Consider the following 111629-nt stretch of genomic DNA (forward strand, 5'->3'; position numbering starts at 1 on the left):
ACGTGTAGTCGCGCTGGCTGCGCCTTTTGCCCGTATCCATTGAATCCTCCTGAAGATAGGTCAGAAGGCGTAAACCTTATTCAGGACGGGACACCTTGTGAAAAAAAGCCCGTTTCTCACGATTCGGGCTTTTTTTTGCGCAGGATTTGCTGATCAGGCCTTCTGTTCGAACACCACATAGATCTTGCGGCAGGGCTCGAGCACTTCCCAGGTGCCGCTGAAGCCGGCCGGGATCACGAAGCGGTCGCCGGCGCGCAAGGTCTTGGCGTTGCCCTCGGCATCGCGCAGTACGGAAACCCCCTGCACAATCTCGCAGTACTCATGTTCGGTGTAGTTGACCTTCCACTGCCCGACGTCGCCTTCCCAGACGCCGGCGCTCATCTGGCCGCACGGGCTGTTGTAGTGGTTGTAGATCGTTTGCTCGGGATTGCCCTTGAGGATTTTTTCCGGGGCAGGGAGGTAGCGATCGGGGGCGGTGTTGGCTTGGCTGAAGTCGACGATGTCCTGGATGCTCATGTGCGTGTCCCGTCTGGCCTGCGGTTGGAGAGCCCAAAGTCTATGTTTATTAAAATGAACATCGCAAGGGCGTTTACCGGCGTTATGTCAAATATATTGATACATCCCCAGCCGCTGGTTTAGGGTGGCAGTTGCCTTGAGCCGAACAACTGGCTGGCGGGGCAAGCATTCTTTGAGGCTGCCGGGGCACATCGCCTGGCCCTTGTATTCAATAAGAGGAGGACACTCGCATGACCACCCTGACCCGTGCCGACTGGGAGCAACGCGCCAAGGATCTGAAGATCGAAGGCCGCGCCTATATCAATGGCGAGTACACCGCCGCCGTTTCCGGCGACACGTTCGAATGCATCAGCCCCGTCGATGGCCGCCTGCTGACCAGCGTTGCCAGCTGTGACGTCGCCGACGCCCAGCGCGCCGTGGAAAATGCCCGCGCCACGTTCAATTCCGGTGTCTGGTCGCGCCTGGCGCCGGCCAAGCGCAAGGCCACCATGATCCGTTTCGCCGCGTTGCTCAAGGCCAATGCCGAAGAGCTGGCGCTGCTGGAAACCCTGGACATGGGCAAGCCGATCAGCGACGCCCTGAATATCGACGTACCCGGCGCGGCGAATGCCCTGAGCTGGAGCGGCGAGGCCATCGACAAGATTTACGATGAAGTCGCTTCCACCCCTCACGATCAGCTGGGTCTGGTGACCCGTGAGCCGGTCGGTGTGGTTGCCGCCATCGTGCCGTGGAATTTCCCGCTGATGATGGCTTGCTGGAAACTCGGGCCGGCGCTGTCGACCGGTAACTCCGTGATCCTCAAACCGTCCGAAAAATCCCCGCTGACCGCCATCCGCATCGCGGCCCTGGCCGTTGAGGCCGGTATTCCAAAAGGCGTGTTCAACGTGCTGCCGGGCTACGGCCACACCGTGGGTAACGCGCTCGCGCTGCACATGGATGTCGACACCCTGGTGTTCACTGGCTCCACCAAAATCGCCAAACAGCTGTTGATCCGCTCCGGCGAATCGAACATGAAACGTGTATGGCTGGAAGCGGGCGGCAAGAGCCCGAACATCGTGTTCGCCGATGCTCCGGATCTGCAAGCCGCCGCCGAATCCGCCGCCGGCGCGATTGCCTTCAACCAGGGCGAGGTCTGCACCGCCGGTTCGCGCCTGCTGGTGGAGCGTTCCATCAAGGATAAATTCCTACCGCTGGTGATCGCCGCGCTGAAGGGCTGGAAGCCAGGCAACCCGCTGGACCCGGCCACGAACGTCGGCGCGCTGGTAGACACTCAACAGATGAACACCGTGCTGTCCTACATCGAAGCCGGTCATGCCGACGGTGCCAAGCTGGTGGCGGGCGGCAAGCGCACGCTGGAAGAGACCGGTGGCACTTACGTCGAGCCGACGATTTTCGACGGAGTGACCAACGCCATGAAGATCGCCCGCGAAGAAATCTTCGGCCCGGTCCTCTCGGTGCTCACTTTTGACAGCGCCGAAGAAGCCGTCGCCATCGCCAACGACACCCAATACGGCCTGGCCGCGGCGGTGTGGACGGCGGATATCTCCAAGGCGCACCTCACCGCCAAGGCACTGCGCGCCGGTAGCGTGTGGGTCAACCAGTACGACGGCGGTGACATGACCGCGCCGTTTGGTGGCTTCAAGCAGTCGGGCAACGGTCGCGACAAGTCGCTGCATGCGTTCGACAAGTACACCGAGCTGAAGGCGACCTGGATCAAGCTCTAAGCAACACCGCAGGTCCCCTGTAGGAGCGAGCTTGCTCGCGAAGAACTCAAAGACGCCGCGTTCAACCAGACAGCACGCGTTATCGTTGGCGTTCTTCGCGAGCAAGCGCGCTCCTACTGTTCGTTTACAGCCCTGAAAAAACTATCCACAGGAGCGTGGAAATGCGTTGGGCGACTTATTTCGCCGTGCTGGCCTCGGTGCTCAGCGTTGGTCTGGCGTTGGGCGTCAGCATGCCGCTGGTGTCCCTGCGTCTGGAAGGCTGGGGCTACGGCAGCTTCGCCATTGGAGTGATGGCTGCGATGCCGGCCTTCGGCGTGCTGTTGGGGGCGAAGGTTTCCAGTCGGCTGGCGTCCTGGCTGGGCACTGCGCATCTGATGCGCCTGTGCCTGTGGGCGGGGGCGGTGTCCATCGGTCTGTTGGCGATCCTGCCGAGCTACCCGGTGTGGCTGGTGCTGCGGCTGATGATCGGGGTGATCCTGACCATCGTGTTCATTCTTGGCGAAAGCTGGATCAACCAGTTGGTGGTGGAGCAATGGCGCGGCCGGCTGGTGGCGCTGTATGGCTGCACCTATGCGCTGAGCCAGCTGTCGGGGCCGCTGCTGTTGGGCGTGCTGGGCACCGATCATGACTATGGGTTCTGGGTGGGCGTGGGCCTGTTGACGCTGGCGCCGTTGCTGTTGCTGGGGCGTTCCGGGGCGCCGACCGCCGAGTCCTTCAGCGTGACGTTTGCCGAGCTGTGGCGCTTCTGTCGGAGCCTGCCGGCGATTGCCTGGGCGGTGGCGTTATTCGCGGCGTTCGAGGCGATGATCCTGACGCTGCTGCCGGTGTATTGCCTGCAGCAAGGCTTCACGGCCGAGATCGCCCTGGCGATGGTCAGCACGGTGGTGGTGGGCGATGCGTTGCTGCAGCTGCCCATCGGTGCGCTGGCCGACTACCTGCCGCGGCGCACGCTGTTCTTGAGCTGCGCGCTGCTGTTGCTGGGGGCGAGCCTGGCGGTCCCGTTGTTGATGCACACGCTGCTGATCTGGCCGGTGTGGGTGCTGTTCGGCGCGAGTGCGGGCGGTTTGTTCACCTTGTCGTTGATCCTGATCGGCGAGCGTTACCGCGACGATGCGCTGGTGCGCGCCAATGCCCACGTGGCGCAGCTCTGGGGCATCGGTTGCCTGATCGGGCCGCTGGTGGCCGGTGCGGGCAGCCAGTGGATCAGCGGGCATGCATTGCCGTGGCTGATGGCGGCCGGGGCGCTGGGGTTGGTGGTGCTGTTGTTGCGCCAGGGGGCGTTTGGCGCCGCGCAGCCCGCTTAGGCGCGAGGGGATGAAGGCGTTAGCGATGACGGGTACGGTCTGGTTAAGTGTGGTGTTCTTGCGTTCTTCGCGAGCAAGCTCGCTCCTACAGCATGCGTTCCAGGCCGACGGAGGTGGCGAACCAGGCATTGAAGTGGCGCCACCAGCTGCCCGGCTCGCGGGTCAGGGTGTGCGGTTGCCCGTTATCCTCGGTGGTCCACACCACCTGGCCATCCTGTAATTTCGCCTCGTAGCTCAATGCTGGCGCCATGCCTTGCAGCGCCAGATTGCGCAGGTGTTCGGCCAGCTCAGGGCTGTCCACCAGCACGCCGACTTCGGTATTCCACAGCACCGAACGCGGGTCGAAGTTGAACGAGCCGATAAACGATTTCTGCCGATCAAAAATCATCGCCTTGCTGTGCAGGCTGGAATCCGAGCCGAGGAACAGGCCGCGACGAAACAGGTGGGGGCCGCTGCCTGTGCGGGGTACGCCGGGTTGGCGGCGCAACTCATAGAGTTTCACGCCGTGCTCCAGCAGCGCCTTGCGATAGGGCGCGTAGCCGCCGTGTACGGCCGGCACGTCGGTGGCTTCGAGGGAGTTGGTCAGCAGGCTCACCGAGACGCCCGCGTCCGCGCGACCGGTCAGGTACACCAGGCCTGGCTGCCCCGGCACGAAATACGCCGAAATCATCATCAACTCATGGTTGACGCCTTCGAGTTCCGGTTCCAGTTGGGTGGTCAGCAGCAGGCGCGGGTCCGGATCATTCTTGGCGAGTACCTTGCTCGGGGCGTCCCACAACGCCTGGTTCCAGGCCCAGATCAGCTCGCGCCGCCAGATGTCCAGGCGCGGTTCGGTCTTGTAGGTGCGCAGGCGGTTGTACAAGGCGTGGTTCTGTTGGCGCGACTGGGCCAGGGATTCTTCCAGGCGCAGGCGTGCGCTGGCCAGGTCGCCTTTGGACGGCAGGTTGGAGATGAATTCATTGATGGGCTTGCTCAGGGCGCTGTTCCAATACTGGTCGAAACTGTGGCCGAGTTGCTCGGCCACCGGGCCCACGCTGAGCATGTCGATGTCGGTGAAATTAAGGTTGGGTTCGGCGTCGAAATACTCGTCGCCCAGGTTGCGCCCGCCGACGATGGCCGCGCTGTTGTCCGCCAGCCACAGTTTGTTGTGCATGCGTCGATGTTGCAGCGACAGGTTGAGCAGGCGCCCCATGGCGCGCGTCACGCCGGTGCTGCGCCCCAGGTGCAGCGGGTTGAACAGGCGAATCTGGATGTTGGGGTGGGCGGCGAGGGTGGCGATGACCTGATCGAGGCCGTCGCTGGTGGTGTCGTCCAGCAGGATACGCACACGCACGCCACGGTCGGCGGCCTTGAGCAGTTCATCCACGAGCAGGCGGGTGCTGATGCCGTCGTGGACGATGTAGTACTGCAGGTCGAGGCTGGTCTGGGCGTTGCGGATCAGTTCGGCGCGGGCCATGAACGCCTCGCTGCTGTTGGGCAGCAGGCGAAAGCCGGAGCGGCCCTGATGCGGCGCGGCCTGGGCCTGGATCGAACGGCCGAACGACGACTGCGTCGCCGGCAGGGCATCGCTGGGGATGCGCGGCACATTCACCGTGGCGCAGCCGCCCAGGGCCAGGGCGCCCAACAGGAAAAACGCTAAAAGCCGTCGAGTCATCAAGGGCACCGTTTCCAGATCAGGGCGGTTGTCGACATAGGACGGCTATTTTCCCGGAAAGGTCAGTCGACGGCCTCGGCCAGCATCTTGCTCGCGACGGCGCCGACTTTGCGCACCGCCTCTTCAATCTGCGGCGTAGGTTTGGCAGCGTAGTTCATGCGCAGGCAATTCCTGTACTTGCCGGACGCGGAAAAGATACTGCCCACGGCGATTTGTACGCCTTGTTCCACCAACACCCGGTTGAGCTTGAGGGTGTCGAAACCTTCCGGCAGCTCGATCCACAGCATGAAGCTGCCTTGAGGTCGGCTGGCGCGGGTGCCGGCGGGGAAATAACGGCTGACCCAGTCGAGCATCATGTCGCGATTACGTTGGTATTGAGTACGCATCCGCCGCAAATGCGGTTCGAAATGGCCGCCCTTGAGAAATTCGGCGATGGCGATCTGCGGCTGGGTCGCGGTGGAGCCGGTGCTGATGTATTTCATGTGCAACACCCGCTCCAGGTAGCGGCCCGGCGCGACCCAGCCAATCCGCAGGCCTGGCGCCAGGGTTTTCGAGAACGAGCTGCAGAGCAATACGCGGCCATCTTCGTCGAAGGATTTGATGGTGCGCGGGCGCGGGTAGCTGTAGGCCAGTTCGCCATACACATCGTCTTCGATGATTGCCACATCAAAGCGCTGGGCCAGGGTCAACAGCGCCCGCTTGCGTGCCTCCGGCATGATGTAGCCCAAAGGGTTGTTGCAGTTTGGGGTCAGTTGAATGACTTTGATCGGCCACTGTTCCAGCGCCAGTTCCAGGGCTTCGAGGCTGATGCCGGTGAGCGGGTCCGTGGGGATTTCCAGGGCTTTCATGCCCAGGCCCTTGAGGGTCTGCATGGCGCCGTGGAAGCTCGGCGAGTCCACCGCAACGATATCCCCCGGCTCGCAGATGGAGCGGATGCTGGCAGACAGCGCCTCATGGCAGCCGGTGGTGATCACGATGTCTTCGGCGGTCAACTGGCAGCCGGAATCCAATGACAGTCGGGCGATTTGTTCGCGCAACTCCATACAGCCGAGGATATTGTCGTAATACAGCCCCGGCAGGTCCTGGCGCCGGCTGACGCGGGCCAGGCTGCGCAGCAGCGGCTTGAGGGTGGGCGACAACACATCCGGCATGCCGCGGCCCAGCTGTACGACATCTTTACGCGGTACCGCGCGGATCAACTCGAGCACTTGGTCCCACTGGGAAATTTCCACCGGGCGCTGGGCCGGGCGGCCGACTTCGGGCAAGGCCGGCAGCTCACGGCCGACGGGCACGAAGTAACCGGACTTGGGCTTCGGCATCGCCAGGCCGTTGTCTTCCAGCATGCGATACGCTTGCTGCACGGTGCTCAAACTGACCCCGTGCTCGACACTCAAGGCCCTTACGGAAGGCAGCCGGTCACCGGGGCGGTAGAAGCCCTGTTCGATGCGGGTGCCCAACAATTCGGCGAGGTTGACGTAAAGGGTCACGGTGATCACTCCCAGGGGACCAGTACAGATTCTGGGAAAATACAGGATTCAGCCACTCGTGGGCAGTATCTGTATGGATTTAATAAAAATTGGTTGAATCTGTAATGGTTTTGTCCACTCGCTCATTCTAGTCACTCATGGCAACCAGCAAATGAGGACGACAAAATGAACGGCATGAGCGATGTGCGGCTGACGTTACACGGCCAGGAACTCGAAGCGGGGCAGGCGCGGGCGATGTCGGCCCCGACCCGCAACCGCTGGAGCCTGTTCTGGCACCGTCGCCACACGCGCAAGGTGCTGCTGGAGCTGACTGCCGAGCAACTGCGGGATATCGGGTTGACCGCCGAGCAGGCGCGCCAGGAAGGCTTGAAGCCGTTCTGGCGCAGTTGAGTCACACCAGTTCTTTCAACCGGTGCCAGAGCATCCCCAGCGCCAACAGCGGCGAGCGCAAGTGCTTGCCGCCGGGGAAGGTGATGTGCGGCACCTGGGCGAACAGATCGAAACGTCCCTGCTGCTGGCCGCTGATGGCTTCGCCCAGCAGCTTGCCCGCCAGGTGTGTCGCGTTGAGGCCATGACCGGCGTAGGCCTGGGCGTAATACACGTTGGGTTGATCTGCCAATCGGCCGATCTGCGGCAAGCGGTTGGCACCGATGCCGATCATGCCGCCCCATTGATAGTCGATCTTCACGTCGGCCAGTTGGGGGAACACCTGCACCATCTTCGGCCGCATGTAGGCGCCGATGTCCTTGGGGTCGCGCCCGGAATAGTGGCAGGCGCCGCCGAACAGCAGACGACGGTCGGCAGACAGTCGGAAGTAGTCCACCGTCACCCGCTGATCACACACCGCCATGTTTTGCGGCAGCAATTGGGCCGCCTGGGCGGCGCTTAACGGCTCGGTGGCGATGATATAGCTGCCGGCCGGCAGCACTTTGCCGCTCAGCAGTGGGTTGAGCCCCTTCAGATAGGCGTTGCAGGCCAGTACCAGGGTCTTGGCGCGCACATTGCCGCGGGCGGTGTGTACGTTGACCTCGGGGCCGTAGTCGATGCGCGTCACTTCGGAGTGTTCGAACAGTTGCACGCCGAGTTTTTGGGCGGCAGCTGCCTCGCCGAGGGCCAGGTTCAGCGGGTGCAGATGGCCCGAGCCCATGTCGATCATGCCGCCCACGTAGCGCTCGGAACCGATCACACTGCCCATTTCGCTGGCTTGCAGCAGGCGTACTTCGTGGCGATAGCCCAGGCTGCGCAATTCTTCGGCGTCTTCGGCGAGGCCGAGCAGGTCGCGGGGTTTGTTGGCCAGGTCGCAGTAGCCCCAGGTCAGGTCGCAGGCGATCTGGAAACGCTCGACGCGTTCGCGCACGATTTCTACCGCCTCCAGGCCCATCAGTTTCATCTGGCGCACGCCGTCGGAGCCGATCACGTTGGTGAATTGCTCCAGGCCATGGCCGACGCCGCGGATCAGCTGGCCGCCATTGCGCCCGCTGGCGCCCCAGGCGATCTTGCGCGCTTCCAGCAGCACCACGCTGAACCCGCGTTCGGCCAGTTCCAGCGCGGTGTTGAGCCCGGAAAAACCGCCGCCGATCACGCACACGTCGGCCACCGTTTCGCCGGCCAACGCCGGATAGTCGGGTTGCGGCAGGCTGCTGGCGGCGTAGTAGGAAGCGGTGTGCCGGGCGCTGGCAGTCATGGGAACATCCCCGTTTGGAAAATTTGACGCAGGATACAGCGGTCGGACGAAGCTGTCTCACCGCGAGGTTTTGCGGCAGAATCCACGCCTATTCGCCGTTCGGTACGTGTTTCGATGAGTTGCAACAGTCAGAAAATCAGCGCATTGCGCCGACAGATTCCCTCGTTCGAGTGCGTCCCCGGTTGCCACGATTGCTGTGGGCCGGTGACGACTTCCCCCGAGGAAATGTCGCGCCTGCCGCGTAAGACCGCTGCCGAACAGGAAGCTGCCATGGACGAGTTGAACTGCGTACACCTGGGGCCCAATGGCTGCACGGTGTATGACGAGCGCCCGCTGATCTGTAGGCTTTTCGGCACCACAAAGACCTTGCCGTGCCCCAATGGACGGCGGCCGGTGGAGCTGATTCACCCGCGGGTGGAGAAGCAGATCCACGAATACATGGCGAGTACCCGGCAGGTGCTGGTCTAAATGTGGGAGTAAGCAAGCCCCCTCCCACATTGACCCGGTTGTGTCAGTCAGTCGGGGATGGGCAGATTGAGGCTCTCTTTCACCTCTTCCATCACGATATAGCTCTTGGACTCCCGCACATGGGGCAGTTTGAGCAGGATGTCGCCGAGCAGTTTGCGGTACGAGGCCATCTCGGAAATCCGCGCTTTCACCAGGTAGTCGAAGTCCCCCGAGACCAAGTGGCACTCCAGCACATGGGGCAATTTCAGCACGGCGCGGCGGAATTCTTCGAAGGTGTCGCCGGATTTGTAGTCGAGGCTGATCTCGACAAATACCAGCAAACTCGCCTTCAAATGCTGGGGGTTGAGGCGTGCGTTGTAGCCCATGATGATCCCTTCACGCTCAAGGCGGCGCACGCGCTCGGTGCAGGGGGTGGTCGACAGTCCGACCTTTTCCCCCAGCTCCGTGAACGAAATGCGCCCGTCGGCTTGTAGGATGCGCAAGATGTTCCGGTCGATCTTGTCCAGCTCCCGTTTGGTCTGGGTGTTGGTACGCATAGGGGATACGCCTCTGTGAAAAGGGTTGTTGCCAAGAATTGTCGCCAAATATAGGCATTTATATAGTGAAATGCACTGGTGATTGCTTTTTATACTGCTCACATCATTGCTCGAACAACACACGTCGGCGGTCAAGCCGCGATGAGGATATAAAAATGCGCGTTCTGGTCTTGGGTAGCGGCGTCATTGGTGTGACCAGTGCCTACTATTTGGCGCGAGCCGGTTTTGAGGTGGTCGTGGTCGACCGCCAGCCAGCCGCGGCCATGGAAACCAGTTTCGCCAACGCCGGCCAGGTCTCTCCAGGCTACGCCTCGCCATGGGCCGCGCCGGGTGTGCCGCTCAAGGCCATCAAGTGGCTGCTGCAACGCCACGCGCCGCTGGCGATCAAGGCCACTGCCGATATCAACCAATACCTGTGGATGGCGCAGATGCTGCGCAACTGCACCGCCAGCCGGTATGCGGTGAACAAGGAGCGCATGGTCCGCCTGTCCGAGTACAGCCGCGATTGCCTCGACGAACTGCGCGCTGAAACCGGCATTGCCTACGAAGGCCGCAGCCTCGGTACGACCCAACTGTTCCGCACCCAGGCGCAGCTCGATGGCGCTGCCAAAGATATCGCCGTGTTGAAAGAGTCCGGCGTGCCGTTCGAATTGCTTGACCGTGCCGGCATCGCCCGCGTCGAACCGGCCCTGGCCAGTGTCACCGACATCCTCGCCGGTGCCCTGCGCCTGCCGAACGACCAGACCGGCGACTGCCAGATGTTCACCACGCGCCTGGCAGACATGTGCAAGCAGTTGGGCGTGGAGTTCCGTTTCGAACAGGACATCCAGCGCCTCGACCACGCCGGTGATCGCATCAACGGTGTGTGGATCGACGGCAAGCTGGAAACCGCCGACCGCTACGTCCTGGCCCTCGGCAGTTATTCGCCGCAGTTGCTCAAGCCGCTGGGGATCAAGGCGCCGGTGTACCCGCTCAAGGGCTACTCGCTGACCGTGCCGATCACCAACCCGGCGATGGCGCCGACGTCGACCATTCTCGACGAGACCTACAAGGTCGCGATCACCCGTTTCGACAACCGCATCCGTGTCGGCGGCATGGCTGAAATCGCCGGTTTTGACCTGTCGCTGAACCCTCGTCGGCGTGAAACCCTGGAGATGATCGTCAACGACCTTTATCCTCAGGGCGGCAATCTGACCGAAGCAATCTTTTGGACCGGCCTGCGTCCGACCACACCGGACGGTACGCCGATTGTCGGTGCCACCCCGTTCAAGAATCTGTTCCTGAACACCGGCCACGGCACCCTCGGTTGGACCATGGCGTGCGGCTCCGGTCGTTTGCTGGCTGACCTGATGGCCAAGAAAACGCCGCAGATCAGTGCCGAAGGCCTCGATATTTCCCGTTATGGCAACCACCAGGAGTCTGCAAAACATGTCAATCCAGCGCCAGCTCACCAATGAGCGCATGAGCCAGATCGTTGCCCACGGCGGCACCGTGTACCTGGCAGGGCAAGTCGGCGACGACCTGAGTGCCGGGATTGAACAACAGACCCGTGAAACCCTGGCCAATATCGAGCGCTTGCTGGACTTGGCCGGCACCGACAAAAGCAAGCTGCTGTCGGTGACGATCTACCTCAAAGACATCGACGCCGACTTCGCCGGCATGAACGCGGTGTGGGACGCATGGCTGCCCAAAGGCGTCGCCCCGGCCCGCGCCACGGTTGAAGCGAAACTGTGCGAGCCGCAAATCCTGGTGGAGCTGTCCGTCGTGGCCGCCCTGCCTTAAGCAACGATCCCTCTCCCGGTACCGATGCGGTTGGTCGGTGCCGGTTTTTTTTCACTCTGCCGCCTAGAAGCCTGCCGCCATGCGTCCTGCCCGTGCCCTGATCGACCTCCAAGCCCTGCGCCACAATTACCAATTGGCCCGTGAAGTCACGGGGGCCAAGGCCCTCGCTGTGATCAAGGCCGATGCCTACGGCCATGGCGCGGTGCGCGTGGCCCAGGCGCTGGAAGCCGAGGCCGATGGTTTTGCCGTGGCCTGTATCGAGGAAGCACTGGAGCTGCGGGCTGCCGGTATCCGCGCGCCGGTATTGCTGCTGGAAGGGTTTTTCGAAGCCGACGAGCTGCCGCTGATCGTCGAGCATGATTTCTGGTGCGTGGTGCATTCGCTGTGGCAACTGGAGGCCATCGAGCAGGCGGCCTTGCGCAAGCCCCTCACCGTGTGGCTCAAACTGGACTCGGGCATGCACCGCGTCGGCCTGCATCCCAAGGACTACCACGAGGCGTACCAGCGCCTGCTCGCCAGCGGTAAGGTGGCGAAGATCGTATTGATGAGCCACTTCGCTCGCGCCGATGAGCTCGATTGCGTGCGCAGCAATGAACAAGTGGCGGTGTTCGAAGCGGCGCGCCAGGGGCTGTCAGCCGAGGTCAGCCTGCGCAATTCGCCGGCGGTGATGGGCTGGCCGAAGGTGCCCAGCGACTGGGTACGCCCCGGCATCATGTTGTACGGCACGACGCCGTTTGGTGAAGACCAGGCCACCGCCGCGCGCTTGCAGCCGGTAATGACCCTGGAATCGAAAGTCATCTGCGTGCGCGAACTGCCGGCCGGCGAGCCGGTGGGCTACGGTGCCAAATTCATCACGCCGAAACCGATGCGGGTCGGCGTGGTTGCCATGGGCTATGCCGACGGTTATCCACGTCACGCCCCCACCGGCACGCCGGTGCTGGTGGCGGGGCAGCGCAGCCAATTGCTCGGCCGCGTGTCCATGGACATGCTGTGCGTCGACCTCACCGACGTGCCCCAGGCCGGCCTCGGTTCCACCGTGGAGCTGTGGGGCAAGAACATCCTCGCCAGTGACGTCGCGGCCGCCGCCGAGACCATCCCCTACCAGATCTTCTGCAACCTGCGCCGCGTGCCAAGGCTCTATTCCGGGGCTTGATCGGCCTCTACGAACGGTGCGGGGGAGGATTTAGGCCCAAGTGTTGTAAATACTGAACGCTGTCGCCATGATAACGCTCAATTACAACAAAGCCTGAATCCTAGGAGGCTCCCGCATTGGACGTCGGCGAACGACTGCAATCCATCCGTAAACTGAAGGGTCTTTCCCAGCGCGAGCTCGCCAAGCGTGCGGGTGTCACCAACAGCACCATTTCGATGATCGAAAAAAACAGTGTCAGCCCTTCCATCAGTTCCTTGCGCAAGGTGCTGGGCGGCATTCCCATGTCGATGGTCGAGTTCTTTTCCGAGGAAATCCTCCAGGAAATACCGACCCAGGTCGTCTATAAAGCCAACGAGCTGATTGATATCTCCGACGGCGCCGTCACCATGAAACTGGTGGGTCGCGCACATCCGAGCCGGGCGATCACGTTTCTCAACGAAATTTACCCGCCTGGCGCCGATACTGGCGAAGAAATGCTCACCCACGAAGGCGAAGAAACCGGGATTCTGGTGGAAGGTCGCCTGGAATTGGTCGTCGGTCTTGAAACTTTTGTGCTCGAAGCTGGCGATAGCTACTACTTTGAAAGCACCAAGCCCCATCGTTTTCGTAATCCGTTCGATGTGCCGGCGCGACTAATCAGCGCAGCCACGCCCGCGAACTTTTGACAGAAGAGGCGTCCAGCCAGCATTGCAGAGACTCCCGCAGCGTATTCCGTGAGACTGAATCTCCCTTTGCTTAATAGGGTTGTTTCAGCCAGACGGGCTAACCGTTATACTTTCGCCGCCTGCGAAACCGTGGCCGCAGGCGTGAATAGCCACCATTGAGGGTGAACGCGTGAACCTAATTATGAAAATGCTGGCTGCACCAGCAACCGTACTGGCCCTATGGGCTGTCAGCGCTCAAGCTGCGACCAATGATGACATTGCCAAGCGCTTGGAGCCTGTTGGCCAAGTGTGTGTGCAGGGGCAGGAGTGCAAGGGGATGGAAGTCGCCGCAACAGCGGGCGGCGGCGGCGGTGCGAAAACACCGGATGAGATCATTGCCAAGCACTGCAATGCATGCCACGGAACCGGCCTGTTGGGTGCTCCGAAAATCGGCGACACCGCCGCCTGGAAAGACCGCGCCGACCACCAGGGCGGCCTCGACGGCATCCTGGCCAAGGCGATCACGGGTATCAATGCCATGCCGCCAAAAGGCACCTGTGCTGATTGCACGGATGCTGATCTGAAAGGCGCGATCAAGAAGATGTCCGGGTTGTAATCCAGCGATCTTCGTCAAAAATGCCGCTTACGAGCGGCTTTTTTGTGCCTGCGATCGGGGGTTGAGGCTGTTCTTTGCAACCAAGACGGGCCACTCTCTATCCAACCCCTAATCATCAAATGTTCAGGAGGGTCGGATGGTGCAGTTATGTTCAATCGAGCAAGCCGTTGACGACGTACTCGCGCGCTTGCCAGCGCATATCCACATGGGCCTGCCCCTGGGCCTGGGCAAGCCCAATCTGTTCGTCAACGCGCTGTACCGACGTATCGCCAAGCTGCCGGAGCGGGCGCTGACGATTTACACCGCCTTGAGCCTGGGTCGCCCGGCGTTGGGCGATGGCTTGCAGAAGCGCTTCCTGGAACCGTTTACCGAGCGGGTGTTTGGCGATTATCCCGAGCTGGATTATCTCGCCGATCTGCACAAGGACAGCCTGCCGGCGAATATCCACGTCCAGCAATTTTTCATGCAGCCCGGCAGCCTGCTTCATAGCCAATCCGCGCAACAGGACTACGTCAGCAGCAACTACAGCCATGCCGCGCGCGATATCTACGCCGCCGGCCTGAACCTGGTGGCGCAGTTGGTGGCCAGCAGCGCCGAGCACCCCGACCGGCTGAGCCTGAGCTGCAACCCCGATGTCACCCTCGACCTGCTGCCGATGATCGCCAAGCGTCGCGCCGCTGGGGAAACCGTGCTGATGGTCGGCCAGGTCCACACCGATTTGCCCTACATGCCCGGGGATTCGGAGTTGGGCATGGATGCGTTCGACTACCTGCTCGATGAAAAGGACAGCAGCACGCTGTTCTCCACACCGAATATGCCGGTGGGTTTCCAGGACCATTTTATCGGCCTGCATGCCAGCACCCTGGTGCGCGATGGCGGCACCTTGCAGATCGGTATCGGTTCGATGGGCGATGCGCTGACCGCCGCCTTGCTTGCGCGCCAGGCCGATAACGAAGCCTATCGGCTGCTGCTGACCGACCTCGATGTGTACCGCTGGGCGGCGCTGATCAGCCGTGAAGGGGGCGTCGAGCCGTTTGCCAAAGGCCTTTATGGTTGCAGCGAAATGTTCGTCAACGGCCTGCTGGTGCTGGCGGATGCGGGGATTGTGCGGCGCAAGGTCTACCCGGATGTGGCGACGCAGGAACAGGCAAATGCCGGCCTGCTCGATGATGCGGCCCAGCCCGACGGCATTTCGATCCATGGCGGTTTTTTCGTTGGCCCGCGTAGTTTTTACCAACGCTTGCAGGACATGACCCTCGCCAAGCGTCAGGCGTTCAACATGACGCGCATCAGCTACATCAACGAGCTGTACGGGCAGGAAGAACTCAAGCGTTTGCAGCGTCTGGATGCGCGGTTCATCAACAGCGCGATCGTGGTGACCTTGCTCGGCGCCGGGGTTGCCGACCAACTGGAAGGTGGCCACGTGCTCAGTGGCGTGGGCGGGCAGTACAATTTTGTTGCCCAGGCCCACGCGCTGGAAGGCGCGCGCGCGATCCTGATGTTGCGCAGCTGGCGCGAGGCGGCGGGGGAGGTCAGTTCCAATATCGTGTGGGAGTACGGCCATTGCACGATCCCACGGCACCTGCGGGACATTGTCATCACCGAATACGGAATTGCCGACTTGCGCGGTCAGACCGATGCCAAGGTAATTGAGGCGTTGCTCAACATCACCGACTCCAGGTTCCAGGGCGACTTGATCGAGCAGGCGCAAGAGGCCGGCAAGCTACCCCGGGATTTCCAGCTGGACCCGCGCTTTACCGACAACACTCCGCAGCGGCTCCAGAGCCTTCAGGCCCGGCATCGCCGGTTGTTTCCGGAGTATCCGCTGGGCACCGACTTCACGGATGTCGAACGGGACCTGTTGCGGGGGTTGAACTGGCTCAAGAGCAAATTCAAGCTGAGCGAGATTTTCGACCTGGGCAAGGCGGCGCTGGATGCACCGGAGCCGGAGGCGTTTCCCGAGCATCTGAAGCGGATGGGGTTGGACCAGCCGGAAGGGCTCAAAGAGGACGTGTATCAGCGGCTGTTGCTCGCCGGCCTCCAGGCCACCGCGCACTAAATGTAGGAGGGGGCTTGCCCCCGATAGCGGTGTATCAGTCACACAAATGTGTTGGCTGAGCCACTGCTATCGGGGGCAAGTCGAATCGTCGCACCGCCCCTCCCACATGTTTAACCGGGTTCCGTCAGCGATTACTCGATGAAGGTGACGACACCACCGCTCAGCGACTTCACGCGCGCCAGCGATTCAACCCGATAACCCTGCGCATCCAGCTCGGCACGCCCGCCCTGGAACGACTTCTCGATCACGATCCCCAGGCCGGCAACGGTGGCGCCGGCCTGCTTGATGATCGAGATCAGCGCCTGGGACGCCTTCCCGTTGGCCAGGAAGTCATCGATGATCAGCACGCGGTCGCTGCTGGTCAGGTGGCGCGGCGAGATCGCTACGGTGCTTTCGACTTTCTTGGTGAAGGAATACACCGTTGCCGACAGCAGGTTTTCGGTCAGGGTCAGGGACTGTTGCTTACGGGCGAAGATCACCGGCACGCCGAGGTTCAGGCCGGTCATGATTGCCGGGGCGATCCCCGAGGCTTCGATGGTGACGATCTTGGTGATCCCCGAATCCTTGAACAGCGCGGCGAATTCGTCGCCGATCAGTTTCATCAGTGCCGGGTCGATCTGATGGTTCAGAAAGGCGTCGACTTTGAGTACCTGATCGGAAAGCACGACGCCTTCTTCGCGAATTTTCTTGTGCAGTGCTTCCACGGAACGCTTCCTCTAATGGCGCACGGTGCGCCGAAAGTAGATTAAAAAATAGTCGATTCTAGCGCTTTAACATCGCGCGAATATCCGCCAGGGCGGTGTTGCCGCGAACGGCCTTGACCTCGGTCGGGGTGTCATCGTTGCCTTCCCAGGCCAGGTCGTCCGGCGGCAGTTCGTCGAGGAATCGGCTGGGGGCGCAATCGATGATTTCGCCGTATTGCTTGCGCTTGGCGGCAAAGGTGAAGGCCAATGTCTGGCGTGCGCGGGTAATGCCCACGTAGGCCAGGCGCCGTTCTTCTTCGATGGTGTCGGCTTCGATGCTGGAGCGGTGCGGGAGGATTTCCTCTTCCATGCCCATGATGAACACGTAGGGAAATTCCAGGCCCTTGGACGCATGCAAGGTCATCATCTGTACACCTTCGGCGCCGTCTTCCTCTTCTTGCTGGCGCTCGAGCATGTCGCGCAGCACCAGCTTGCCGATGGCGTCTTCGACGGTCATTTCGCCGTCTTCGTCTTTTTCCAGGGTGTTCTTCAACGCTTCGATCAGGAACCAGACGTTACCCATGCGGTAGTCCGCGGCCTTGTCGCTGGAGCTGTTGGTGCGCAGCCAGTTTTCATAGTCGATGTCCATGACCATGCTGCGCAGGGCGCTGATCGGGTCTTCACCGGCGCATTGCTCGCGCACTTTGTCCATGAAGCGCTTGAAGCGCGACAGGCGATCGGTGAAGCGCGTGTCCAGGTGTTCGCCCAGGCCGATTTCGTCGGTGGCGGCGTACATCGAGATCTTGCGTTCGGTGGCGTAGTTGCCGAGTTTTTCCAGGGTGGTCGAACCGATTTCCCGACGCGGTACGTTGATCACGCGCAGGAAGGCGTTGTCGTCGTCCGGGTTGACGATCAGGCGGAAGTAGGCCATCAGGTCTTTGACTTCCTGGCGTCCGAAAAAGCTGTTGCCGCCGGACAGACGATACGGCACCTGATGGTGCTGCAGTTTCAGCTCGATCAGCTTGGCCTGGTAGTTGCCGCGATAGAGGATCGCGAAGTCGCTGTAGGGCCGGTCGGTGCGCAAGTGCAGGCTGAGGATTTCCACGGCCACGCGCTCGGCTTCGGCGTCTTCGTTGCGGCAGCGGATCACGCGGATCTCGTCGCCATGGCCCATCTCGCTCCACAGTTGTTTTTCAAACTCGTGGGGGTTGTTCGAGATCAGCACGTTGGCGCAGCGCAGGATGCGGCTGGTGGAGCGGTAGTTCTGTTCCAGCATCACCACTTTCAGGGACGGATAGTCGTCCTTGAGCAGCATCAGGTTTTCCGGGCGGGCGCCGCGCCAGGCGTAGATCGACTGGTCATCGTCGCCCACCACGGTGAACTGGTTGCGCTTGCCGATCAGCAACTTCACCAGCAGGTATTGGCTGGCGTTGGTGTCCTGGTATTCGTCCACCAGCAGGTAACGTACCTTGTTCTGCCACTTCTCGAGGATGTCGGCGTGTTCCTGGAACAGCTTCACCGGCAGCAGGATCAGGTCGTCGAAGTCCACCGCGTTGAACGCCTTGAGCGTGCGCTGGTAGTGGGTGTAGACGATGGCGGCGGTCTGTTCCTTGGGGTTGCGCGCGTTTTCCAGGGCTTCGGGCGGCAGGACCAGGTCGTTTTTCCAGGCGCCGATCATGTTCTTGATCTCGTCGACGCCGTCGTCGCCCGCGTATTCCTTCTGCATGATGTCGGTCATCAGGGCTTTGACGTCGGTCTCGTCGAAGATCGAGAAACCCGGCTTGTAGCCCAGCCGCACATGCTCCTTGCGGATGATGTTCAGCCCCAGGTTGTGGAACGTACACACAGTGAGGCCGCGGCCTTCGCCACCCTTGAGCAGGGTGCCGACCCGCTCTTTCATTTCCCGCGCCGCCTTGTTGGTAAAGGTCATGGCGACGATGTACTGGGCGCGGATGCCGCAGTTCTGGATCAGGTGCGCGATCTTGCGGGTGATCACGCTGGTCTTGCCGGAGCCAGCACCGGCGAGCACCAATAGAGGGCCGCCGACGTAGTTCACGGCTTCTTGCTGCCGGGGATTGAGTCGGGACATACAGAGTTCAGGGAGTCGTTGTTCAAAAGGGCGGGCATTTTAACAGGCTGGTGAGATTCTGCTGCCTTGGATCGACGGTGTGACGTACCACTCGATCTAAATTTGCCGCTTTTGCTACTTTGCCGCAGGATGTGGGGGTATTTGCGACTTTTGTGCGTACTGCTCGTATTTGATAACTTTTATCATTTGTGAATGCTCGACCTGACGTCATAATACTTGCCGCCAACGAAATCTTGCAGAGTCTAGGGAGCTAGCTTGTCCACGCCTGTCGAACCCTTGCGTTTGCTGCTACTGGCCGATACGCCTGAGTGGGCAGCATTGTTGCGCGAGTGCCTGGTGCCGATGGGCGACGGGGCTGTGCTGATCAGCGCGCCCAACTGGGACTCGGTGAGTCGTCTGTTCGATGACGACCACAGCGCCGTGCTGTTGACCACGCCCAACCTGCAACCCGGCCCTGGCCGTTGCAGCTTGCCGTGCGTGTTGTTGCTGGAACAGGAGCCGTTGGTGGCGCCCCTGGGAGTCAGTGACTGGCTGATCCGTCTTGCCATGGACGCCGACACCCTGCGCCGCTGCCTGCGCCATGTGCGCGAACGTGGCGTGCTGGAAAACACCTTGCAGCGCCTGGCCGAACAAGACCCGCTGACCGGTATCGCCAACCGCCAGGGCTTCCAGACCCTGTTGGCCGCACGCCTGGCAGACAACGAAGGGCGCGGCCTGGCCCTGGGCCACCTGGACCTCGACAACTTCCGCCACGCCAACGATGCCCTCGGCCACCAGGCCGGCGACCGGCTGATCCTGCAAGTGGTTTCGCGGCTCAAGAGCCAGCTCGAAGCCGGCGACCAACTGGCGCGCCTGGGCAGCGATGAGTTTGCCTTGCTGATCGACACCCGCCGCGCGCCCCAGCGTGCCGAATGGATGGCCGAGCGCATCACCGAAGCCATGGCCGAACCGTATTGGGTGGATGGCGAGAGCCTGCTGATCGGTTGCAGCCTGGGCGTCGCGCATGCCCGCGCGCGTGCCGGCGCCGACCCGTTGATGTGGCATGCCCATATCGCCATGCAGCAAGCCAAAAGCACCCAGGGCTGCACCTTTCATATCTTCAACGAACGTATCAACCGCAACGCCCGCAGCCTGGCCGACCTGGAAAGCGAATTGCGCCGCGCGCTGCGTCGCGACGAACTGGAACTGCACTACCAGCCGCGCCTCGACCTGGACGACGGCCATATCGTCGGCCTCGAAGCCCTGGTGCGCTGGCGCCATGGCGAGCGCGGCCTGTTGCCGCCCAGCGAATTCGTGCCGCTGGCCGAACAGAGTGGGTTGATCGTACCGCTGGGTTACTGGGTGATCTCCCGGGCCCTGCGCGACATGCAGGACCTGCGCGAACGCGGCCTGCCGCCGCTGCATATGGCGGTCAACCTGTCGTTTCGCCAGTTCCAGGACAGCCAACTGCTCTCGACCCTCAGCCGGCTGATTGTCGAGCGCGGGGTGGATGCACAATGGCTGGAATTCGAGCTGACCGAAACCGCGGTGATGCGCCGCAGTGACCTGGTCAAGCAGACCATGGACGCCCTCGGTCGCCTCGGTGTGCGCTTTTCCCTCGACGACTTCGGCACCGGCTTCTCATCGTTCGTCCACCTCAACAGCCTGCCGATTGCCTTGTTGAAGATCGACAAGAGTTTCGTCGGCGGCATGGAAGAGCGTGAAGAAAACCGCAAGCTGGTTCACGCCATGATCAACCTGGCTCACAACCTCAACCTGGAAGTGGTGGCCGAAGGCGTGGAAACCGCGGAACAACTGGCGCTGTTACGTTTGTTCGGTTGCGACCAGGCCCAGGGTTACCTGATCAGCAAACCGCTGCCATTGCCGGAGTTGGTGGACTACCTGACGTTCGGCAAGGACCAGCAGGCTTTGTTGGGCTAGCTCATCCTTTTCTTGCCAACCCGCCCCCACATTTCAACCGCGCAAGACTTCTAGTCGGTCTGCGCGGCATGGAATGAGCGTTGAGCGTCTGGCTCCTGCCGAATCATGCGCTTCATCTTCGCCTCGAACGCACAGGTCAGGCTGATCGCCGCACAGGCCAGGCCCAGCGCCAGGCCCCACCACACGCCGGTCGGCCCCCAGCCCAGGGTGAAGGCCATCCACCAGGCCGCTGGCGCACCGATCAGCCAATAGCAACCCAGGCCCACCAGGAAGGTGGTCTTGGCGTCCTTGAGCCCACGGATGCAGCCCATGGCGATGGTCTGCACGCCGTCGAACAGCTCGAACCAGGCCGCCACGGCCAGCAGGCTGACGGCGAGCACGATCACCTCGTGGAATGCTGGGTCGTTATGGTCGAGGAACAGCCCGACCAGCGGATCGGAATACAGCCACAGCACCGCGGCAAATCCCAACATCACCGCCGCGCCAAAGCCGATGCCGACACGCCCCGCCATGCGCGCCTGCAGCAGTTGCCCGGCGCCATAGTGCTGGCCGATACGCATGGTCACCGCGTAGGACATTCCCGCCGGCACCATGAACGCCACCGAGACGATTTGCAGCGCGATCTGATGCGCCGCCAATTGCGTACTGCCCATGGTGCCCATGCACAGCGCGGCGAAGGCAAACAACCCGACTTCCACCGCGTAGGTGCCGCCAATCGGCAGGCCCAGCCGCCACAGCTCGCGCAAGTAGTGGGTGTTCAGACGCAACAGGCCTGCGCTCAGCGGGTAGGCTGAGTACGCGCGGTTGCTGCGGATGTACGCCATCAGTGCCAGCGCCATGCCATTGGCGACGATGGCCGTGACCAGGCCGATGCCCATCAAGCCGAGTTTCGGCAGGCCGAACATGCCCTCGATCAACGCGTGGTTGAGCAGGTAGTTGACCACTGTGCCGCCGAGACTGATCACCATCACCGGTGTGGCTTTGCCGATCGCGCTGGTGAAGCCGCGCAGGGCCATGAAACTCAGGTAGCCGGGCAGGGCGAACGGCAGGATCGTAAGGAATTGCCCCGCCGCGTCCACGTTGGTCTCGGTCTGGCCGAACATCAGCAGCACCGGCTTGAGGTTCCACAGCAGCAGCGCCGCCGCCAAGGCCATCAGCCAGGCGAGCCACAGCCCGGCCTGGGTCAGGCGGGTGGCGCCGTCGATATCGCCCGCGCCGTGGCGGATGGCGACCAGGGTGCCCACGGCAGCAATCACGCCGATGCAGAAAATCGCCACGAACGAGTAGCTCGCCGCGCCCAGGCCACCGCCGGCCAGGGCCTCGGGGCTCAGGCGGGCCATCATCAGGGTGTCGGTCAGCACCATCAGCATGTGCGCCAACTGTGAGGCAATCAACGGCCCTGACAGCCGCAGAATGGCCCAGAGTTCGGTACGTGCCGGATGTTGCATGATCATCACGCTCAAATTTTCGGAGGAGGGGGAGAACGTCGATTCTCGGCGCTCTCAGCTCATTGCACAAAGGGATAAAAGCGATTGGTCGCATGATTAAAACTCATGCCTGATTGATTCTGGTAGGGTTTCAGCATCGTGCTGTCGGAGCTTTCCTTATGTCTCGTCGTCTTCCTCCGCTTTATGCGCTACGGGCTTTTGAGGCCGCTTCCCGACACAACTCGTTCACCCGTGCGGCGCAGGAGCTGTCCATCACCCAAAGTGCGGTGAGCCGGCATATCCGCACCCTCGAAGAGCATTTCGCCTGCCGCCTGTTCCTGCGCAGCGGGCGCAATCTGCAGCTCACCGAGGCCGCACGCTTGTTGCTGCCCGGGGTGCGCGAGGGCTTTGCCGCGCTGGAACGGGCCTGTCATACCTTGAACGCCGAAGATGACATCTTGCGGATGAAGGCACCCTCGACCCTGACCATGCGCTGGCTGTTGGCGCGGCTCAGCCGTTTCCGGCATTTGCAGCCGGGCAACGAAGTGCAGCTCACCAGCGCGTGGATGAGCGTGGATGAAGTCGACTTCAACCAGGAGCCTTTTGACTGCGCGGTGTTGTTGAGCGACGGGCACTTTCCGGCGGATTGGGAAGCCAGTTACCTGTTCCCGGAACTGTTGATTCCAGTCGGCGCGCCCAATTTGTTGAGCGACGGCCCATGGGACGTCAATCGCCTGGCCAGCGCCGAGTTGCTGCACCCCACCCCCGACCGCCGCGACTGGCGTAACTGGTTGGAGCGTATGGGGCTGTCCGCCCAGGTGTCGCTCAAGGGCGGGCAGGTGTTCGATACCCTGGAGCTGGGCATGATCGCCGCCGCCCGGGGTTACGGCGTGTCCATGGGCGATCTGCTGATGGTCGCCGAAGACGTGGCCCAGGGGCGCTTGAGCCTGCCGTGGCCGACCGCCGTCGCCAGTGGGGAAAATTATTACCTGGTGTGGCCGAAAACCCGCCCGGGCGGCGAGCGTCTGCGCCGGCTGGCGGAGTTTCTGCAGGGCGAAGTGCAGGCCATGGTGTTGCCTGTCGTCGAGCGTCTCGATTGAATCGCTTCAGCGTGAGAGAGCAATCGTTTGCGTGATACCCCTGCACTTCGCTCAAGTATTGCCCGGCGCCGCCGAAGTAGGGGTGTTGGAACTATCGTGCACCAACGAATCTCACTAGATAATTTGCCGAGCAACGCTATGAGATCAGGATGATCCAGGCCTCGGCCAGGAGCTGTCATGTCTCAACCTCGTGCTCGGATCGCCTCCCAGCTAGGCCTCGCGTTAGCCGTGATTCTGGCTGTCGTCATCAGCGGCAGTACGGTTTTTGCCTTGCGTTCCCTCGACTCCGCCAACCTCGATACCCGGGAAGAACATCTGGCCAGCGAGGCGCGGCTGCTTGCCGATCAACTCAGTACCTTCCACGGCACCTTGCGCGAGAGCACCCAGCGCTTGAGCGGGCTGTTTGAAAAACGCTTCGGCGCCGGCTTGAGCGTGCAGGCGGATCAGCCGGTCGCCGTGGCCGGCGTGCAGACCCCGAGCCTGTACCTGGGCAAGGCGCTGCTGAACAACAACTTCGGTGACGTCGACGAGTTCAAGCAGATATCCGGCGGCGTGGCCACGGTGTTCGTGCGCAGCGGCGACGACTTTATCCGCATCAGCACGTCCTTGACCAAGCAGGACGGCAGCCGTGCCATCGGCACAGTGCTGGATCGCCAGGGGCCGGCCTACTCGCGGGTGGTCGGTGGGCAGACGTACATCGGCCGCGCCGTGCTGTTCGATCGCTCCTACATGACCCAGTACAGCCCGGTGCGCGACGCCAGCGGCAAAGTCATCGCGGTGCTGTTCATCGGCTTCGACTACACCGATGAGCAGAATGCCCAGTTCGACAACCTCAAGCGCTTCCGCATCGGCCAGACCGGTTCGCTGGCGCTGCTGGATGAACAGAAACACTGGCTGGTACCACCGGCCGGGGTGCAGGCGCCGGACCAGGCTGTGCCGGTGATGCTGGACCTGGCCAAGGCGCCCGGCAAGGGCCGCTTCTGGAGCGACAAGCAGGAAGATTTCTACAGCGTCTCGGTGCCGTTTGCCGGCGGCCCCTGGTCGGTGGTGGCGAGCATGCCGAAAGCCGAGATCCGCGCGGTCACGTGGTCGGTGGGCATTCGCCTGGTGATCGGCAGCATGCTGGCGATGCTGCTGGCGGTGGGCGCAACAGTGTGGTTGTTGCGCAGCAAACTGGCGCCGTTGAGCGACTTGGTACGCCAGGCCGAAGCCTTGGGCGGCGGTGACTTGAGCGCACGCCTGAACGTGTCCAGCCATGACGAGATCGGCCAACTGGCGCGCAGCTTCAACCAGATGGGGGAAGCGCTGTCGACCATGGTGTCGCACATCCGCAGGGCCGCCGAAGAGGTCAACGGCCGGGCGCAGGCGTTGTCCGGTTTGTCCGGCGGTGCCTATGAAGGCATGGAGCAGCAGTCCGGCGAAATCACCAGCATGGCCGGCGCGGTGGAGGAATTCAGCGCCACTTCACTGAACATCGCCGACAACATGGGCAACACCGAACGCCTGGCCCAGGAAAACGCCCAGCAGACCCGCATCGGCCGCAACTCGATGCAGGAGGCGTCGTCGTCCCTGGAACACATCGCCACCGCCCTGAACAGCACGGCTACGGTGATCAACACCTTGGGCCAGCGTTCCCAGGAAATCGGCGGGATCGTTGGCGTGATCACTTCGATCGCCGAACAGACCAACCTGCTGGCGCTCAATGCCGCCATCGAAGCCGCCCGCGCCGGCGAGCAGGGCCGTGGGTTTGCGGTGGTCGCCGACGAAGTACGCAACCTGGCCTCGCGCACCCGCCAGGCCACCGATGAGATTTCCGGGATGATCCAAAGCATCCAGCAGGAAACCGGTAACGCCATCAGCACCATGGAACAGGGCAATGCGCTGATGCAGGAAGGCCTGTCACGCAACGCCGACGTGGCGTCGGCCCTGGCACGCATCGATGAGCAGAGCCGCTCGGCCGGGCAGCAATTTGCCGCGATCACCACCGCCACCCAGGAGCAGAGCAGCACGGCGACGTTGCTGAGCAGCAACCTGCAGAGCATTGCGCTGGCCAACAGCGAGCAACGCGAAGTGGTGTCGAACCTGGCGATTACCGCCAAGGAGCTGGAGACGCTGGCGGCAGGCTTGCGCCAAGAGGTCGATCGGTTTCGTTGAAGGCGCGCCTGGAGCGGCTAGCGCGTCTTGAGCGCGTTAGCCAGGCGCTGCATGGCGGTTTCGATTTCATGGGCGGTCAAGGACGAGTAGCCCAATAACCATCCCTGTTGCGTGGCCGCACCGGCATACAACCGGCTGAGGCCGGACAGTTGCACACCCGCGCTGGCGGCCTGGCGGATGGTTTTTTCTTCCGACCGCCCCTCATGCAGCACGCAAGGGATTTGCAGCCCGCCCTGGGGCCGGCATGCGGTGACCACATCGCCGAGGTACTTGCCGATGGCGTCGAGCATGATGGCTTGGCGCCCGGCGTAGAGTTTGCGCATCGCCCGGACATGGGCGTTGTAATGCCCGTCCTCCATGAAGCGCGCCAGCGTCAGTTGCAGGATTTGCGGAGTGTGGCCGTCCATCATGCTGCGCGCATAGGTGAAGGCCTTGACCAGTTCAGGGGGCAGCACCATGTAGCCCATGCGCAGGCCGGGGAACAGGGTCTTGCTGAAGGTGCCGAGGTACAGCGTGCGCTGGTACTTGTCCAGGCCCTGCACGCAGGCCGTGGGTTTGCCTTCGTAGTGGAACTCGCTGTCGTAGTCATCTTCGATGACCCATTTGCCTTTTTCCGCGGCCCAGTTGATCAACTCCAGACGCCGCTCCAGGGTCAGCGTGGCGCCGGTCGGGTATTGATGAGACGGCGTGACATACACGCAATGGGCGCCGCTGCGGTCGGCGTGCAGCAGGTCGGTGCGGATGCCCGCCGCATCGACATCGATGGGCACGACCTTGGCCTCGGCGGTTTCGAAGGCCTTCCTGGCGCCGTAGTAGCCCGGGTTTTCCAGCAGGATCGGTTTGCCGACGTCCACCAGCAGTTGCGCACACAGAAACAGCGCCTGGCGCGTACTGCTCAGCACCAGGACCTGGTCGGGCGAGCACTTCGCCCCACGCTCAAGGTTCAAGTACGTCGCGATGGCTTTGCGTAACGACTCGGCTCCTTGCGGGTCACCGTGCAACAGCACGCTGCTGCGATAGTCCTTCATCACCTGGCGCTGCAGGCGCTCCCACACATCGGTCGGGAACGAGCGGGTTTCGGGCAGGCCCGTGGCGAATGCCTTGATCACCTGTTGATCGTTCACGCCGCCGCTGTCGAGGATCATCCGCCCGCGCAGGCTCAAGCCGGCGCCCGGTGCGGCCTGGCTGGTTTTGACGGCCTGTGCCTTGATGCGGCGGCGCGAGGCACCGCGCAATTCGGTGCCGATGGCCTCGCACACGTAACTGCCGGAGCCCTCGCGCCGCACGATAAAACCATCGCGGTGCAACTGCACGTAGGCGTTCTCCACCGTGTCGCGCGCGACCCCCAACGACGTGGCCAACACCCGCGTCGCCGGCAGCTTCAGGCCCGGCGAGAGTGCGCCGTCGAGGATCAAGGCGCGCAGCGCGCGTTGAATGCGCTGGTGCAGGCCCAACCGCTGGAATTGCGCGTCGTTGAGGCGCATCTGCAGGGTTTCCAGCTCGAAGGATTTCGCCATGCGGTCTGCCTCGTCCTGAAGAATTGGCCGGTAATAGCAGGCCAGTCTATCCGTAGACTTTCACCTGTGCCACTGCCTTCACGCCGGCCAATGACCCATCACGCGAGGCTCAACCCCTCGTCTGGCAAGGAGCAAAGTCCCTATGTCTTCGTCAATATCGCCGTCGCCGCTGCGCCCGCGCGACCTGTTGCACCCCATCGTGGCCGGGCTGATTTCAGTCATCGTCAATTATGGCGGTACGTTCATTCTGGTGTTCCAGGCGGCCAAGGTGGCCGGGCTCAGCCCCGAGCTGACGGCTTCGTGGGTCTGGTCGGTATCGATCGGCGTGGGGGTGACCGGGCTGTTTCTCAGTTGGGTGAGCCGTGAGCCGATCATCACCGCCTGGTCGACCCCCGCTGCGGCGTTTCTGGTGGTCGCGCTGTCTGCCACGCCTTACGCCGAGGCGGTCGGCGCGTACATGGTTTCAGCCGTGGCGTTTGTGCTGCTGGGGCTGTCCGGCTGTTTCGAAAAAGTCATCCGGCTGATTCCGCCGGGCATCGCGGCGGCCATGCTGGCGGGGATTCTGCTGCAGTTCGGCATCGGCGCGTTTGGTGGCATGAGCCTCGACCCGGTGCTGGTCGGCGTGTTGATCGCCGCTTACGTCGGGCTCAAGCGCTTTACTGCGCGCTACGCGGTCGTCGGCATTCTGCTGCTGGGCTTGGGATTCCTGCTGGTGCAGGGGCGGGTGGACTTGTCGGGCCTGTCCCTGCAACTGGCGGCGCCGGTATTCACCCGGCCCGAGTTTTCGCTCAATGCGTTGCTCAGTGTGGCGCTGCCGCTGTTTCTGATCACCCTCACGGGCCAGTACATGCCGGGCATGCTGGTGTTGCGCAACGATGGTTTCAAGACCAGCGCCAACCCGATCCTGACGGTGACCGGGTTGGGGTCGCTGTTGATGGCGCCGTTCGGCTCGCACGCGTTCAACGTCGCGGCCATCACGGCGGCCATCTGCACGGGCAAGGAAGCCTCGGAGGACGCGTCCAAGCGCTGGGTCGCCGGGGTTGCCGCTGGGGTGTTCTACATCCTCGTCGGGGTGTTCGGGGTAACGCTGGCCGCCGTATTCATGGCGTTCCCGCCGGCATTCATCACCACGCTGGCCGGCTTGGCCCTGCTGGGCACCATCGGCGCCAGCCTGGCCAGCGCGATGGCGGACGTCAGGTCGCGTGAAGCCGCGCTGATCACCTTTCTGGCGTGCGCCGCCAACATCAACCTGCTCGGGATCGGCGGCGCGTTTTGGGGGTTGTTGATCGGGTTGGCGGCGTATGCGTTGCTCAACGGCCGCTTGCCACGTCGCCGTGCGCCGGCTTCCGAGGCGGTGGCGGCGGCCAAGGGAGCGGCCCAATGATGCGCGCCGAACCGCCAGCCAGCGCCACCCTGCATGCGCGTCACGGGCGTTACCCGCAGGCCACCAGCGTGGAGGACTTCCGGCGCAATCTGGCGGCCGTACAGCAACGTATCGCCAGTGCCTGTGGGCGGGTCGGACGCGACCCGGCGAGCGTGCGCTTGTTGCCGGTCAGCAAAACCTTTGACGAGGCGCACCTGCGCCTGGCGTATGCGGCGGGCTGTCGGCTGCTGGGTGAGAACAAGGTGCAGGAAGCCCAGCGCAAATGGCAGGCCATGAGCGATCTGGCCGATCTGCAGTGGTCGGTGATTGGCCACCTGCAAACCAACAAAGCCAAGCAGGTCGCGCGCTTTGCCAGTGAGTTCCAGGCGCTGGACAGCCTGCGAGTGGCCGAGGCGCTGGATCGTCGCCTGCAGATCGAAGGGCGCCAACTGGATGTGTTCGTGCAGGTGAATACCTCCGGGGAAGCCAGCAAATACGGCCTGGAGCCGCACGCCGTCGCGGGTTTTCTGCAGGCCCTGCCAGCGTTCCCGGCCTTGCGCGTTCGCGGGCTGATGACGCTGGCGCTGTTTTCGGCCGATGTGGCCCGCGTGCGCCCGTGCTTTGTGCGGCTGCGCGAACTGCGCGAGCGCCTGCGCGATCACGCCCCGGCGGGCGTCAGCCTGGAGGAATTGTCGATGGGCATGTCCGGGGATTTCGAGATCGCCATCGAGGAAGGCGCGACCGTTGTCCGCGTCGGCCAGGCCATCTTCGGCGCCCGCGCCATGCCGGATGACTACTACTGGCCGAGCGCCGATCAACCGTCAACGACCTGACTTTTTCAGCAAGGACCTGTTCATCATGTACGACTCAACATTGACACTTGAAAGCTTCGACCCGCAGCTGTGTGAGGCGATTCATAACGAGGAGCGCCGTCAGGAAGACCATGTCGAGCTGATCGCTTCCGAAAACTACGCCAGCCCGCTGGTCATGAGCCTCCAGAGCACGGTACTGACCAACAAATACGCCGAGGGCTACCCCGGCAAGCGCTACTACAGCGGCTGCGAATACGTCGATGTGGCCGAGCGCCTGGCCATCGAACGGGTCAAGGCCCTGTTCGACTGCGATTACGCCAACGTGCAGCCCCATGCGGGCGCCCAGGCAAACGCCGCGGTGTTCCTGGCCTTGATCAACCCCGGCGATACGGTGATGGGCATGAACCTGGCCCAGGGTGGGCACCTGACCCACGGCAATCCCTCCAACTTCTCGGGCCGGCATTACCACATCGTGCCTTACGGGCTCGACCCGCAGACGGGCTTGCTCGACTACGACGAGATGGAGCGCATCGCTGTGGAAACGCGGCCGAAGATGCTGATCGGCGGGTTTTCGGCCTACTCGCGGTACAAAGACTGGGCGCGCATGCGGGCGATTGCCGACAAGGTCGGTGCGATTTTCTGGGTCGACATGGCTCACGTCGCCGGCTTGGTCGCCGCTGGCGAGTACCCGGACCCGTTGCCGCACGCCCATGTGGTCACCAGCACCACGCACAAGACCTTGCGTGGCCCGCGAGGCGGGTTGATTTTGTCCAAGGGCCAGGACGCAGCGTTTTACAAAAAACTCGATTCGGCGGTGTTCCCAGGTGTTCAGGGTGGGCCGTTGATGCATCAGATTGCCGCCAAGGCGGTGGCCTTCAAGGAAGCCTTGAGGCCCGAGTTCAAAACCTACCAGGCCCAGGTCGTGGTCAATGCCCGGGCCATGGCGGCCGTGTTGCAGCGGCGCGGTTACACGATTGTCTCGGGTGGCACCGATAACCACATGATGTTGATCGACCTGTCCGACCGGCCTTACACCGGCAAAGACGCCGATGCGGCCTTGAGCAACGCCGGCATCACCGCCAACAAGAATTCGGTGCCCAACGATCCGCGCTCCCCCTTTGTCACCTCGGGGCTGCGCATCGGCACGCCGGCCGTCACCACCCGCGGTTTCGGCGTGTTCGAGTGCGAGCAACTGGCCGCTTGGCTGTGCGATGTCCTGGACGCCCTGCAACGTGGGGAAAGCGATAGCGTTGCGCTGCAGGTGCGTGAACAGGTGATTGCGCTGTGCCGCCGACACCCGGTTTATCGCTGACTTTTCCCTTCTAAACGTTGGCGCTGTCGACCTGACTGGAGGCTGAGGGGCGGTATTGCAGGGCTTCGGCGATGTGGCTGCGGCGGATGCTGTCTGTGTGTTCCAGATCCGCCAGCGTGCGGGCGACCTTGAGCAGGCGGTGGGCCGCGCGAAGGGACAGGGTCAGGCGCTCGCAGGCGCTTTCCAGCCAGGCTTCATCCGGCCTCGACAGCGCGCAATGCTGGCGCAACCCCGGTAGGTCGAGGAACGCATTGGCGCAGCCCTGGCGCTGTTGCTGGCGGTCCCGGGCCTGGGCTACCAGTGCCGAGGCGGTGGACGTGTTGTCGCCGGGCTGCGGGGCCGGGTTCAGCGCGGTGATTTCGCGAGCGACGGTCAGGTGCAGGTCGATCCGGTCCAGCAACGGCCCGGAGAGTTTGTTGCGATAGCGCTGGACCTGCTCCGGCGTACAGCGACAGCGCGCGCTGGGGTCGCCCATGTAACCGCAAGGGCAGGGGTTCATTGCGGCGACCAGTTGAAAGCGCGCCGGGAAACTCACGCGGTCGCGGGCGCGGGAGATCACGATATGCCCCGACTCCAGTGGCTCGCGCAAAACCTCGAGCACCTTGCGATCAAACTCCGGCAGCTCATCCAGGAACAGCACGCCATGGTGGGCCAAGGTGATTTCCCCCGGTTGCGGCTTTGACCCTCCACCCACCAGCGCCGGGCCGGAGGCCGAATGGTGCGGCTGGCGAAACGGCCGATGGGGCCAATGACTCAGGGGCGCCAGGCTGACCACTGATTGAATCGCTGCCACTTCCAGCGCTTCGTGCTCACTCAGCGGCGGCAGCAAACCCGGCAGGCGGCTGGCGAGCAAGGTCTTGCCGGTGCCGGGCGGGCCGCTGAACAACAGGTTATGCGCGCCTGCCGCAGCGATCAGCAGTGCGCGTTTGGCGGCGAGTTGGCCCTGGACTTCGCTGAGGTCCGGGTAAGGTTTGTTCAAGTACAGCAGACCGTCGGACTTGAAGGGCTCGATCGGCACATGCCCATTCAGGTGCGCCACCACCTGTAGCAGGTGGTCCACCGCAATCACCTTCAACCCCGATGCCAGGCAGGCCTCTTCGGCATTCGCCCGGGGCACGATCACGCTGCGCCCGGCCTTGCGCGCCGCGAGCGCTGCCGGCAACACACCTTTCACTGCGCGTACCTCGCCCGATAGCGCCAATTCCCCCAGGCATTCCACGTCGTCGAGCATCTGCGTCGGCACCTGCACGCTCGCCGCGAGAATCCCGAGGGCTATCGCCAGGTCAAAACGCCCGCCGTCCTTGGGCAGGTCGGCGGGCGCGAGGTTGAGGGTGATGCGGCGGGACGGGTATTGCAGCGCGGAGTTGAGGATGGCACTGCGCACGCGGTCCTTGCTTTCCTTGACGGCGGTTTCCGGCAAACCCACCAAGGTGAGCGATGGCAGACCATTGGCCATGTGTACTTCGACGCTGACGGCAGGGGCTTCGACGCCGATCTGGGCGCGACTGTGGACGATGGCGAGGGACATGCTCATTCCTTGAAAGGGCGGGCCGCTTCCTGCGGTTTTTCAAGGGTAGACGAGGTGGGGTGGAGCGGGACGCAGGAGGTTTTACAGAACGTATCCGCAGAGTGACGCAGAACAGGTGGGGGCGCTGGCTTGCGTGCGATAGGGGCGGTCAGGCGTATCAGAGGGACCGAGGTGATTCCATCGCAGGCAAGCCAGCTCCTACATTGGTCGGGGGTTATTCAGAGGCTGCCGGGGTCAACCGTGCTTCCAGCTCCGCCACTTTCGCCTCCAGGCTTTCCAGGCGTGCTCGGGTGCGGGCCAGCACCACCATTTGGCTGTCGAACTCTTCCCGGCTGACCAGGTCGAGCTTGCTGAAGCCGCTTTGCAGCAAGGCCTTGAACTGGCTTTCGATTTCATTGCGGGGCAGCGGGGTCTCGCCGCTGAACAGGCGGGAGGCATGGCCGCTCAGGGCGTCGAGGAGGTCTTTGGGCGCGAGCATGGGAAATATTCCGGAAAACTGTTGGCGGGCAGTGTATCACGCAGCGTCTATAGTCATTTCCACGACCTCGGGCGCACGCTTTTCGCGCAGGGTGTCGGGCGGTAGCGCACCGTTTTCGTGCGCAATCACCCCGCCAAAAAGCCCCGCAGGTGGGCATAAGTGGGCAAGGGACTGATTTCAGTGGTTTTTACGGAGCTGGCAAGGTTTCTGCTTAGACGAACATGACCCATGCACTGATGCAGTCGCTGTGACGAATGCAGTGCGCCGACGGATCAGGGGTACAGGTTTCGTCACCAGTGGTTCGCTGGCGTCGCAATGGCAACTGCTCTTGCGACGACGCGTTACAAAGCCAGGCGCTGCGCTTAGACTTGAGACGGGTTTGTTTTCCTGGGGCAAGTCCACCAATTCGGGAGAGAGTTTTCATGAAGCTAGTCACTGCCATCATCAAGCCGTTCAAGTTGGACGATGTACGCGAGTCGTTGTCCGAAATCGGCGTGCAGGGCATTACCGTTACTGAGGTCAAAGGCTTCGGGCGGCAGAAGGGTCACACCGAGCTGTATCGCGGCGCGGAATACGTGGTTGATTTCCTGCCGAAGGTGAAGATTGATGTCGCCATTGACGACAAGGATCTTGATCGGGTTATCGAGGCGATAACCAAGGCCGCCAACACCGGCAAGATCGGTGACGGCAAGATCTTTGTGGTCAATCTGGAACAGGCTATTCGCATCCGTACCGGCGAAACCGATACCGACGCAATCTAAGCCGCCAAACCCAACGCCCCAGGAGAAAACAATATGACTCTGCGTAAATTCGCAGGGCTCGGAGCCCTGTTGTCCATCGTAATGCCAAGCCTGGCCATGGCGGCAGACGAAGTGGCTGCTCCAGTCCTCAATTCCGGCGACACCGCGTGGATGCTTACATCCACCGCGCTGGTGCTGTTTATGACCATTCCCGGCCTGGCGCTGTTCTACGGCGGTATGGTTCGCTCCAAAAACATTCTGTCGGTGATGATGCAGTGCTTCGCCATCACCGGCTTGATCACCATCCTGTGGTTCGTCTACGGCTACAGCATGGCGTTCGATACCACCGGCATGGAAGCGGGTGTGGTCAACTTCAACTCCTTCGTGGGCGGCTTGTCCAAGCTGTTCCTGTCGGGTGTGACCCCGGCCAGCATTACCGGCCCTGCGGCGCTGTTCCCTGAGGCGGTGTTCGTCACCTACCAGATGACCTTCGCCATCATCACCCCGGCGCTGATTGTCGGTGCTTTCGCCGAGCGTATGAAATTCTCCGCGATGCTGATCTTCATGGGCGTCTGGTTCACCCTGGTCTACGCGCCGATTGCCCACATGGTGTGGGGCGGTCCGGGTTCGTTGCTGGGTGACTGGGGCGTGCTGGACTTCGCCGGCGGTACCGTGGTGCATATCAACGCCGGTGTGGCTGGCCTGGTAGCGTGCCTGGTCCTCGGCAAGCGTAAAGGCTTCCCGACCACGCCAATGGCGCCTCACAACCTGGGTTACACCCTGGTGGGTGCAGCCATGCTGTGGGTCGGCTGGTTCGGCTTCAACGCCGGTTCCGCTGCCGCGGCCAACGGCACTGCCGGTATGGCGATGCTGGTGACCCAGGTCGCTACCGCCGCTGCCGCCCTGGGCTGGATGTTCGCCGAGTGGCTCACCCACGGCAAGCCAAGTGCCCTGGGCATCGCCTCGGGTGTGGTAGCGGGCCTTGTGGCCATTACGCCGGCTGCCGGTACCGTGGGCCCGATGGGCGCGCTGATCATCGGCCTGGCGGCGGGTGTGGTGTGCTTCTTCTGCGCCACGACCCTGAAACGCAAACTGGGCTATGACGACTCCCTGGACGCCTTCGGTGTCCACGGTATCGGCGGTATCCTCGGCGCAATCCTGACCGGTGTGTTTGCAGCACCGGCCCTGGGTGGCTTCGGCACCGTGACTGACGTGGCGGCCCAAGTCTGGATTCAGTGCAAAGGCGTCGGCTTCACTGTGATCTACACCGCCATCGTGACCTTCATCATCCTCAAGGTGCTGGACATGGTCATGGGCCTGCGGGTTACCGACGAAGAAGAGGCTGTCGGCCTCGACCTGGCACAACACAACGAACGCGGCTACAACTTGTAAGTAGGCGAAAAAAACATGCCCGGCTTGCCGGGCATTTTTTTGTCTGGTGTTTGTCCGTCATGACACGGGGGGCCGGTTTTTTGCGTCGCGTGTGTGATGGCGCGCGCACGGCGCTTTTCCGGGTGCGAATGTCTTACAGGCATGTAGGCGTATTCGGCACTTTGTTTTTTCCCTGAGCGCGCTAGAATGCGCGCCGATGGGCGGAGAACTGTATGTGGCAACAGACCCTGATTACCCTACGGGCCAAGCCCCGGGGCTTTCACCTGGTAACCGACGAGTTGCTTGCCGGCTTGCCTGAATTGAAGGCGTGTCGCGTGGGCCTGTTGCATCTGTGGTTGCAGCATACCTCGGCCTCGTTGACCATCAACGAGAATGCCGATCCGGCGGTTCGTCGTGACTTCGAGCGTTTTTTCAACTCGCTGGTGCCGCAAGGCCGAGCCGGGTTCGAACACAACGACGAAGGCCCGGACGATCTGCCGGCGCACTTCAAGGCCAGTCTCCTGGGTTGCCAGCTGAGTTTGCCGGTCAAGGCCGGCCGCTTGGCGATGGGGACTTGGCAAGGTGTTTATCTGGGCGAGCACCGTGATCATGGCGGTGCTCGTAAAGTCCTCGCCACTTTGCACGGTGATGGGGCATAAGCCACTGGTTATCCGGTGGATGTTGATTTTTTTCCGGCGACCTTCGACAGATGGTGAAGCTGGGCTATAACTAATCTGCTTTTCGCAAGTCATGAGGTAGAACATGAGCGACGATGATCTGGAAAACGACGAACTGGAAGTAGGCGACGAAGACGACACCGAAGAAGGTCTTGAGGCGGCAGCGGAAGACGTTGCTGACGACGACGGTGGCGATGACGTTCCTGTTCCGGCTGCCAAAGGCAAAGCCAAGGCCGCTGTTTCGGTCGATGAGCTGCCAAGTGTTGAAGCCAAGAACAAAGAGCGCGACGCGCTGGCCCGTGCGATGGAGGAATTCCTCGCTAAAGGCGGCAAAGTGCAGGAAGTCGAGGCCAACGTGGTGGCAGATCCACCCAAGAAGCCGGATAACAAGTACGGCAGCCGACCTATCTGAGGTCTGCTTCTGGCTTGCTGGAAAAGCCCGCCGTCGCTGCGGGCTTTTTCATGCCTGAAACAAATTCCTACGGCTCACCGCCTGCCAATATAGGGGAAGCAAGCCCCCTCCCACTTACTGCCAGCTTTTGAGCAGCGGAGGCAGTTCCGTCAGGCTGCGAATCTGCGCATCCGGGAGTTTATCCCCTTCCCAGACCTTGCCTGTCGGGTTGAACCACACGGCACGCAGCCCCGCCTGTTGCGCTCCGGCGATGTCGTCACCGGGATGATCGCCGATATGCACCGCCGCGCTGGCGTCCACCCCGCCCCGTTGCAGCGCTTCCTGAAACAACCGTGCATCCGGCTTGGCGATGCCGATGTCTTCGGCGCGCAACGCGAAGTGGAAGTAGTCCGCCAACCCGACGCGCTGTACGTCAGCGTTACCGTTGGTGATCACGCCCAGCAGGAAGTGTTTGCGCAGCGCTTGCAGCATCGGCTCGGCTTCGGGGAATACGGTGAGTTGGTGGCGCGCATGAATGAACGCTTCAAAGCACACATCGGCCATTTCCGTCGCTTCAGGTTGTGGATAACCGGCCTCTTCAAACGCGTGCATCAGTACGCGGTGGCGCAGCATGCTGATGCGGTGCTTGAGTTCGGGATGGCGTTCCAGCACCTGCTGGCGAAGGCTGGCGAAATGTTCCAGGGGCAGTTCGCCGACCTTGGCGGCATGGGTGGCCAGCCATTCGCGCATCGACGCTTCGGCGCTGATGATGACGGGGACGTTGTCCCAGAGGGTGTCGTCGAGGTCGAAGGTGATCAGCTTGATACTCATGAGTCGCCGCCCTTGATGCGTTTGGCCCGTGGATGGGCGCTGTCGTACACCGTTGCCAGGTGTTGGAAGTCCAGGTGGGTGTAGATCTGTGTCGTCTTGATATCAGAGTGGCCGAGCAGTTCCTGCACCGCGCGCAGGTCTTGGGACGACTCCAGCAAATGGCTGGCAAACGAGTGCCGCAGCATGTGCGGATGCAGGTTCTGCCCCAGCTCGCGCTCGCCGGCCGCCTTGACCCGCAGTTGAATCGCCCGCGGCCCCAGGCGCCGGCCCTGCTGGCTGACGAATACGGCGTCGTCCGCCGGGTTGGTCAGTGCGCGCAGGGGCAGCCACAGTTGCAGCGCTTCCCGGGCCTTCCTGCCCACCGGCAGCACGCGGGTCTTGCTGCCTTTGCCGAGCACTTGCACCAGGCCGTCGGCGAGGTCGAGCTGATCGAGGTTCAGTCCGGTCAGTTCCGACAGGCGCAGGCCCGAAGAATAGAACAGCTCCAGGATCGCCTGGTCGCGATGGGCCAGGAAGTCGTCCTCGACGGCGCCATCGAGCAATTGCAGGGCGCGGTCGGTGTCGAGGGTCTTGGGCAGCCGCCGCTCGCCCTTGGGCGGGGCCAGCCCATTGGCCGGGTCGTGGTCGCACAGGCCTTCGCGGTTGAGGTAGTGATACAGGCCGCGCACCGCCGACAGCAGGCGCGCCAGGCTGCGCGAGGATTGGCCCTGCTGGTGCAGGCGCGCGATCAGGCTGCGCAGGCCCTGGATGTCCAAGGCCTTCCAGCTGGGGATCTGCTGCTTTTCGCAGTAGGCCAGGACCTTGTTCAAGTCCCGTCGGTAGGCTTCCAGGGTGTGGGGCGACACCTGGCGCTCGCTGCGCAGGTGTGCGCAGTAAGCGTCCAGTTGCCGTTCCATGGTCAGCGCACCGCGCGCAGGGCGGTGGTGAAGCGCGGTAATACGCGGCCCAGCACTTCGGCGATGTAGGTCAGGAACAACGTGCCCACCGAACTTTTGTAGTGCGCAGGATCACGGCTGGCGATGGCCAGTACCCCATGCAGGCCTTGATGGCTGAGGGCGACCACGGCGGTCGAACCGATCTGCTTGCGCTGCTCGGCGCCAAACAAAAAGTCCAGTTCATGCTCGCGCAAGGTGCCGCTGATGGTCTTGCCTTCGGAAAGCAGGCCGCCGATCGCCGTTTGCGCTTCGCCGCCGCTGACCCAGCGCCCGACCGGCATCGGGTTGTCGCTGAACAGGATCAGGCTGACGAAGGGCACCTGGAAGTCCTGGCGCAGGCTGTCTTCCACGGCGATCACCGTTTCTTCCAGGCTGGTGGCGTCCATCAGCGTCAGAATCAGGCGACGGGTCTTGTCGAACAGGCGGTCGTTATCGCGGGCGACGTCCATCAAGTGCGAGAGCCGATGGCGCATTTCGATGTTGCGCTCGCGCAGGATCTTCATCTGCCGCTCCACCAGCGACACGGTGTCGCCACGCTGGTGGGGGATGCGCAGGGCCGGCAGCAGTTCTTCGTGTTCGACGAAGAAGTCCGGGTTAGCCTCAAGGTACGCCGCGACGGCAGCGGCCTCCAGACTTTCGCTCGGGGATGCTTGTGCGGGTACTTGAGGCTTATCGGTCATTTGCTTGGCTCACTCATAGACGGACCTGTCCTTCGTATACGCGCGTGGCCGGCCCGGTCATCATCACCGGGTGGCCGGGGCCTGCCCATTCGATGGACAAACGTCCGCCGGGCAGGTCGATCAGCAGCGGCGAATCCATCCACCCCTGGCTGATCGCGGCCACGGCAGCGGCGCAAGCACCGGTGCCGCAGGCCTGGGTTTCGCCGGCGCCGCGTTCCCATACGCGCAATTGCGCGCGGGAGCGGTCGATCACCTGCAGGAAGCCCACATTGACCCGTGCCGGAAAGCGCGGGTGATGTTCGATCTTCGGCCCCAGCTCGTGCACCGGCGCATTATTGATGTCGTCGACCCGCAGCACCGCATGGGGGTTGCCCATGGACACCGCCGCCAGTTCGACAGCCTGGCCGTCCACATCGACGGTATAACTGGGGGCCTGCTCGGCAGCCTGGAACGGAATATCCGCCGGCACCAGGCGTGGCGCGCCCATGTTGACGCTGATCTGGCCGTCGCTGCGGACATCCAGCTCGATCACGCCGCTCTTGGTCTCGACGCGAATCTGCCGCTTGGCGGTCAGGCGCTTGTCCAGCACAAAGCGGGCGAAGCAGCGCGCACCGTTGCCGCACTGTTCCACTTCGGAACCGTCGGAGTTGAAGATCCGGTAACGGAAATCCACCTCCGGGTTGCTCGGCGCCTCAACGATCAGCAACTGGTCGAAGCCGATGCCGGTATGACGGTCGCCCCACTGTTTGGCGTGCTTGGGCAGGATGTGCGCGTGCTGGCTGACCAGGTCAAGGACCATGAAGTCATTGCCCAGCCCGTGCATCTTGGTAAAACGCAGCAGCATGGCTTACTCCGGCAGCAGGCTTTCGCCAGCATACAACTCGGCTACCGTCTCGCGGCGACGCACTTCAAACGCTTGATCACCGTCCACCAGCACCTCGGCGGCACGCCCGCGGGTGTTGTAGTTGGAACTCATGACAAACCCGTAGGCACCGGCCGAATGAATGGCCAGCAGGTCGCCTTCTTCCAGGGCCAACTGACGATCCTTGGCCAGGAAGTCGCCGGTTTCGCAGATCGGGCCGACGACGTCATAGGCGCGCGCTGCGCTGTCGCGAGGCGTTACGGCGGTGACATTCATCCAGGCCTGGTACAGCGCCGGGCGGATCAGGTCGTTCATCGCCGCATCGACGATGGCGAAATCCTTGTATTCGGTGTGCTTGAGGTACTCGACCTGGGTCAGCAGCACGCCGGCATTGGCGACGATGTAGCGGCCCGGCTCGAACATCAGCGTCAGGTCGCGGCCTTCCAGGCGTTCGCGCACGGCCTTGATGTAGTCGCCGATCAGCGGTGGCTCTTCATCGCGGTACTGCACGCCCACGCCGCCACCGAGGTCGATGTGCTGCAGGTAGATGCCGCACTCGCCGAGGCGGTCGGTCAGCGCCAGCAGACGGTCGAGGGCATCCAGGAACGGCGGCAGGGTGGTCAGTTGCGAGCCGATATGGCAGTCGACACCCAGCACTTCCAGGTTCGGCAATTGGGCGGCGCGGATGTACACGTCCTCGGCGTCGGCGATGGCGATGCCGAACTTGTTCTCTTTCAGACCGGTGGAAATGTACGGGTGGGTGCCAGCGTCGACGTCCGGGTTGACGCGCAGGGAAATCGGCGCGCGAACGCCCATCTCGGCGGCGACCACTTGCAGGCGCTCCAGCTCGTCGGTGGATTCGACGTTGAAGCAATGCACGCCGACTTCCAGGGCACGGCGCATGTCTTCGCGGCTCTTGCCGACGCCGGAGAAGACGATCTTGTCAGCCTGGCCGCCAGCCGCCAGGACACGTTCCAGCTCGCCGCGGGAGACGATGTCGAAACCGGCGCCCAGACGCGCCAGGACATTGAGCACGCCCAGGTTGGAGTTGGCCTTGACCGCGTAGCACACCAGGTGCGGCACGCCGTTCAACGGGTCGGTGAAAGAGCGATATTGGGCTTCGATATGCGCGCGCGAGTACACATAGGTCGGGGTGCCAAAGCGCTCGGCAATTGCGGACAGCGCCACGCCTTCCGCGAACAGCTCGCCGTTCCGGTAGTTAAAAGCGTCCATGGGGTTCCCTTAGTAAGTGTCGTGCTTATGCGCTTTGGCAGGCTTTTGCGACGATTGCGCCTGTTCATTCGGGTCTTTGCTGTCATCGGGCAGATACAGCGGGCCTTTTTGACCACAGGCACTAACGAGGCAAGCGACCGCGACGAGCGCAGCAAGGGAAGAGATCAGGCGCTTCATGGCGAAATCCTTGAATATGCATTAATTGCGCCCGAGTATACCGACCACCCGCCAGCTTGCCTATGCGCCGGAATACCCGTCCGGCGGGGGTTTGCCGACATAACTGCGAAGCTGGCTACGCTAGTCAGGGATATTTCTTACCGCCATCGGTAATGAACTCGGTATCCTTTGCAATCGGCGGAGCGCGTCCGTATCGTGCGGCGCTTGAGCAAAACCAGACACTTTTGAGGTTGCCGCAATGAGTTTGACCGAAGCCCGTTTTCACGACCTGGTGGATTCGACCCAGAACGCGCTGGAAGATATTTTCGACGACAGCGGCCTGGATGTGGACCTGGAAAGCTCGGCCGGGGTGCTGACCGTCAAGTTCGAGAACGGCACTCAACTGATCTTCAGTCGCCAGGAACCGCTGCGCCAACTGTGGCTGGCGGCACGTTCCGGTGGTTTTCACTTCGATTACAACGAAGAAGACCGCAATTGGCAGTGCGATACCAGCGATGAGCTGCTCAGCGAAATGCTCGCGCGGCTGGTTCAGGAACAAGCCGGTGTCGAGCTCGGCTTCGATGAGCTGAACCCCGACGAGAATTGATGGTGAGCCAGCCTGCAATCGTGCGTCCGCCCAAGCCGTTGTTCAGTAATGTCAGCCCGGCGGTGCCATCACCTTGTATCAGTTTGTGTCGGCTGGACGAGGCAAAAGTCTGCCTTGGCTGCTTTCGCCATGTGGAAGACATCCGTGAATGGCGCTCCGCCGATGATCAGCGGCGACGCGTGATCGTGGCCCAGGCCGAGCGGCGCAAAGTCGGGCCTTGAGCCCGTCTTGTTTATTTGCGGTGCTGTGGTAGTGTCCGGGTACACCTCAACTCATCGAGGTCCGTGAGAACCCCGCCTTTTCCTGGCGGGGTTTTGCTTTTTTGTGCAGAAAAAAGGAGTCTGCCTGAATCATGACCGCACCTTCCATCATTCTTACCCGTCTCGACGTGCAGCGTCTTGAGCAACTGATCGACCGTGTCGGCGAGAATTCGCCAGGTGTAGAAGCCCTGCAGCACGAACTCGACCGCGCCGAAGAAGTGGTTGGCCACGATGAAGTGCCTGCAAGCGTCGTGACCATGAACTCCAGCGTGCATTGCCGCGAGCAAGGCAGCGGCAAGGACTATCACCTGACCCTGGTTTACCCCAAGGATGCGAATGCCGACGCGGGCAAGATTTCGATCCTGGCGCCGGTGGGCAGCGCGTTGCTCGGCCTGAAAGTGGGCCAGCACATCGACTGGCCAGCACCCGGCGGCAAGACCCTCAAGCTCGAACTGCTCAGTGTTGAAGGCCAGCCCAAAGACGGCGGCGCCTTTTCGCTTTAAATCTGCTTCAGCGCGTCATTGAGCGCCTGTTCCAGCTCGGCCTTGTAACGCAGGTACAGATTGCTCGGGCTTTGTACGTCGCCGAGCAGGCCCGAGAGATCCAGATCAGTGATATAGCAGCGGTAGCGCTCGGTTTCGCGGCGCTGCCCGACGATCTCCCGGGCGACCACTGCAAACAGCTGGTCGCCAAACTCCAGTTCGGAAAACTCCCGCTGATTGCAGTACAGGGTGATCCCCACCTGGCCCGGCGCCGCCTTGCCGATAATCGCCTGCACGTCATAAAACGGCTTGTTGGCCGGGTTTTGCGGGGCCGGCCGAGGCTCGATACCGCGTGCGCGATTGCTGCCCGACGGCAACAGTTGGTAATACAAGGTTTGCACCGCGCCCAGCGGTTCTTGCGGGTCCAGGGGCGACAGCGCGTCCCGGCGATAGATGATCGACTGCAGAAAACGCTGCAACGGCGCCAGCAGGCTCTGTTCATCATGGAACGGCAAGCGTTGCTGCCAGAGCGCGTTGAACTCATCCAGCACATACAGCTCGGCGAAGCCTTCGTTGACCCGGTAAAACACCTGCACGCATTCGGCCATGCCCATCGGCAGCAGCAGCGCCAGGTCGTGGTCTTCCAGGGCCATGGCGTCCAAGTGCAACGGGCTGTAGCTGGCCAGTTCTTCGCTGAGGTAGGCGATCAGCGCGTCCTGGGTCGCCAGTGAGACGTGGGTGGCCTGGCCGGGCATCAGCTCCATCACGTGATAGTGCTGCTGCACCTGCAGCAAGTAGCGATGGTTGCCCTGGCCCAGCAGCAGGTTCTGCGCGGTGTCGAAGATTTCTTCCACGCGCTGGGCAATGAACTGTGCGCGGTTGTGGCAGAAGCAGCGCACCCGCAGGCGTGGCAGGTGGTCCGACGGCAACTGGTTGAGGTAGTCGCGCAGGCAGTCGAGCAGGGCATGGGGACCGTCGTAGCGGCTGACCATCACCTCGTTCCAGCTGTTGAGCGTGACCTGGTCGAGGGTCAGCACCAGGTTTTCGCGCACGCCGGCGTAACTCAGGGAGTCGGTGCGCTCGGTGGTCATCAGGATGTTCAGGTCGCGATGGTGCTTGAGCGGGTCGACGCCGACGTTGATCAGCAACAGCACTTCTTCCGGCACCGCCGAGCGCAGCAGGCGCTCTTCATCGACGCTGGCCAGGGGCAGGGCGATGGTCTGTTGCAGGCTGCCCAGCAGGTTGAACAGTTCGAATTCGGTCATGTCGCTGACGCCTGGGTGCAGCGCCAGGCGCGTGCTGCTGTCGATCACGCCGTTGCGGTGGCACCAGGTGAGCATTTCCAGCAGGTCGCGGCTGCGCTTGATCGGCGCGAAGTGCTCCGATTCCAGGGCGGTGAGGTTGCCGTTGTACAGGCCCCAATGATGCTGGCCCGGTTCCTTGCGGTTGGCCGATTGCACCAGGGTCAGGGTGTCTTCGGCCAGGTCCGGGGCGATGCCGGGGTTGATGAATTCGACCTTGCCGGCCTTGCGTTCAAACGCCGCGTACAAGCGACGGCCAAGCACATTGAGGTCGCGCTTGTTGATCAGGCTGACGGTTTGTTCGGTGCGGGCGAACTGGGTCAGAAAGCGATAGCTGTAGTTCAGCTCATTGACCAGGGCGCGGCGCTCGGAGGCGACCTGGCGTACTTTCCATTGGCTGCGGCTGTCGAGCAGCGCCAGTTGACGCTGGTCCCAACCCCATTCATGGGCCAGGCGTTCCAGCAACAGGCGCTGCCAACCGACGGTGCGCTGGCCGGCGCTGAGCTTGCGGTTGACCTTCAAGTACAGCGCGCGCCGTACCAGTTCCAGGCGTTCCGGTTCGTTGCGCGCGTTGAGGTATTCCTCGATGCGCCGGTAGACCACGACGTAAGGGTCCAGCTCGTCCAGGTCCATCCGGTTGGCGAACACCGCCCGTTTGAAGCGCAGGCTCAGGCACTGCACGTTCGGGTGCTCGCTGGCGTAGACCTCGGTCAGCAGCAGCTTGAGCAGCGACTTGTAGGGCGATTCGATGCCCTTGAACAATTGCCACAGCCCGGCGCCAATGAATTCGCCGGGCGGGATGCGCGCCAGGTGGCCGAGGTCGAGGGTTTCATCGGCGCGGATAAAGCGTTTGGAAATCAGCGTGTGGGTGAACTCGGCGTAGCGCACTTCTTCATACACCGGCACCAGCCACCAGATCGGTGTGCGGCCGGCGAGCCAGATGGCGGTGCGATAGAACTCATCCAGCAACAGATAATGCTGGGTGGTGCCGCAGTCGTCGGAGCTCAGTTGCGTGTCGCGTTCGCCCAAGACAAACCGGCTCGGCTCGATCAGGAAGAAGTGCGCCTCGGCGCCCATGCTCTGGGCCCAGGCTTCCAGTAACTGGCATTTCTTGCGCAGCTCGACCAGTTCGTTGTCGCTCAGGTCGGGGGCGTGGCATACCCACACGTCCATGTCGCTCTGGTCGGCTTGGGCCAGTGTGCCGAGGCTGCCCATCAGGAACAGGCCATGGATCGGCTGCGGCGGGTTGCCGTGGCGCGGTTTGTAGGAGAACGAACGGGTCAGGCGCTGGGCTTCGCTCAGGGCCTGCGCGTCGGGTTCGAAATTCGACAGCCCGGCCGGGGTGCTGCCCGACACGTAACCGGGCAACAGCGGGTGATTGACGTGGAAAAACAGCGGCAGCAGGGTCAATACGCTTTGCTGGCGTGGCGTCAGCCCTTCGAGGGCCCGGGCCATGCGCCCTTCGTTAAGCGCCATGAACCGCGCGCGCAGTTGGGCCAGCACCTTGCGGTCGATGCCTTCGTCCAGGTCGGGGCGGATCTCATGGGTGCGGGTCATGTCGAACTCGGCGGCGTGCAAGGCCCGACATGGGCGGCCGTGTAGGAGTTTACATTCAGAAGCGTAGGAGGTTTAGAGGGGAAACGGTTTTTGGCGTCAGAATTTTATCCGGTTCGCGGCAATGCCCTCGGAATCCGCCGCGGCGGACTCCATGGGCAGTATCCGGAATCAGGCAGCTTCTTTGGTTGCGGCGGTGGTCAGGATGGTCAGCAGGGTTTGGGCTTGTTCTGCAGCGTCCCGGCCAAGGCTGGTCAGGTAACCGCCGTCCGGTTGGTCGATCAGTTTTTTCTCGAACAGGCGTTTGGCGGCGGCGATAGCAGTCGGTGCGGCAGTCTGATGGACTTTCAGACCTTCCTGGGAGCTGTCCAGGTTGAAGAGTGCAAGGATTTCCAGTTCGGCAACCAACTCAGGGGTATACGACATAGGGACTCCAGACTTTCTAAGAATTTGTTAGAGGCTAGCAGGCCCTAAGGTGAACGTACTTTGGCGGGCTGTCCAGTGGGAAACTCGCGGCTGTTGATATGGCGCAGTGTTGTGGCGAGGAAGCAGGCTTCCCGGCCACACGGGCGCTCGCTTCAGGCGTTTTCAGGCGGCAGCTCGGGCAGTGCGCGCAAGGCGGATTCATACCATTGGGTATCGAAGGCGCGGTCTTCGTCGAGCATCTTGTCGATTTCCACCGCCAGCACATGGGCCATCATGTTCAAAATCACTTCGCGCTCGTAACCCACCAGCGTCAGCTTGTTGAACGTGGCCTTGGCGGCGGGCGGATTGTCGCTTTCGATCTGGTTTTCGATGGCCTGGGTCAGCGTGCTTTCGGTGAACGCTTCTTCGTCGTTGTCGATATCGGTCGGCTCGCTCATGGCAGGCTCCTCAAGAAAAGGGCGCCAGTCTACCCCCATTCAGGCAGGTGATGCTGCTAGCCAGGTTGGTCGGGCGGATCTATAACTCATGCAGCCAACCCCGCACATGGCCTGGAGGCTTTGCGATGCTCAAGCTCTACGGATTTTCGGTCAGCAATTACTACAACATGGTCAAGCTAGCGCTCTTGGAGAAAGGCCTGGCATTCGAAGAGGTGCCTTTTTTTGCCGGGCAAACACCCGCCGCCCTGGCGATCAGCCCACGGGGCAAGGTGCCGGTGCTGGGTGTCAAACAGGGCTTTATCAACGAAACCAGCGTGATCCTCGAATACATCGAGCAAACCCAGGAAGGCCCCTCGCTGCTGCCGGCCGAACCGTTTCAGCGCGCTCAGGTGCTGACATTGTGCAGGGAAATCGAGCTGTACATCGAGCTGCCCGCCCGCGCGTGTTTCGCCGAAGCGTATTTCGGCATGCCGGTGCCGGAGGCGATCAAGGACAAAGCCCGGGTCGAGTTGCTGCTGGGGGTGGGGACGTTAGGTCGGCACGGCAAGTTCGCGCCTTACGTTGCGGGGGAGAGCTTTACGATTGCCGATCTGTATTTCATGTACAGCCTGAACCTCGCCTGCGGCGTGGCCGAGAAGCTGTTCGGCCTGGACCTGTTGGCTGAATTGCCGACGGCCAAGGCATTGCTGGAGCGTTTGCACGCCATGCCTAACGCCCTGAAGGTGGCGGCGGACAGGGAAGCGGCGATGCCGGCGTTCATGGCGATGGTGGCGGCGAAGAAGTGATCAATGTGGGAGGGAGCAAGCCCCCTCCCACATTTTCGACCTAGCGGCTGGCGAGCAGGACCTGACCGCGCACGACGGCGGCCTTGACCTGGGCCGGCGCGGTACCGCCCACGTGGTTGCGCGCATTCACCGAACCTTCCAGGGTCAGCACGGCAAACACGTCCTGCTCGATCTGGTCGCTGAACTGGCGCAGTTCTTCCAGGCTCATTTCCGCCAGGTCCTTGCCGCTTTCCACGCCGTACTTCACGGCATGGCCGACGATTTCGTGGCAGTCGCGGAACGGCAGGCCACGGCGCACAAGGTAGTCCGCCAGGTCGGTCGCGGTGGAGAACCCACGTAGCGCCGCTTCACGCATGATCGCGTGCTTGGGCTTGATCGCCGGGATCATGTCGGCAAAGGCACGCAGCGAATCGCGCAGGGTGTCGGCGGCGTCGAACAGCGGTTCCTTGTCTTCCTGGTTGTCCTTGTTGTAGGCCAGGGGTTGGCCTTTCATCAGGGTCAGCAGGCCCATCAGCGCGCCGAATACGCGGCCGCTCTTGCCACGTACCAGCTCCGGCACGTCGGGGTTTTTCTTTTGCGGCATGATCGAGCTGCCGGTGCAGAAGCGGTCGGGCAGGTCGATGAACTGGAATTGCGCGCTGGTCCATAGCACCAGTTCTTCGGAGAAGCGCGACAGGTGCATCATCGCGATACTGGCGGCGGCGCAGAATTCGATGGCGAAGTCGCGGTCCGACACGCCGTCCAGGGAGTTGCCGCCCACGGCGTCAAAACCCAGCAGTTGTGCGGTGTACTCGCGGTCGATCGGGTAGGTGGTGCCCGCCAGCGCGGCGCTGCCCAACGGCATGCGGTTGGCGCGCTTGCGGCAGTCCACCAGGCGCTCGTAGTCGCGGCTGAGCATTTCGAACCAGGCCAGCAGGTGGTGGCCGAAGGTTACCGGCTGTGCGGTCTGCAGGTGGGTGAAGCCGGGCATGATGGTGTCCGATTCACGCTCGGCCTGTTCCAGCAAACCTTTTTGCAGGCGGGTGATTTCGGCCAGGATCAGGTCGATTTCGTCACGCAGCCACAGGCGGATATCGGTGGCCACCTGGTCGTTACGGCTGCGCCCGGTGTGCAGTTTCTTGCCGGTCACGCCGATGCGATCGGTGAGGCGGGCTTCGATGTTCATGTGCACGTCTTCCAGGTCGACGCGCCAGTCGAACGTGCCGGCTTCGATCTCACCGCGGATGGTGGTCAGGCCGTCGATGATGCTGTCGCGCTCGGCGTCGGTCAGCACGCCGACCTTGGCCAGCATCGTGGCGTGGGCGATCGAGCCCATGATGTCGTGGCGGTACAGGCGCTGGTCGAAGGTGACGGAGGCGGTGAAGCGGGCGACGAAGGCGTCGACGGGTTCACTGAAGCGGCCGCCCCAGGACTGGTTGGTCTTGTCGGTGCTCATGGATTCGCTCGTGATCTGCTTAAAAGAGGCGTGGAGGTGTGCCGACGATAATAACAGGGTTGCCCGTGGAGGCGGTGCTGCGGGTGGTCGGCATTTTATTTGTGCCAAGCATGGCTAAGTGCCTTGCCGCCGACCGCGTCCGGGAAGAGACTGGGCAGAGGTGCTTATTGAAACGATATTTGACGAATGAGCAATGTCGTCTCGGCGAGCGTCTACAGTTGGACTGAGTAGTGTGTGAATGCACCAAAGTCAGGTGATGCGGTCATAACCCTGACTACCATTAAACAAGGGGGGTATTCGGATTGTGTATCAGCAAACCCTACGACGATGCCCAAGGGCGGCAGGTTTTGGGCGCTATTGAACAGGTCCGGATAAATATGAGTGCCACTCTCAGGGCACTTTTTGCCGCTCGCGCTAGTCTTAGCGTGGATCGCTGTGACGCAAGTCACCGCACCTGTCTACGCTATCCTTGTGCGAGACTCACGCAGGAATCCAGCGCAATATGAATGTCCTGATCGTTGATGACGAACCCCAAGCCCGCGAGCGACTGAGCCGTCTGCTCAGCGAACTCGAGGGTTATACAGTCCTTGAACCGAGCGCCAGCACGGGTGAGGAGGCGTTGACGTTGATCGACAGCCTCAAGCCGGATGTGGTGCTGCTCGACATCCGCATGCCGGGCCTGGATGGCCTGCAAGTCGCCGCCCGCCTGAGCGAGCGCGAATCGCCGCCGGCCGTGGTGTTGTGTGCCGCCGAGGAAGAATTCCCTGCCGAAACCCTGGAAGCCAGCGGTGTCAGCTTCCTGGCCAAGCCGGTGACTGCCGAGGTGTTGCTCAAGGCGTTGAAAAAAGCCGAGCGCCCCAATCGCGTCCAGCTCGCCGCCCTGACCCAGCCCGCCGCCCAAAGCGGTAACGGGCCGCGCAGCCATATCAGCGCGCGCACCCGTAAGGGTATCGAGCTGATCCCGCTGAGCCAGGTGATCTACTTCATCGCCGATCACAAGTACGTGACCCTGCGTCACGAGTCTGGCGAAGTGCTGCTCGATGAGCCGCTCAAGGCCCTTGAGGATGAATTCGGCGACCGTTTCGTGCGTATCCACCGCAACGCGCTGGTGGCCCGCGAGCGCATCGAGCGCCTGCAACGCACGCCCCTGGGGCACTTTCAGTTGTTCCTGAAAGGGCTTAACGGCGATGCTTTGATCGTCAGCCGCCGCCATGTCGCCGGCGTGCGCAAGATGATGCAGCAGCTTTAGTCCAAGGGCTGCAGCGCGCTCTATCGTCGTGATCCCGGTGCGCTGTGGCCAGGGAGGCCCCGCACTTGCTGATTCAAATCAAAGCGAATTTGCCTGAGCTGTTATTATCTGCCGTATCTATTCAGTACGGATTGATCCATGTCCTCTCGCGAAATCCGCATCGCCACCCGTAAAAGCGCCCTGGCCTTGTGGCAGGCCGAATACGTCAAAGCACGTCTCGAGCAGGCCCACCCTGGGCTCCAGGTATCCCTGGTGCCCATGGTCAGTCGCGGCGACAAGCTGCTCGACTCGCCGCTGTCGAAGATCGGCGGCAAGGGTTTGTTCGTCAAGGAACTGGAAACCGCGCTGCTGGAAAACGAAGCCGACATCGCCGTGCATTCGATGAAAGACGTGCCCATGGACTTCCCCGAAGGCCTGGGCCTGTTTTGCATCTGCGAGCGCGAAGACCCGCGCGATGCCTTTGTGTCCAATACCTACGCGTCCTTGGATGAGCTGCCGTTGGGCAGCATCGTCGGCACTTCCAGCCTGCGTCGTCAGGCCCAGTTGCTGACGCGTCGCCCGGATCTGCAGATCCGCTTCCTGCGCGGCAACGTCAACACGCGTCTGGCCAAGCTCGATGCCGGTGAATATGACGCGATCATCCTCGCGGCGGCCGGTTTGATCCGGCTCGGCTTCGAAGACCGCATCACCTCGGTCATCAGCGTCGAAGACAGCTTGCCTGCCGGCGGGCAGGGCGCAGTGGGCATCGAATGTCGCACCGCCGACAGTGAAATCCACGCCTTGCTCAAACCGCTCGACCACCACGACACCGACGTCCGTGTCACCGCCGAACGTGCCCTGAACAAACACCTCAATGGTGGCTGCCAGGTGCCGATCGCCTGCTATGCGGTGCTCGAAGGCGAAAACCTGTGGTTGCGTGGCCTGGTGGGCGACCCGGAAGGCGGCAACTTGATCACCGCGCAAGTGCGCGGGCCGCAGCGTGATGCGACGGCGCTGGGGATCCAGGTCGCCGAAGAGCTGCTGGACCAGGGCGCCGGTGCCATCCTGCAAAAAGTCTACGGCGAGGCCGGCCCGCAGTGACCGATTGGCGTGTGCTGCTGACGCGGCCTGCCGAGGAGTCTGCGCTGTTGGCGGCGTCGTTGTCGGATGTCGGGATTTTCAGCAGCAGCCTGCCGTTGCTGGAGATCGAAGCCTTGCCGGTCACGCCTGAGCAGCAGGCGGTCTGGGCTGACCTGGGCCGCTATTGCGCGGTAATTGTGGTCAGCAAACCGGCGGCGCGCCTTGGCGTGCAACGCCTGGAGCGACACTGGCCGCGGTTGCCGTGGTTCAGCGTGGGTGCCGCCACCGCCCAGGTACTGGCCGATCAGGGCCTGGACGTTCATTATCCGCCCAGCGGCGACGACAGCGAGGCCTTGCTGGCCTTGCCCGCCTTGCGCGAGGCCATTGCGCGCACCGATGCGCGGGTGCTGATCCTGCGCGGCGAGGGCGGGCGAGAGCTGCTGGCGGAGCGTTTGCGCGAGCAAGGTGCTAGTGTCGACTATCTGGAGTTGTATCGCCGTTTCCTTCCGGCCTACGACCCGGGTGTACTGATGCAGCGCATCCAGTTGGAACGCTTGAACGGCCTGGTGGTCAGCAGTGGGCAGGGTTTTTTGCACCTGCAGGCCCTGGCCGGTTCGGATTGGCCACAGGTGGCCCGGCTGCCGTTGTTCGTGCCCAGCCCGCGAGTCTATGAGATGGCGCGGGCGGCTGGCGCAGAAAAAGTTGTGGATTGTCGCGGCGCGAGTGCCGCGGCTTTGTTAGTGGCGTTACGGAGCCATTCCGTTCCCACTCTCTGATACGCAAAGGATGGATACGTGAGCGAAACAGCCTTGCCTAAAGATGAAGCTCAGCCCGCGCTCGATGCGCCGGGCCAGACACCGGTCACTGCGCCGCGCCGTGGCAATGGCCTGGCAATCGTCGCCTTGCTGCTGGGTGCTGCGGGCGTTGCCGCCGGCGGGTGGGGGATCTGGCAGGTCCGCACCCTGCAAGCCAGCAACCAGCAACAGCTGAGCCAGGTAAAGAGCCTCGACGACCAGTCCCAGACCCTCAAGCAAAGCCAGCAACAGTTGGCTGCACGCCTGGCGCAATTGCCGGGCGCGGACGAGCTGGAGGAGCGCCGCCGCTTGCTGGCCCAGTTGCAGGGCGACCAGCAGCGTTTGGGCCAGCGCCTGGAAACCGTGCTCGGGGCCAGCCGCAAGGACTGGCGCCTGGCAGAAGCCGAACACTTGATTCGTCTGGCGAGCCTGCGCTTGTCTGCCCTGCAGGACATCAACAGTGCGCAGTCGCTGGTCCAGGGCGCCGACGAGATTCTTCGCGAGCAGAGCGATCCGGGTTCCTACGCCGCGCGCGAGCAATTGGCCAAGAGCCTTGCCGCGTTGCGCAGTACCGAACAACCGGACCGTACCGGGCTCTACCTGCAATTGGCGGCCTTGCGCGATCAAGTCGTGCAACTGGCGGCGATTGCGCCGGAGTACCAGCTTCAGGAGCCGACATCCCATGGGCGTCCGACCACCGATACGGAAAACCGCTTGAGCCAATGGTGGGAGCAGCTCTCGCGTTACTTCCGCATCGACTTCAACCCCGATGACAACATTCGCCCACTGCTCGCCGGCCAAGGCCTGAACCAGGTGCGCCTGGCCCTGAGCCTGGCCCTCGAGCAGGCGCAATGGGCTGCGCTCAATGGCGAGGCGGCGGTGTACAGCCGTTCGCTGGGTGAAGCGCGCAGCGTGTTGCAGGACAACTTCAACCAGGACAACCCGCAGAGCAAAGCGATGCTCGCGCGTATCGCCGAGCTTGAGCCCAAGGCCGTCTCGGTCGTGACTCCGGACCTGGCCGCCAGCCTGGCCGCCGTGCAGGCATACCTTGAACGTCGTCACTTGCCTGCCGAAGAAGCCAAAGCTTCGGCCGGCACGCCGGCGAGCCAGGAGTAGAGCCGATGAAGCGTTTCTATGTGATCCTGGTGCTGGCGATCGCGGTCGCCCTGGCGCTGGCCGTGGGCATTTCGAAACACACCGGCTACGTGTTGATTACCTATCCCCATCTGCTGCATTACGAGTCGAGCCTGTGGGCTACCCTGGTGGCGGTATTTGTCATCGGCCTGGCGATCTACCTGATTCGTGTGCTGTTGAGCCTGTTGAGCACCTCGGGCGGCGTGGTCAACCCATGGTCGCGGCGTAACCGCAGCCGTCGCGTGCAGATCGCGATCGAGCACGGCCAGATGGACCTCGCCGAAGGCCGCTGGGCCAGTGCCGAACGCCACCTGCATCGTGCCGCCGAAGCCGAACGCCAGCCGCTGCTGTATTACCTTGGCGCGGCCCGGGCGGCAAACGAGCAAGGGCGATATGAAGAGTGCGACGGCCTGCTGGAGCGCGCCCTCGAGCGACAGCCCCAGGCCGAACTGGCGATTGCCTTGAGCCATGCGCAATTGCAGACGGACCGTGGCGACACCGACGGCGCGCTGACCACCTTGCAGGCCATGCACGAGCGTCATCCGCATAACGCCCAGGTGCTGCGCCAGTTGCAACGCTTGCATCAGCAGCGGGGCGATTGGTCGTCGGTGATTCGTCTGTTGCCTGAGCTGCGCAAGGACAAAGTATTGCCGGCCGGCGAATTGGCCGAGCTGGAGCGCCGCGCCTGGGGTGAAAACCTGAGCCTGGCCGCCCAGCGTGAAGAGCAGGGCGAAGCGGGGTTGCAGGCGCTTGAGCGCGCCTGGCAGCAACTGACGTCCGCCCAGCGCCAGGAGCCGCCGTTAGTGCTGGCCTACGCCGAGCAACTGCGCCAGCTGGGCGCCGATGCCAAGGCCGAAGAGGTGCTGCGCGGCGCGCTCAAGCGTGCGTATGACAGCCACCTGATCCGCCTGTATGGCCTGTTGCGCGGCAGTGACCCGGCCCGTCAGTTGAAGTTTGCCGAAGGCTGGCTCAAGGATCATCCCGGTGATGCCAGCTTGCTGTTGACCCTCGGGCGCCTGTGCCTGCAAAACAGTCTGTGGGGCAAGGCGCGGGACTATCTGGAAAGCAGCCTGCAGGTGCAGCGTAACCCCGAGGCGTGTGCCGAACTGGCACGCCTGCTGGCCCAGTTGGGTGACACCGAGCGCAGCAACCAGCTGTTCCAGGAAGGCCTGGGCCTGCTGGACAACCGTCTGCTCGCCTCACCGTTGCCCGCGCCGGTGCGGGGTTGAAGCAGGAACAGGTACGAGGGTTGGCTCGGATGCATCCGACAGCCAACCCTTGGGTTCTGTGTAAAGACTCGATTTAACTGGGTTCGTAATACATTCCTACGTTGCGTCAGGTTATGTCCTCCAAGCTCTGGCGGGATGTCCCTACGTTTTAACGGAATCGTCTGCTCTAACGCGTATTGAAAGGGGTCAGGCCTTTCCTCTACCGTAACGGCCTATCTCTCGCGGTACGGATAAACAATGTCTTTGGCCCCCTCACGCTCCTTGTTTTTCCTGGCGTTCATGGCCGGTGCGCTGACGTTGGGTGCGTCTTTCTACCTGGAATATGGCGCGCTGCTGCGGCCCTGCTTTCTGTGCCAGGTTCAGCGGCTATTCCTCGCCACCTTTACGTTGATCAACCTGGTCGCGGCTGTTCATAACCCCAAGCGCTACGGCATCTATGGGTACGGGTTGGTGAGCATGGGCTGTGCCGCGCTAGGCGCAATTACCGCAGTGCGCCAGGTGTTGCTGCAGAACACTGCGTCTGATCAGGCTGGCGATTGTTGGCCCAGTTTGCAGTACATGCTCGAAAACCTGTCGTTCTCGCAGGCGCTGCGCTCGATCTTCAACGGTACCGTCGACTGCGTGGAAATCACCTGGACCCTGTTCGATTTGAGCCTCCCGGAGTGGAGTCTGTTGTTTTTCGTGGCGATGTTGATCCTGGGTTTCATGCAGTTTTCACGGCTGATATTCAGCCAACGCTTGCGCCTGTCGACACGCTGAAAAGTGGTCGCAAGTTGTAGGACGGGATTAAACACTTGTATGAACTTTCTCTCCTGCGTACCTTGAAGCCATAGTCATGCGGGCATAATCTGGCCCGCATGCGTTATTGAAACCGTTGTCAGATGCGGCTTTGTCCGGCTGCCGCTTTATCCTTGAAGTACTGCGCGGGCACAGAGTGGCAGCGCCCCCTATAGGGAAGAGAGATCATCATGCTGGAAAGTTGTCAGAATGCTCAGGAACGCTGGGGTGGGGTGCACAAGCTGATCGACAGCTGGTTGAAGGCACGCCACGAACTGGTTCGGGCGTTTGATGCTCTCGGCGAGAAGCCCGAAGCATTAGCGATGAATCGCAAGCCGCTGCAGGCGTTTTGCGGTGTCTTGGTGGACTACGTGTCTGCCGGTCATTTCGGCGTCTACGAACAGTTGACCAAGGAGGCGGAAGCCTTTGACGATCAGCGTGGTCTTGAATTGGCCGAGACCCTCTACCCACGCATCGATGTGATCACCGAGAAGCTGCTGGCGTTCAATGACCTGTGTGATGCCGGCAAGTGTGTTGCCGAGAAATTCAAAGAGCTGGGCGGCCTGCTCCATGAGCGTTTCGAGTTGGAGGATTGCCTGATCGAAGTGCTGCACAATGCTCACCGGGATGTGGCTGTCGCCCCGGCCTGACCGTTGCTGATGAGATAAAAAAACGGTGCGTATGACGCGCCGTTTTTTATTGGATCAATGCCGGGTGCCGAGCAATTCGATCTCGAATACCAGAGGCGTGTAAGGCGGGATCAACGTGCCAGCACCGTCGGCGCCATAGGCCTGTGCCGATGGAATCACCAGGCGCCACTTCGCGCCCACCGGCATCTGTTGCAGCGCACTGCTCCAGCCGCTGATCACACTGTCCAGACGAAACCATTGCGCCTGGGTGCTTTGATCGAACACCGTCCCATCGGGCAATCGCCCCACGTATTTCACCTGAACCTCATCACTGGCCAACGGCTTGTTGCCGCTGCCGGGCGTGAGTTCCGTGAGCAGAACGCCATCGGCCAATTCGCGCACGCCGCTCGCGGCTTTTTCCTGGGTCAAAAACTGCTGTTCGGCCGTCAGTGCTTTTTCACTTTGCGGTACCTGAGCATCGGCTTCGTCCTGCGCTTCATGCTGCGCCAGGAGTTGTTCGATGCGCGCGTTATCCAGTGCCAGCGGTTTACCTTGATAGGCTTGCTTGAGGCCCTCGATCAAGGCCTGGATCTGCAGGTCGGGGACTTCCTGGCGCAGCCGCTCACCGAGGCTGGCGCCCAGGCTGTACGCGAGGTCGTGCGCGTCCGGGGCAGTGGTTTTGGATGACGCTGGCTCGCTTGCATTGGCCACGGAAATCGCCAAACCAAGCGCAAGAAAAAGGTAACGCGACATGGGTCTTCTCCAGCCGAAAGTGCGACGGATTATGCCAGTGTGAGAGGGTAAAAAGTGGCGTGGTTTTTCGTTATATCGATAAGATTTTTCGCACGGTGCAACGCAAGGCAAACGATACTGTCAACATGCCCTAGCGGCGGTAAGAGCAGAGGGCTAGTATGAGCCGCACCCACGTCAGCCAGGAGGTAAACCATGTCGGCCAAACAGAAGCCTGTAAATACCCCGTTGCACTTACTCCAACAACTCTCGGGCAGTCTGCTCGAACATTTGGAAAGCGCGTGTTCCCAAGCCTTGGCTGATGCAGAAAAACTGCTCGCCAAGTTGGAAAAACAACGCGGTAAAGCGCAAGAAAAACTGCATAAGTCCCGCACCAAATTGCAAGACGCCGCCACTGCCGGCAAAGCCAAGGCTCAAGCCAAAGCCAAAGACGCAGTCAAAGAACTTGAGGACCTGCTGGACGCCCTCAAGGATCGCCAAGCCGAAACCCGCACCTACATTTCCCAACTCAAAAAAGATGCTCAAGAAAGCCTGAAACTGGCCCAGGGCGTTGGTCGTGTGAAGGAAGCTGTATCGAAAGTGCTGGGCGCTCGTACACCGGCAAAAGCCGTTGCCGCCAAAGCGCCGGCTAAGGCCGCCGCCAAGCCAGCTGCCAAGACTGTTGCTGCAAAACCAGCTGCCAAGCCAGTTGCCAAGACCGCTGCTGCAAAACCGGCCGCCAAGCCAGCTGCCAAAACGGCTGCTGCAAAACCAGCCGCCAAGCCAGTGGCTAAAGCCGTTGCTGCCAAACCAGCCGCCAAGCCAGCCGCTAAAGCCGCTGCTGTAAAACCGGCTGCCAAGCCAGCTGCCAAAACGGCCGCTGCCAAACCAGCCGCCAAGCCAGTGGCTAAAGCCGCTGCTGCCAAACCAGCTGCCAAGCCAGTGGTTAAAGCCGCTGCTGCCAAACCAGCTGCCAAGCCAGTGGTTAAAGCCGCTGCTGCCAAACCAGCTGCCAAGCCAGTGGTTAAAGCCGCTGCTGCAAAACCAGCCGCCAAGCCAGTGGTTAAAGCCGCTGCCGCGAAACCAGCCGCCAAGCCAGTGGCTAAAGCTGCTGCTGCAAAACCAGCACCGGCCAAGCCAGCCACCCCGGCAGCATCGGTTGCTACCCCAGCAGCGCCAAGCGCATCGACCAGCACCCCTGCGTCGGTCGCGCCAAGCAACAGCACTCCAACCAGCGCTTCCTAAGTGCCGGTGACTGCGACGCGCAGCTGCTGCAGCGCGTCGTGGTCAAGGTTGGCGGCTCCCTCAGCCGCCAGGCCTTCCAACCATCGTTGACCCATCGCCTCGCCTGTCAGCCATGTCGTTGCCAGCGTTTCAAGGCGCGCCAGCAACTCGCGTTCCGCGTCCAGCTCCAGGGCTTTGACCCGCTCCCGTAACGCCGCCAAGGCCGCATCCTGCTGCGCCACGGCCCGCCATTGCCGGCGTACCTGTCGCAACGGTTCAACCACCTGCGATTGCCAGGGCTCGGCGATATGCCTCAGCGCCAGCGCGCGTTCACGCGTCAGCGCCACGCCCCGCTGTTCCAGCCACGCCCCGCAGAGCAACAGGCACACATTCGCGCCTTGTTCCTGCACACGCAGGCATGCAGCCTCGACGCCCGGGCGGGCGTAAGTCGAGAGGGCAAAGCTCCACAGGTCAGCGCACATATTCACACCCAAGCCAGCGGCCAACGAAGCTGGTAGACTCCGCCGCCATTATGATCCGACTTCAAAGCCTAACATTACAGCGTGGCCCGCAACGTCTTCTCGAAGACGCCGAGCTGACCCTGCACGCCGGTCACAAAGCCGGCCTGATCGGTGCCAACGGCGCCGGCAAATCCACGTTGTTCGCCCTGTTGCTGGGTGAGCTGACCCCGGACTCCGGGGACTGCTTGCTGCCGGCCGACTGGCGCATCGCCCATATGCGCCAGGAGATCGACACCCTGGACCGCATCGCGATCGACTACGTGCTCGATGGCGACCTGCGTCTGCGCCAGGTGCAACACGACCTGGCCGCGGCCGAGAAAGCCCAGGACGGCGCCGCTCAAGCCCGCCTGCACGCGGAACTGGACAGCGCTGACGGCTACACCGCCGACGCCCGTGCGCGCAAGATGCTCGCCGGCCTTGGCTTTACCAACGAACAGATGGACCGCCCGGTCGCCGACTTCTCCGGCGGCTGGCGCATGCGCCTGAACCTGGCCCAGGCACTGATGTGCCCCTCGGACCTGTTGCTGCTCGACGAACCGACCAACCACTTGGACCTCGATGCGATCCTGTGGCTGGAGGATTTCCTCAAGAGCTACCAGGGCACCTTGCTGCTGATTTCCCACGACCGGGATTTCCTCGACGCCGTGGTCGACAACATCGCCCACGTCGAACAGAAGAAAATCACCCTCTACCGTGGCGGCTACACCGCATTCGAACGCGCTCGCGCCGAACGCCTGGCCCAGCAACAGCAGGCGTTCGAGAAGCAGCAGGCGCAGCGCGCGCACATGGAAAGCTACATCGCCCGGTTCAAGGCCCAGGCCACCAAGGCCCGCCAGGCCCAGAGCCGGATCAAGGCGCTGGAGCGCATGGAAGAACTGTCGGCGGCCCACGTCGATTCGCCTTTCGATTTCGTGTTCCGCGAGTCGGTGAAGATCTCCAGCCCGTTGCTCGACCTGTCCGATGCCCGCCTGGGCTATGGCGAGAAAACCATCCTCGAGAAGGTCAAGCTGCAACTCACGCCGGGTGCGCGCATTGGCCTGCTCGGGCCGAACGGCGCGGGCAAGTCGACGCTGATCAAGAACCTGTCGGGCGAGCTGCAACCCCTGGCCGGTCGCCTGACCCGTGGCGAGAACCTGGTGGTCGGCTACTTCGCCCAGCATCAGTTGGACTCCCTGGACGCCAAGGCCAGCCCGTTGCTGCACCTGCAGCGCCTGGCGCCGACCGAACGCGAGCAGCCCCTGCGCGACTTCCTCGGCGGCTTCGACTTCCGTGGCGCGCGCATCGATGAGCCGGTGCTGAATTTCTCCGGCGGCGAAAAAGCCCGCCTGGCCCTGGCGTTGATCGCCTGGGACCGGCCGAACCTGTTGCTGCTCGACGAGCCGACCAACCACCTCGACCTGGAAATGCGCCTGGCGCTGACCATGGCCTTGCAGGAGTTCAGCGGTGCGGTACTGGTGGTGTCTCACGATCGCCACTTGCTCAAGAGCACCACCGACAACTTCCTGCTGGTGGCCGACGGCAAAGTCGAAGAGTTCGACGGCGACCTCGACGACTACGCGCGCTGGCTGACGGAATACCGCCTGCGCAACGCGCCGACCAGCAACACCCCGGTCAACCCGGACAAAACCGACAAGAAGGCCCAGCGCCAGGCCGCTGCCGCCCTGCGTCAGCAGTTGGCGCCGCATAAGCGCGAAGCCGACAAGCTGGAAGCCGAGTTGGGCAAGGTCCACGAGCGCCTGGCCAAGATCGAAACCAGCCTGGGCGACAGTGCTGTGTACGAAGCCGCGCGCAAGGATGAACTGCGCGATCTGCTGGCCGAGCAGGCCAAGCTCAAGGTCCGTGAAGGGCAGTTGGAGGAAAGCTGGATGGAAGCCCTCGAACTGCTCGAAAGCCTGCAAGCGGAGCTGGAGGCGCTGTCCTGATGGACGCGCTGCAACTGCCGCTGCCGGCGCAATGGGTCGCCCCCGTGTGGATCGGCGTGCAAATCCTGCTGATCCTGCTGACCGGCTACCTGACCCAGCGGTTTGTCGCCAAAGGCCTGACCCGCCTCGGCGAGCACTACCCCTTCCCGCCGCAGCTGTTGATGCCGCTGCGTGGCGGCTTGCGCTGGCTGATCATGGGCAGTGCGCTGATCTTCGTGCTGGAGCGCCTGGGCGTGTCCGCCACGGTGTTGTGGACCGCGCTGTCGGGGTTTGTCGCGGTGGCGGCGGTGGCGTTTTTCGCCATGTGGTCGGTGTTGTCCAACCTGTTGTGCGCGATCCTGATCTTCACCGTCGGGCCGTTTCGCCTCGGTGATGTGGTCGAGCTGGTGGACACCGTCGACAAGCCCGGCGTCAAAGGCCGGGTAGTGGCGATCAACCTGCTTTACACCACGCTGATCGAAGTGGAAGAGGCGGGGACCGGCGGCGTGACGGTGCAGGTGCCCAATAGCCTGTTCTTCCAACGCTCGGTGCGCCGCTGGCGCGACAGTGCTGTCCTCCCGGGCCAGCGCTAGCGTTCACATCTTGCAAAAAACTATAGCCAGCCTTCGGTCGGCAGCGTTAGCTTAAGGCACAACCGCAAACTCGCTGCTGAGGTGTGCAATGGCACTCGACACATGGCTGGCTTTTTTCCTCGCTAGTTGGATCATTTCCCTTTCTCCTGGCGCAGGCGCCATCGCCTCGATGTCCAGTGGCCTGCAATACGGTTTCCTGCGCGGCTACTGGAACGCCATCGGCCTGCAAATCGGCCTGGCGATGCAGATCGCCGTGGTCGCGGGCGGCTTGGGAGCCATTCTGGCGGCGTCGTCCACCGCGTTCTATGCGATCAAATGGTTTGGCGTGGCGTACCTGGTGTACCTGGCCGTCAAGCAATGGCGCGCGCTGCCCATGGACATGACCGATGACGCCGCAGTACGGCCGATCGGCAAGCCGATGGCGATGATGTTCCGTGGCTTTCTGGTCAACGCCAGCAACCCCAAGGCGTTGGTGTTCATGCTCGCGGTGCTGCCGCAGTTCGTGAACCCGCAGGCGCCGCTGCTGATCCAATACCTGATCCTCGGCGCGACGATGATCAGCGTCGATATGATCGTGATGGCGGGCTATACCGGCCTGGCGTCGAAAGTCTTGCGCCTGTTGCGCACGCCCAAGCAGCAAAAACGCATGAACCGCACGTTTGCCGGGTTGTTCGTGGGGGCTGCTGGCTTCCTCGCCAGCTTGCATCGCGCGACGGCTTGAACCCGGACCGGGCTGAAGAAACCGAATCGACAATGTGGGAGCGGGCTTGCTCGCGATAGTGGAGTGTCAGTCACCGAGTCAGTCGGCTGACCCACTGCTATCGCGAGCAAGCCCGCTCCCACATTGTTTTTGCGTTGCCTGTGCGCGTTGGGGGCAGCGCAGAATCGTCGGGCGTGGCGTCATTGCTACAGCTCAATCTGCTCTGTTACTCAAAATACAAATCACTTACACCTTGAGTCAAATCTCATAAAGCTCAACAATGTGTTACTTCGTATTTCCCTTTGAGATTCGTTCATGACTGCCCCCTTCCGTTTTCTCGCCTGGCTGCTATTGCCGGCGTTGATGTCGTGCAGCTTCAATCTGTTGGCCGCGCCTGCCGAGGGCGCCACGAAAGCCCTGCATTTGCTGGACTACATCGGCGCGGACTATCCGCCGACGGTAGCGGCGGGCAAGGTCGTCGATGAATCGGAATACCGTGAGCAGGTGGAATTTCTGGGGGTATTGCAGGGCCTGGTGGCTGAGCTGCCGTCCAAGCCCGAGCGCGCGGAATTGGTCAAAGGGGTCGATGAATTGGTCGCGGCCGTGACCGCTCGTCAGGATGGTGCCAGCGTGGCCCGCCAGTCCCGGCAGTTGGGCGCCAAGCTGGCGGCGGCGTATGAAGTCAGCCAGGCCCCGGCGATTACGCCCGACCCGACCCGCGGCGCACCACTGTATGCCCAGCACTGCTCGGTCTGCCACGGCACGGCCGGCGCCGGTGATGGCCCGGCGGGCGTCGGCATGACGCCGCCGCCAGCGAACCTGCAGAACGCGGAGCGCCTGGACCGCCTGAGCCTCTATGCGATCTACAACACGCTGGGCCTGGGTGTCGAAGGCACGGACATGCCGTCCTTCGCCGACCAACTGGACGACCGCCAGCGCTGGGACCTGGCCACCTACATCGCCGGCTTCACGGCCGACCCGGCTGCCGCGAAGAGCGCGCAACCGTTCAACCTCGCCGACCTGGCCCGCCAGACCCCCAATGAAGTGTTGGCCGCCAACGGCCCGGCCGCTGCTGCGACGTTCCGCGCCCAGCGTGCCCAGCCGCCGCAGGTCAAGCGCGGCCCGGCGCAGTTGCTCGACTACACCGCCGCGACCCTCGACAAGAGCCTTGCGGCGTTCCGCAGCGGTGACCATGAGCAAGCCTACGACCTGTCGGTAGCGGCGTATCTGGAAGGGTTCGAGCTGGTGGAAAGCTCCCTGGACAACGTCAACGCCAACGTGCGCAAAGACACCGAGAAGGCCCTGATGGCCTATCGGCAGTCGTTGCAGGACGGCTTGCCGCTCGAACAGGTGCAGCAGCGTCTGGATGCCGCCAAGGGCAAGCTCACCGAATCTGCCGGCTTGTTGGGTGGCGATGGCCTGAGCTGGTCGTTGAGCTTTATCTCAGGCTTGCTGATCCTGCTGCGCGAAGGTCTGGAAGCGATCCTGGTGCTGGCGGCGGTCCTCGCCTTCCTGCGTAACACCGGCCAGGAATCGGCGGTGCGCGGCGTCCATGTCGGCTGGGGCCTGGCCTTGTTGGCCGGCTTGGCCACCTGGGCGTTGGCCGCCTATGTGATCGATGTGAGCGGCGCCCAGCGCGAATTGCTCGAAGGTTGCACGGCGTTGTTTGCCAGTGTGATGGTGCTGTGGCTCGGCGTGTGGATGCATGACCGGCGCCACGCAGCGGCCTGGCAGGACTACATCAAGAGCAGCCTGGTGGGCGGCGGTGGCCGTTTCGGCTTCGCGCTGCTGGCGTTCTTCTCGGTGTACCGCGAGCTGTTCGAAGTGATCCTGTTCTACGAAACCCTGTGGTTGCAAGCCGGCCCGGCCGGGCACAACGCCGTGCTGGGGGGTGGCGCCACGGCGCTGGTGCTGTTGGTGGGCCTGGCGTGGGTGATCCTGCGCGGTTCGGCGAAGCTGCCATTGGCGCTGTTCTTCGGGATCAACGCGGCGCTGCTGTGTGCGTTGTCGGTGGTGTTCGCCGGGCACGGCGTGAAGGCGTTGCAGGAAGCCGGCATCTTCGGCACGCGGCCGGTGGCGTTCTTTGACTTCGACTGGCTGGGTATCCACGCCGATGCCTACTCGCTGAGTGCGCAGGTGGTGGCGATCCTGGCGATTATGGTGATGTATGGCCGCAGTCGGATCGCCGACAAGCGCCGGCTGGCGGCATAAGCATGCGCGTGTGGATCGACGCCGATGCTTGCCCGCGCGCGGCCAAGGACCAGGTGGTGAAGTTCGCCCTCAAGCGTCAGTTCGAGGTGGTGCTGGTGGCCGGGCAGAGCCAGATCAAGCCGGCCTTCGCCTGCGTTAAGCTGATCGTGGTGCCCAGCGGCCCGGACGCGGCGGATGACTACCTGGTGGAGCACGCGGTGCCCGGTGAGCTGGTGATCTGCAGCGACGTGCCCCTGGCTGACCGCCTGGTGAAGAACGGCGTGACGGCTCTCGACCCGCGCGGCAAGGAATTCAGCCCGCAGAACATGAGTGAGCGGCTGGCGGTGCGTAACCTGTTCACCGATCTGCGCGAGCAAGGCCAGATGGGCGGTGGTCCACCGCCCCATGGGGAAAAGGACAAGCAAGCGTTCGCCAACGCACTCGACCGCCTGCTCACACGCTTGATGCGGGCCGGTTAATCGTTTTCGTGGGTCAACTCCAGCACCCGATCCACCAGCTTGTTGATGCCTGACGCAACTTCGCTGATGTTCTTGCCGAGCATATAGGCGGGAGTGCTGACCAGCTTGCGCGCGGTGTCTTCGACGATATCTTCCACCGCGCATGCCTGGTGGTGGGCGCCCATCTTGTCCAGCGCGGCGGCGGTGTCGGCATCGTTGCCGATGGTGCAGGTCACCCCCGGGCCATAGATCTTCGCGGCCAGGGCCGGCGAGATGCAGATCAGTCCCAGCGGCTTGCCCGCTTCGACAAAGGCTTCGGCCAGCGCCAATACCTGCGGGTTGAGGCTGCAACCGGCGCCTGCGCTGGCAAAGTTCGACAGGTTCTTCGCCGCGCCAAACCCGCCAGGCACGATCAGCGCGTCGAAATCCTCGGCGTTGGCTTCACGAATGTCTTTCACGTCGCCCCGGGCAATGCGGGCGGACTCCACCAGCACATTGCGCGACTCGGGCATTTCTTCGCCCGTGAGGTGGTTGATCACGTGCAACTGTGCGATGTCGGGTGCAAAGCATTGGACCTGAGCGCCGCGCTGATCCAGGCGCAGCAGGGTGATCACGCTTTCGTGGATTTCTGCACCGTCGTACACGCCACAGCCGGAAAGGATCACTGCAATCTTTTTGCTCATGGGCATTTCTCCTGATTCATGGCGTTAAATGTCTACTAATTTGTCATCTGTTGCCAATGGGAACTCTCGCCGCAGCCCCTAATCTTGATGCAATAAAAACAGACCGGACTAGCCCATGGACTTCGTGCCTTACGCGGTACCGTTTTTCATCGCCTTGATCGTGGTTGAACTGCTCGTAGACCGTTGGCGCGGCGCGCGCAATTATCGGGTGGCGGATGCCATCAACAGCCTCAGCACTGGCGTGCTGTCCACCACCACCGGGCTGCTGACCAAGGGCGTGGGATTGCTGACCTACGCATTCGCCCTCAAGCACCTGGCGCTGATCGAGCTGTCGGCCGAGAGCGTCTGGACCTGGGTGTTCGCCTTTGTGTTCTACGACTTCTGCTATTACTGGCTGCATCGCTGCGGTCACGAGCGCAATATCCTGTGGGCCGCGCATTCGGTGCATCACCAGAGCGAGGACTACAACCTCACCACCGCCTTGCGCCAGACCAGCACCGGCTTTCTGCTGAGCTGGATCTTCTATCTGCCTCTGGCCGTGCTCGGCGTGCCGCTGGTGGTGTTCATCAGCGTAGCTTCGCTCAACCTGCTGTATCAATTCTGGGTCCACACCCGCCATGTGCCCAAGCTCGGCTGGTTCGAGTGGTTCTTCGTCACCCCGTCCAATCATCGGGCCCACCATGCACAGAACGCTCTCTACATGGATCGCAACTACGGCGGGGTGTTCATTATTTGGGACCGGCTGTTTGGCTCGTTTCAGGAAGAAGACGAAAACGAGCCGGTGATCTTTGGCGTCACCACCCCCTTGGCCAGTTGGAACCCGCTGTGGGCCAACCTGCAGTTCTATGCGCAGTTGTGGAGTGACGCGCGGCGCACGCAAAGCCGTTGGGACAAGCTGCGCATCTGGTTCATGCGTACCGGCTGGCGGCCGGCCGACGTGAAGGCCAACTACCCGTTGACCAAGCCGGACTTGAGCCAGTTCCGCAAATTCGAGGTGCCGCTGGATATGCGGCAACAGGTGTACGTCGCCCTGCAATTCGCGGTGTATGTGGGGTTTGGCAGTTATCTGATGAACGTCGGCGAAGGGCTGCCCACGGCGGCGTTGGTGCTGGGCTGGAGTGCAATGGCGTTGGGCCTGTTCAGCCTGGGCGTCGCCCTGGAGAACCGCCCGTGGGCGTTGAAGGCGGAACTGGTGCGCCTGGGCCTGAATGTGCCGTTGGTATGGCTGGCGCCGCTGGTCGGGCTTTGGCCGGCCAGCCACCTGGGCTGGCCGGGTCTGTTGAGCTACAGCTTGCTGAGCCTGATTGGCCTCTACTGCTGCCGAGGCCGGCTTACTCGACTGGCGTCTTAGGCGGCTCGGCCGGGCTGGTCTCACTCAATTGTGCGGCCGCCAGTCGGGCCTTGGCGTCGGCACAGGCTTGACGGGCGATGCGCGCGTTCTTGAACCGCCGCCGCAGCCAGAGAACCAGGCCCAGCAGTAACAACGCACCCAGCACCCACAGCTCGTACTTCTTGATGCTACCCAGCATGCCTTCCAGCACCGCGCCGAAATGGTACGCCGCCGCGCCGAGTGCCGCCGCCCAGACCGCCGCGCCAATGCCGTTGAGTAACAGGTAGCGCAAGGGCGGATAGCCGGACAGGCCAATCGCCACGGGCATCACCGTGCGCAATCCGTAGACAAAGCGGAAGCTCAACACCCAGATATCCGGGTGCTTGCGGATATGTTCCAGGGCTTTGTCGCCCATCAATTGCCAGCGCGGTTTACGTGCCAACAGTTTGCGGCCGTGCTTGCGCCCCATGTAATACCAAAGCTGGTCGCCGGCGTAGCTGCCAAAAAAAGCAACGACCACCACCAGGTTGATATCCATGTACCCACGGAACGCCAGGAAGCCTGCGAGAACGAGTATGGTCTCGCCTTCGAAGAACGTCCCGAGGAAGAGGGCAAAGTAGCCGAAGTCATGCAGAAATTGTTGAAGCATGGTCTGGGTGCTGGCGAAATGAACGCGCAGCCTACGCCTTCGCGATCATTCGTGAAAGTATCGAGATGTGTCACGAAGTGAACAATTCCTACAGAAACGCCGAATGCGACTACAGGTCGCATCGTTAAGCACAACTGTCATACCTTCGTCATAATGGCCGCTTATAACTGCAACACTCGCCCGTAAACGCGGGCTCAGGAGTCTGTCGTGAGCTTTACCCCTGCCAATCGCCTGTTTCCCGCGACCCGTCTGCGTCGCAACCGTCGTGATGATTTTTCTCGCCGTCTGGTCCGTGAAAACGTACTGACCACGAATGATCTGATCCTGCCGGTCTTTGTGCTGGACGGGGAAAACCGTCGGGAAGCCGTGGCGTCGATGCCGGGTGTCGAGCGCTTGACCATTGATTTGCTGCTGGAAGAGGCGGCGAACTGGGTCGAGTTGGGGATTCCGGCGCTGGCGCTGTTCCCTGTCACGCCTGCTGAACTCAAGTCCCTCGATGCAGCCGAAGCCTGGAACCCGCAAGGGATCGCCCAGCGCGCCACCCGTGCGTTGCGTGAGCGCTTCCCGGAATTGGGGGTGATCACCGATGTGGCCCTGGACCCGTTCACCACCCACGGGCAGGATGGCATCCTGGATGAAGACGGCTACGTGCAGAACGACATCACCGTCGACGCGCTGGTCAAGCAAGCCTTGTCTCATGCCGCCGCCGGGGCCCAGGTGGTCGCGCCGTCGGACATGATGGACGGCCGCATCCAGGCGATCCGCGAAGCCCTGGAGCTGGCCGGCCACGTCAATGTGCGGATCATGGCCTACTCGGCCAAATACGCCAGTGCCTACTATGGTCCGTTCCGCGATGCGGTGGGCTCGGCCCTGAACCTGGGCAAGGCCAACAAAGCCTCGTACCAGATGGACCCGGCCAACAGCCATGAAGCCCTGCACGAAGTGGCCGCCGACCTGGCCGAAGGCGCCGACATGGTGATGGTCAAGCCCGGGATGCCTTACCTGGACATCCTTTATCGGGTCAAAGAGGAATTCAAGGTGCCGACCTTTGTCTATCAGGTCAGCGGTGAATACGCCATGCACATGGCCGCGATCCAGAATGGTTGGTTGAGTGAAGGGGTGATCCTCGAATCCCTGACAGCCTTTAAACGTGCTGGCGCTGATGGCATTCTGACCTACTTCGCCGCCCGCGCTGCCCAATTGCTTAGAGAGCAACAATAGCCCTCACAGGAACACTCGATGAATACCGAAGGACTCTCAGAAGTTGCCGTAAAAGACGCCCACCCGGTGGTCGAATCCGTCGCCGAGACCCCGCCGGTGCCGGAGCCGGCGCCGCCGGTGGTGGTCGCCGAAGCGCCGGCCCCGGCGCCAGCGCCTGCCGTGGTGACCAACCTGGATGACAGCAGCCTGTACATTCACCGTGAGTTGTCACAACTGCAATTCAACATCCGCGTGCTGGAACAGGCGCTGGATGAGTCCTATCCGTTGCTGGAACGCCTGAAATTCCTGCTGATTTTCTCCAGCAACCTGGACGAGTTCTTCGAGATCCGCGTCGCCGGCCTCAAGAAGCAGATCACCTTCGCCCGTGAACAAGCCGGCGCCGATGGCCTGCAACCGCATCAAGCCCTGGCGCGCATCAGCGAACTGGTACACGGGCATGTGGATCGCCAATACGCGATCCTCAACGACATCCTGCTGCCGGAACTGGAAAAACATCAGGTCCGCTTCATCCGTCGTCGCCACTGGACCACCAAGATCAAGACCTGGGTGCGTCGCTACTTCCGCGACGAGATCGCGCCGATCATCACGCCGATCGGTCTCGACCCGACTCACCCGTTCCCGTTGCTGGTCAACAAGAGCCTGAACTTCATCGTTGAGCTTGAAGGTATCGACGCCTTCGGTCGCGATTCCGGCCTGGCGATCATCCCGGCACCGCGTCTGCTGCCACGGATCATCAAGGTACCGGAAGAGGTGGGGGGCGCTGGCGATAACTATGTATTCCTGTCGTCGATGATCCACGCGCACGCCGATGACCTGTTCCAGGGCATGAAGGTCAAGGGCTGCTACCAGTTCCGCCTGACCCGTAACGCCGACCTGGCGCTGGACTCCGAAGACGTCGAAGACTTGGCCCGCGCCCTGCGCGGCGAGCTGTTCTCGCGGCGCTACGGCGATGCGGTGCGTCTGGAAGTGGCCGACACCTGCCCGAAACATCTGTCGGACTACCTGCTCAAGCAGTTCAACCTCGGCGAGAGCGAGCTGTACCAGGTCAACGGCCCGGTCAACTTGACGCGCCTGTTCAGCATCACCGGCCTGGACAGCCACCCGGAGCTGCAATACACGCCGTTCACGCCGCAGATCCCGAAACTGCTGCAAAACAGCGAAAACATTTTCAGCGTGGTCAGCAAGCAGGACATCCTGTTGCTGCACCCGTTCGAGTCCTTCACCCCGGTGGTCGACCTGTTGCGCCAGGCCGCCAAGGACCCGCATGTACTCGCCGTGCGCCAGACCCTGTACCGCAGCGGCGCCAACTCGGAGATCGTCGACGCCCTGGTGGACGCTGCGCGTAACGGCAAGGAAGTCACCGCGGTGATCGAACTGCGCGCGCGCTTCGACGAAGAGTCCAACCTGCAACTGGCCAGCCGCCTGCAAGCGGCCGGCGCGGTGGTGATCTACGGTGTGGTCGGGTTCAAGACCCACGCCAAGATGATGCTGATCCTGCGCCGCGAAGCCGGTGAGATCGTGCGTTACGCGCACTTGGGCACCGGCAACTATCACGCCGGTAACGCCAAACTCTACACCGACTACAGCCTGCTGACCTCCGACGACGCCTTGTGCGAAGACGTCGGCAAGTTGTTCAGCCAGTTGATCGGCATGGGTAAGACGTTGCGCATGAAGAAGCTGCTGCATGCGCCGTTCACCCTGAAGAAGGGCATGCTCGACATGATCGCCCGCGAGACCCAGTTCGCGCTCGACGGCAAACCGGCGCACATCATCGCCAAGTTCAACTCGCTGACCGATCCGAAGATCATCCGCGCGCTGTACAAGGCCAGCCAGTCCGGCGTGCGTATCGACCTGGTGGTACGCGGCATGTGCTGCCTGCGGCCGGGCATCGCCGGGGTCTCGCACAACATCCATGTGCGCTCGATCATCGGGCGCTTCCTGGAGCACACGCGGGTGTTCTACTTCCTCAACGGCGGGGAGGAGCAGATGTACCTCTCCAGCGCCGACTGGATGGAGCGCAACCTCGACAAGCGCGTGGAGACGTGCTTCCCGGTGGAAGGCAAGAAGCTGATCATGCGGGTCAAGAAAGAGCTGGAAAGTTATCTCACCGATAACACCCACAGCTGGAGCCTGCAGTCGGACGGCCGCTACGTGCGCAACACGCCGACCGGCAACCAGAACCCGCGCAGCGCCCAGGCCACCTTGCTGGAGAGGCTGGGTAGCCCGATTCTCGCGGTGAATTAACCGACCTAATGTGGGAGGGGCGGTGCGACGATTCGACTTGCCCCCGATGGCGGCAGTTCAGTCAAAGTACCAAGTGACTGACACACCGCCATCGGGAGGTCGAATCGTCGCACCGCCCCTCCCACATGTATTTTCGGTGTTCTTTAGCGCACGTTCAGGCTGAAACCCACCCGCGTCAGCCACTCCGCTTCCTGGGCGAAGTCCGCCTGGGTCAGCTGGTTTTCCTCCAGCCAGCCTTCCGGGAACACCACGTCGAGGCTGTCGCCGCTGGCGCGCAGGGTCACCTGGGGCATTTCCTGGGTGCCACGGATGTGGTGGAACAGGATCGCAAAGCGCAGCAGCACGCATAGGCGGATCAGCTTGATGCCTTCGTCACCGAATTCGGCGAACTTGTCCTTGGGGATATTGCGGCGATGGCCGCGTACCAGCAGCGCGAGCATCTGCTGGTCTTCCCGGGAGAAACCGGCCAGGTCGGAGTGCTCGATCAGGTAGGCGCCGTGCTTGTGGTAATGGTAGTGGGCGATATCCAGGCCCACTTCATGCACCTTGGCCGCCCAGCCCAGCAGTTCGCGCCATACACCGTCTTCCAGGTCCCAGTCCGCGGCCACCTGGTCGAAGGCATGCAGGGCTTTGCGTTCCACGCGGGCCGCTTGTTCCAGATCGGCGTGATAGCGCTCCATCAACGAGCTGAGGGTGCGCTCACGCACGTCCTCATGGTGATGACGGCCGAGCAGGTCGTAAAGCACACCTTCGCGCAGGGCGCCGTCGCAGTGGTCCATGCGTTGCAGTTCGAGGGCGTCGAAGATCGCTTCGAGAATCGCCAGGCCCGCCGGGAAAATCGTGCGGCGGTCGGGCTTGATGCCATCGAAGTCGATTTTTTCGGCATCTCCCAGCTTGAACAGCTTGCGCTTGAGCCACGCCAGGCCTTCGGCGTTGACCTCGCCGGTGCCATGGCCGCCGGCTTTCAAGGCCAGGCCGATGGCACGGATGGTGCCGGACGAGCCGATCGCTTCATCCCACGACAGGCGATGCAGGGCGTGCTCGATGCTCATGATCTCCAGCCGCGCCGCCGTGTAGGCCTGGGCATAACGCGCCGGGGTGATCTTGCCGTCCTTGAAATAACGCTGGGTATAGCTGACGCAGCCCATCTGCAGGCTTTCGCGCAGCAGCGGCTCGAAGCGCTGGCCGATGATGAATTCGGTACTGCCGCCGCCGATGTCCGCCACCAGGCGCTTGCCGGGGGTGTCGGCCAGGGTGTGGGACACGCCGAGGTAGATCAGGCGCGCTTCTTCGCGTCCGGAGATGACTTCCACCGGGTGCCCGAGGATCTCCTCGGCGCGGCGGATGAATTCGCCCCGGTTACGGGCTTCGCGCAACGCGTTGGTGCCGACGATTCGCACAGCACCCGGGGGCATGCCGTTGATCAACTGGGCAAACCGCTTGAGGCAATCGAGCCCGCGCTGCATGGATTCTTCATTGAGCTGGCGCGCGTCGTCGATTCCGGCAGCCAGTTGGACTTTTTCGCCTAGCCGCTCAAGGATGCGGATTTCGCCGTTCTGGGCCTTGGCCACGACCATATGAAAGCTGTTGGAGCCCAGGTCGATGGCGGCGATCAGGGACAGATTCTTGGCTTGGGATTGCGGCATGGTTAGAGGGTCTCGGTCGATAACCTGACCATCGTGCCACGATCGACCGCTGGAGCCAACGCGTAGCGCTCCGGTAATTTTCCTAAGGGTGTCTGCGAGGAATTCTTGTGGGAAATGTAGGGTGGGTTTCTAAATATCCAATGAATGGGGTTTTAGTTTTGTAGGAGTTTTTAACTAGTTGTTGTTGTAAAGCTTTTTATGATTTTCCCTACAGAGTGCTTGTTGATGTTCCTTTGGTTTTTTTGTTTAGGACTACCTCGCGGTCGGGTAAAGGCGACTCTTTGTTTTTACGGCTCCCACACTAACTGATGTGTTATCTGATTCTTTAATGAAGTGCCAAAGCGACAGACTGTCACCCGGCAATATTGCCTGGGTGTTATTTATTTATAGTCGTGCAGGTCCGGAGAAATAAGCCGTTTGGCGCTGGACTTGCCGAGAGATAAATAAAGAACGCCTGATAACTTTCAGTGACAGGTCGAATATGAAAAAAATTGTTGGATTGACTCTCGGTCTCGCTTGCCTGGCTGCGGCCATCAGTGCTAACGCATCCACCAGTGCCGAACTGGTCGTCAGGGGCACGATCAAACCCGCTGCCTGCAACCTCAGCATGACTGGCGGCGGCATTATCAATTACGGCGATATTCCTTCGGGCCAACTCTCCCAGACGGCGTTCAACCCGCTTCGGGAAATGACCACGCCCCTGTCCGTCAATTGCGGTACCGGCAGCGCTCCGTTCGGGCTGACCTTCACCGACCTGCAGGCCGGCAGCAGGGTAACGGGCATTCTCAGCGCCCTTGGCGCAGGCTATACCGAGGTGCATAACTTCGGCTTGGGTTCGGTCGCTGGCAAAAATACCGGTGGTTATGCGGTTACGCTCAGGGACCTCAGATCGCCGAGCAAAACGCTGACGGCTATTACACGTGTCGGCGAAGGCGCGGCCTGGCAGAGCAGTGATGGCAAAGTCGCGAAATCGCCTAACCAATCTTCGTGGCGCAGTGGCACTTCGCTCATTCCGGCCGAACTCTCTCAACTGACCGGGACTATCGCAGTACGGGCCGTGATCAACAAAGGCCAAGACTTGAACCTGGCTCGCGACGTTACTCTTGATGGTCGCGCAACGCTTACTTTGGTTTACCTCTAAGCGGCTGAAATACAGCCGATCAAAGAACGCACGCGTTCTGATCGGCTGTTTTCATGTGGGTGCTTGGCTATCAATTGCCAACTTCATGGTCTGCGGGGAACACTGAGTGCGTAGTCTTTCAGTAATAAATAATCTGCTGTTGTTGTGTGCAAGTGTGTGCCTGTGTTTTACCGGCATGGTATTGGCGGACGGAATGTTGCCGGAAACCTCGGTTGTGGTTCTTTATGAGGAACAAGGCGAGGCCACGATAAATATCAAGAACACCGATTCGGGGCCGGCGCTGCTTCATTCAGTCGTACTGAACGTGCCCGAAGACGTAGAGCCCCTATTGATTGTCACGCCGCCTATTGCGCGTGTGGAACCCGGTGAAACCCAGTTGGTGCGTTTCATCAGCACCTTGGAAGCACCGCTGAAGACCCAGCGCTTGAAGCGTGTGTCCTTCGAGGGTATTCCGCAGGCGCGTGCCGCAGGGGGTGCGACCATCGGTATCACCCTTCGGCAGAATCTGCCGCTGATCCTGCACCCCAAAGGCTTGCCTCAACATCACACGCCCTGGGAGCTGCTGAAGTGGCGGCGGGCAGGAGAGAGGCTCGCTGTTCACAACGACAGTGCTTATGTGGTGCGCCTGGCGCCGGAGGTGCAGTTGCTGCCCCAACGGGTTCTGGCGACGTTGCCGCGTGCTTACATTTTGCCGGGGGAGGCGTTGACGGCGAAGGTTGACGGAACATTGGACGGCTTGGCCGAAGTCGAGATCCAGCCCGCCACGGTCTATGGGTTTTCGGTGGACAGCTACCGCGCCCCGATCAGTACCGATGGGGGTTGAGCGGCTTATGAAAAACCTGTCGAGTAATACGCCTGCGGTTTCCATCCGGTCTCGCCGCCCCACGCTGCTCATCGGGTTTGCGACCCTGTGGAGCTTGCCCGGCCTGGCTCCAGCTCTGGAGTTGGGCGAGGGTTTCGACCTCGCGGCACTGACCACCCACGGTATTGACCCGAAGGTCTCCGACTACTTCCGCAGTGCGGCGCGTTTTCGCGAAGGCGTCCAGGTGGTGGGGCTGCGGGTCAACGGGAACCCGCTCGGGTCAGTCGATGCGCGGTTCGACGCACAGGGGCAATTGTGTTTCACCCCGGGCTTGCTCGAGAAAGCCGGGTTGGTGCAGCCCCGCGCCGTTGTCCGCAAAGGCGTGTCACCGGACCAGGCCTGCCATGACTTTCTGGGCGCCTTCCCGACGACGATGGTTCGGCTCCGGCCCGGCATCGATGAGGTGGCACTGGTGGTGCCGACCCAGTCATTGCGTGAACCCCAGTGGGAGGCCGGGGACTTTGCCCAGGGTGGCGCAGCGGCGATGTTCAACTATGACGTGCTGGGTTTCGACAACCGTTCGCGCAGTGAGTCCAGCCGGTTCGTGTCGGCCTACACCGAAGCAGGCTTCAACCTGGGCGACTGGATTGTCCGCAGCCGCCAATTCTATGTGTCCGACAATGGCGACGCGCGCACCGAACACCTGTACGCCTTCGCCCAGCGGGATCTGGCCGCGCTGCGATCGACGTTCCAGGTGGGCCAGCTCTCCAGCAACAATCCGCTGTTTGGCGGCATCCAGTTGTCCGGTGTGCAGTTTTCCCCCGATGGCCAGTCGCGGGTGCCGGCGGGCGGCAATAATGCGGTGGTCGAGGGGCTGGCCCAGAGTCAGTCGCGGATTGAAGTGCGCCAGTCTGGCGTGCTGATCCATAGCACGCTGGTGCCCGAAGGCCCCTTCCGGCTGACCGGGTTGCCTTTGCTCAATGGCACCAGCGACCTCGAAGTCAGCGTGATCGATGTACGCGGCGCCAAGCGCAGTTTCGTGGTGCCGGCGGCTTCGTTCGCGGGGGCAGCCCCGGCGGTGCCTGGCTATTATTTTTCGCTCGGCAAGGTGCGCGAAAACAACGACGCGCAGGCGCCGTCGCCGGTGGTCGCCATGGGCAGCGGCACCTGGGGCCTGGGGCGTGATTCGTCGGCGGGGTTTGGCTTATTGAGCACCGATGAATACTGGTCGGCAGGCGGCACCCTGAGCAGCGTCTTTTTCCAACGGGTTGCGGTTGGCGCTCGCCACAATGTGTCCCGAGACGGCCGTAACGCGGTGTCGGGTTCGCGTAGCAGCGTGTCCGCGAGCAGCCCGGTCTACGCCAATATAGACGTCAACTTCAGCGCCACCACCCAGACCCGGGGGTATCGCGAGGTGCTTGAAGCGGGCCGCTCGTTCAAGGCCGACGAGTTGGGTTCGCGCTTCAAGAACCAGTACACGGCGGGCATGAGCTGGGCCGATCCAACCTTGGGCGTGTTCTCCCTGGGTTATTCGCGCAGCGCGCAATTTGACCGGCAAACGGCCGAGCACGTATTTGCTTCGTGGAACAAGTCGTTCAGTCACGTCGATGTCGCTTTGATCGCCGACTCGCAGGTGGGCGGCACGCGGCCACGGCGTGACGCCAGCGTTGCCGCCGGCCGGCGCGATAGCACGGTGGACAATGATCTGTCGGTACGGTTGCAGATCAGCGTGCCGCTGGGCGGTGATCGTCGTGTGAACAGCTACGTCAGCCGGCGTGGTAACCAGTCCCGCGTTGGCACGGCACTCAGCGAACGGGTCAATGACTATGTGAATTACGAAGTGGGTGTCGAGCGCGACCTCAGCGCCCGCGAACAAGCGGTTCGCGGCCATGTGGACCTGCTGCCGCGCTACACCCGCGTCGGCCTGGGCGTCAGCCGAGATGCCCAGGGCACCGGTTATACGGGGCAACTGCAAGGCGGCATCGTCGCGCACGAAAACGGCCTGACCTTCTCGCCCTATCCCGTGCAGGACACGTTCGGCATCGTCTCCGTGGGGGATATCGGCTCCGCGAAAGTCGAAACCCCCCAGGGGCCGGTGTGGACCGACTTCACCGGGCAGGCCGTGATTGCCGGCTTGCCCGCGTATGCCAACAGCCGCGTCGAAGTGCAGACGCAGTCGTTGCCCAGGCGGGTTGACCTGAAGAACGGCACCCAGGTGCTCGCCGCCGGTCGCGGGTCCTTCAATACCGTCGCGTTCGATGTGGTGACAGTGCGCCGCGTGTTGCTCACCGCCAGCGATCAGCACGGTCAGCCGTTGCCCCAGGGCGCGTCGGTGTTCGGCCAGGATGGCCGCTTCCTCACCAGCGTGGTGGGCGAAGGCATGATTTTCCTGAATGACGTCAATGAGTCGCAAAGCCTGCGGGTTTCGTTGCCGGACTCTTCCACCTGCCAACTGAGCCTTGACCCCGGAACCCAGCCTGACCATGACAAGTTCTATGAGACCACGACGGCGGTGTGCCATGGCCGCTAAGTGGAGAAGCGCGGGCGTCGTCCTGTTCTGCGCGCTGTTGATGGCCCAGGGCGTGCGCGCTGAAAACTGCCGGTTGTCCGTGAGCCAGCCGCGCCTCGACTATGGCGTCATTCGCAGGGAGGCCGTTGTCCAAAGTACCTCCGTGGTCCTCGGCACCCGCACGCTGCACCTGAACGTCGTGTGTACGCAGCCTTCGATGATAGCGTTGCGCTTCATCGGTGCGGCGGATGGGCAAGGTTTCCGGTTTGACCGCCAGGGGCGTATGCGCCTGAGTCTCAAGCATGCCCAGGTCGATGGGCGCGCCGTCGAGTGGGGGGTGGCGCACTTGCCCGGTGAAACCGTCAGCGGGGCGTTGTTGCCGGGGCAGGTCCTGGTGGCACGCGCAGCAGGTCAAGCGCTGGTCGGCCAGCGCCTGACGGCCCAGGTCGATGTCGATATCGACCTGCCTTCCGATGCCCTGCAGGTCCGCGATGAAACGCGGCTGGAGGGGCGGGGCACCTTCGAGCTGGTCAGCCCGGCTGCCCCACCGAGCCGATGAAGTTGGCCAGTTCGGGGGTGCGGGGGTTGGCGAACAGCGCCTGGGGCGGGCCCACTTCATGCACCTTGCCCTGGTGCATGAACACCAGTTTGTCCCCGACTTCGCGGGCGAAACGCATTTCGTGGGTCACCATGATCAGGGTCATGCCGTCCTTGGCCAGTTGGCGCACCACGCTAAGCACTTCATTGACCAGTTCCGGGTCCAGCGCCGAGGTGATCTCGTCGCACAGCAGCACTTTGGGCGACATGGCCAGGGCGCGGGCTATCGCGACGCGTTGTTGCTGGCCACCGGACAGGCGATCAGGGAAGGCGTCGAACTTCTCGCCCAGGCCGACCCGCTCCAGCATCTGCCGCGCCAACTGGGCGGCCTTGGCCTTGGGCACTTTCTGCACCACCTGCGGCGCGAGCATGACGTTTTCGCCCACCGTCAGGTGCGGGAACAGGTTGAACTGCTGGAACACCATGCCGACTTTCTGTCGCAGGCTGCGCAGGTCGGCGCGGGCGGCGTCGAGGTATTCGCCGTCGACTTCGATCACGCCGTCGTTGATCGACTCCAGGCCATTGAGGGTGCGCAGCAAGGTCGATTTGCCCGAGCCGCTGCGGCCGATGATCGCGACGACCTGGCCTTCTTCAACGGTCAAGTCGATGCCCTTGAGCACATGGTGATCGCCGTAATACTTATGCAGGGCGGAAATTCTAAGCAGAGGCATGCAGTCTCCTTTCCAGGTAGCGCGCACTGAGGGACAAGGGGTAGCAGAGCAGGAAGTAACCGAGGGCCACCAGGCCGTAGACCATAAAGGGCTCGAACGTGGCGTTGGCGAGCATGCCGCCGGTCTTGGTCAGTTCGGTGAAGCCGATGATCGAGGTCACCGCGGTGCCTTTGACCACTTGCACCGAGAACCCCACGGTAGGCGCCACGGCAATCCGCAGGGCCTGGGGCAGGATCACGTAGCGCAGCTGTTCCAGCGGGCTCAGGGCCAGGCTGGCCGAGGCTTCCCACTGCCCGTGGGCGATGGAGTCGACGCAGCCGCGCCAGATCTCGGCGAGGTAGGCGCTGGTAAACAAGGTCAAGGCAATCGCCGCCGCCAGCCAGGGCGAGATATCCACCCCGAGCAGGGCGACGCCGAAAAACACCAGGAACAGCTGCATCAACAGCGGCGTGCCCTGGAACAGTTCGATATAGGTGCGGGCGACATTGCGCGGGAAGGCTTTGCGGCTGATACGCATCGTCATCACCAGCAGGCCGATCAGGCCACCGCCCACAAACGCCACCAGCGACAGCAACAGTGTCCATTGCAGGCCGACGAGCAGGTTGCGCACGATGTCCCAGAAGGAAAAATCACTCATCGGCTGTTCCTCATCACAAACCGGCGGCCGATCCAGTTGAGCAACTGGCGAATCATCAACGCCATGCACAGGTACACCAGGGTGGTCAGGGCATAGGTCTCAAAGGCGCGGAAGTTGCGCGACTGGATGAAGTTGGCGGCAAAACTCAGCTCTTCGGTGGCGATCTGCGAACACACCGCCGAGCCGAGCATCACAATGATGATCTGGCTGCTCAGGGCCGGCCACACCTTGCCCAGCGCCGGCAGCAGCACCACATGGCGGAACGCCTCGAAGCGCGTCATCGCCAGGGCGGCGGCAGCCTCCAGCTGACCACTGGGGATCGCCTGGATGCCGGCGCGGATGATCTCGGTGGAATAGGCGCCCAGGTTGATCACCATCGCCAATACCGCCGCTTGCCACTCGGTGATTTTCAGCCCCAGGGAGGGCAGGCCGAAGAAGATGAAAAACAACTGCACCAGAAATGGCGTGTTGCGGATCAACTCGACATACACCCCGAAGAACCAGGCGAACGGCTGGATTTTCCACGCCCGCACCACTGCGCCGACGGTGCCCAGGGCCACCCCCAGGATTGCGCCGATCGCCGTCAGTTCAAGGGTGAACAGGGCGCCGCGCAACAGCAGGTCGGTATTGGCCAGCACCGGCACAAAGTCGAATTGATAGGCCATGAATCAGCTCCGTCGCGGGCTTCAGAGATCAGCAGGCAGAGGTTCTTTCAGCCACTGCATTGCATTCTTTTCCAGGCTGCCGTCAGCCTTGGCCGCCACCAGGATCTGGTTGACCTTCTCCAGCAGCGCCGGCTCGTTCTTGTTCACGCCCACGTACACCGGAGAATCCTTGAGCTTCACTTTCAGCGCCGGCACGCGTTTCGGGCTGCGCTCGCTGATCGCAACCATCACCACGTTGCCGCTGGCGATCAGGTCGACCTGGCCGGCCAGGTAGGCGGCGATGGTCGAATTGTTGTCTTCGAAGCGCTTGATCGTGGCTTCCTTGGGCGCGACGGCCGTCAGCTCGATGTCTTCGATGGCGCCGCGGGTCACGCTGATGGTCTTGCCCTTGAGGTCGTCGGTGCTGCTGATGGCGGCGTCAGGCGGGCCGAACACGGCCAGGTAGAACGGCGCGTAGGCCTTGGAGAAGTCGATGACCTTTTCCCGCTCGGGGTTCTTGCCCAGGCTGGAAATCACCAGGTCGACCTTGCCGGTCGTGAGGAACGGGATGCGGTTGGTGCTGTTGACCGGGGTCAGCTCCAGTTTGACCTTGAGCTGGTCGGCCAGCAGCTTGGCGGTGTCGATGTCCAGGCCGCGTGGTTTCATGTCGGGGCCGACCGAGCCGAACGGCGGGAAGTCCTGGGGCACGGCGACCTTCAAGGTGCCGCGGGCAACGATATCGTCCAGACCGTTGGCCTGGGCGGGTGCCTGGCTCAGCATCAGGCTGGCAAACAGGGCGGTGAGCAGGGCGCTGTAGCGCTTGGTCATGGGAACTCTCCGAGAAGGGCGAAGGGGCATTCTGTTTTTGCCCAGTGCACAGCCCATGCCATCCCGGCTCGGTTCGTCTGCAAGGCCGGGATTTGTTGAGCTTCGGTGGTCTTACTGGTCTGAACAGTGAGCGCGGCTTTCGCACCTTTTTCGAGCGCCGCCCAAAGCGCGCGAGCCCCTTTGGGGCGTGGCTTGCCGCCGGGCACGAATAGCTTTACAACTAGCCGCTCAGTTGTCTGGAACCTTGAGTTTTTTATGAATTCCATCGCCCAAGCGGTACCGGAAGCGGCCTTGCAGGCCATCCGCAAACTGATCAAGGAGCAAGGCTTCGGGCCGGGCGACGCACTGCCGTCCCAGCGCGACCTGGCGCTGCAGTTGGGCGTGAGCCGGGCGTCATTGCGCGAAGCGTTGTCGTCCCTGAGTGCCTTGGGGGTGGTCAGCGTGCAGCCGGGCAAAGGCGTGTTCGTGCAAGAGGCACAGGAGCCGCCGGGGTTTGCGTGGCCCTTCGCGGCCCAGGCGACGCCGCTGGATATCTTCCAGTTGCGCTATGCCCTGGAAGGGTTTGCGGCAGGGTTGGCGGCCGTCACGCTGAGCATTGATGAACTGGATAGCCTGGAAGAGAATGTCGAAGCCATGCGCAAGGTGCTCAAGGCCGGCGACTTCGAAGCGGCCGCGCGGCTGGACTTCGAATTCCACCAGCGCATCCTCCTCGCCAGCGGCAACCAGGCGATGGTCAGCATCCTGAGTGCCAGCGCCGAGGTGTTCCTGGAGAGCCAGAAGTTACCGTTCATCCGGCCGGAGCGGGCCATGGAAACCTGGCAGGAGCACCGCAGAGTCTTGCGCGCCCTGGCCCGGCGCGCGAGCGCGGCGGCGCAGAAAACCATGCAGGAACATGTACGTAATGCGGCGTTGCGCACCGGGATTGCTTTCGTGACTCCCGTAGCGCCGTGAGCGAGGCGATACCCAAACTCATGCGCCACCATAGCAAGACTCAATCAGAGGCGGCTTCCTGAACGAGGGAAGGGCAGCTATGATGGGCCACGTTTTTTTTGCTTACAATCCGGAGACATCCATGAGCAACGATCTTATCAAGCACGTCACCGACGCGACCTTTGAGGCCGAAGTACTCAAGGCTGCTGGCCCGGTGCTGGTTGACTACTGGGCTGAATGGTGTGGCCCTTGCAAAATGATCGCTCCGGTTCTGGACGACATTGCAACCGAGTACGACGGCAGATTGACCATTGCCAAGCTGAACATCGACGAAAACCAGGAAACCCCGGCCAAGCATGGCGTGCGTGGTATTCCGACCCTGATGCTGTTCAAGGACGGCGAAGTCGCAGCGACCAAAGTGGGCGCGCTGTCGAAGTCCCAACTGGCTGCATTCATCGACGTGAACCTCTAAGCGTCGTCAAAAAGGCCCCGCAAATTGCGGGGCTTTTTCGTGAAACAGGGCTAGACGCTCCGAAACTCAGGTGGTACATTCGGCCCCGCATTGGTTTCTCCACTGCCCCCTGCAAGCCGTCGCCGACGCATTCCTTTTCGATTAGTACGCGATCCTGTCGCCTTCTCTGCGGCGCGGCCTCATTAAGCCAAAAGCTTAATTTCCCCCCTCCATAAATGATTACGTCATTCCTATATGAATCTGACTGAACTCAAGCAAAAGCCGATTACCGAACTGCTCGAATTGGCCGAACAGATGGGCATAGAAAATATGGCCCGTTCGCGCAAGCAGGACGTGATTTTCTCCTTGCTCAAAAAGCACGCGAAAAGCGGCGAGGAAATCTCCGGTGATGGCGTGCTGGAGATTCTCCAGGACGGCTTCGGCTTCCTCCGCTCTGCAGACGCTTCCTATCTCGCCGGCCCAGACGATATCTACGTCTCGCCGAGCCAGATCCGCCGCTTCAACTTGCGCACCGGTGACACCATCGTTGGCAAGATCCGTCCTCCGAAGGAAGGCGAGCGTTATTTCGCCCTGCTCAAGGTCGACACGATCAACTTCGATCGTCCAGAGAACGCGAAAAACAAGATTCTCTTCGAGAACCTGACCCCGCTGTTCCCGACCGTGCGAATGAAGATGGAAGCCGGCAACGGTTCCACCGAAGACTTGACCGGTCGTGTGATCGACCTGTGCGCCCCGATCGGCAAGGGCCAGCGCGGCCTGATCGTCGCACCGCCGAAAGCCGGTAAGACCATCATGCTGCAGAACATTGCAGCGAACATCGCACGTAACAACCCTGAAGTTCACCTGATCGTGCTGCTGATCGATGAACGTCCGGAAGAAGTGACCGAAATGCAGCGCACCGTGCGCGGCGAAGTGGTTGCCTCGACGTTCGATGAGCCGCCAACCCGCCACGTGCAGGTTGCCGAAATGGTGATCGAGAAGGCCAAGCGCCTGGTCGAACACAAGAAAGACGTGGTGATCCTGCTCGACTCCATCACCCGTCTGGCCCGTGCCTACAACACCGTGATCCCGAGCTCCGGCAAGGTATTGACCGGTGGTGTCGATGCCCACGCCCTGGAGAAACCGAAACGTTTCTTCGGCGCCGCGCGGAATATCGAAGAAGGCGGCTCGCTGACCATCATCGCCACCGCGCTGGTTGAAACCGGCTCGAAGATGGATGAAGTGATCTACGAAGAGTTCAAGGGTACCGGCAACATGGAACTGCCCCTGGACCGTCGTATCGCTGAAAAGCGTGTGTTCCCGGCGATCAACATCAACCGCTCCGGCACCCGCCGTGAAGAGTTGCTGACAGCCGACGACGAACTGCAGCGCATGTGGATTCTGCGCAAGCTGCTGCACCCGATGGATGAAGTCGCGGCCATCGAGTTCCTGATCGACAAGCTGAAAACCACCAAGACCAACGACGAGTTCTTCCTGTCGATGAAGCGTAAGTAATACGACGTTTCAGGTCCAAAAAATGGCGCCCTTCGGGGCGTCATTTTTTTTGTATCTAGAAAGGGAGGTTTGAGCGCTTGAAGTGTCAGTTAAGAAACAAAAGGGGCTACGCTCGTTCCCATTCGTTTCTGGCTGACTCTGGATTTATGACCATTCTTGCTTACCGAAGAGACATTGATGGCTTGCGTGCTGTCGCTGTCCTCGCAGTCGTGCTGTTCCACTTTGGCGTTCCGGGTGTTACTGGCGGCTTTGTGGGGGTCGATGTTTTTTTTGTGATTTCCGGCTTCCTGATTACCTCGATCATCTGGCGCGAACGCCAGGCCGGGCGTTTCAGTTTCGTGGACTTCTGGGCGCGCCGTGCCCGGCGTATCTTGCCGGCGTTGTTCGTGATGATGGCCGCGACACTGGCCGTGGGCTGGTTTTTGCTGGCGCCCAAGGACTATGAAGAGCTGGGGCGGTCGGCGCACTACCAGGTGATCTTCACCTCTAACCTGCTGTTTTCACGCCAGCACGGTTATTTCGATGCCGCCTCCGACATCAAGCCCTTGCTGCACACCTGGTCGCTGGCAGTGGAGGAGCAGTTCTACATCCTGTTCCCGCTGCTGCTGGCCCTGCTTTCAAGCCGTTTGAAACACTGGCGCCTGGCGTTGTTCGCGGTGCTGCTGGTGTCGTTTGGCATGAGTGTCTGGGCGGTTTCCCATCAGCCGCAGAAAGCCTTCTACCTGCTGCATATGCGTGCCTGGGAATTGCTGGCCGGCGCCATGCTGGCGGTCATGCCGAAGGTTGAGTGGCGCGCCTCGCCGCCCCTGGCGCAAGCGGTCAGCCTGGCTTCCCTGGCATTGATCCTGGCCGCCATATTCGGTTTCGACCGGCATACACCGTTCCCTGGCGCGGCCGCTTTGCTGCCGGTGCTGGGCGTGGTCGGGTTGATCTGGGCCAATGGGCAGCAAGCCACCTGGGTCGGGCGGCTACTGAGTTCGCGGCTGATGGTGGGCCTGGGGCTTATTTCTTATTCCTGGTACCTGTGGCATTGGCCGGTGTTCGTGTACGCCAACTACGCAGCGGTTGATGGCTTGAGCGTGGCTGAATTGGCCGGGTTGATGCTGCTGAGCCTGGTGCTGGGTTATTTGTCCTGGCGCTTCGTGGAGACGCCGTTCCGGGAAAAGCGCCTGCTGGCCGGGCGCAAGGCGATCCTGGCTGGCGCCGCGGCCGGCATTTTGTGTCTCGGCCTTACTGGCCTGGCATTGCGGGAAGCTGATGGCGTGCCGTGGCGCCTGTCCGAACAGGCATTGCGTTATGCCCAGGCGAAGAAGTGGAGCCCGGAGCTGACGGCCTGCCTGGCGGACAAGAACACCCCGGATGAGCGGCTGTTCTGCCATTTCGGCCCACAAAGCCACTCGGTGTCCGCGCTGGTCTGGGGCGACAGCCACGCCACCGCATTGATTCCGGCGCTGAAGGATGCGGCCAAACGGCACGATATCAGTCTGGTCCAGGCCAGTTTCGCCGGTTGCGTACCGTTGGACGGTCTGGAGAACATCACCCAGTGCGCGCATTTCAACCAGCGCGTCGAGCAGGCTCTGGCCGCACAGTCGTTCAGCGATGTGGTGCTGGCGGCGCGCTGGAGCCTGTACCTCTATGGGCAGATATCGGGCGACAAGGAACATGCGCTCAAAGACCCGGGCACCGGCAAGTACGTGCGTGCCGTGGCCGAGCAGCGTTTCGAACAGGGCCTGCGTGAACGCATCCAGGGGCTGCGCGCCGCCGGGCACCATGTGTGGCTGATCAAGGAAGCACCGCTGCAGGAAATCATCGTGCCGTACCGCCTCAGTCGCCTGGCCATGATGCACCGGCCGGTGGACGGCGAAGGGCTCCCCGTGGCGGAGCACGAGAAGCGCCAGGCCTTTATCACTCGACTGTTTGACGAACTGGCCGCCGCCGACAGTGGCGTCACCGTGCTGGACCCCGCACCCCTGCTGTGCGGCGCCGACGGCCTGTGCCGGGTCGAGCTCGACGGCCGCGCGCTGTACACCGACGATAACCACCTCTCCGACGTCGGCGCGCGACACGTCCAGGCGTTCCTGGAACCGCTGTTCCGTTCGCTGCAATCACGGGGGCTGACGGCCAATTAAGCTGCCAGCCGTCCTCAGAGCAGGTAGGATGTACGCCTATTTTACGGGTGGCATGGTTAATGAAATTCAAGGATCTTCGGGATTTCGTGCAGCAACTTGAGCAGCGCGGAGAGTTGAAACGCATCCACGTGCCGGTTTCGCCGGTGCTGGAAATGACTGAGATTTGCGACCGTACCCTGCGCAACAAGGGCCCGGCGCTGCTGTTCGAGAACCCGACCGGTTTTGATATCCCGGTGCTCGGCAACCTGTTCGGCACCCCCGATCGCGTGGCCTTTGGCATGGGCGCCGAGTCGGTCAGCGAATTGCGCGAGATCGGCAAGTTGCTGGCGTTCCTCAAGGAGCCCGAGCCACCCAAGGGCTTGAAGGACGCCTGGTCGAAGCTGCCGATCTTCCGCAAGATCATTGCCATGGCGCCCAAGGTGGTCAAGGACGCGGTGTGCCAGGAAGTGGTCATCGAAGGCGATGACGTCGACCTGGGCATGCTGCCGGTGCAGACCTGCTGGCCCGGCGATGTCGGCCCGCTGATCACCTGGGGCCTGACCGTCACCAAGGGCCCGAACAAGGATCGCCAGAACCTCGGCATCTACCGTCAGCAAGTGATCGGCCGCAACAAGGTGATCATGCGTTGGCTGAGCCACCGCGGCGGCGCGCTGGACTTCCGTGAATGGTGCGAAAAGCACCCCGGCAAGCCGTTCCCGGTCTCCGTGGCCCTGGGCGCCGACCCGGCCACCATCCTCGGCGCCGTGACCCCGGTGCCGGACAGCCTGTCCGAATACGCCTTCGCCGGCCTGCTGCGCGGCAACCGCACCGAGCTGGTGAAGTGCCGTGGCAACGACCTGCAAGTGCCGGCCACCGCGGAAATCATCCTCGAAGGCGTGATCCACCCCGGCGAAATGGCCGACGAAGGCCCCTACGGCGACCACACCGGCTACTACAACGAAGTCGACAGCTTCCCGGTGTTCACCGTCGAGCGCATCACTCATCGGATCAAGCCGATCTACCACAGTACCTACACCGGCCGTCCGCCGGATGAGCCGGCGATTCTCGGTGTGGCGCTGAACGAAGTGTTCGTGCCGATCCTGCAGAAGCAGTTCCCGGAAATCACCGACTTCTACCTGCCGCCGGAAGGCTGTTCGTACCGCATGGCCATCGTGACCATGAAGAAGTCGTACCCAGGCCATGCCAAGCGGGTCATGCTCGGAGTGTGGTCGTTTTTGCGACAGTTCATGTACACCAAGTTCGTTATCGTCACCGACGACGACATCAACGCCCGCGACTGGAACGACGTGATCTGGGCCATCACCACGCGCATGGACCCCAAGCGCGACACGGTGATGATCGACAACACGCCGATCGACTACCTCGACTTCGCCTCGCCGGTCTCGGGCCTGGGCTCGAAGATGGGCCTGGATGCCACGCACAAATGGCCGGGTGAGACCACCCGCGAGTGGGGCAGGGTGATCGTCAAGGACGAAGCCGTGACGGCGCGTGTCGATGCGATCTGGAAAGAGTTGGGAATAGATTGATGCGTGTGACCCTGCAACCTTCCGGCGCCGTATTGGAGCTGGTCCCCGGTGAGCGAATCCTCGAAGGTGCGCGCCGCCTGGGCTACGAATGCCCGCAAGCCTGTCGCAATGGCGTGTGCCACGTGTGCGCGGCGCTGTTGGTGGACGGCCGGGTGCGGCAGTCCGGTGAAATACGCGACCACGGGGAGTTCTACACCTGCATCGCCGAGCCGCTGGAGGATTGTGTGGTGTTGTGGGATGGCGTGCTGGCGCCGGGAGAGTTGCCGTTGCGCAAGTTGTCGTGCCAAGTGAGTGAATGCGTGCAAGTCGGTGGCGATGTATGGCGCGTGCGCTTGCTCGCCCCGGCCGGCAAGGCCGTGCGTTACCACGCCGGGCAATACCTGATGATTGAACGGGATAACGGCGAGAAGTCGGCGTTTTCCCTGGCTTCGGCGCCCCACGCCGGACGCGAACTGGAACTGCACGTGCTGGCCCGCGAGGACAGCGCGCGCAATCTGATCGAGCAATTGCAGCGCAACCGGATGGCCCGCATCGAGCTGCCGTTTGGCGATACCCACCTGGCCGAGTTGCCCGATGGGCCGTTGGTGCTGATCGCCGCGGGCACCGGCATGGCGCAGATGCACAGCCTGATCGAGCACTGCCGCGCCACCGGCTTCAAACACCCGGTGCATTTGTATTGGGGCGTGCGGCGTCCGGAAGATTTCTACGAGATCGAGCATTGGGATCAATGGCTGCAGCTGCCCAACCTGTTCTTGCACAAAGTGGTCAGTGACCTGTGCGGCTGGGAAGGACGCTGTGGGCTGTTGCATGAAGCGGTGTGCGAAGACATCCACGACCTCAAAGGCGTGCATGTCTACGCCAGCGGTTCACCGGCGATGATCTACGGCACATTGGATGCGCTGGTGGCTGCGGGCATGGATGCACACCAGATGCGCGCCGACGTATTCGCCTACGCCCCGCGGCCCTGAAACCTGCGCCGGCTCTGGTGGAGGAGCTGGCGTCGCTGTCAGAAACGCACGCCGGTCGTGATCATCGCCGCATTGAACCCCAGCAGCACCAACTCCGCCGCCACCGGCCCGTAATGGGTGCCCACGGACGGTATGATCACCGGCGCCACGCCGAAACGGTTCAACGGGATTTTGTCGCGGTACTTGCCGCGATAGCCCTGGATCGCCCCGCCGGTCAGTTTCAGATACACCGGATAGTCGGTCATGTCATAGCGTTTGCCCGCGTAGACGTAGTACGAGCGTTGGCTGAACGAGTTACGGAACGTCGCCGCCCCATACACCAAACCTGACGCTTCATTGCGCTCCAGGCCAAGCAAATCCTGGTTGTTGTTGTGGTCCGGGTCGGGGGAGAAGTGCCGGGTGTAGACGCTGGTCTGCGCATACCAGAAGCCCTTGTCATCGTCGACGGGCGGGGTTTCGACAGCGAGAGCGGTGGTGGCCTGGGCCAGGAGCAGCAGGCCCGGCAATCGTAATTTTTTCATAGGTGCGACCTCGAGTAACCGGTGTGAAGGGTGACCGACTGAGTCGTGCCAGCTGCGCTATTTTGACGGTCAAGCGCTTTGCCGGGCTGAACCGGAGCTGAAAATACTGGGATTGCTTCTGGAGAATGCGGTGGTCGTTCAGCCTATTGTACTTTTTTGCCGTATGGTCACAGCAGCGCGTTTTATTACGGTAGAGTTGCTAACAATTGGTAACACATAGGAGGCGAGCCACTTTTCGCCATGACCGCCATCGAATCCGATCTTTTGCAATTGGCTTACCCTCCGCGGCTCGATCTGGGACCGCAACTCACGCACGAACAGTTGATGAACTCGATGCAGGCCACCATGGCCCGGCATAAGGGCGGGCCGGTCTGGCTATTCGCTTACGGTTCGCTGATCTGGCGGCCGGAATGTTCATCGACCGAGCGGGTTCGGGCGCGGGTCCATGGCTATCACCGTGGTTTGTACCTGTGGTCCCACGAGCATCGGGGTACGCCGGAGTTGCCCGGGTTGGTGTTCGGCCTGGATCGTGGCGGCTCGTGCAGCGGGTTTGCCTACCGTCTGCCGGAAGATCAGTTAGAAGCCTCGCTGTACGCCTTGTGGCAGCGCGAAATGCCTTACCCCTCCTATCGGCCGCACTGGCTCAGCTGCCGTCTGGAAGATGGCAGTCGGGTGCAGGCATTGGGGTTTGTATTGGAGCGGCACCTGCCGAGCTACGCTGGCAATCTGCCCGACATCGTGCTCAGCCATGTGCTGCAAAGCGCTTGCGGGCGTTACGGCACGACGCGCGATTATGTCGAGCAGACCGTCAACGCCCTGCGCAGCCACGCCATGCCAGACAAAAACCTGGAGGCGCGGCTCAAGCGTTGTGCCAAGGATTGCTCAGGCGATTAACGCGCCAAACGCAGGAAATATGAGCAAATGCATGTTCTCTACGAACATGTCGCGAATAGACAGGTGATGGTCGAGGACACCGCCCCTCCCACATTCAAGCGCATTTCACCTCGGCAGGCGGGTTTGCACGACCACCTTACCCACCGCCTTGCGCTGCCCCAGGTCATTGATCGCCTGGGCTGCCTGTTCCAGCGGATACACCTGCGACACCAGCGGTTTCAACTTGCCCTCGGCATACCAACCAAACAGCTGCTGGAAGTTCGCCGCATTGTCCTGCGGCTGGCGCTGGGCGAACGCGCCCCAGAACACTCCGACCACGGCCGCGCCCTTGAGCAGCGCCAGGTTCACCGGCAGCTCCGGAATGCGCCCGCTGGCAAAACCCACCACCAGCAGGCGGCCGTTCCAGGCAATGGCGCGGATGGCCTGGTCAAACAAGTCGCCGCCCACCGGGTCGTAGATCACGTCGGCGCCGTTCCCGTCGGTCAGGCGCTTGACCTCATCTTTCAGGCTGGCTTCGCTGTAGTTGATCAGCTCATCGGCGCCGGCGGCCTTGGCCACCGCCAGTTTGTCGGCGCTGCTGGCGGCGGCGATGACCCGGGCGCCCATGGCCTTGCCGATTTCCACGGCAGCCAGGCCCACGCCGCCGGAGGCGCCGAGGACCAGCAAGGTTTCGCCGGGCTGCAGGTTGGCCCGTTGTTTCAGCGCATGCATCGAGGTGCCGTAGGTCATGCTGAACGCGGCGGCGGTGTTGAAGCCCATGCTGGGCGGGATCGGCAGCACGTTATAGCCGGGCACCGCGACCTGCTCGGCAAAACTGCCCCAGCCGGTCAGGGCCATCACGCGGTCTCCAACCTTCAGGTGGCTGACCTTTTCCCCCACTTCACTGACCACGCCCGCCGCTTCGCCACCCGGCGAGAACGGGAACGGCGGCTTGAACTGGTACTTGCCTTCGATGATCAGCGTGTCCGGGAAGTTGACCCCGGCGGCATGCACGTCCAACAGGATTTCGTTCTTCTTGATCGCCGGGCTGGCGATGTCTTCCAGCACCAGGGTTTCGGCGGGGCCGAAGGCTTTGCACAGCACAGCTTTCATCGGACTATTCCTTTTGGCGTCGTGGCCGATAAGTGTAGGAGGGTATGCCCGTGGGTCAACGAGCATGCCCGGGCCTGATAAGTCGCCATAAGCTTGTGCTCTGCCTTGCTAGCGTTATGCTACTGGGCTACCGAATGTGAGGAATGAACTGTGAAAGCGTGGATTCTGTTGATGCTGGCCCTGACCTTGCCAATGGCAGCCCAGGCGCAAGAGGCGAAAGAAGGCGAGGCGCCGAAGGTCAGCTATATCAGCCTGGCCCCGCCGTTCGTGGGCAACTATGGCTTGGACGGTACGTCCAAGCTCAAGGTGTACAAGGCCGATATCGCTCTGCGCGTGACCGGCACCGACGCGGCCGCCGCCATCAAAGCCAACGATGCGTTGATTCGTAATCAACTGGTGGCGCTGTTCACCCAGCAAACCAACGAGACCATGAGCACGGTTGAGGGTAAGGAAAAACTGCGCCAGGAAGCCCTGAAGCAGACCCAGCAAGTGATGAACGACGAAACCGGCAAGCCGGTGGTGGAAGACCTGTTGTTCAACAACCTGATCATCCAATAGTCACGGCGCGACGATCGCAAGCAAGCCCGCTCCCACAAGGGAATGCGTTCCACCTGTGAGAGCAGGCTTGCCTGCGATAGCGGCCGGGCAGGCACCTCAAGACGCCAGGCTCTTGCGGAACCGCGCCAGCGCCACCAAAAAGAACAGCAAGCCAATTCCCGCCAGCGCCAGCATGTCCGGCCACACCACGCTCATGCCCGCATCGCGGAACAGGATCGCCGCGCTCAGGCTCACAAAGTGCGTCGACGGCGAGGCCTGCATCACCCACTGCAACCATTCGGGCATGCTGTCCAGCGGCGTGCTGCCGCCGGAGAGCAACAGCATCGGGATGATCACTGGGATTGCCAGCAAGCCGAACTGCGGCGTCGAGCGGGCGAGGGTGGCGAGGAAGATCCCCAGGGCGGTGCTGGCAAACAGGTACAGCGCGGTCACGAACAGAAACAGGCTCAGCGACCCGGCCAGCGGCACGCCGAGCATGCCCTTGACCACCACTTCCAGTGACACCCAGGTACACAGCACCACCACCAGCAGGTTGCTCCAGATTTTCGCCAGCATGATTTCCAGCGCCGTCAGCGGCAGCACCAGCAAATGGTCGAGGGTGCCATGTTCGCGCTCGCGCAGCAGCGCGGTGCCGGTGAGCACGATGGCGAGGATGGTGATGTTGTTGACGATCTGGATGACTGCGAGGAACCAGCCGCCCTCCAGGTTGGTATTGAACAGCGCCCGCGTTGTCAGCAACGCCGGCGCTTTGCTGGCGGAGTCGGCCTGGCCGCTGTAGGTCAGCAGCTCGCGTTGGAAAATCCTCCCGATGTAGCCGGCGCCCATGAACGCCTGGCTCATCGCCGTGGCATCGACGTTCACCTGCACATCGGGCTCGCGACCGGCCAGCAGGTCGGCCTGGAAATTCGCCGGTACGTTGATCACGAACGTGTACTGGCCGCTGTCCATGACCTTATCCAACTGGTCATACGCCAACGGCACGGGTGACTGGAACTCGGGCGGCTGCAACGCCTCGGCCATCTGCCGCGAGATCGCGCTGTGGTCCTCGTCGACAAACGCCACGCTGGCGTTGTGTACGCCAATCACCGAGCCGGCCGCGGGCATGTAGATCGCGACCGTGAAGGCGTAGAACAGAAACAGCAGCAGCACGCTGTCGTGGCGCAGGCTGGTCAGTTCCTTGATCCCCAGGCGCAGGATGTGCGCGAACTTATGCATCAAGCCTCCTGCTTCTTCAGCATGATCAGGCTAAGCCCGGTAAACCCGAGGAAAAACCCGAACAGCGCCAGGCACTGCGGCCACAGTTGCCGCAGGTCGAGGGCCTTGGTGAACGTGCCCACCGCAATATCGAGAAAGTGCCCCGCCGGAAACAGCGTGCCCATCACCGCCGCCGCACCTTCCAGGGACGAACGCGGCACGATCAGCCCGGAGAACTGGATGGTCGGCAGGCTGGTGATGATCATGGTGCCGAGGATCGCGGCGATCTGGGTGCGGGTGAACGCGGAAATCAGCAGGCCCATGCTGGTGGTGGCGAGCACGTACAGCAGGCCGCCGAAAGCCAGGGTCAGGCCGCTGCCCTTGAACGGCACGCCGAACAGCCAGCGGTTCATCGCGACCAGCACCGCCAGGTTGATCAGGCTCACGGCCAGGTACGGGGTCTGTTTGCCCAGCAGGAATTCCAGGCGGGTCAGGGGCGTGGCGTAGAAGTTGGTGATCGAACCCAGCTCCTTTTCGCGCACGATGCCCAGGGCGGTGAGCATCGCCGGGATGAAGGCGAGGATCAGTGCCATCACGCCTGGGCCGATGGCGTTCACACTGACCACATCCTGGTTGTAGCGAAAGCGGGTTTCGAGCTTGGCCGCGCCTTGGCTGTTCTGCGGCTGGCTGCTCAGCTCGGCCAGTTGCTGCAGGTTGGCCTGGTGGACCGCTTCTACATAGTTCCGGCTGGTTTCCGCGCGAAACGGCATGCCGCCGTCGAGCCAGGCCGCCACGCTGGGTTGGCGGCCGGCGTAGAGGTCACGACCAAAACCGGGCGGGATTTCCAGGGCCAGTTTGATTTCCGAACGTTGCAGGCGCCGGTGCAGTTCGTTGGCATCCTGGATCGGCGTTTGTTCGGCGAAATAGCGTGAGCCGCGAAACGCCTCCAGGTAGGCGCGGCTTTGCGGGGTCTGGTCCTGGTCGTAGACGGCGAAGGCGAGGTTTTCCACGTCCAGGGAAATGCCGTAGCCGAAGATCACCATCATGAACATCGCCCCGAGCAGGGCGAAGGCCATACGCACCTTGTCGCGCAGCAGTTCCTTGCCTTCACGGCTGGCCACGGCCAGCAGGCGCGACAGGCTGAAGCCGCGCTTGCTCACCGGCGGCGTGCTGGTTTCGCTGACGGTGGCGGTGGGCGCGGTAGGTTCGGCCTCGCCCTGGGCTTGCTCCAGGCACGTGACGAACGCGGCTTCGAGGGTGTCGCCGTGGAATTGCTGCTGCAGCGCGTCGGGCGTGTCGCAGGCGAGCACCTTGCCGGCGTGCATCAGGGAGATGCGGTCGCAACGCTGGGCTTCGTTCATGAAGTGGGTGGACAGAAAGATCGTCACCCCTTGTTCGCGCGACAGTTCGATCAGCAGCCGCCAGAAGTCATCCCGCGCCGCTGGGTCGACGCCCGAGGTCGGTTCATCGAGGATCAGCACTTCAGGACGATGCAGCACCGCCACGGCCAACGACAAGCGCTGACGCAAGCCGAGGGGCAGTTCGCCCGACGGCTGCTCGGCCACCTCGCTGAGGTCGAAACGCTGGATCAGCTCGTCGATCCGCTTGCCGCTGTCGACTTTGGGCAAATCGAACAACTGCGCGTGCAGCACCAGGTTCTGAAGCACGCTGAGTTCGCCATACAGCGAAAAGCTCTGCGACATGAAACCCACACGCTTGCGGGTGGCCAGGTCCTTGGCGTTCACCGGGTTGCCCAGCAACGTGGCACTGCCCTCGGTGGCCGGCATCAGGCCGGTGAGGACTTTCATGGTGGTGGTCTTGCCGCAGCCGTTGGAGCCGAGAAAACCGAAGATCTCGCCCCGGCCGATGGCGAAGCTGACTTTATCGACGGCGGTGAAGTCGCCAAAGCGCAGGGTCAGGTCGTGGGCTTCGATGGCGATATCGGTGTTGTCGCCTGCGCGCGGCGGGATGACCAGCGGCTGATTGTCGTGGGCGCTGTCGCCCTGGAAGTGGGTGAAGGCTTCGTCCAGTTTGCCGCTGGGGGTCACTGCCGCCAGCTCACTGCTCAAACCGTCGGCGATCAGTTTGCCGCGGTCGAGCATCAGGCAATGTTCAAACTGCTCGGCCTCTTCCATGTAGGCCGTGGCCACCAGCAGCGTCAGTTGCGGACGCTCGCTGCGCACGGTTTCGACCAGTTCCCAGAAGCGCCGACGGGACAGCGGGTCGACCCCGGTGGTGGGCTCGTCGAGGATCAACAGGTCCGGGTCGTGGATCAGCGCGCAGCACAGGCCGAGTTTCTGCTTCATCCCGCCGGAGAGTTTGCCGGCCGGCCGTTCGGCGAAGCGCTCGAGGTCGGTGGCCAGCAGCAGGTTGTGCATGCGCTGGTCGCAATCGGCTTTGGACAGGCCGAACAGCGTCGCAAAGAAGCGGATGTTTTCGCGGATGGACAGTTCGGGGTACAGGTTGCCGCCCAGGCCTTGAGGCATGAAGGCGATGCGCGGGTACAGGCTGTTGCGGTGGCGGCGGTTGGCGATGGAGCCGCCGAGCACCTCCAGTTGGCCGTCCTGGAGTTTTTTAACCCCGGCGATCAAGCCCAGCAGGCTCGACTTGCCGGCGCCATCCGGGCCGATCAGCCCGCAGCGCGTGCCGGCGGGCAAGCTGAAGGCGATATCGACCAGCGCCTGTTGTTTGCCGTAGCGGTGCTGGATGCCGGTGGCGTGCAGCGCCAGATCGGTCATTGCAGGTTGGCCGGCCATGGGATGTCAGCCGTGCGAATGTAGCCGGCGCCGGGCATGCCCGGTTTGGCCTGCGGCACGGCGCTGGGTTGGGTCAGGCGCAATTTGACGCGGAATACCAGTTTCTGGCGTTCATCGCGGGTCTCCACCTCTTTGGGGGTGAACTGCGATTTGGCCGCGACGAAGCTGATTTTGGCCGGCAGCGATTGGCCGGGGAGCGCGTCGAGGAGGATGCGCGCATCGCTGCCGACGGTCAGGGCGCCGGTCACCGAGGCAGGCAGGTAGAGGTTCATGTACTGATCCTCGGGGTCGATCAGCAGCAATACGCGCCCGCCGGCGCCGAGCACTTCGCCCGGCTCGGCCAGGCGCAGCTGGATAATGCCGTCGATGGGTGCGCGCAGGCTGCTGTCGTCGATTTCGCTGGTGAGCTGCGCCACCTGGGCCTGGGCGGCGCCGATGGCGGCCTTGGCCGAATTGACCTGGGCCTGGGCGGCGACCACGGCCGCATTCCCGGTGTTCTGGCGCGCCTGCTGTTGGTCGATCAGTTGGCCACTGGCGAAGCCGCGTTTGTACAGCTCCTGGGTCCGCTGGAGTTCCTGGTGGGCGAGCAGTTGTTCGCTCTGACGCAATTGCACATTGGCCTCGGCGGCGGCGAGGTTTTCTCTGGCCCGCAGCACTTCGGCTTCGGCCTGGGCGCGCTGGGCTTCCAGGGTGCGGGTGTCCATGCGCGCGAGCAGTTGGCCCTTGAGTACCTTGTCGCCTTCATCCACCCGCACTTCTTCCAGACGCCCGGGGATCTTGGCGGCGATCTGCACTTCGGTGGATTCCAGGCGGCCATTACCCATGCTCAAGCCTTCGGGCAGGCGGTCCTGGGTGGATTTCCAGTAACCGAAACCGCCAGCGGCGAGCAGCAACACAATCAGGAGGGTGGCAAACAGCTGGGAGGTGCGGTGGTTCGTGGACATAGATGCTTCCTGCGGTGTTAGCGTCCTAGTCTGACGGGTTCGGCCCGAGGGCGCTTGATGCGGGTCAAATGAAGCGCAAGCCTAACCCGGTTGCGCTGCAGATGCATGCGCCGGGCGCGTGACTGCAAGGTTCTGCGGTTCAGCCCAGCGCGAGGACCGCCGACCATTGCTCGGCGGTCACCGGCATCACTGACAGACGGCTGCCTTTTTGCACCAGGGGCAGTTCGGCCAGGGCGGTTTGCTGCTTCAGATAACCCAGGCCGAGCACCTTGGGAAACGTCTGGACGTGGGCCACGTCGATCGCGCTCCACGGGTTTTTGTCCGGGCTGGCCTTGGCGTCGAAATAGTGGCTGGAAGGTTCCAGCGCGGTGGGGTCGGGATACGCCGCCACGACGATTTTGCCGATGCCGGCAATGCCAGGCTCGGGGCAGCTGGAGTGGTAGAAGAAAAACTCATCGCCCACCGCCATCGCACGCAGAAAGTTGCGCGCCTGATAGTTGCGAACCCCGTCCCATCGCGCTTCGCCGAGGTGTTCCAGGCCGGTGATGGAGAGTTCGTCGGGCTCGGATTTCATCAGCCAGTAGGCCATTGGGGGGCTCCTGAAAAAGGCGTTGGACAGGTTGTGGGGCAATTGCATGACAAACCGACGGTCGGTTGGCGTCAAGGTTTGCGTGTTGGTTCACGTTAACGCAGAATGCCGGGATTTTAAGCTTGACGCAGCTGCAACGGACTACTTTGGAACGTTGTTGTCATCGTGTACGAGGTGCCTGAAGGGGGGCAATCGATGCAACGCAAACCGGATTTACTATGGATACTGGTTATTTTGTTTGGTCTGGGCGTCGTGACCACCGGGTATGCGCAAAGCTTATGGTCGAACAAGACCGATGCGCCCGTTGAACTGACCCAGCAGCCGCTACAACCGTTCAAGCGTTAACCCTTCTTCAGGGCGTCGCGGGTTCCAGCGACGCCTGTGCGATATACCACTGCTTATCGGTGACGGTGCCCGCCAACGGCACATCCCAACTCGCCTGCACCAGCTGTTCGACTTTCTGGCATTCATGGGCCAGGCCCAGCAGCGTCGGCTTGCGCCAGTGCTGGCGGCGCGCCAGGTAAGCCAGGCTGCGGTCATAAAAACCGCCACCCATGCCCAGCCGTCCCCCCGCGTCATCGAACCCCACCAACGGCAATAGCACCAGGTCCAGCGCCCAGACCTTGCGCTGGCGGCGGACATTCACCCGTGGTTCAAGAATGCGAAAGCGATTGGGCTGCAACGTCTCCCCGGGGCGAACGCGCTGGAACACCATCTTGGTCCGTGGCCAGGCGCTGAGCACCGGCAGGTAAGTGGCCTTGCCCCGCCGCTGAGCCGCACGCAGCAGCAAGCGCGGATCGATTTCACCGTCCGTCGGCAGATACAGGGAAATATGCTTGGCCCGGCGAAACAGCGGGTGCTGTGCCAGTTGCCGATACACGCCTTGGGCGGCTTTTCGCTGCTCGCTTGGCGTGAGTGCGCAGCGGGCGTTGCGCAACATGCGTCGAAGTTGCGGACGGGAAAGCGGCGCAGGTTCGGTCATGGTTTTTCGGCTCATAAAACAATGCCAGTCCTGGGACTGGCATTGAGTTTGGGATTCAGGCTCCCCGACAGAACCGCTGTCGACTAAGCCCTTGAACCCGAAAGTTCAAGGTGGAAGAAGCAGTAGGCTTTAAGGCTTTCCGTCTAGCGGACATGCACACCAGCCAAACGTGCAACTTCCAGGGTAGTGCGAATCGGCTCCGGGACATCGCCGACTGGCAAGCACGCCAGGGAGTGGGGCGAGTATACCTTAAACAGATGCGGCAATCAGCCCTTGGATGCGTCGGAATCGTTGGACAGTGCCAGGTCCACACGCTCCAGCAGGTCACGTACCTGCTCGCGCGTCGAGCCGCTGGCCTGCACGTCCGGGCGCTCCTGCTTATGCAGCAGATCGTGGGTGATATTCAACGCGGCCATCACGGCGATGCGGTCGGCGCCGATCACTTTGCCGCTGCTGCGGATTTCACGCATCTTGCCGTCCAGGTAGCGGGCGGCGCTCACCAGGTTGCTGCGCTCTTCCTGGGGGCAGATGATCGAATATTCTTTGTCGAGAATCTGCACGGTGACGCTATTGCTTGAACTCATGAGTCTTGCTCCAGGGCCTTCAGGCGCGAAATCATCGACTCGACCTTACGCCGGGCGATTTCGTTTTTTTCAATGAGGTGAGCGCGTTCCTCGCGCCAGGTCTTTTCCTGAGCTAATAGGAGTCCGTTTTGCCTCTTTAGTTGCTCGACCCGATCAATTAGCAATTCGAGTCTGGCCATCAGCGCTTGCAGGTCGGTGTCTTCCATTGGGTTCCACTGGATTTGTCTGATGAATGGCAACTGCAGGATAAACGATCTGACGCCCTTGATAGTCTGGTGCGTCTGCCGGTGCTAGGATACAGCGCTTCATTCTAGACATTGCGCCGTCTGGCGCCTAGCTCACCATGCCCATTCAGAACTCCCCGTACGATGCTTTTACCAAACTGCTGAGCTCCAGCGGTCATCCTTGCTCGCCCGCCGAACTGCACGGCGTGTTGCTGGGCCGCAGTTGCACCGGTGTTGGCTTTGACGCCGACAACTGGCTGGCCGATGTGGCCGAACTGCTGGAAACCGAGCCCTCCGAGAACGTGCGTAACGCGCTGATCGGCCTGCAGGAAATGGTCAAGGGCGAGCTGACCGGTGATGACGTCACCGTGGTCCTGCTGCTGCCGACCGACGATGCACCGCTCACCGAACGTGCTGCCGCGCTGGGCCAATGGTGCCAGGGCTTCCTCCATGGCTTTGGCGTGAATGCCGGCGGCCTGGAGCTGAGCACCGACGCCAAGGAAGTGCTGCAGGACCTGGCGGCCATCTCCCAGGTGCAAGATGCCCTGGAAGAGTCCGAAGACGGCGAAGGCGACTACATGGAAGTCATGGAATACCTGCGCGTCGCGCCGCTGCTGCTGTTCACCGAGACCAAGAAGTCCGCTGAACCGGCCACCCCCAAGCCGTCGCTGCACTGAGAAAGGAAGCCCGTCTGCCCATGATCCATATCCCGAAAGCGGAATACACCCGTCGCCGCAAGGCGCTCATGGCGCAGATGGAACCCAACAGTATCGCGATCCTGCCGGCCGCCGCGGTGGCCATCCGCAATCGCGATGTCGAACATGTCTACCGCCAGGACAGCGATTTCCAGTACCTGAGCGGCTTCCCCGAGCCCGAAGCGGTGATCGTGCTGATGCCCGGTCGCCCGCACGGCGAGTACGTGCTGTTCTGTCGCGAACGCAATGCCGAGCGCGAACTGTGGGACGGCTTGCGTGCCGGTACCGAAGGCGCGATCCGTGATTTCGGCGCCGACGATGCCTTCCCCATCACCGATATCCACGACATCCTGCCCGGCCTGATCGAAGGCCGCGACCGGGTGTATTCGGCGATGGGCAGCAATGCCGAGTTCGACCGGCACCTGATGGAGTGGATCAACATCATCCGCTCCAAAGCGCACCTGGGCGCCCAGCCGCCGAACGAATTCGTTGCCCTGGATCATCTGCTCCACGATATGCGCCTGTATAAATCGGCGGCGGAAGTGAAGGTGATGCGCGAAGCTGCGCGGATTTCCTGCGCCGCCCACGTGCGGGCCATGCAGGCCAGCCGCGCCGGCTTGCGTGAGTTCAGCCTCGAAGCCGAACTGGATTACGAGTTCCGCAAAGGCGGCGCGAAGATGCCGGCCTATGGCTCCATCGTCGCCGCCGGGCGCAACAGTTGCATCCTGCATTACCAGCAGAATGACGCGCTGCTCAAGGACGGCGACCTGGTGCTGATCGACGCCGGCTGCGAGATCGACTGCTACGCCAGCGACATCACCCGCACCTGGCCGGTCAACGGCAAGTTTTCGCCCGAGCAACAGGCGATCTATGAAGTCGTGCTGGCCGCCCAGGAAGCCGCCTTCGCCGAGATTGCACCGAACAAGCATTGGAACCAGGCCCATGAGGCCACCGTGCAGGTCATCACTGCCGGGCTGGTGAGGCTGGGGTTGCTGCAAGGGGACGTTGACGAACTGATCGCCGGCGAAGCCTACAAACCGTTCTACATGCACCGCGCCGGCCATTGGCTGGGGATGGATGTGCATGATGTCGGCGAGTACAAAGTGGGCGGTGAATGGCGTGTGCTGGAGGTCGGCATGACGTTGACCGTGGAGCCGGGGATCTATATTTCGCCGGACAACCAGAGCGTGGCAAAGAAATGGCGTGGCATCGGCGTACGCATCGAGGACGACGTGGTAGTGACCAAGCAAGGCTGTGACATTCTGACCGGCGGCGTGCCCAAGACCGTCGCCGACATCGAAGCGCTGATGGCGGCCGCCCGATGAGCCGGGTCAACCTGGCCATTATCGGCGGCGGCCTGGTGGGCGCGAGCCTGGCGTTGGCGCTGCAGGACGGGGCCAAGGCGCGGGGCTGGAAGATCCTGCTGATCGAACCCTTCGCACCGGGCGACAGCTACCAGCCGAGCTACGACGCACGTTCTTCGGCGCTGTCCTATGGCGCGCGGCAGATCTATCAGCGTCTGGGTCTGTGGCAGGCCATCTCCCGCCGCGCCGAGCCGATCAAGCAGATCCATGTGTCGGACCGCGGGCGCTTCTCCACCGCGCGCTTATCCGCCATGGAAGAGGGCGTGCCGGCCCTCGGCTACGTGGTGGAAAACGCCTGGCTCGGCCAATGCCTGTGGCAAGGCCTGGATAAGGACGTGGTCAGCTGGCGTTGCCCGGCCGAAGTCACGCGCATGGAGCCGCTGCCCGATGGCTATCGCCTGACCCTCAACGACGAAACCGTGCTGGAGTGCGACCTGGCGGTGCTGGCCGACGGCGGTCGCTCCGGCCTGCGCGAGCAACTGGGGATCGGCGTGAAATCCCGCCCGTACAACCAGAGCGCGCTGATCGCCAATATCACCCCGAGCGAAGCCCACAACGGCGAAGCCTTCGAGCGCTTCACCGATGAAGGCCCGATGGCCCTGCTGCCGCTGCCGGACAACCGCTGCGCGCTGGTCTGGACCCGTGCCGGCATGGACGCCCAGCGCCTGGCCAACCTGGATGAGCGCAGTTTCCTCAGTGAATTGCAGGGCGTGTTCGGCTACCGCCTGGGCACCTTGAAGCAGGTCGGTGCGCGGCATCTGTACCCGCTGACCCTGGTGGAAGCCGAAGAACAAGTGCGCTCGCACCTGGCGATCCTCGGCAATGCCGCCCACAGCCTGCACCCGATTGCCGGGCAGGGCTTCAACCTGTCCCTGCGCGATGCGAATGCCTTGGCCGAGGCCTTGCTGGCCGGGCCGGCGGTGCCGGGTGACCTGGCGACCTTGCAGGCATATCGCGAGCGGCAGCGCATGGATCAAACGCTGACCGTGGGTTTCTCCGATCAGGTCACGCGCCTGTTCGGCAGCGCCCAGCCGCTGGTCGCGCTGGGACGCAACATGGGCCTGCTGGGCCTCGACCTGCTGCCGCCGGCGAAACGCTGGTTCGCCCGTCAAGCCATGGGCCTGGGCACGCGTCCCGATGCGTAGCCGCGACTACATCGTTCGGGACGGGATGAGATTAACCCTTTACGTGCGGCGCAAGCCGCCAGCGAGACAGGCTTAAAGCATGGATATGCGCGCAGATGTGCTGATTGTCGGGGCCGGAATGGTCGGGAGCGCCCTGGCGCTGGCGTTGCAGGGCAGTGGCCTGCAGGTGCTGCTGCTCGACGGCAGCCCGCTGAGCGTCAAGCCGTTCGAGCCTGACGCGGCTTTCGAGCCGCGGGTGAGCGCCTTGTCGGCCGCCAGCCAGCGCATCCTTGAGCGCCTTGGCGTGTGGGATGGCATCGTCGCACGGCGCGCCAGCCCGTATGGCGAGATGCAGGTGTGGGACGGCAGCGGCACCGGGCAGATCCATTTTTCGGCGGCCAGCGTGCATGCCGAAGTGCTCGGGCATATCGTCGAAAACCGCGTGGTCCAGGATGCCTTGCTCGATCGCCTGCACGACTGCGACCTGGGCCTGCTGGCCAATGCGCGCCTGGAACAGATGCGCCGCTCCGGCGATGACTGGCTGCTGACCCTGGCCGACGGCCGCACACTGCGTGCGCCGCTGGTGGTCGCCGCCGATGGCGCCAACTCCGCGGTGCGCCGTCTGACCGGCACCGCGACCCGCGAATGGGATTACTTGCACAACGCTATCGTCACCAGCGTGCGCAGCAGCCAACCGCACCGGCGCACCGCCTGGCAACGCTTTACCGACACCGGCCCGCTGGCGTTTTTGCCGCTGGTGCGGGATGGGCAGGAGGACTGGTGTTCGATCGTCTGGTCGACCACGCCGGCTGAGTCCGCGCGCCTGATGGCGTTGGATGAGGAAAACTTCTGCCGTGAGCTGGAGCGTGCCTTCGAAGGGCGCCTGGGCACGGTGCTCAGCGCCGACCCGCGTGTGTGTGTGCCCCTGCGCCAGCGCCACGCCAAACGTTATGTGGCCGAAGGCCTGGCGTTGATCGGCGATGCGGCCCACGTGATCCATCCGTTGGCGGGGCAGGGGGTGAACCTCGGTTTTCTCGATGCGGCCGTGCTGGCCGAGGTGCTGTTATCGGCGAGCGAGCGCGGCGAACGCCTGGCGGATGTGAAAGTGCTGAGCCGTTACGAGCGTCGACGCATGCCGCACAACCTGGCGCTGATGGCTGCGATGGAAGGTTTCGAGCGCTTGTTCCAGGCCGACCAGCTGCCGTTGCGTTGGCTGCGCAATGCCGGCTTGAAGGTGGTCGACCAGATGCCGGAAGCCAAGGCGATCTTCGTGCGCCAGGCCCTTGGCTTGAGCGGGGATCTGCCGGAACTGGCCAGGCCCTGACACACCCTGCAGCCCGGGCCTGCCCGCGATGAGGCGATACGTCGCACTGCCGAACGCGGCTTTGCAACATCTCGTAACGCCTCACTCGAGTGAGTGATTGAGATGCTAAATGTGAGTCCTTATCATTTGTACTCTTTTGTTCACGAGAGACCGCACCCATGTCGGCACCCAAGCGCCTCCTGACTGCCCTGGCACTCACCCTCATCGGCAGCACCACCGTGCAGGCGGCCGACGAAGTCGTGGTCTACTCCTCGCGCATCGACGAACTGATCAAGCCGGTGTTCGACGCCTACACCCAGAAAACCGGGGTGCAGGTGAAGTTCATCACCGACAAGGAAGCCCCGCTGATGCAGCGCATCAAGGCCGAGGGCGAGAACGCCACCGCCGACCTGCTGCTCACCGTCGACGCCGGCAACCTCTGGCAGGCCGAGCAGATGGGCATCCTGCAACCGTTCACCTCCAAGCTGATCGACGCCAATATTCCGCTGCAATACCGCTCGTCCACCCACTCCTGGACCGGTTTGAGCCTGCGTGCGCGGACCCTCGCCTATTCCACCGACCGGGTGAAGCCAGGCGAGCTGACCACCTACGAAGCCCTGGCCGACAAACAATGGGAAGGCCGCCTGTGCCTGCGCACGGCGAAAAAGGTCTACAACCAGTCGCTGACCGCCACCCTGATCGAAACCCATGGCGCGGCCAAGACCGAAGAAATCGTCAAGGGCTGGGTGAATAACCTGTCCACCGATGTGTTCTCCGACGACATCGCCGTGCTCGAAGCGATCAACGCCGGGCAGTGCGACGTGGGCATCGTCAACACTTACTACTACGGCCGCCTGCACAAGCAGAAGCCGAACCTGGCGGTGAAGCTGTTCTGGCCGAACCAGGGCGACCGTGGCGTGCATGTGAACCTGTCCGGCATCGGCCTGACCAAATACGCGCCGCACCCGGAAGCAGCCAAGGCGCTGGTGGAGTGGATGACCACGCCTGAGGCGCAGAAGATCTTTGCCGACGTGAATCAGGAGTTCCCGGCCAACCCGACGGTGGCACCGTCGGCTGAAGTGGCCAGTTGGGGCAAGTTCGTGGCGGACACCTTGCCGGTGGAAGTGGCGGGCAAGCGCCAGGCCGAGGCGATTCGCCTGATGGATCGGGCCGGCTGGAACTGAATGTGTAGGTGGGAGGGGGCTTGCTCCCTCCCACACTGTTTTGTGTCTGTCTGTAGATCATCCATTCCCAGGGAATTTGCTCTTGGCCCACCCCGCCCAACGCCGCTGGTACCTGCCGGTCTTCAGCGTCGCCGCCCTGGTGTTGCTGCCGCTGAGCGTGCTGTTGCTGTCCTGGCAAAGCATCGACGCGCAGATCTGGTCCCATCTGTGGGAAACCCAGATGCCGCGCCTGCTGGGCAATACCCTGACCCTGGTGCTCGGCGTCGGCGTCGGCGTGACCTTGCTGGGTGTGAGCCTGGCGTGGCTGACCAGCCTCTGCGAATTTCCCGGGCGGCGCTGGCTCGACTGGGCGCTGATGCTGCCGTTCGCGATCCCGGCGTATGTGCTGGCGTTTGTGTTTGTCGGCCTGCTGGACTTCTCGGGGCCGATGCAAACCCTGCTGCGTGACGCGTTCGGCAGCGGCGTGCGCCTGCCCCGCGTGCGTTCCACCGGTGGGGTGGTCATTGTGTTGGTGCTGGTGTTCTATCCCTACGTCTACCTGCTGGCACGCACGGCGTTCCTGGCCCAGGGCAAGGGCTTGATGGAAGCGGCGCGCGTGCTGGGGCAATCGCCCTGGCAAGCCTTCTGGCGCGTGGCCCTGCCCATGGCGCGGCCGGCGATTGGCGCCGGCGTGGCCCTGGCGCTGATGGAGACCCTGGCGGATTTCGGTGCGGTCTCGGTGTTCAACTTCGATACCTTCACCACCGCGATCTACAAGACCTGGTACGGCTTTTTCAGCCTGTCCAGCGCGGCCCAGCTGGCCAGCCTGTTGCTGCTGGTGGTGATGCTGGTGCTCTACGGCGAGCGTCGTGCCCGCGGTGCCAGTCGGCCGAGCAATGAGCGGCCGCGCGGCAAGGCGCTGTATCACCTGCGCGGCTGGAAGGCGGCGGCGGCCAGTGGTTGGTGCGGCCTGGTGTTTGCCTGTGCCTTTGTCATTCCGATGCTGCAACTGCTCGCCTGGTTCTGGCAGCGCGGCCGTTTCGATCTGGACGAGCGCTATACCGGCCTGATCGTCCACACCCTGTACCTGGGCGGTATCGCGGCGCTGGTCACGGTCAGCGTGGCCCTGATACTGGCCTTCGCCAACCGCCTGGCGCCGACCCGGGCAATTCGTTCCGGCATCAGCCTGGCCAGTGTCGGGTATGCGTTGCCGGGCTCGGTACTGGCGGTGTCGATCATGTTGGCGTTCAGCTACCTGGACCGTGAGCTGGTGGTGCCGTTGTCGGGCTGGCTCGGTGGCGCGGGCAAACCCTTGTTGCTGGGCAGCTTGGCGGCATTGGTGCTGGCGTATCTGGTGCGTTTCCTGGCGGTGGCTTACGGGCCGCTGGAAAACAGCCTGGCGCGTATCCGTCCATCGTTGCCCGAAGCTGCGCGCAGTCTTGGGGTGAGCGGTCCACGACTGTTTTGCAAAGTGTATCTTCCGCTGTTGCTGCCGGGCACCCTGAGCGCAGCGTTGCTGGTGTTCGTCGATGTGCTCAAGGAAATGCCGGCGACCCTGCTGATGCGCCCGTTTGGCTGGGACACCCTGGCGGTGCGGATCTTTGAGATGACCAGTGAAGGGGAGTGGGCGCGGGCGTCATTGCCGGCCTTGACCTTGGTGCTGGTGGGCCTGTTGCCGGTGGTCGGGCTGATACGACGTTCCGCTCGGCAAATCGGTTAGGTGCCAGTCCTACGGCTTGAGGCTACAATGCGCGGCATTCGGTACGCTCCGTGTTTCGGACCGGCTCGTCGGATGTGGCTGTAAGCCCTTTGATTCAAGGGGTTAAGCCCATCCTGCAGCCCTGCGTACCTTCGCCAAGCCCGGAAGGAGAAACCCATGGGACAGCGCACGCCTTTGTATGACCTGCATCTCGCCCTCGGCGCGAAAATGGTCGATTTTGGCGGTTGGGATATGCCTCTGCACTATGGCTCGCAAGTTGAAGAACACCATCAGGTGCGACGCGACTGCGGGGTGTTCGATGTATCTCATATGACCGTGATCGATGTCACCGGCCCCCAGGCCAAGGAATGGCTCCAGTACCTGCTGGCCAATGACGTCGACCGTTTGCACGGCTGCGGCCGTGCGTTGTACAGCGCCATGCTCAACGAGCACGGCGGGGTGGTGGACGACATGATCGTCTACCGTACCGAAGCCGGTTATCGGCTGGTGGTCAACGCCGCCACCCGTGACCAGGACATGGCCTGGATGCAGGCGCAGTTGGGCTCTTACCCGGTGCAACTGCACGAGCGCTCCGAACTGGCCATGCTCGCTATCCAAGGCCCCCACGCCCGGCAGAAAATCGCCGAACTGGTGACTCAGTCGCGTGGCACCCTGATCCACCAGCTCAAGCCCTTCGAAGGTCAGGCCGATGGCGACTGGTTTATCGCCCGCACCGGCTACACCGGCGAAGACGGCCTGGAAATTGTCCTGCCGGCCGATCAGGCCCCGGGTTTTTTCAACGACCTGGTGGGCGCGGGGATTTCCCCCATCGGCCTCGGCGCCCGCGACACCCTGCGCCTGGAAGCCGGCATGAACCTGTATGGCCAGGATATCCACCAGGACGTTTCGCCCCTGGCGGCCAACATGGCCTGGAGCATTGCCTGGGAACCGGCCGCGCGCCGTTTCATCGGCCGCGCCGCGCTGGAAGCCGAACTGGCGGCCGGGGTGCAGACCAAATTGGTCGGTTTGGTACTGGAAGAACGTGGGGTTTTACGCGCTCACCAGGTGGTTCGTATCGCCAATGTTGGCGAAGGGGAGATCACCAGTGGTAGTTTCTCTCCTACGCTGAGTAAATCCATTGCTTTGGCGCGTGTACCGACGGCGACTGCCGATCGGGCCGAAGTGGAGATCCGCGGCAAGTGGTATCCGGTTCGAGTGGTCAAACCGACCTTCGTGCGCCATGGTAAAACCTTGATCTAACTATTCCGGCAGGCCAGTGGCCGCTGACATTTCTTCTTGAGGACATAGACTATGAGCGATATCCCTGCCGGCCTGCGTTATGCCGAAAGTCACGAATGGGCCCGTTTGGAAGCTGACGGCACTGTGACCGTCGGCATCTCCGACCATGCCCAGGAAGCCTTGGGTGATGTGGTGTTTGTTGAGTTGGCCGAAATCGGCAAAGCGTTTGCGGTGGGGGACGCGGCGGGTGTCGTGGAGTCGGTTAAAGCGGCTTCGGACATCTACTCGCCAGTTGCTGGCGAAGTGATTGCTGTTAACGAGGAACTGAGCGGCAGCCCTGAGTTGTTGAACAGCGACCCTTACGGCGCCTGGATCTTCAAGCTCAAGCCCAGCAACCCGGCCGACCTGGAAAAACTGCTCGATGCCGCCGGCTACAAAGCCGCCATCGGCGAGTGATCCCGCTGCAGGAGCCGGTCATCCGGCTCCTGCAACAGCCTTTCAGCGCTTCAGCACGGCCTTCACCGCCGCTACCGAGCGTTCCACATCTGCCTCTGTCATTGCTGTGAACATCGGCAACGACACGATCAAACGCCCAACACGTTCTGCTACAGGGAACATGCCTTCCTTGAACCCGCGTGCCCGATACAGGCTCAACAGGTGGATTGGCGGGTAGTGATAGCCAATGCCGACGCCGTGGGCCTGCATCTGCTCCATGAATGTGGCGCGGGCCGGCAGCCCGTCCTGGCGCTCCGGCAGGACCAGTTGGAACAGGTGCCAGTTGCTGTTTTCGAAATCCGCCGGTGGCAGTTGCGCACCGTATTGCTCTTCAAAATCACTGCCGAAGCACTTGAAGTAGTGCCGCGCCAGGTTCTGGCGATGGGCGGTGATCTCCTGGATATGGGCAAATTGCCCCAGGCCGATGGCGGCGGCGATGTCGGTCATGTTGAACTTGCCGCCCAGCACATCCACGTCCAGGCCGTCGAAGCCGGTGCGGGTCACGCCCTGCAAGCGGTACTTCTCTGCCAGGCGTGCTTCGTCGGCGTTGTTCAGCACCAGGCAGCCGCCCTCGGAAGAGGTGATGTTCTTGTTCGCCTGGAAGCTGAACGACACGAAGTCGCCGGTGGCGCCGATCCGCTCACCGTCCCAGCTCGACCCCAGGGCCTGGGCGGCATCTTCAACGATACGCAGGTTGTACTTGTTGGCCAGTGCGTAAAGCATCGGCATATCCAGCGGCAGGCCGGCCAGGTACACCGGGATGATCGCCTTGGTGCGCGGGGTGATGGCTGCTTCGACCTGGGCCAGGTCGATATTGCGGGTTACCGGGTCGATATCGGCAAACACCGGCGTGGCGCCGACTTCCAGAATCACGTTGGCCGTGGCAACCCAGGAGATCGGCGTGGTGATGACTTCATCGCCCGGCCCGATACCGGCGATGCGCAAGGCAATCTCCATGGTGCAGGTGCCCGAGTTGAAGGTGCGTACCGGTCGCCCGCCAAAGTATTCCGACAGTTGCGCTTCGAACGCCTGCACTTTCGGCCCGCTGGTGATCCAGCCCGAACGCAGTACATCACCGACCGCCGAGATGGTGGCTTCATCAATGGTAGGTTTGGAAAATGGCAGAAAGGGCTGTTGGCTCATGACGACGAAGGCATCCGTTTCAGATAGACGATGAGAGAAGGCATATCAGTACCGGCATGGTTGCACGGCGTGACTGAATATAGCCTGTCTTCTGTGAACGAAACGTCACCCAAACGATGAAAAATGCCGCATCGAGCGCGGCATTTTCTGCTGCGAGTCAGAAGGAAACGCGCGCTTCCAGAAACATATTCTGCTCTTTGAGCTTGCCTTTGAGCTGCTCATCCCGTGCGTTCACGCGGTTGGCGAAGGTGTTGTAGCCGGTTTCCACATCGCCCATGGCGGTGTAACGGTAACCCGCGCCGAGGGTGAGTTGTTCGCTGACCTTGGCCTCCAGCCCCATGCCGACGCTGTAGGCGAAATTGTGCTGGCGGTGGCTGGCAAAGCGCCGGGTCTCGTTGGTCTGGTAGCCCTCGGCGTCGATCCGCGCCACCCCCACGCCGGCCATGCCGTAAAACGACAGCCAATCATTGAGTGGGATGTCCTTGTAGCCATTGAGCATCAAGCGCTGGCTGTGGACCTGTTGGCTGTTGACGTTGGCATTGAAGGGCGCCCAGTAGGATTTGAAGGTCGAATGCTTCGGCATGGTGTATTCCCCTTCCAGGCGCCAGCCATCGGCAAACGCATAACCCACGGCGAAAGAGGCGACGATTGACTTGCTGCTGTCGGGCGCCTCCACCCGTTCGGTGACGCGTGGGCTGGTCAGCAGGGCGCTGGAGAGGTTCTGACGGGCGTGGTTGAGCTTCAACGATCCGTACCCGTTTTCTGCATGGGCATGGGGGGTAAAGAACACAGAGAACAGCAGCGCGTAGGCGAGTTTTTGCATGGAAGGGATTCGCTCGATGGAAAAGGAATCCTTAGCTTGTTGCCTGGCGCTTGAGGGCTCGACAGGACTTCTCTGCCCGCGGCTGGAAAAAATAGACTATCTGCGTAGTGCCCGGGGGCGATGACTGTAGGAAATGATCAAAAAAATGCCGCTGGGAAGCGGCATTCTTTATGGGGCGAGGATTACTCGGTGACAGCGTTTTTCGCGAGGATGGCGTTGGCCAATTCCATGTCCGTGGCCTGGAGGCCAGGGTTATCGGCGCGGACTTTCTGCATGGCGGCTTCCAGGTACGGGCCGCGGATGCCGCCGTCGCTGGCAACGAAGCTGCCTGCGTCGTCTTGGGCGGCAACCACCAGCTTGTGGTCCTTGAAGGTCAGGTACGTCGAGCCGGTCGTGGCGCCCGATGAGATGACATTACGCCAGAAGCTGTCGGCCATGGCTGAGCCGACAGGTAGGGAAAGCACAGCGAGGGTGGCGACAGCATATTTGAGACGCATGGCGGGTGACTCCGGGTGGGTTATCTGTACTCTATGATTGTAGTTAGCCCAATCGAGTTCCATCACTGACTAAACAGTTTCAACCTGCAAAACCGTCCCCTCCTGTGCAACCACGCATACATGAGCGCCTACGGGGGTGTCCGGGCCGGTCACGATCCACACGCCATCACCGACTTTTATCTTGCCGCGACCATCCACAATTGCCTGATGCACGACAAACGTATGGCCGATCAACTCTGAACCGCGCTCGTTGAGTCCCGGTTGGTCGCTGGCCTTGGCGCTGCTGCGCTGGCGTTTCCACCAGTACACCGCCGTCAATATCGACAACACGGCGAACAGCAGCAGTTGCCATTCCAGCCCGAGCGGCGGTACCAGGAACTTGATCACGCCCACGGCGGCCGCGGCGATCCCCATCCACAACAGGTAGCCGCCGGCGCCGAACACTTCAAGAATCAGCAGCACTGTGCCCAGTGCCAGCCAATCCCAAAACGAAAGATGCTGCAGGAAATCCCACATGGCGATGGCCTCAGCCTTTCTTGTTGTCGAAAGTCGCTTTGACGATTTCGCCGATACCACCGACAGCGCCGATCACCTGGCTGGCTTCCAGCGGCATGAGGATCACCTTGCTGTTGTTGGCCGAGGCCAGTTTGCCCAGCGCGTCGATGTATTTCTGGGCGACGAAGTAGTTGATGGCCTGCACGTTACCGGTGGCGATCGCTTCGGACACTACCTGGGTGGCGCGGGCCTCTGCCTCGGCTTGACGTTCGCGGGCTTCGGACTCCAGGAACGCGGCTTGGCGTCCACCTTCGGCTTCGAGGATCTGCGCCTGCTTCTTGCCTTCGGCGGTCAGGATCGCCGATGCCCGCAGGCCCTCGGCTTCGAGGATCTGTGCGCGCTTGATCCGCTCGGCTTTCATCTGGCCCGACATGGCGGCCATCAGGTCGGCGGGTGGGCTGATGTCCTTGATCTCGATCCGGGTGATCTTGATGCCCCACGGCGCCGTGGCCTCGTCGACGGTGCGCAGCAGTTTTTCGTTGATGCCGTCACGTTGGCTGAGCATCGCATCCAGTTCCATGGAACCGAGTACGGTACGGATGTTGGTCTGCAACAGGTTGCGGATGGCGTGTTCGAGGTTGTTCACCTCATAGGCGGCCTGGGCGGTGTTGACCACCTGGAAGAAGCACACGGCGTCGATCTGCACGGTGGCGTTGTCGGCGGTGATCACTTCCTGGGGCGGGATATCCAGCACGCTTTCCATCACGTTGATCTTGCGACCGATGCGGTCCATGACTGGGATGATGATGTTGAGGCCGGGCTTGAGCGTATTGGTGTAGCGGCCGAAGCGCTCGACCGTCCACTGATAGCCCTGGGGCACCACTTTGAAGCCCATGAACAGGATGGCGATGGCCAATCCCACGAAAAGAAGCAGTACGGTTCCGATCTGCATAGCGATTCCCTATCTGAAGATGTCAGTGAAACGACGTTCGGCCGATTGTAACGGGGTTGTCTGCGATAAGAAGGGTTTCACCGCCCGACAGCCAACGGATTTGTTTCTGAATCCCCAGGCGTGGCGCGCAAGATTTCCGCCAGGCTGGTCAACCCGGCTTCGACCTTGTGCATGCCGGCCATTCGCAGGCTGCACATCCCTTGCTGGAGCGCCGCCCGGCGCAAGGCCTGCACGTCGGTGCCGGGGGTGATCAGCGACTTGAGCGCGTCGTCCAGCACCATGATTTCGTAGACCCCGGCGCGCCCGCGATAACCGCTGTCACGGCACTCCGCGCACCCGATGGCTTCAGTGTTGTTGCTGCTGGTTGTGCGTTTGCAGCGTGGGCACAAGAGCCGCACCAAGCGTTGCGCCATCACTCCCAGTAGTGTGGCCTTGATCAAATAATAAGCAATGCCCAGTTCCTGCAATCGGCTGATCGCACTCGGCGCATCGTTGGTGTGCAGGGTCGACAGCACCAGATGCCCGGTCAGCGCGGCCTGGATCGCCATCTCGGCGGTTTCCTGGTCGCGGATCTCGCCGATCATGATGATGTCCGGGTCCTGGCGCAGCAGTGCGCGGATGCCGCTGGCGAAGCTCAGGTCGATATTGTGCTGCACCTGCATCTGGTTGAATGCCGGCTCGACCATCTCGATCGGGTCTTCCACCGTACACAGGTTGACCTCGCGGCTCGCCAGGCGCTTGAGGGTGGTGTAGAGGGTGCTGGTCTTGCCGGAGCCGGTAGGGCCGGTGACCAGGATGATGCCGTGGGTCTGGCGGGTCAGGCTGTGCCAGCGTTGCTGGTCCTGGGCCGACAGGCCAAGCTGGTCGAAGTCCTTGAGCAGTACCTGGGGGTCGAAAATCCGCATCACCAGTTTCTCGCCGAACGCCGTGGGCAAGGTTGAAAGGCGCAATTCCACTTCCGCGCCCGCCGGGCTTTTGGTCTTGACCCGCCCGTCCTGCGGTTTGCGTTTTTCCGCCACGTTCATCCGGCCCAGGCTTTTCAGGCGGCTGACCACCGCCATCGTGACCTGGGGCGGAAACTGGTAGACGTCATGCAGCAGCCCGTCGATGCGAAAACGCACGCGGCCCTGCTCGCGACACGGCTCGATATGGATATCGCTGGCCCGCTGGCCGAACGCGTACTGCAACAGCCAGTCGACGATATTGACGATATGCGCGTCGTTGGCGTCCGGCGCCTGGTCGCCGGCGCCGAGGTTGAGCAACTCGAAATGTGCCGGCGCGGGTGTTGTTTGATCGGCGCCGCTGACGGACTTCGCCAGGCGATAGAACTCGCCGATGCAGCGCTGGATGGCCTGTGGGTTGGCGACCACGCGTTTGATCGAACGCTTGAGCACCTGCGCCAGCCCGGCTTCCCAGGCAGTGACGTAAGGCTCGGCACTGGCGACCGTGACGCTCTGCGCATCCACGGCCACCGCAAGAATGCCGTGGCGCTGGGCGAAGGCGTGGGACATCAGCGGCACCACCGTCGCCACATCGATCTTCAGCGGGTCGATACGCAGGTAAGGCTGCCCGCTGTGCCGCGCCAGCCATTGCGTCAGGGTTTCCAGGCAAGGCCCCTGGGCCGCGATGCATTCCAGGGGATGCTGAGTGTGGCTGGCCGGCAGCGTCGACAAGCGCCGGGCCACATCGAGGGTGATCACGCCCTGCTCGACCAGGGCCGGTAACAACGGGGGCAATTCCAATCGCTGATCAACAGGCATTGAGGCTTTCCTGGGGCGCCGGGTGTATTCCCAGGCTAGTCAGCCCCTGACCCGCTGCCTTGCGCGTGTATTGCAGGCTTTTACTGGGCGCCGGCGGCCAGCGCCTGAGGCCGCACAGAATCAGCCGACCACATCTCCAGCGAGCACACGCTGATCAGGTTTCGAATCTTTTCACCGATCACCTGGGCTCGGTGCCAGCTCACGCCATCCATCACAATATCCACGGTCAGCACATCGTCCTGGCGATTCACACTGACCTGGCGCGGCGTCAGGAACTGCAGCGCGAAATAGTTGAGCACCCGGCACAGCACATCGGGTTCGGCCTCGGCGACGATCTGGTAATGGGCCTGGCAATGGGCACTGTCGACGGCCCACGCATCGACGCGGGTGACAGGGCAGGTGGTTTCGACGGCGTGCATGCGGACTCTCCAGATTCGATTGGAGAAATTCTTACATTCGCGAAAGGAGATTTCTTATCTAAGATGAGCCTGATTCGTCGATAAATGCACAAATCAATTCAAAATAACCCGTATTAAAGGTATTTCTATGCGCAGCGAGCTGGACGTCTACGACCGCCGTATCCTGGCCCTGCTGCAGGAGGACGCCTCGCTCTCCAGCGCGCAGATTGCCGAGCAGGTCGGCCTGTCTCAATCGCCATGCTGGCGGCGTATCCAACGGCTGAAGGACGAGGGCGTGATCCGCAGCCAGGTCACGCTGCTGGACCGCAAGAAGATCGGCCTCAATACGCAGATTTTTGCCGAGGTCAAACTCAATGCCCACGGGCGTTCCAACTTCACCGAGTTCACCGAGGCGATCCGCGGTTTTCCGGAAGTGTTGGAGTGTTATGTGTTGATGGGGGCGGTGGATTTTCTGCTGCGCATTGTCACGTCGGACATCGAGGCTTACGAGCGGTTTTTCTTCGAGAAGTTGTCGATGGTGCCGGGGATTCAGGAGGTCAATTCGATCGTGGCGTTGTCGGAGATCAAGTCCACCACTAGCCTGCCAGTATTGGGCTGACAGGGCTGGCCTCATCGGGGGCAAGCCCCCTCCCACATTGG

108 protein-coding genes and 1 other RNA gene are annotated in these 111629 nt (G+C 62.4%); 62 read left to right on the top strand and 47 right to left on the bottom strand.

The features are described from left to right. Positions 1–153 precede the first annotated feature (153 nt). Entirely contained in the window at positions 154–516 is a 363-nt protein-coding gene (locus C8K66_RS10600) for a cupin domain-containing protein (RefSeq protein ID WP_046381648.1), read from the bottom strand. A gap of 230 nt (positions 517–746) precedes the next feature. On the opposite strand from C8K66_RS10600, the gene C8K66_RS10605 reads away from it, so the two are divergent. Both C8K66_RS10605 and C8K66_RS10610 read left to right on the top strand, forming a co-directional pair. Beyond that, positions 747–2240, top strand: coding sequence for an aldehyde dehydrogenase (locus C8K66_RS10605; protein WP_046381649.1), 1494 nt, complete (start codon positions 747–749; stop codon positions 2238–2240). A gap of 161 nt (positions 2241–2401) precedes the next feature. Continuing rightward, the gene (locus C8K66_RS10610) at positions 2402–3544 is read left to right on the top strand and encodes an MFS transporter (RefSeq protein ID WP_057004015.1); all 1143 of its coding nucleotides are present in this window, start codon (positions 2402–2404) and stop codon (positions 3542–3544) included. A gap of 85 nt (positions 3545–3629) precedes the next feature. Here C8K66_RS10610 and C8K66_RS10615 read toward each other — a convergent pair whose 3' ends face one another. Both C8K66_RS10615 and C8K66_RS10620 read right to left on the bottom strand, forming a co-directional pair. Next, positions 3630–5198, bottom strand: coding sequence for a phospholipase D family protein (locus tag C8K66_RS10615; protein ID WP_108524810.1), 1569 nt, complete (start codon positions 5196–5198; stop codon positions 3630–3632). 62 nt (positions 5199–5260) lie between these two features. Beyond that, on the bottom strand, positions 5261–6685 hold the full coding sequence (locus C8K66_RS10620) for a PLP-dependent aminotransferase family protein (protein WP_108524976.1): 1425 nt from the start codon (positions 6683–6685) through the stop codon (positions 5261–5263). A gap of 165 nt (positions 6686–6850) precedes the next feature. On the opposite strand from C8K66_RS10620, the gene C8K66_RS10625 reads away from it, so the two are divergent. After that, positions 6851–7075 carry a DUF1127 domain-containing protein gene (locus C8K66_RS10625; protein ID WP_017846042.1) on the top strand — a complete coding sequence of 75 codons (225 nt, stop codon included), beginning with the start codon at positions 6851–6853 and terminating at the stop codon, positions 7073–7075. Position 7076: 1 nt separating this feature from the next. On the opposite strand, the gene C8K66_RS10630 is transcribed toward C8K66_RS10625, so the two are convergent. Continuing rightward, positions 7077–8369, bottom strand: coding sequence for an FAD-binding oxidoreductase (locus tag C8K66_RS10630; protein WP_108524812.1), 1293 nt, complete (start codon positions 8367–8369; stop codon positions 7077–7079). A 114-nt stretch (positions 8370–8483) separates the two neighbouring features. Between C8K66_RS10630 and C8K66_RS10635 the strand changes: the two genes are divergently transcribed. Continuing rightward, positions 8484–8837, top strand: coding sequence for a YkgJ family cysteine cluster protein (locus tag C8K66_RS10635; RefSeq protein ID WP_017135860.1), 354 nt, complete (start codon positions 8484–8486; stop codon positions 8835–8837). A 47-nt stretch (positions 8838–8884) separates the two neighbouring features. On the opposite strand, the gene C8K66_RS10640 is transcribed toward C8K66_RS10635, so the two are convergent. Then, positions 8885–9373: an Lrp/AsnC ligand binding domain-containing protein gene (locus C8K66_RS10640; protein ID WP_017846039.1), complete on the bottom strand. Its 489-nt coding sequence runs from the start codon at positions 9371–9373 to the stop codon at positions 8885–8887. A gap of 155 nt (positions 9374–9528) precedes the next feature. Between C8K66_RS10640 and dadA the strand changes: the two genes are divergently transcribed. From dadA to C8K66_RS10670, 6 genes are all read left to right on the top strand, one after another. Then, complete coding sequence (dadA, locus tag C8K66_RS10645; RefSeq protein WP_017846038.1) at positions 9529–10830, top strand: D-amino acid dehydrogenase; 1302 nt, start codon at positions 9529–9531, stop codon at positions 10828–10830. Then, entirely contained in the window at positions 10802–11155 is a 354-nt protein-coding gene (locus C8K66_RS10650; RefSeq protein ID WP_017846037.1) for a RidA family protein, read from the top strand. Before dadA ends, C8K66_RS10650 begins: the two co-directional genes overlap by 29 nt. 79 nt (positions 11156–11234) lie before the next feature. Continuing rightward, on the top strand, positions 11235–12308 hold the full coding sequence (gene alr, locus C8K66_RS10655) for an alanine racemase (protein WP_046381652.1): 1074 nt from the start codon (positions 11235–11237) through the stop codon (positions 12306–12308). Between the two features lie 116 nt (positions 12309–12424). Then, positions 12425–12973 carry a cupin domain-containing protein gene (locus tag C8K66_RS10660; protein WP_046381653.1) on the top strand — a complete coding sequence of 183 codons (549 nt, stop codon included), beginning with the start codon at positions 12425–12427 and terminating at the stop codon, positions 12971–12973. Between the two features lie 181 nt (positions 12974–13154). Beyond that, positions 13155–13568 carry a cytochrome c5 family protein gene (locus C8K66_RS10665; RefSeq protein ID WP_026139909.1) on the top strand — a complete coding sequence of 138 codons (414 nt, stop codon included), beginning with the start codon at positions 13155–13157 and terminating at the stop codon, positions 13566–13568. 136 nt (positions 13569–13704) lie between these two features. Then, positions 13705–15627: an acetyl-CoA hydrolase/transferase C-terminal domain-containing protein gene (locus C8K66_RS10670; protein WP_017846033.1), complete on the top strand. Its 1923-nt coding sequence runs from the start codon at positions 13705–13707 to the stop codon at positions 15625–15627. A 131-nt stretch (positions 15628–15758) separates the two neighbouring features. On the opposite strand, the gene C8K66_RS10675 is transcribed toward C8K66_RS10670, so the two are convergent. Together C8K66_RS10675 and rep are read right to left on the bottom strand one after the other, a co-directional pair. Continuing rightward, on the bottom strand, positions 15759–16331 hold the full coding sequence (locus C8K66_RS10675; protein ID WP_017846032.1) for a xanthine phosphoribosyltransferase: 573 nt from the start codon (positions 16329–16331) through the stop codon (positions 15759–15761). Between the two features lie 58 nt (positions 16332–16389). After that, positions 16390–18399: a DNA helicase Rep gene (gene rep, locus C8K66_RS10680; protein WP_046381655.1), complete on the bottom strand. Its 2010-nt coding sequence runs from the start codon at positions 18397–18399 to the stop codon at positions 16390–16392. Between the two features lie 255 nt (positions 18400–18654). On the opposite strand from rep, the gene C8K66_RS10685 reads away from it, so the two are divergent. Then, on the top strand, positions 18655–20319 hold the full coding sequence (locus C8K66_RS10685) for a bifunctional diguanylate cyclase/phosphodiesterase (protein WP_017846030.1): 1665 nt from the start codon (positions 18655–18657) through the stop codon (positions 20317–20319). 50 nt (positions 20320–20369) lie between these two features. On the opposite strand, the gene C8K66_RS10690 is transcribed toward C8K66_RS10685, so the two are convergent. Next, positions 20370–21773: a NorM family multidrug efflux MATE transporter gene (locus C8K66_RS10690; RefSeq protein WP_017846029.1), complete on the bottom strand. Its 1404-nt coding sequence runs from the start codon at positions 21771–21773 to the stop codon at positions 20370–20372. A gap of 152 nt (positions 21774–21925) precedes the next feature. On the opposite strand from C8K66_RS10690, the gene C8K66_RS10695 reads away from it, so the two are divergent. Further along, positions 21926–22846: a LysR substrate-binding domain-containing protein gene (locus tag C8K66_RS10695; protein WP_026139908.1), complete on the top strand. Its 921-nt coding sequence runs from the start codon at positions 21926–21928 to the stop codon at positions 22844–22846. Positions 22847–23023: 177 nt separating this feature from the next. Next, positions 23024–25000, top strand: coding sequence for a methyl-accepting chemotaxis protein (locus C8K66_RS10700; RefSeq protein WP_046381657.1), 1977 nt, complete (start codon positions 23024–23026; stop codon positions 24998–25000). Positions 25001–25017: 17 nt separating this feature from the next. Here C8K66_RS10700 and C8K66_RS10705 read toward each other — a convergent pair whose 3' ends face one another. Next, positions 25018–26517: a PLP-dependent aminotransferase family protein gene (locus C8K66_RS10705; protein WP_108524814.1), complete on the bottom strand. Its 1500-nt coding sequence runs from the start codon at positions 26515–26517 to the stop codon at positions 25018–25020. 142 nt (positions 26518–26659) lie between these two features. Between C8K66_RS10705 and C8K66_RS10710 the strand changes: the two genes are divergently transcribed. From C8K66_RS10710 to glyA, 3 genes are read left to right on the top strand one after another with little or no spacing between them, the layout of a single operon-like run. Continuing rightward, positions 26660–27901, top strand: a complete 1242-nt coding sequence (locus tag C8K66_RS10710; RefSeq protein ID WP_057004012.1) for a benzoate/H(+) symporter BenE family transporter — start codon at positions 26660–26662, stop codon at positions 27899–27901. After that, the gene (locus C8K66_RS10715; protein ID WP_046381660.1) at positions 27898–28713 is read left to right on the top strand and encodes a YggS family pyridoxal phosphate-dependent enzyme; all 816 of its coding nucleotides are present in this window, start codon (positions 27898–27900) and stop codon (positions 28711–28713) included. The genes C8K66_RS10710 and C8K66_RS10715 overlap by 4 nt, the downstream gene beginning before the upstream one ends. 25 nt (positions 28714–28738) lie before the next feature. After that, a complete protein-coding gene (gene glyA / locus C8K66_RS10720) occupies positions 28739–30004 on the top strand; it encodes a serine hydroxymethyltransferase (RefSeq protein WP_108524816.1) in 1266 nt (421 codons plus the stop codon). Positions 30005–30014: 10 nt separating this feature from the next. Here glyA and C8K66_RS10725 read toward each other — a convergent pair whose 3' ends face one another. Both C8K66_RS10725 and C8K66_RS10730 read right to left on the bottom strand, forming a co-directional pair. Continuing rightward, entirely contained in the window at positions 30015–31532 is a 1518-nt protein-coding gene (locus tag C8K66_RS10725) for a YifB family Mg chelatase-like AAA ATPase (RefSeq protein WP_079444919.1), read from the bottom strand. 214 nt (positions 31533–31746) lie between these two features. Beyond that, positions 31747–32010 (bottom strand): accessory factor UbiK family protein, encoded by a 264-nt coding sequence (locus C8K66_RS10730; RefSeq protein ID WP_017845178.1) that lies wholly within the window; start codon positions 32008–32010, stop codon positions 31747–31749. 422 nt (positions 32011–32432) lie between these two features. On the opposite strand from C8K66_RS10730, the gene glnK reads away from it, so the two are divergent. From glnK to sutA, 4 genes are all read left to right on the top strand, one after another. Beyond that, a complete protein-coding gene (glnK, locus tag C8K66_RS10735; protein WP_002555808.1) occupies positions 32433–32771 on the top strand; it encodes a P-II family nitrogen regulator in 339 nt (112 codons plus the stop codon). A gap of 33 nt (positions 32772–32804) precedes the next feature. Beyond that, positions 32805–34142, top strand: coding sequence for an ammonium transporter (locus C8K66_RS10740; protein ID WP_057004005.1), 1338 nt, complete (start codon positions 32805–32807; stop codon positions 34140–34142). 212 nt (positions 34143–34354) lie between these two features. Continuing rightward, entirely contained in the window at positions 34355–34780 is a 426-nt protein-coding gene (locus C8K66_RS10745; protein WP_017845176.1) for a secondary thiamine-phosphate synthase enzyme YjbQ, read from the top strand. Positions 34781–34883: 103 nt separating this feature from the next. Then, complete coding sequence (sutA, locus tag C8K66_RS10750; RefSeq protein WP_017845175.1) at positions 34884–35210, top strand: transcriptional regulator SutA; 327 nt, start codon at positions 34884–34886, stop codon at positions 35208–35210. Positions 35211–35324: 114 nt separating this feature from the next. Here sutA and C8K66_RS10755 read toward each other — a convergent pair whose 3' ends face one another. From C8K66_RS10755 to C8K66_RS10780, 6 genes are read right to left on the bottom strand one after another with little or no spacing between them, the layout of a single operon-like run. Continuing rightward, entirely contained in the window at positions 35325–36020 is a 696-nt protein-coding gene (locus tag C8K66_RS10755; protein ID WP_017845174.1) for an HAD family hydrolase, read from the bottom strand. Next, a complete protein-coding gene (gene xerC, locus C8K66_RS10760) occupies positions 36017–36916 on the bottom strand; it encodes a tyrosine recombinase XerC (RefSeq protein WP_046381665.1) in 900 nt (299 codons plus the stop codon). Before xerC ends, C8K66_RS10755 begins: the two co-directional genes overlap by 4 nt. A gap of 2 nt (positions 36917–36918) precedes the next feature. Further along, complete coding sequence (locus C8K66_RS10765) at positions 36919–37635, bottom strand: DUF484 family protein (protein ID WP_017845172.1); 717 nt, start codon at positions 37633–37635, stop codon at positions 36919–36921. A 13-nt stretch (positions 37636–37648) separates the two neighbouring features. Further along, positions 37649–38479 (bottom strand): diaminopimelate epimerase, encoded by an 831-nt coding sequence (gene dapF / locus C8K66_RS10770; protein WP_108524818.1) that lies wholly within the window; start codon positions 38477–38479, stop codon positions 37649–37651. Positions 38480–38482: 3 nt separating this feature from the next. Continuing rightward, positions 38483–39730, bottom strand: a complete 1248-nt coding sequence (gene lysA / locus C8K66_RS10775; protein ID WP_017845170.1) for a diaminopimelate decarboxylase — start codon at positions 39728–39730, stop codon at positions 38483–38485. Between the two features lie 9 nt (positions 39731–39739). Beyond that, positions 39740–39907, bottom strand: coding sequence for a lipoprotein (locus C8K66_RS10780; protein ID WP_017845169.1), 168 nt, complete (start codon positions 39905–39907; stop codon positions 39740–39742). Between the two features lie 238 nt (positions 39908–40145). On the opposite strand from C8K66_RS10780, the gene cyaY reads away from it, so the two are divergent. The 3 genes from cyaY (at position 40146) to rnk (ending at position 41256) form a co-directional block, all read left to right on the top strand. Beyond that, positions 40146–40493, top strand: coding sequence for an iron donor protein CyaY (gene cyaY / locus C8K66_RS10785; protein WP_017845168.1), 348 nt, complete (start codon positions 40146–40148; stop codon positions 40491–40493). A gap of 2 nt (positions 40494–40495) precedes the next feature. Then, on the top strand, positions 40496–40714 hold the full coding sequence (locus tag C8K66_RS10790) for a DUF1289 domain-containing protein (RefSeq protein WP_026139803.1): 219 nt from the start codon (positions 40496–40498) through the stop codon (positions 40712–40714). Between the two features lie 131 nt (positions 40715–40845). Continuing rightward, positions 40846–41256 (top strand): nucleoside diphosphate kinase regulator, encoded by a 411-nt coding sequence (gene rnk / locus C8K66_RS10795; RefSeq protein ID WP_017845167.1) that lies wholly within the window; start codon positions 40846–40848, stop codon positions 41254–41256. On the opposite strand, the gene C8K66_RS10800 is transcribed toward rnk, so the two are convergent. The 3 genes from C8K66_RS10800 to C8K66_RS10810 form a co-directional block, all read right to left on the bottom strand. Beyond that, positions 41253–44093, bottom strand: coding sequence for a class I adenylate cyclase (locus C8K66_RS10800; RefSeq protein ID WP_108524978.1), 2841 nt, complete (start codon positions 44091–44093; stop codon positions 41253–41255). The genes rnk and C8K66_RS10800 overlap by 4 nt on opposite strands. Before the next feature lie 168 nt (positions 44094–44261). Then, the gene (locus tag C8K66_RS10805) at positions 44262–44516 is read right to left on the bottom strand and encodes a TIGR02647 family protein (RefSeq protein WP_017845165.1); all 255 of its coding nucleotides are present in this window, start codon (positions 44514–44516) and stop codon (positions 44262–44264) included. 152 nt (positions 44517–44668) lie between these two features. Beyond that, entirely contained in the window at positions 44669–44953 is a 285-nt protein-coding gene (locus C8K66_RS10810) for a hypothetical protein (RefSeq protein WP_108524820.1), read from the bottom strand. Positions 44954–45078: 125 nt separating this feature from the next. Here C8K66_RS10810 and C8K66_RS10815 point away from each other — a divergent pair, with 125 nt between their 5' ends. Beyond that, positions 45079–45738, top strand: a complete 660-nt coding sequence (locus C8K66_RS10815; protein ID WP_057004004.1) for a glutathione S-transferase family protein — start codon at positions 45079–45081, stop codon at positions 45736–45738. Positions 45739–45778: 40 nt separating this feature from the next. Here the strand turns inward: C8K66_RS10815 and argH are convergent, their stop codons facing one another. Continuing rightward, positions 45779–47173 carry an argininosuccinate lyase gene (gene argH / locus C8K66_RS10820; protein WP_046381669.1) on the bottom strand — a complete coding sequence of 465 codons (1395 nt, stop codon included), beginning with the start codon at positions 47171–47173 and terminating at the stop codon, positions 45779–45781. Between the two features lie 502 nt (positions 47174–47675). Between argH and C8K66_RS10825 the strand changes: the two genes are divergently transcribed. The 7 genes from C8K66_RS10825 to C8K66_RS10855 all read left to right on the top strand — a co-directional run bounded on the left by C8K66_RS10825 (position 47676) and on the right by C8K66_RS10855 (position 54065). After that, positions 47676–48422, top strand: coding sequence for a LytTR family DNA-binding domain-containing protein (locus C8K66_RS10825; protein ID WP_046381670.1), 747 nt, complete (start codon positions 47676–47678; stop codon positions 48420–48422). A 138-nt stretch (positions 48423–48560) separates the two neighbouring features. Then, the gene (gene hemC / locus C8K66_RS10830; RefSeq protein WP_017845160.1) at positions 48561–49502 is read left to right on the top strand and encodes a hydroxymethylbilane synthase; all 942 of its coding nucleotides are present in this window, start codon (positions 48561–48563) and stop codon (positions 49500–49502) included. Further along, positions 49499–50257: a uroporphyrinogen-III synthase gene (locus C8K66_RS10835; protein ID WP_057004003.1), complete on the top strand. Its 759-nt coding sequence runs from the start codon at positions 49499–49501 to the stop codon at positions 50255–50257. Before hemC ends, C8K66_RS10835 begins: the two co-directional genes overlap by 4 nt. 18 nt (positions 50258–50275) lie before the next feature. Further along, complete coding sequence (locus C8K66_RS10840) at positions 50276–51391, top strand: uroporphyrinogen-III C-methyltransferase (protein WP_046381672.1); 1116 nt, start codon at positions 50276–50278, stop codon at positions 51389–51391. Positions 51392–51396: 5 nt separating this feature from the next. Continuing rightward, a complete protein-coding gene (locus C8K66_RS10845; RefSeq protein WP_017845157.1) occupies positions 51397–52638 on the top strand; it encodes a heme biosynthesis protein HemY in 1242 nt (413 codons plus the stop codon). Between the two features lie 237 nt (positions 52639–52875). Next, positions 52876–53397, top strand: coding sequence for a disulfide bond formation protein B (locus C8K66_RS10850; protein ID WP_046381673.1), 522 nt, complete (start codon positions 52876–52878; stop codon positions 53395–53397). A 209-nt stretch (positions 53398–53606) separates the two neighbouring features. Next, positions 53607–54065: an Rsd/AlgQ family anti-sigma factor gene (locus C8K66_RS10855; RefSeq protein ID WP_017845155.1), complete on the top strand. Its 459-nt coding sequence runs from the start codon at positions 53607–53609 to the stop codon at positions 54063–54065. A 54-nt stretch (positions 54066–54119) separates the two neighbouring features. On the opposite strand, the gene C8K66_RS10860 is transcribed toward C8K66_RS10855, so the two are convergent. Next, complete coding sequence (locus C8K66_RS10860; protein ID WP_046381674.1) at positions 54120–54797, bottom strand: FKBP-type peptidyl-prolyl cis-trans isomerase; 678 nt, start codon at positions 54795–54797, stop codon at positions 54120–54122. Positions 54798–54989: 192 nt separating this feature from the next. On the opposite strand from C8K66_RS10860, the gene C8K66_RS10865 reads away from it, so the two are divergent. Continuing rightward, positions 54990–56018 (top strand): AlgP family protein, encoded by a 1029-nt coding sequence (locus tag C8K66_RS10865; RefSeq protein ID WP_108524822.1) that lies wholly within the window; start codon positions 54990–54992, stop codon positions 56016–56018. On the opposite strand, the gene C8K66_RS10870 is transcribed toward C8K66_RS10865, so the two are convergent. Continuing rightward, positions 56015–56479, bottom strand: coding sequence for a TIGR02444 family protein (locus C8K66_RS10870; protein WP_108524824.1), 465 nt, complete (start codon positions 56477–56479; stop codon positions 56015–56017). The genes C8K66_RS10865 and C8K66_RS10870 overlap by 4 nt on opposite strands. Positions 56480–56529: 50 nt before the next feature. On the opposite strand from C8K66_RS10870, the gene C8K66_RS10875 reads away from it, so the two are divergent. The 5 genes from C8K66_RS10875 to C8K66_RS10895 all read left to right on the top strand — a co-directional run bounded on the left by C8K66_RS10875 (position 56530) and on the right by C8K66_RS10895 (position 62381). Continuing rightward, a complete protein-coding gene (locus C8K66_RS10875; protein ID WP_017845151.1) occupies positions 56530–58440 on the top strand; it encodes an ATP-binding cassette domain-containing protein in 1911 nt (636 codons plus the stop codon). Continuing rightward, entirely contained in the window at positions 58440–59012 is a 573-nt protein-coding gene (locus C8K66_RS10880) for a mechanosensitive ion channel family protein (RefSeq protein ID WP_108524826.1), read from the top strand. Before C8K66_RS10875 ends, C8K66_RS10880 begins: the two co-directional genes overlap by 1 nt. An 88-nt stretch (positions 59013–59100) precedes the next feature. Then, positions 59101–59733, top strand: a complete 633-nt coding sequence (locus C8K66_RS10885) for a LysE family transporter (protein WP_026139801.1) — start codon at positions 59101–59103, stop codon at positions 59731–59733. Between the two features lie 294 nt (positions 59734–60027). Then, on the top strand, positions 60028–61923 hold the full coding sequence (locus C8K66_RS10890) for an FTR1 family protein (RefSeq protein WP_046381677.1): 1896 nt from the start codon (positions 60028–60030) through the stop codon (positions 61921–61923). 2 nt (positions 61924–61925) lie between these two features. Beyond that, the gene (locus C8K66_RS10895) at positions 61926–62381 is read left to right on the top strand and encodes a YaiI/YqxD family protein (RefSeq protein WP_017845147.1); all 456 of its coding nucleotides are present in this window, start codon (positions 61926–61928) and stop codon (positions 62379–62381) included. Here C8K66_RS10895 and elbB read toward each other — a convergent pair. Beyond that, entirely contained in the window at positions 62378–63043 is a 666-nt protein-coding gene (gene elbB, locus C8K66_RS10900; protein ID WP_046381678.1) for an isoprenoid biosynthesis glyoxalase ElbB, read from the bottom strand. The two genes, C8K66_RS10895 and elbB, sit on opposite strands and share 4 nt — an antisense overlap. A gap of 115 nt (positions 63044–63158) precedes the next feature. Here elbB and C8K66_RS10905 point away from each other — a divergent pair, with 115 nt between their 5' ends. Then, entirely contained in the window at positions 63159–64394 is a 1236-nt protein-coding gene (locus tag C8K66_RS10905) for a sterol desaturase family protein (protein ID WP_108524828.1), read from the top strand. Here C8K66_RS10905 and C8K66_RS10910 read toward each other — a convergent pair. Then, positions 64375–65022, bottom strand: coding sequence for a DedA family protein (locus C8K66_RS10910; RefSeq protein WP_017845144.1), 648 nt, complete (start codon positions 65020–65022; stop codon positions 64375–64377). The genes C8K66_RS10905 and C8K66_RS10910 overlap by 20 nt on opposite strands. A gap of 207 nt (positions 65023–65229) precedes the next feature. On the opposite strand from C8K66_RS10910, the gene hemB reads away from it, so the two are divergent. Continuing rightward, positions 65230–66243 (top strand): porphobilinogen synthase, encoded by a 1014-nt coding sequence (hemB, locus tag C8K66_RS10915; protein ID WP_057003998.1) that lies wholly within the window; start codon positions 65230–65232, stop codon positions 66241–66243. A gap of 18 nt (positions 66244–66261) precedes the next feature. Then, a complete protein-coding gene (gene ppk1, locus C8K66_RS10920; protein ID WP_046381681.1) occupies positions 66262–68487 on the top strand; it encodes a polyphosphate kinase 1 in 2226 nt (741 codons plus the stop codon). A 143-nt stretch (positions 68488–68630) separates the two neighbouring features. On the opposite strand, the gene ppx is transcribed toward ppk1, so the two are convergent. Next, the gene (ppx, locus tag C8K66_RS10925; RefSeq protein ID WP_017845141.1) at positions 68631–70133 is read right to left on the bottom strand and encodes an exopolyphosphatase; all 1503 of its coding nucleotides are present in this window, start codon (positions 70131–70133) and stop codon (positions 68631–68633) included. 481 nt (positions 70134–70614) lie between these two features. Here ppx and C8K66_RS10930 point away from each other — a divergent pair, with 481 nt between their 5' ends. The 4 genes from C8K66_RS10930 (at position 70615) to C8K66_RS10945 (ending at position 75144) form a co-directional block, all read left to right on the top strand. After that, positions 70615–71274 (top strand): DUF1120 domain-containing protein, encoded by a 660-nt coding sequence (locus C8K66_RS10930; RefSeq protein WP_046381682.1) that lies wholly within the window; start codon positions 70615–70617, stop codon positions 71272–71274. Positions 71275–71380: 106 nt separating this feature from the next. After that, entirely contained in the window at positions 71381–72097 is a 717-nt protein-coding gene (locus tag C8K66_RS10935) for a fimbria/pilus chaperone family protein (protein ID WP_206614658.1), read from the top strand. A gap of 7 nt (positions 72098–72104) precedes the next feature. Then, on the top strand, positions 72105–74606 hold the full coding sequence (locus tag C8K66_RS10940) for a fimbria/pilus outer membrane usher protein (protein WP_178087546.1): 2502 nt from the start codon (positions 72105–72107) through the stop codon (positions 74604–74606). Further along, entirely contained in the window at positions 74596–75144 is a 549-nt protein-coding gene (locus C8K66_RS10945; protein ID WP_108524830.1) for a hypothetical protein, read from the top strand. Before C8K66_RS10940 ends, C8K66_RS10945 begins: the two co-directional genes overlap by 11 nt. Here the strand turns inward: C8K66_RS10945 and C8K66_RS10950 are convergent. From C8K66_RS10950 to C8K66_RS10965, 4 genes are read right to left on the bottom strand one after another with little or no spacing between them, the layout of a single operon-like run. Further along, positions 75116–75853 (bottom strand): amino acid ABC transporter ATP-binding protein, encoded by a 738-nt coding sequence (locus C8K66_RS10950; protein WP_017845136.1) that lies wholly within the window; start codon positions 75851–75853, stop codon positions 75116–75118. The two genes, C8K66_RS10945 and C8K66_RS10950, sit on opposite strands and share 29 nt — an antisense overlap. Then, a complete protein-coding gene (locus C8K66_RS10955) occupies positions 75840–76490 on the bottom strand; it encodes an amino acid ABC transporter permease (RefSeq protein WP_046381686.1) in 651 nt (216 codons plus the stop codon). The genes C8K66_RS10950 and C8K66_RS10955 overlap by 14 nt, the downstream gene beginning before the upstream one ends. Then, positions 76487–77155 (bottom strand): amino acid ABC transporter permease, encoded by a 669-nt coding sequence (locus C8K66_RS10960; protein ID WP_046381687.1) that lies wholly within the window; start codon positions 77153–77155, stop codon positions 76487–76489. Before C8K66_RS10960 ends, C8K66_RS10955 begins: the two co-directional genes overlap by 4 nt. 21 nt (positions 77156–77176) lie before the next feature. Further along, complete coding sequence (locus C8K66_RS10965; RefSeq protein WP_046381688.1) at positions 77177–77962, bottom strand: transporter substrate-binding domain-containing protein; 786 nt, start codon at positions 77960–77962, stop codon at positions 77177–77179. A gap of 255 nt (positions 77963–78217) precedes the next feature. Between C8K66_RS10965 and C8K66_RS10975 the strand changes: the two genes are divergently transcribed. From C8K66_RS10975 to C8K66_RS11000, 6 genes are all read left to right on the top strand, one after another. After that, entirely contained in the window at positions 78218–78913 is a 696-nt protein-coding gene (locus tag C8K66_RS10975; RefSeq protein WP_079444908.1) for a FadR/GntR family transcriptional regulator, read from the top strand. A 121-nt stretch (positions 78914–79034) separates the two neighbouring features. Then, a complete protein-coding gene (gene trxA / locus C8K66_RS10980; RefSeq protein WP_057003995.1) occupies positions 79035–79364 on the top strand; it encodes a thioredoxin TrxA in 330 nt (109 codons plus the stop codon). A gap of 234 nt (positions 79365–79598) precedes the next feature. Next, complete coding sequence (gene rho / locus C8K66_RS10985; protein WP_017845130.1) at positions 79599–80858, top strand: transcription termination factor Rho; 1260 nt, start codon at positions 79599–79601, stop codon at positions 80856–80858. A gap of 146 nt (positions 80859–81004) precedes the next feature. Further along, positions 81005–82987 carry an acyltransferase family protein gene (locus tag C8K66_RS10990; RefSeq protein WP_108524832.1) on the top strand — a complete coding sequence of 661 codons (1983 nt, stop codon included), beginning with the start codon at positions 81005–81007 and terminating at the stop codon, positions 82985–82987. A gap of 59 nt (positions 82988–83046) precedes the next feature. After that, positions 83047–84513 carry a 4-hydroxy-3-polyprenylbenzoate decarboxylase gene (ubiD, locus tag C8K66_RS10995; protein ID WP_046381692.1) on the top strand — a complete coding sequence of 489 codons (1467 nt, stop codon included), beginning with the start codon at positions 83047–83049 and terminating at the stop codon, positions 84511–84513. Then, positions 84513–85481: a CDP-6-deoxy-delta-3,4-glucoseen reductase gene (locus tag C8K66_RS11000; protein WP_017845123.1), complete on the top strand. Its 969-nt coding sequence runs from the start codon at positions 84513–84515 to the stop codon at positions 85479–85481. Before ubiD ends, C8K66_RS11000 begins: the two co-directional genes overlap by 1 nt. 38 nt (positions 85482–85519) lie before the next feature. Here C8K66_RS11000 and C8K66_RS11005 read toward each other — a convergent pair whose 3' ends face one another. Continuing rightward, a complete protein-coding gene (locus C8K66_RS11005) occupies positions 85520–86002 on the bottom strand; it encodes a hypothetical protein (protein WP_017845122.1) in 483 nt (160 codons plus the stop codon). A 240-nt stretch (positions 86003–86242) separates the two neighbouring features. Between C8K66_RS11005 and C8K66_RS11010 the strand changes: the two genes are divergently transcribed. Beyond that, positions 86243–86896, top strand: coding sequence for a gamma-glutamylcyclotransferase (locus C8K66_RS11010; protein ID WP_017845121.1), 654 nt, complete (start codon positions 86243–86245; stop codon positions 86894–86896). A gap of 105 nt (positions 86897–87001) precedes the next feature. Here C8K66_RS11010 and C8K66_RS11015 read toward each other — a convergent pair whose 3' ends face one another. Beyond that, entirely contained in the window at positions 87002–87988 is a 987-nt protein-coding gene (locus C8K66_RS11015; protein ID WP_017845120.1) for an NADPH:quinone oxidoreductase family protein, read from the bottom strand. A 150-nt stretch (positions 87989–88138) separates the two neighbouring features. Here C8K66_RS11015 and C8K66_RS11020 point away from each other — a divergent pair, with 150 nt between their 5' ends. Further along, on the top strand, positions 88139–88546 hold the full coding sequence (locus tag C8K66_RS11020; RefSeq protein ID WP_017845119.1) for a flagellar basal body-associated protein FliL: 408 nt from the start codon (positions 88139–88141) through the stop codon (positions 88544–88546). A 96-nt stretch (positions 88547–88642) separates the two neighbouring features. Here the strand turns inward: C8K66_RS11020 and C8K66_RS11025 are convergent, their stop codons facing one another. The 4 genes from C8K66_RS11025 to C8K66_RS11040 form a co-directional block, all read right to left on the bottom strand. Further along, the gene (locus C8K66_RS11025; RefSeq protein ID WP_046381693.1) at positions 88643–89761 is read right to left on the bottom strand and encodes an ABC transporter permease; all 1119 of its coding nucleotides are present in this window, start codon (positions 89759–89761) and stop codon (positions 88643–88645) included. Beyond that, the gene (gene rbbA / locus C8K66_RS11030; protein ID WP_108524982.1) at positions 89761–92478 is read right to left on the bottom strand and encodes a ribosome-associated ATPase/putative transporter RbbA; all 2718 of its coding nucleotides are present in this window, start codon (positions 92476–92478) and stop codon (positions 89761–89763) included. The genes C8K66_RS11025 and rbbA overlap by 1 nt, the downstream gene beginning before the upstream one ends. Further along, entirely contained in the window at positions 92475–93440 is a 966-nt protein-coding gene (locus tag C8K66_RS11035) for an HlyD family secretion protein (RefSeq protein WP_046381694.1), read from the bottom strand. Before C8K66_RS11035 ends, rbbA begins: the two co-directional genes overlap by 4 nt. 139 nt (positions 93441–93579) lie before the next feature. Further along, positions 93580–94029 (bottom strand): EVE domain-containing protein, encoded by a 450-nt coding sequence (locus C8K66_RS11040; RefSeq protein ID WP_046381695.1) that lies wholly within the window; start codon positions 94027–94029, stop codon positions 93580–93582. A gap of 195 nt (positions 94030–94224) precedes the next feature. Here C8K66_RS11040 and C8K66_RS30990 point away from each other — a divergent pair, with 195 nt between their 5' ends. Further along, on the top strand, positions 94225–94374 hold the full coding sequence (locus C8K66_RS30990; protein WP_090234720.1) for a hypothetical protein: 150 nt from the start codon (positions 94225–94227) through the stop codon (positions 94372–94374). Between the two features lie 7 nt (positions 94375–94381). On the opposite strand, the gene C8K66_RS11045 is transcribed toward C8K66_RS30990, so the two are convergent. From C8K66_RS11045 to C8K66_RS11060, 4 genes are all read right to left on the bottom strand, one after another. After that, on the bottom strand, positions 94382–95011 hold the full coding sequence (locus tag C8K66_RS11045; protein WP_108524834.1) for a 5-formyltetrahydrofolate cyclo-ligase: 630 nt from the start codon (positions 95009–95011) through the stop codon (positions 94382–94384). 57 nt (positions 95012–95068) lie between these two features. Next, positions 95069–95247: non-coding RNA, 6S RNA (ssrS, locus tag C8K66_RS11050), on the bottom strand. 30 nt (positions 95248–95277) lie between these two features. Continuing rightward, on the bottom strand, positions 95278–95595 hold the full coding sequence (locus C8K66_RS11055; RefSeq protein ID WP_108524836.1) for a cell division protein ZapA: 318 nt from the start codon (positions 95593–95595) through the stop codon (positions 95278–95280). Then, positions 95592–95801 carry a TIGR02449 family protein gene (locus C8K66_RS11060; protein WP_017845111.1) on the bottom strand — a complete coding sequence of 70 codons (210 nt, stop codon included), beginning with the start codon at positions 95799–95801 and terminating at the stop codon, positions 95592–95594. The genes C8K66_RS11055 and C8K66_RS11060 overlap by 4 nt, the downstream gene beginning before the upstream one ends. 137 nt (positions 95802–95938) lie before the next feature. Between C8K66_RS11060 and C8K66_RS11065 the strand changes: the two genes are divergently transcribed. The 8 genes from C8K66_RS11065 to gcvH all read left to right on the top strand — a co-directional run bounded on the left by C8K66_RS11065 (position 95939) and on the right by gcvH (position 104862). Beyond that, a complete protein-coding gene (locus C8K66_RS11065) occupies positions 95939–96496 on the top strand; it encodes a YecA family protein (RefSeq protein WP_017845110.1) in 558 nt (185 codons plus the stop codon). 20 nt (positions 96497–96516) lie between these two features. Then, the gene (gene pepP, locus C8K66_RS11070) at positions 96517–97839 is read left to right on the top strand and encodes a Xaa-Pro aminopeptidase (protein WP_046381697.1); all 1323 of its coding nucleotides are present in this window, start codon (positions 96517–96519) and stop codon (positions 97837–97839) included. Then, the gene (ubiH, locus tag C8K66_RS11075; RefSeq protein WP_046381698.1) at positions 97836–99023 is read left to right on the top strand and encodes a 2-octaprenyl-6-methoxyphenyl hydroxylase; all 1188 of its coding nucleotides are present in this window, start codon (positions 97836–97838) and stop codon (positions 99021–99023) included. The genes pepP and ubiH overlap by 4 nt, the downstream gene beginning before the upstream one ends. Positions 99024–99108: 85 nt before the next feature. Next, positions 99109–100326 carry a 2-octaprenyl-3-methyl-6-methoxy-1,4-benzoquinol hydroxylase gene (locus C8K66_RS11080; protein WP_164887041.1) on the top strand — a complete coding sequence of 406 codons (1218 nt, stop codon included), beginning with the start codon at positions 99109–99111 and terminating at the stop codon, positions 100324–100326. A 158-nt stretch (positions 100327–100484) separates the two neighbouring features. After that, positions 100485–101489, top strand: coding sequence for an extracellular solute-binding protein (locus tag C8K66_RS11085; RefSeq protein WP_108524838.1), 1005 nt, complete (start codon positions 100485–100487; stop codon positions 101487–101489). 82 nt (positions 101490–101571) lie between these two features. Then, a complete protein-coding gene (locus C8K66_RS11090; RefSeq protein WP_108524840.1) occupies positions 101572–103188 on the top strand; it encodes an iron ABC transporter permease in 1617 nt (538 codons plus the stop codon). Positions 103189–103344: 156 nt separating this feature from the next. Then, a complete protein-coding gene (gcvT, locus tag C8K66_RS11095; protein ID WP_079444901.1) occupies positions 103345–104427 on the top strand; it encodes a glycine cleavage system aminomethyltransferase GcvT in 1083 nt (360 codons plus the stop codon). 51 nt (positions 104428–104478) lie between these two features. Next, on the top strand, positions 104479–104862 hold the full coding sequence (gcvH, locus tag C8K66_RS11100) for a glycine cleavage system protein GcvH (RefSeq protein WP_046381702.1): 384 nt from the start codon (positions 104479–104481) through the stop codon (positions 104860–104862). A 42-nt stretch (positions 104863–104904) separates the two neighbouring features. Here the strand turns inward: gcvH and C8K66_RS11105 are convergent, their stop codons facing one another. The 7 genes from C8K66_RS11105 to C8K66_RS11135 all read right to left on the bottom strand — a co-directional run bounded on the left by C8K66_RS11105 (position 104905) and on the right by C8K66_RS11135 (position 110990). Further along, a complete protein-coding gene (locus C8K66_RS11105; protein ID WP_017845102.1) occupies positions 104905–106044 on the bottom strand; it encodes a DegT/DnrJ/EryC1/StrS aminotransferase family protein in 1140 nt (379 codons plus the stop codon). Between the two features lie 157 nt (positions 106045–106201). Then, positions 106202–106867 carry an outer membrane protein gene (locus C8K66_RS11110; protein ID WP_046381703.1) on the bottom strand — a complete coding sequence of 222 codons (666 nt, stop codon included), beginning with the start codon at positions 106865–106867 and terminating at the stop codon, positions 106202–106204. A gap of 182 nt (positions 106868–107049) precedes the next feature. Next, positions 107050–107364, bottom strand: a complete 315-nt coding sequence (locus C8K66_RS11115; RefSeq protein WP_003176799.1) for a DUF2388 domain-containing protein — start codon at positions 107362–107364, stop codon at positions 107050–107052. A 69-nt stretch (positions 107365–107433) separates the two neighbouring features. Beyond that, positions 107434–107880, bottom strand: a complete 447-nt coding sequence (locus C8K66_RS11120; RefSeq protein WP_017845100.1) for an NfeD family protein — start codon at positions 107878–107880, stop codon at positions 107434–107436. 10 nt (positions 107881–107890) lie between these two features. Next, a complete protein-coding gene (locus C8K66_RS11125) occupies positions 107891–108811 on the bottom strand; it encodes an SPFH domain-containing protein (protein WP_046381704.1) in 921 nt (306 codons plus the stop codon). 77 nt (positions 108812–108888) lie between these two features. Continuing rightward, positions 108889–110571: a GspE/PulE family protein gene (locus tag C8K66_RS11130; protein ID WP_108524842.1), complete on the bottom strand. Its 1683-nt coding sequence runs from the start codon at positions 110569–110571 to the stop codon at positions 108889–108891. 80 nt (positions 110572–110651) lie between these two features. Next, positions 110652–110990, bottom strand: coding sequence for a hypothetical protein (locus C8K66_RS11135; protein WP_017845097.1), 339 nt, complete (start codon positions 110988–110990; stop codon positions 110652–110654). Positions 110991–111117: 127 nt separating this feature from the next. Here C8K66_RS11135 and C8K66_RS11140 point away from each other — a divergent pair, with 127 nt between their 5' ends. Next, complete coding sequence (locus C8K66_RS11140) at positions 111118–111588, top strand: Lrp/AsnC family transcriptional regulator (RefSeq protein ID WP_046381706.1); 471 nt, start codon at positions 111118–111120, stop codon at positions 111586–111588. Positions 111589–111629: the final 41 nt, after the last annotated feature.

The organism is Pseudomonas sp. GV105 (genome assembly GCF_003058185.1).
In the GTDB taxonomy this organism is placed as follows: Bacteria; Pseudomonadota; Gammaproteobacteria; order Pseudomonadales; family Pseudomonadaceae; genus Aquipseudomonas; species Aquipseudomonas veronii.

Excerpts from the sequence above, each read along its gene's own strand:
- C8K66_RS11080 (WP_164887041.1), top strand. The coding sequence starts at position 99,109 with ATGCGCGCAGATGTGCTGATTGTCGGGGCCGGAATGGTCGGGAGCGCC.
- C8K66_RS11085 (WP_108524838.1), top strand. The coding sequence starts at position 100,485 with ATGTCGGCACCCAAGCGCCTCCTGACTGCCCTGGCACTCACCCTCATC.
- C8K66_RS30990 (WP_090234720.1), top strand. The coding sequence starts at position 94,225 with ATGCAACGCAAACCGGATTTACTATGGATACTGGTTATTTTGTTTGGT.
- sutA (WP_017845175.1), top strand. The coding sequence starts at position 34,884 with ATGAGCGACGATGATCTGGAAAACGACGAACTGGAAGTAGGCGACGAA.
- ubiD (WP_046381692.1), top strand. The coding sequence starts at position 83,047 with ATGAAATTCAAGGATCTTCGGGATTTCGTGCAGCAACTTGAGCAGCGC.
- C8K66_RS10800 (WP_108524978.1), bottom strand. The coding sequence starts at position 44,093 with ATGACCCGCACCCATGAGATCCGCCCCGACCTGGACGAAGGCATCGAC.
- rep (WP_046381655.1), bottom strand. The coding sequence starts at position 18,399 with ATGTCCCGACTCAATCCCCGGCAGCAAGAAGCCGTGAACTACGTCGGC.
- C8K66_RS10895 (WP_017845147.1), top strand. The coding sequence starts at position 61,926 with ATGCGCGTGTGGATCGACGCCGATGCTTGCCCGCGCGCGGCCAAGGAC.
- C8K66_RS11000 (WP_017845123.1), top strand. The coding sequence starts at position 84,513 with ATGCGTGTGACCCTGCAACCTTCCGGCGCCGTATTGGAGCTGGTCCCC.
- C8K66_RS10710 (WP_057004012.1), top strand. The coding sequence starts at position 26,660 with ATGTCTTCGTCAATATCGCCGTCGCCGCTGCGCCCGCGCGACCTGTTG.
- C8K66_RS10850 (WP_046381673.1), top strand. The coding sequence starts at position 52,876 with ATGTCTTTGGCCCCCTCACGCTCCTTGTTTTTCCTGGCGTTCATGGCC.
- C8K66_RS10650 (WP_017846037.1), top strand. The coding sequence starts at position 10,802 with ATGTCAATCCAGCGCCAGCTCACCAATGAGCGCATGAGCCAGATCGTT.
- C8K66_RS10630 (WP_108524812.1), bottom strand. The coding sequence starts at position 8,369 with ATGACTGCCAGCGCCCGGCACACCGCTTCCTACTACGCCGCCAGCAGC.
- C8K66_RS11110 (WP_046381703.1), bottom strand. The coding sequence starts at position 106,867 with ATGCAAAAACTCGCCTACGCGCTGCTGTTCTCTGTGTTCTTTACCCCC.
- glnK (WP_002555808.1), top strand. The coding sequence starts at position 32,433 with ATGAAGCTAGTCACTGCCATCATCAAGCCGTTCAAGTTGGACGATGTA.
- C8K66_RS10740 (WP_057004005.1), top strand. The coding sequence starts at position 32,805 with ATGACTCTGCGTAAATTCGCAGGGCTCGGAGCCCTGTTGTCCATCGTA.
- C8K66_RS10625 (WP_017846042.1), top strand. The coding sequence starts at position 6,851 with ATGAACGGCATGAGCGATGTGCGGCTGACGTTACACGGCCAGGAACTC.
- C8K66_RS10635 (WP_017135860.1), top strand. The coding sequence starts at position 8,484 with ATGAGTTGCAACAGTCAGAAAATCAGCGCATTGCGCCGACAGATTCCC.
- C8K66_RS10600 (WP_046381648.1), bottom strand. The coding sequence starts at position 516 with ATGAGCATCCAGGACATCGTCGACTTCAGCCAAGCCAACACCGCCCCC.
- C8K66_RS10960 (WP_046381687.1), bottom strand. The coding sequence starts at position 77,155 with ATGGCCTATCAATTCGACTTTGTGCCGGTGCTGGCCAATACCGACCTG.
- C8K66_RS10805 (WP_017845165.1), bottom strand. The coding sequence starts at position 44,516 with ATGTCGTATACCCCTGAGTTGGTTGCCGAACTGGAAATCCTTGCACTC.
- C8K66_RS11045 (WP_108524834.1), bottom strand. The coding sequence starts at position 95,011 with ATGACCGAACCTGCGCCGCTTTCCCGTCCGCAACTTCGACGCATGTTG.
- C8K66_RS10755 (WP_017845174.1), bottom strand. The coding sequence starts at position 36,020 with ATGAGTATCAAGCTGATCACCTTCGACCTCGACGACACCCTCTGGGAC.
- C8K66_RS10665 (WP_026139909.1), top strand. The coding sequence starts at position 13,155 with ATGAAAATGCTGGCTGCACCAGCAACCGTACTGGCCCTATGGGCTGTC.
- C8K66_RS10815 (WP_057004004.1), top strand. The coding sequence starts at position 45,079 with ATGCTCAAGCTCTACGGATTTTCGGTCAGCAATTACTACAACATGGTC.
- C8K66_RS10940 (WP_178087546.1), top strand. The coding sequence starts at position 72,105 with ATGAAAAACCTGTCGAGTAATACGCCTGCGGTTTCCATCCGGTCTCGC.
- glyA (WP_108524816.1), top strand. The coding sequence starts at position 28,739 with ATGTACGACTCAACATTGACACTTGAAAGCTTCGACCCGCAGCTGTGT.
- ppx (WP_017845141.1), bottom strand. The coding sequence starts at position 70,133 with ATGCCGCAATCCCAAGCCAAGAATCTGTCCCTGATCGCCGCCATCGAC.
- C8K66_RS11005 (WP_017845122.1), bottom strand. The coding sequence starts at position 86,002 with ATGAAAAAATTACGATTGCCGGGCCTGCTGCTCCTGGCCCAGGCCACC.
- C8K66_RS11125 (WP_046381704.1), bottom strand. The coding sequence starts at position 108,811 with ATGCAGATCGGAACCGTACTGCTTCTTTTCGTGGGATTGGCCATCGCC.
- ubiH (WP_046381698.1), top strand. The coding sequence starts at position 97,836 with ATGAGCCGGGTCAACCTGGCCATTATCGGCGGCGGCCTGGTGGGCGCG.
- C8K66_RS10965 (WP_046381688.1), bottom strand. The coding sequence starts at position 77,962 with ATGACCAAGCGCTACAGCGCCCTGCTCACCGCCCTGTTTGCCAGCCTG.
- C8K66_RS10905 (WP_108524828.1), top strand. The coding sequence starts at position 63,159 with ATGGACTTCGTGCCTTACGCGGTACCGTTTTTCATCGCCTTGATCGTG.
- rnk (WP_017845167.1), top strand. The coding sequence starts at position 40,846 with ATGACCGCACCTTCCATCATTCTTACCCGTCTCGACGTGCAGCGTCTT.
- dapF (WP_108524818.1), bottom strand. The coding sequence starts at position 38,479 with ATGCTGCTGCGTTTTACCAAGATGCACGGGCTGGGCAATGACTTCATG.
- alr (WP_046381652.1), top strand. The coding sequence starts at position 11,235 with ATGCGTCCTGCCCGTGCCCTGATCGACCTCCAAGCCCTGCGCCACAAT.
- C8K66_RS10855 (WP_017845155.1), top strand. The coding sequence starts at position 53,607 with ATGCTGGAAAGTTGTCAGAATGCTCAGGAACGCTGGGGTGGGGTGCAC.
- lysA (WP_017845170.1), bottom strand. The coding sequence starts at position 39,730 with ATGGACGCTTTTAACTACCGGAACGGCGAGCTGTTCGCGGAAGGCGTG.
- C8K66_RS10605 (WP_046381649.1), top strand. The coding sequence starts at position 747 with ATGACCACCCTGACCCGTGCCGACTGGGAGCAACGCGCCAAGGATCTG.
- C8K66_RS10885 (WP_026139801.1), top strand. The coding sequence starts at position 59,101 with ATGGCACTCGACACATGGCTGGCTTTTTTCCTCGCTAGTTGGATCATT.
- C8K66_RS11115 (WP_003176799.1), bottom strand. The coding sequence starts at position 107,364 with ATGCGTCTCAAATATGCTGTCGCCACCCTCGCTGTGCTTTCCCTACCT.
- C8K66_RS10640 (WP_017846039.1), bottom strand. The coding sequence starts at position 9,373 with ATGCGTACCAACACCCAGACCAAACGGGAGCTGGACAAGATCGACCGG.
- C8K66_RS10780 (WP_017845169.1), bottom strand. The coding sequence starts at position 39,907 with ATGAAGCGCCTGATCTCTTCCCTTGCTGCGCTCGTCGCGGTCGCTTGC.
- gcvT (WP_079444901.1), top strand. The coding sequence starts at position 103,345 with ATGGGACAGCGCACGCCTTTGTATGACCTGCATCTCGCCCTCGGCGCG.
- elbB (WP_046381678.1), bottom strand. The coding sequence starts at position 63,043 with ATGAGCAAAAAGATTGCAGTGATCCTTTCCGGCTGTGGCGTGTACGAC.
- cyaY (WP_017845168.1), top strand. The coding sequence starts at position 40,146 with ATGAGTTTGACCGAAGCCCGTTTTCACGACCTGGTGGATTCGACCCAG.
- pepP (WP_046381697.1), top strand. The coding sequence starts at position 96,517 with ATGATCCATATCCCGAAAGCGGAATACACCCGTCGCCGCAAGGCGCTC.
- C8K66_RS10745 (WP_017845176.1), top strand. The coding sequence starts at position 34,355 with ATGTGGCAACAGACCCTGATTACCCTACGGGCCAAGCCCCGGGGCTTT.
- rho (WP_017845130.1), top strand. The coding sequence starts at position 79,599 with ATGAATCTGACTGAACTCAAGCAAAAGCCGATTACCGAACTGCTCGAA.
- C8K66_RS10860 (WP_046381674.1), bottom strand. The coding sequence starts at position 54,797 with ATGTCGCGTTACCTTTTTCTTGCGCTTGGTTTGGCGATTTCCGTGGCC.
- C8K66_RS11040 (WP_046381695.1), bottom strand. The coding sequence starts at position 94,029 with ATGGCCTACTGGCTGATGAAATCCGAGCCCGACGAACTCTCCATCACC.
- C8K66_RS10715 (WP_046381660.1), top strand. The coding sequence starts at position 27,898 with ATGATGCGCGCCGAACCGCCAGCCAGCGCCACCCTGCATGCGCGTCAC.
- C8K66_RS11120 (WP_017845100.1), bottom strand. The coding sequence starts at position 107,880 with ATGTGGGATTTCCTGCAGCATCTTTCGTTTTGGGATTGGCTGGCACTG.
- C8K66_RS10890 (WP_046381677.1), top strand. The coding sequence starts at position 60,028 with ATGACTGCCCCCTTCCGTTTTCTCGCCTGGCTGCTATTGCCGGCGTTG.
- C8K66_RS11140 (WP_046381706.1), top strand. The coding sequence starts at position 111,118 with ATGCGCAGCGAGCTGGACGTCTACGACCGCCGTATCCTGGCCCTGCTG.
- C8K66_RS10610 (WP_057004015.1), top strand. The coding sequence starts at position 2,402 with ATGCGTTGGGCGACTTATTTCGCCGTGCTGGCCTCGGTGCTCAGCGTT.
- C8K66_RS10690 (WP_017846029.1), bottom strand. The coding sequence starts at position 21,773 with ATGATCATGCAACATCCGGCACGTACCGAACTCTGGGCCATTCTGCGG.
- argH (WP_046381669.1), bottom strand. The coding sequence starts at position 47,173 with ATGAGCACCGACAAGACCAACCAGTCCTGGGGCGGCCGCTTCAGTGAA.
- gcvH (WP_046381702.1), top strand. The coding sequence starts at position 104,479 with ATGAGCGATATCCCTGCCGGCCTGCGTTATGCCGAAAGTCACGAATGG.
- C8K66_RS10810 (WP_108524820.1), bottom strand. The coding sequence starts at position 44,953 with ATGAGCGAGCCGACCGATATCGACAACGACGAAGAAGCGTTCACCGAA.
- hemC (WP_017845160.1), top strand. The coding sequence starts at position 48,561 with ATGTCCTCTCGCGAAATCCGCATCGCCACCCGTAAAAGCGCCCTGGCC.
- xerC (WP_046381665.1), bottom strand. The coding sequence starts at position 36,916 with ATGGAACGGCAACTGGACGCTTACTGCGCACACCTGCGCAGCGAGCGC.
- C8K66_RS10990 (WP_108524832.1), top strand. The coding sequence starts at position 81,005 with ATGACCATTCTTGCTTACCGAAGAGACATTGATGGCTTGCGTGCTGTC.
- C8K66_RS11025 (WP_046381693.1), bottom strand. The coding sequence starts at position 89,761 with ATGCATAAGTTCGCGCACATCCTGCGCCTGGGGATCAAGGAACTGACC.
- C8K66_RS10730 (WP_017845178.1), bottom strand. The coding sequence starts at position 32,010 with ATGCTCGCGCCCAAAGACCTCCTCGACGCCCTGAGCGGCCATGCCTCC.
- C8K66_RS10865 (WP_108524822.1), top strand. The coding sequence starts at position 54,990 with ATGTCGGCCAAACAGAAGCCTGTAAATACCCCGTTGCACTTACTCCAA.
- C8K66_RS10765 (WP_017845172.1), bottom strand. The coding sequence starts at position 37,635 with ATGACCGATAAGCCTCAAGTACCCGCACAAGCATCCCCGAGCGAAAGT.
- C8K66_RS11015 (WP_017845120.1), bottom strand. The coding sequence starts at position 87,988 with ATGAAAGCTGTGCTGTGCAAAGCCTTCGGCCCCGCCGAAACCCTGGTG.
- C8K66_RS10670 (WP_017846033.1), top strand. The coding sequence starts at position 13,705 with ATGGTGCAGTTATGTTCAATCGAGCAAGCCGTTGACGACGTACTCGCG.
- C8K66_RS10615 (WP_108524810.1), bottom strand. The coding sequence starts at position 5,198 with ATGACTCGACGGCTTTTAGCGTTTTTCCTGTTGGGCGCCCTGGCCCTG.
- C8K66_RS11135 (WP_017845097.1), bottom strand. The coding sequence starts at position 110,990 with ATGCACGCCGTCGAAACCACCTGCCCTGTCACCCGCGTCGATGCGTGG.
- C8K66_RS10725 (WP_079444919.1), bottom strand. The coding sequence starts at position 31,532 with ATGTCCCTCGCCATCGTCCACAGTCGCGCCCAGATCGGCGTCGAAGCC.
- C8K66_RS11130 (WP_108524842.1), bottom strand. The coding sequence starts at position 110,571 with ATGCCTGTTGATCAGCGATTGGAATTGCCCCCGTTGTTACCGGCCCTG.
- C8K66_RS10875 (WP_017845151.1), top strand. The coding sequence starts at position 56,530 with ATGATCCGACTTCAAAGCCTAACATTACAGCGTGGCCCGCAACGTCTT.
- C8K66_RS10945 (WP_108524830.1), top strand. The coding sequence starts at position 74,596 with ATGGCCGCTAAGTGGAGAAGCGCGGGCGTCGTCCTGTTCTGCGCGCTG.
- C8K66_RS10845 (WP_017845157.1), top strand. The coding sequence starts at position 51,397 with ATGAAGCGTTTCTATGTGATCCTGGTGCTGGCGATCGCGGTCGCCCTG.
- C8K66_RS11105 (WP_017845102.1), bottom strand. The coding sequence starts at position 106,044 with ATGAGCCAACAGCCCTTTCTGCCATTTTCCAAACCTACCATTGATGAA.
- C8K66_RS10975 (WP_079444908.1), top strand. The coding sequence starts at position 78,218 with ATGAATTCCATCGCCCAAGCGGTACCGGAAGCGGCCTTGCAGGCCATC.
- C8K66_RS10880 (WP_108524826.1), top strand. The coding sequence starts at position 58,440 with ATGGACGCGCTGCAACTGCCGCTGCCGGCGCAATGGGTCGCCCCCGTG.
- C8K66_RS10700 (WP_046381657.1), top strand. The coding sequence starts at position 23,024 with ATGTCTCAACCTCGTGCTCGGATCGCCTCCCAGCTAGGCCTCGCGTTA.
- C8K66_RS11010 (WP_017845121.1), top strand. The coding sequence starts at position 86,243 with ATGACCGCCATCGAATCCGATCTTTTGCAATTGGCTTACCCTCCGCGG.
- C8K66_RS10695 (WP_026139908.1), top strand. The coding sequence starts at position 21,926 with ATGTCTCGTCGTCTTCCTCCGCTTTATGCGCTACGGGCTTTTGAGGCC.
- C8K66_RS11035 (WP_046381694.1), bottom strand. The coding sequence starts at position 93,440 with ATGTCCACGAACCACCGCACCTCCCAGCTGTTTGCCACCCTCCTGATT.
- trxA (WP_057003995.1), top strand. The coding sequence starts at position 79,035 with ATGAGCAACGATCTTATCAAGCACGTCACCGACGCGACCTTTGAGGCC.
- C8K66_RS10955 (WP_046381686.1), bottom strand. The coding sequence starts at position 76,490 with ATGAGTGATTTTTCCTTCTGGGACATCGTGCGCAACCTGCTCGTCGGC.
- C8K66_RS10705 (WP_108524814.1), bottom strand. The coding sequence starts at position 26,517 with ATGGCGAAATCCTTCGAGCTGGAAACCCTGCAGATGCGCCTCAACGAC.
- C8K66_RS10950 (WP_017845136.1), bottom strand. The coding sequence starts at position 75,853 with ATGCCTCTGCTTAGAATTTCCGCCCTGCATAAGTATTACGGCGATCAC.
- C8K66_RS11055 (WP_108524836.1), bottom strand. The coding sequence starts at position 95,595 with ATGAGTTCAAGCAATAGCGTCACCGTGCAGATTCTCGACAAAGAATAT.
- C8K66_RS10930 (WP_046381682.1), top strand. The coding sequence starts at position 70,615 with ATGAAAAAAATTGTTGGATTGACTCTCGGTCTCGCTTGCCTGGCTGCG.
- C8K66_RS11065 (WP_017845110.1), top strand. The coding sequence starts at position 95,939 with ATGCCCATTCAGAACTCCCCGTACGATGCTTTTACCAAACTGCTGAGC.
- C8K66_RS10870 (WP_108524824.1), bottom strand. The coding sequence starts at position 56,479 with ATGTGCGCTGACCTGTGGAGCTTTGCCCTCTCGACTTACGCCCGCCCG.
- C8K66_RS11060 (WP_017845111.1), bottom strand. The coding sequence starts at position 95,801 with ATGGAAGACACCGACCTGCAAGCGCTGATGGCCAGACTCGAATTGCTA.
- C8K66_RS10825 (WP_046381670.1), top strand. The coding sequence starts at position 47,676 with ATGAATGTCCTGATCGTTGATGACGAACCCCAAGCCCGCGAGCGACTG.
- rbbA (WP_108524982.1), bottom strand. The coding sequence starts at position 92,478 with ATGACCGATCTGGCGCTGCACGCCACCGGCATCCAGCACCGCTACGGC.
- C8K66_RS10910 (WP_017845144.1), bottom strand. The coding sequence starts at position 65,022 with ATGCTTCAACAATTTCTGCATGACTTCGGCTACTTTGCCCTCTTCCTC.
- ppk1 (WP_046381681.1), top strand. The coding sequence starts at position 66,262 with ATGAATACCGAAGGACTCTCAGAAGTTGCCGTAAAAGACGCCCACCCG.
- dadA (WP_017846038.1), top strand. The coding sequence starts at position 9,529 with ATGCGCGTTCTGGTCTTGGGTAGCGGCGTCATTGGTGTGACCAGTGCC.